Origin of the sequence: Pseudovibrio japonicus (assembly GCF_014651595.1) — a bacterium.
Taxonomy (GTDB): domain Bacteria; phylum Pseudomonadota; class Alphaproteobacteria; order Rhizobiales; family Stappiaceae; genus Pseudovibrio; species Pseudovibrio japonicus.
This window is the reverse complement of the sequence record NZ_BMXE01000008.1, coordinates 1-115,343: the sequence shown is the minus strand read 5'-3', so window position 1 is coordinate 115,343 and position 115,343 is coordinate 1. Positions and strand designations below refer to the sequence as shown.

Genomic DNA, 115,343 nt, shown 5'->3' with positions numbered 1-115,343 from the left:
ACACCCGAGACCACGGGCATGAGCGAAGCGGAGATCCTGATCTTCAGTCGCATGGCCGGTTCTGCGGTTGGCGCAACCACCATGGATCGTCCTGAGTGGGTCTCGGCCAATCCAAAAGCCGTTGAGGCCTATTGCTGCCTGACCAACAACAAGAACCGCGGCGTGAAACCAAACGCTGGTGGTGATGATACCTCGGTTAATGGCCCGAACCCGCGTGAGACCAACAAGTACGGCCAGATCGTACGCTGGCGCCCTCACAACAAGGACCACGCTGCTGATACGTTCGACTGGGATCTTTATGTGATGGCTGGCAATCCGGAGGTGCACGAAGACCTTAGAGCTGGGTCTGACAACGTCAATGCCGGTAATATGTTCAACTCACCTGATGGCATGGCGTTTGACGAGACCGGGCTTGTCTGGATCCAGACAGATGGTGACGACAGCAACGAAGGTGACTTTGCCGGAATGGGCAACAACCAGATGCTGGTTGGTGATCCTGTGACCGGCGAGATCGCGCGCTTCATGACTGGTCCAAAAGGCTGTGAGGTCACAGGGTTGGCATGGTCTGCCGATCGCCGCAGCATGTTTGTTGGCATCCAGCATCCGGGCGGCACCTGGCCGGACAACGGCGGCAAGCTGCCACGCTCTTCCGTGATTGTCATCGAGCGCGATGATAAAGGCGTGATTGGCTGATCTCAGGTCAATCGTGAGAACAAGTTTTACTCCTCCGGGTCTCCACTCGGGGGAGTTTTTCGTTCAGGCTAACAGCATGCATCAGAACTTCTGGATCTGCAGGGCGTCATCGGTGATCTCGTAGTAGTCGCCTTTGTCTTTGACAAAGATATGCTTGCTGACCTCCAGATTTGATGGCGCATCGATACAGCCTGCTGCGATAGCAATCCCGTTCTCATCGTTCATACGGTAGAACAAGCTGGAGCCGCAGAATTTGCAGAAGCCGCGTTTGGCAAAATCCGACGAGTTGTACCATGTCAGCCCCTCGTCGGCGGTGAAGTGAACCTTGTCGTATTGTGCGTGCGTCGAGGCCCAGACGTGGCCGCTCGTGCGCCTGCATTGGCTGCAATGGCAGACTGTTACGGTATCCCTCACCGCCTCCACCTGAAAGCTGACTTTACCGCAGTCGCATTTCCCCTTGATCATGTCGTTCCCCTGTCTCAGCGCTGAGCATGTGTTCCGCTATTGCTTCACTATCTGCTCACATTCTGCATCGGATATACAGGGGGGCTTTTGTCGAACATGAGAACGGTATGCCAGACACAAAAAAAGCAGGCCCCTTTCGGAACCTGCCTTTTTCAAAAAGCTTCTGCTTTCTACTATAGCACTTAAGCTACAGCAGCCTGCGCCTTTTCAACCAGTGCTTTGAATGCGTCTGGCTGATTGATCGCGAGGTCAGAAAGAACCTTACGGTCAACTTCGATGCCAGCTTTGTTCAAGCCATCGATGAAGCGGCCGTAGGTCATGCCGTGTTCACGGGTCGCCGCGTTGATACGCTGGATCCAGAGTGCACGGAAGTTGCGCTTGCGAGCCTTGCGGTCGCGGTAAGCGTACTGTGCCGCTTTCTCGACTGCCTGCTTTGCAACGCGGATGGTGTTCTTACGACGGCCGTAGTAACCTTTGGCTGCCTTAATAACTTTTTTGTGACGAGCGTGGGCGGTAACGCCTCTTTTTACACGTGACATGGTAGTCTCCTAGTGTCAGGTTTTAAGGCTTAGCCGTAAGGCAGATATTTTTTCACGATACGTGCATCTGCATCGCACAGAGTGGTGGTACCACGTGCGTTACGGATGAACTTGTTCGTGCGTTTAATCATGCCGTGGCGTTTGCCAGCCTGAGCACACTTAACTTTGCCAGTCGCGGTGAGTTTGAAGCGCTTCTTAGCTCCAGACTTCGTCTTCAACTTGGGCATTTTGCGTCCTTTCTTGTGATGATCGGTAAACCGATCAAAAATTTGCAATGGATGCATCAGAAGCCGCCACGGCATGCCCTATAATTCCTGCTTGATTCTTGTACGAGAACAAGACACAGGAAACCGCCGGGCGACTTTGAACGCGGCCTTATAAAACTGCCTGCGTGGGAATGCAAGGGGATTCCCACCGGATATGGCGGGATTGGCCCCAGTTCGCGCAGTTTATCCGCTCAGCCTCGTCAGAGCGTGCAATAAAGTGGCCTTGCCGAGTAAAAATCCAGTCAGATAACGATGCCAAGCCGCTGATGGGCGGCGGCACATTCTGTAAAGAGATTCTGGCAGGCCTCTCGCTCTATCCCCTCGTAAATCTTGATCTTTGGCCGCTCGACCATATGCTCTGCGATATCGCGTGCACGCAGGTCCATTTCCTGAGGCCAGAAGTGGGTGGCATCTTCATTTGTGTATGCGCCGAAGACCAGCGTACAGAAGCCAGCCCACACGGTAGCAGCCATACACATGGCGCAGGGCTCGCAGGTGCTGTAGAGGATGCCTCCGGCAAAACTTCGGGTCATGTGGGTCTTGCTTGCCAGCCGGATGGCGTTGATCTCGCCGTGACAGGTTGGATCACACTCCCTGATCACACTGTCATAGGCCTGTGCCAGCAGTTCCCCTTCCGCGGAGTAGACTGCGCCTCCAAACGGTGATGGCTGGGGTGTTTCCATTGACGTGGCTGTATAAGCGATAAGGCTTTTCATGCGCTGGTGGTGCAGATCCAGTTCGGAATTTAACATCACGTCCCTCCCCTTACAGACATCGGGTCTGCTCCATCAGACCTTCATGCCGAGCTTGAGCGTCGTGCCGGTACAATCAGCGAGTTGCTGACGGCTGGCGTCTCGTGGCGCACTTTCGATAGTCTTTCAATCGGGGCGCAAGATGGCATGGATGCGATATCATGCGTGCGCGCATTTCTTTCCTGTGAGCGGACAGAAACTGGTCGCACCTTCCTCCATTAAGGCGCGCTCTTCTGCCCTCGTTTTCTAGTCCCCAAATGAAAATACCCGACACAATGTGCCGGGTAATCTCAAAAATCTCTGGGACTTCGGTTGAGTAGCTACACAGAAACCATGCTGGAGCGCTTCAACCTGAGCCTGTTAACGAGAAATAGGTGCGAGCACCATCATCATCTGGCGGCCTTCAAGCTTTGGATGGGATTCGACTTTAGCGATCTCCGCAGTCTCAGCTTTAACCTTCAGAAGTAACTTCATGCCGAGATCCTGGTGGGCCATTTCACGGCCACGGAAGCGAAGCGTCACCTTCACTTTATCACCATCTTCAAAGAAGCGCAGCATGTTCCGCATCTTCACTTCATAGTCATGAGTGTCGATGTTCGGGCGCATCTTGATCTCTTTGATCTCAACGATTTTTTGTTTTTTGCGCGCTTCTGCAGCTTTCTTCTGGGCTTGGTACTTGTAGCGACCATAGTCCAGAATCTTACAAACAGGTGGCTGACTGTTCGGGGCAATCTCGACCAGATCCAAACCTTGATCCACCGCCATTGCGAGGGCTTCTTCGATTGGAGTTGGACCGAGGTTGTCACCTTCGGTGTTGATCAGCTGCACTTCGCGAACGCGAATCTCTTTATTGGTGCGCGGCCCTTCCTTGGTGGGTGGCGGTGCGCGAAACGGACGGCGAATGTGAGTATCTCCTCTTTAGACTGCCGAACTTACGAGTATTTGACTACAGCTCAATGACTCGTTCCGGCAGTTTCGTCAAGTCGAGAAACATATCGCAGGAGCATCATTTTTGCTGCTCTGCTAAAATCAGGAAAAATGTCACGTAAGTCAACACCAGTTTTGCAGGTTCTTGCGCGACAAATGCAACCAGTCAGCTGTCTGCTGGTAACAACTCACGGTAAACGTTTAATGTGGCTGCACACATGGCCTGTTTGGTGAACGAGCGCTCCACATGGTCATGAGCACGCTTGGTAAGTTTTGCTCGCTCCTCCTCACTCATATCCAGCGCCTGAGCCATCAGATTGCTAAGTTCCTCCACGCTACCATTCTCAAAATGCCAGCCGGTGCGTTCTTCCTCTTTCACCAATGGAGGGACGAGCACAGTTTCCGGTACCGCGCCAATGTTGGAGACGATTACCGGTACTCCTGCAGCCTGCGCTTCAACAGCGGCACGGCCAAATGCCTCAGCCTCAATGGAGGCCACAACAGAGGCATCTGCAATTGCAAGCGCTGCTGGGACATCCGAGCAGTGGCCAACAATGCGGACATTGTCCACCAACTCAGATTCCTCAATCTGGAGCTCAAGGGACTGTCGGTAGCTTTCGCGGCCCTGATCATCTCCGGCCAAAACCACAAGCACATCCTCATAGCCGCCGCGCTGGAGGAGCTGGCGGGTCGCTTCGATCAGGACGCGCTGGCCCTTCCATTCCGTGAGGCGGGCGAGGTTCATAACCACGCGGCGGTTGTCGGAAACACCCCAGCGGGCACGTAAATCGGTGACGCGCTCATCGCTGATGTTCTCTGGATTGAAGGCTTCCAGATCTGGGCCGCGGTAGATCACCGAGGTTTTGCCTTTGGTGCGCGGGTCGCGTTTTTCTACCAGATTGGCGGTGAATCTGGAGTTCGCGATCACCTTATCGGCGCGGGTCATAGAGGAGTTATAGAAGGCCTTGAACCTGTTGGTTTCCTTGTAAATGCCGTGATAGGTGGTGACATAGGGAATGTTCAGGCGGTGTGCGGCCCACAAGGCTGACCATGCCGGTGCGCGGGATCTGGCGTGAACCAGATCAACGTCATGTTCCTTGCAGATGCGCTCAATCAGATAAGAGTTCCGCCACATGGTCCAAGGGTTCTTGGATTTGACTGGCATTTCAAAGTGTACCGCTCCGGTTGCTTCCAATTCGGGAACCATGCGCCCACCCTGCGAGACTACAAGGCTTTTCCAGCCTGCATTAACGATTGCCTCTGCGACATCCACTGTGGTGCGCTCGGCTCCGCCGGTTTGAAGGTCGGGGACAATTTGCAAAATGGTTGGCACTTTGGACATTTCTCTATGTTTTTTGCGCATCATCCAACTATGCTCGCCCGAATAACAGGCGGCAATGATGACGAAGCTGTAATCAGGTTTCCAGACAATTGCCGGCCATTATAAGCCGAGAAAGCGTTTGGAGGTTATGAATGAGTGCTGACTTACCGCAATTCATCAGTGTTGGCAAAGGCGACAGTGCACGAGAAATCGCAGTGCGTCATGATGAGCGCGGTGCGCCGGGTGTTCTGTGGCTGTCCGGCTTTAAATCCGACATGCTTGGCACCAAGGCGGAAGTGCTTGCGGAGTGGGCAGAAAAGGCAGGTGTGACCTGCACGCGTATGGATTATTCCGGTCATGGCGAGTCCGGTGGTGAATTTGTTGATGGCACAATCTCGCTTTGGCTGGAGGAAGCGGTTGCAGTATTCAAACAGTTCTGCAAGGGCCCAACTATTGTTGTTGGCTCTTCAATGGGCGGCTGGATGGCACTGCTGCTGGCAAAAGCGCTGCATGAGGCTTCTGAGGAAATCGAGGGCTCTCTTTCCGGCATGGTGCTGATTGCACCGGCACCTGATTTTACCGAGGAGCTGATGTGGAAGCATGAGTTCACCGATGAGATGAAGCAGGAAATCATGGAGAAAGGCCGTTTTGAGCGTCCTTCTGAATATGATGACAGCCCTTACATTATCACGCGTGAGCTGATCGAGGATGGCAGAAAGAACCTTCTGCTTGGCGATCCGATCATTACCGGCTGCAAGACCATTATTCTGCAGGGCCAAAAAGATGATGCGGTGCCGTGGCAGCATTCTATGCGCATTATGGAAGGCATGGCCCACGACGACGTGGTGCTGACATTGGTGAAAGACGGCGACCACCGTCTGTCGCGTCCGGAAGATCTGGATCGCATGACTGCAGCTGTGGCGGAACTAGCCCAGCGCTAATTTGATCTCGTGATCAGGCTTCTCTCAATGAAGCCTGATTGCCGCGCAGTTCCCCGCATAATTTTGGTTTTTCCGCCATTTCTAATGAGAAAATAAGGCTGGCAGCAAGATATGTATGCCACATGTTTGACAGCAAGCTAACCTAAGGTGATCGGGATAATACCTATTATCACTGGAGCGTATTATGATAAATATCAGGAAACTCATGCTGCAACTCGCCGTGTCTGCGGCATTAGCACTCCCAGCTGTCGGATTTAGCAGTGTTGCGTATGCGGCCAACCATCTTGGCAACATCATCCTTGATCAGGCAGAGAGAGCGATTGACGGGGACCGAAGAGGCTATCGGGATCGGCGTGACTACAGGTATGACCGAGGGCGCGGATACCGAGATCATCACGATAACCGCCGGTTATACAGGCCTGGAGCGCATCCACGGCATTTTGACCGTAGAGGCCCTCACGGTCGGCGCTACTAATGCGTTTGTACGCATCTGGTCAGGATAACCTTCTGACTTTGCAGTGCTTTCGTTCAGCTTCTTGTGAAGCACAATGAAAGCACTGCTGCCAAGTTTAACTCGCACTTACTTTCCCTCCTAATTTGCTGAATTCTTGCTGCAAGAAAGCGACCTCCCAGTTGCTTACTTGTGCCTTGTGCGTGGCATTGCACCCGCGAGCTTGCAAACAGACAGCATCACGGAAAAATGTACTGCTGCGCCATAACTCGGCTCTGTTGATGCTGCACGCTACATCAGATGTCCCAACATCACTGGAGCGTGAAATCATGAGGAACGCCAAGAGGTTAATACTCCAAATTGGACTTGCTGCTGCTGTCGCACTCACGACTGTATCCGTTGGAAGCGTTGCGTATGCGGATAAGCATCACAAAAAGTTCTTTAAGCAGCAGGAAAAGGCTTTCAAGAAGCAAGAAAAAGCCTATCGCAAGTACGAGAAGGAACGGAATAAGTTTGTACGCAAGCAGATAAAGCGGGAAGAGAAAGCTTATCGTGAGCCCTACAGACCACCGCGCCGAGATTATGGATACTATTATCCCGACTATTACGACTACGGCTATTAAAGCTGTGCGTTCGACAATGACGAAGTGCTCGTTCTGGCGGTGTTGGCAGTGCTAAGGCCACACCGCTTGTCCGAGCAGCATATCAGGCCAGAACCTGTGGCGCGTTTCAGACCGGCGTTGAGTCCGATGGAACATGCATTGATTTTAGTCGAGCATGTCTAAATTCCCCCATTAAATCTTATTGGTGCTGAAAGAGGTTTGCCTGCAAAAGGGCCCGAATCTCAACGGGTCCTGATAAGTCGCGGGGTCTTTCAACCAATAAGTTGGTGGTGACCAGAACGCGGGTGCCACAGTCTTTTCAGGTATTTCTGAAAGCAGGCAGTAAACGTTGCGCAGGAGGCAACTGAATGGCAGTCGCATGGGTTTGGCTCTTCGTAGCCGGTTTCTTTGAGATTATTTTTGCTCTCTGCCTTAAAATGTCCGAGGGCTTTACCAGGCTCCCTTTCACGGTCGCCTTTGCCATCACGGCGCTGTTGTCGCTTTACTCCCTGACCAAAGCTATGGCTTACATTCCAATTGGTACAGCCTATGCTATTTGGACTGGCACCGGAGCTACGGGTATCGCCATCATCGGTATTTTCTTCTTCGGAGAGCCGGTCACCTTCGCCCGCATCTTCTTCATAGCACTGCTAATTGCGGCGATCGTCGGTTTGAAGCTTGTATCAAGTGGGTAACACAGGAAAGTCCGACACCAGCTGACCGCACTCGAACCAGTTGTCGAATAGCTCGATAAGTTCTTGTGAGACTCTGATTGAGCCGGGCTCCTCATCGCCAAAGCTGCCACCAATGCAGAACAGATTGTTCTCAAAAGTTGCTGTACGCAGTTCTTCCGTTTGTAAAAGCGTGAAATTGGGCTTGTAGCACACAACGGCATGAACCTTGTGCGTCTCTTTTAGCTGTGGGATCGCCGCCCAAAAGTTTTGCTCCTCTTTGAAAAGCACAACACGAAGCTCCTTTGCATCGGGAGCCCCCTGCTCGTGTTTTCTTCGATACCGCAGTATTTCGGTGCCCGCATGGGCAGACTCTCGCACGCCAATGTATTGGCAGTTGGCTAACTCACAGGTGCTTTTGAACTGCTGCGAGTTTGCTTCTTCTTCATTGGCGGCGATCAGATTAAAGGCAGATAACGCAGATAACTCACTGCGCTGTGCCTCATCCAACTTTCCAAAGTAGACGCCCTGATCAGCGACCTGATGATGATGAGCAATGTTTAAGTCAGGAAAGAACAGCTTGAACTGCGTGGCAAATTCGTTTCCCGGCTCTGTTGAATGCAGAATGTTTCTCAGTTCATCTGTTGGGTGCTGTTTTCGGAACCAGCCCTTGTAGGCCCGGCCAAAGCTGGTGGCTGACTCCCCCTTGTACAAAATCGAGGTCACCGGTCCACTGGTCATATACTCAGAGTGGGCCAGACTTTTGCAGATAAAGTGTTTTTCAAATTCAGCAGTACTCAGAGGCTTAGAATTGACGGCAACGACCTCAAATCCGCTCTTCATCAGATCAGCGCGGATCGCCTCAGTAATTTGCTCCTGATCAATAGGGACTGGCTTCACGAGGAGTATGTTGTGTTCCATTGAGACCGTTCCTTTAACAAACCGGTTTCCGGATGATGTGCAATGTCTGCTGCATAGATATTGGGGTGCGCAAGAAGTGACGCAAGGACACCTGATGGCGGAATTGAGATGGGGGCGGAATCCACCTGCTCACACTGGACGCAGCTTAACCCTTAATTCACTGCAATCTCAACTGCTTGCGCTTCCACGTTGTGAAGCGTCATCTCTTCACCTCATTTTTGGACAGACTTGATAAGCATAAAAGCAATTCAAAACACACGATCACTGTATTGGGTTTTTCAATGAAAAAAAGAAAACGTATTATTCTTTCAATTGATGGTGGTGGAGCCCGAGGTCTTATTCCTGTTCGTTTGTTGCGCGGACTTGAAACCAAACTGGCCATGCGCGGCAAGTCCGCTCCTCTGCATCGGTATTTCGATCTGATCTGCGGGACATCCAGTGGCGGGCTGATTGCCGCCGGGCTCACAGCGCCCAATCCAGATCACACGCGGCGCGGCGAATCTGCGATGACACTCAATGACTTGCAGGATTTTTTCGAGATTGAAGCGCGGGAACTTTATATCACCAACCGACGGCATTGGGTGAACCGGGCGCTCTACCATCCCTTCAGGCAGTTCAACAAAGGCATTCAGGAGCGCCCCGTCGAGCAGGCCATCAAACAGCGCATTGGATGGAGTGCCCTCTCCTGCAGTCTGACTTCCGTTTTGCTAACTGCTTATGATCTGAAAAACCGCCGTGTGGTTTCCATGAGTAACAACACGACGGGCCGTGATGACTACTATTTCTGGCAGGCTGTGCGGGCGACGACCTCCACACCATCCTGGTTTGAACCAGCGCGCGTTGAAAATCTGACGACTGGTGATGAAGAGATCATGATTGATGCCGCAAGCTTCCTGAATGATCCTGTGCTGGCAGCATACGCCGAGGCGCGGCGCCATGGCTGGGATCCAAAGGACATTATTATTCTGTCGCTTGGGACCGGCAATCCGATTGAGGAAAAGCACAGCTTTGACGAAGCGGTGCAGTGGGGCACGCGTGGATGGCTGTCGCCGGAAGAAGGCACGCCCCTGCTCTCCAGTTATATGCACGGCCAGACAGCTTCTACCGGACAGTATGCGGATGTACTTTTCGCAGATATGCCGGGGGTTCAGTATATTCGCCTGACCGCTGATCTTCCGCATTTGGGCCGTGACCTATACAGCGTTCGCCCCGGTGAAGCACTTCAGCTGAACCATCTTGCGGATGAGTTGCTGTCTGCCTACGATGCCGAGCTGGATAAACTGGCAGACCGTATGGAAGAAAGGCAGGATGGCCCCGGCTTTTAGGCTTCACAATCTTTCCGCCGCTGCTACAACTTTTGAGATGAATAAGAAGAGTGATTCACGGTAGGCCCGTGAGTGTGTTGGAGGGATTATGTTGGCGTTGACAGGTCATCCGCGTAAAGCTGCAGTGTTGGCTGGCGGGCTTATGGTTTGCATGCTTGCTGCAGGTGCCCAAGCGGTGCCTCTTCCTGACACGAAGCCTGCTTTGTCCGAGGAAGATTATCGCGAGGCTTTGCAGAAGCTTCCGGAGTTTCCGGGGGCGGCCAAGTTTCACTTCGGGCACACAGAAACGCCGAGTAAAGCTGAGCCGCTTTCCTTTGGCAGTTATGCAAGAGGCTGTGTTGCCGGCGCTGTTGCGATCCCCCACGATGGTGAAAACTGGCAGGTAATGCGCCTGTCACGCAACCGTAACTGGGGCCACCCCACTCTCATTGATTTTCTTGAGCGGCTGGCTGACGATGCCCCAGATCTGGGGTGGAATGGCCTGTTGGTTGGTGACCTTTCTCAGCCACGGGGCGGACCAATGCTAACGGGTCACGCCTCCCATCAGATCGGGCTGGATGCGGATATCTGGCTGCGGCAAATGCCGGACTACCGGTTCAGCGAAGAGCAGCGCGAGACAGAAAGCGCGATCTCTATGCTGAAGGGAGACTTGAGCAAGCCGGGGGCTGACCGTAGCGTTGACCCGAAGCGCTGGACAGATGCTCACGCAAGGCTGATCCGCCGTGCAGCGGAGGATGACGGTGTTGCGCGTATCTTCGTCAGCCCGACCATCAAGAAGGCGCTGTGTGAGTTCGAGACCGGAGACCGCGACTGGCTCCGCAAGGTGCGGCCATGGTGGGGGCACCACTATCATTTCCACGTGCGCATGTCCTGCCCGGCAGGTAGCACGCAATGCAAAGATCAGGCCCCCCCTCCTGCCGGAGATGGCTGCGGCAGTGAGCTGACCTACTGGCTTTCTGACGAACCATGGGTGCCGAAAGAGCCAAAGCCGGGTGAAAAACCGCCTGCCCCGAAACCTCCCCTCACCGTAGCAGATCTGCCTAACAGCTGCGCGACTGTGTTGAGGACGGAGTAGTTTGGTTAGGTCATAGGGCTCAGGAGCAGTCAAGTCGGCGGCACTTAGTGCCGCCGAATAACGATAGCTCTCCCAAAATCATAATCAAAACATCAGCTTTGCTCGAGAGAAACTGTGCCCTCTTCCTTGCCATAGGACACAATGATGTATCCATATGTACCGATGACGCTGAATATGACCAATTGATACACAATCCCGTTTTTCCGAAATAAAACTGCGACAAGAAAGCACTAGATAGCCCCTAGCGAACTTACTTTCCCAATTGAAAAGTAATGTTTGCATCAATCGTTGTTTTAACTTTCAAAATGGGCGGGACTTCAATGGGTATAGTGACTCCAAGGAACAAAGATGTAGTACATCTACATGGATTACATCTATATCATGCGGGCTTTTCTAATTGCGCCATGAGAGTTCGCCTCACCCTGGAAGAGAAGCGCCTTCCATGGGCAAGTCATTTATTGGACATTATGAAAGGTGAGCATCTGACAGACGAATACATTAGCATCAATCCTAATGCTGTCGTGCCTACACTGGTTGATGATGGTTGGGTGATTATAGATTCAACCGATATCGTAGATTATCTTGATAAAAAATATGACCCCAACTCGCTGCGGCCTTCTTCGTCTTCTGAGACCGGAGAGATGTACGAGTGGATGCACCTTGCCCGCGACAATCATCTCTCAATCAAGACTTACATGTATGGCAACATCGGCTTTTTGACATCGATGAAAAAGTCTGAAGAAGAGATGGAGTGGTATCGCCAAAGGCAAACCTTTGACAAAGAACTTCTCGCGTTTCACGAGCGTTTCTCCTCTTTGGAAGGAATAACCAGCGAGCACGTTAAAGAGGCGGAAGCCATCATTGACAGCTGCTTTGCCCGAATGAACAAACGGCTTGAAAATAACGCCTGGTTGGCGGGCAACTCGTTTTCCCTGGCGGACATTGCATGGATACCGCAACTGGTCATTCTAAAGGCGGCAAAGTATCCCTTTGAAAACTATCCAAATCTGGAAGCTTGGAAAAAGTCGATCATGCAGCGGCCAAGCTTCAAATCAGCCATTTTGGATTGGCTGCCCAATACTGAAAAGAAAACCGAAAAAGTCTCATAACGCGAACCATCAGGCTTTGTAGTGGCACGAGCTGGCACTACAAAGCTTCGCAGCGTTTCCGAAGTAGCAGTGGTAATTCCACTGGGGCGGAAAAATCAATAGAAAGCATGGCGCAATTGCCCTCCCCAAAGAGGGGACCGACGTATTTTATAACCTGAAAAAGAGAGCTATCTTATCGCGCAGTGGTCTCTCAAACTTCTCAGGTATTATAACCAGACCATAAAGGCCATTCGCATCACCTATAAAGTTAAATTTATAGTAAAATCATAGGTAAACAAGTATTTGACAGGTTTGGCCAATGTATCTATTTTGCAACCAGCACATGTAAGTACCTCAATTTGCTACCTACAGATATGATGTCTGTTGAATTAGCGATTCTGCTGAGTTCAATAGCAAGTTTTTTGATATTCTGTAGAGGTATTCATTATGGATGTTAGCGGCGTCCGCCTGTCTTTTTCCTTCACCAATTTTGCGGGAAGCCACGATCCTGCTCCGATTATGACTCAAGACGAAGTCGCCATTGGGCTGCTTGAGGATGTTGTTCGCTTTACCCCGGACAATGAGCTCCGTCACGCGGGTGAGAATGCGAAGAATGAGGCTGAGCAAAGCGGTGATCCTGCCAAAAAAGCTATAAGCAAGATATTCGAGGTCCTCATTGGACTTGATGTCGATAAAATGCAGGGTGTGGTCAACTCCTATCTGTCGCAGCGCGCCCGCCAAGCAGCCGCTATTCAGAATTTCTTCGATGTTTCCAAGGAGTGGACAAATCCTGATAGCACAGTTGTCTTCCAGGAAGTCATGAAGGCGATCAATGCCAGTGCGAAAACTGGTGATCCGATTGCATTAGAGATGAAACAAGCCATGCAAGATGGCACGCTTAAGATGGAAGACATGGCAGATTATGGCTTTGAGACCAAGTCTGACTACATTGTTTATCTCAATCCGGACGGAGAATACGTGGTTGGCCTGTCGTCAATCACCCATGTAGGAGATTATTCCAGCCCCGACGAACTCTTCGCAGACCTTACTTACACCAATAATGAGGGGCGCTTTATCGATAAAGAGACAGGGCACAATGCATTCTACGTGCAGGTCGCGAAGAATCTGGCCTTCTACTTTACCTGGCCATAGGGTGAATTGGTTTCATTTCGCGCTGAACTTTGAAAGGGGCTGTGGCATTTTCTTTAGCGGTATCTTGATGCCACTCACCCACTTGTGCGCACCGGAGAACGGATCACGACAACTGATGCATTTTGCACACACTGAAATTTTGTAATCTTCTAAATTTTACCACCGATATTGCATTGCTAATTTTTGAGTTTTATTGGTCGGCCTCAGATAAGACTTGAGGAAAAAAATGACAAAATTTGGCAAATTACTTTGTGCAACAGCGTTGGTCTCTGCTGTGGCATTTCCAGCGCAAGCGGATGAATTGCTCAGCAATGTTTACCTTGGCCTTTCCGGCGGCGTGTCCATCGCACCTGATGCTGATCTGAGCATTCTGGGTGTAACTTTTAAAGACACTATCGAGTTTGACACAGGTTATGGTTTCTCTGCAAATGCTGGATATCGCCTTAATGAGTTTCTTCGCGTTCAAGCGGATCTCGGCTACCTAGAGAATGACGTAGATTCCTTCGATGGAATTGATATCTCCGATGGAAGTCTCTCTGGCGCGTACGGTGTTCTATCCGTTTATGGTGACTACCACATCAACCAAGAGATCTCTGTATTTGCAGGCATCGGTGGCGGTTTCTTTGCACCACACATTGGTGCGCTCGAAGATACGGTTGGCGTGGCCGTCAAGTTTGAATCAAAGCAAGATGCGGTTGCACTACTGAAAGTAGGGACAGGCGTCTCCTATAGCTTAAACGAAAACCTCGATCTCATCGCCAGCTATGATTACCTGCGCTCTGCAGATTTTGATGTCAGAGAGAAGGGTGCTACCCTTACCGGCGATATGCATCTTTCCACGCACCTTGCTCAGGTTGGATTGCGTTACAACTTCTAAGCTTGTTAGCTTATCTCAAGAAGACACGAAGGGAGCGGTGACGCTCCCTTTTTTGGTTAGTCATGGACGTAGGCGTCGGGAGCGGGGTCGTTGTTGAGGATGAGGGTCATCAGGGTCAGATCCAACCAGCGGCCGAATTTAAAGCCGACCTGGGGGAGTTCCCCAGTAACCTTGAAGCCATAGCGTGCGTGCAGGCTGATTGAGCCTTTGTTTTCGCTGTCGATTGCACCAATCAGTACGTGGTGGCCGTCCTGCTTCGCCAGCTCGATTAGTTTTTCCAGCAATACAGAGCCAGCGCCTTTGCCGCGGGACTGTGGTGTTACGTAGACGGAATGCTCTATGGTTTTGCCGTAGCCAGATTTCTCGCGGAACGGGCCATAACTGCCGTAGCCCAAAAGTTCGCCATTATCATCTTCAGCCACAATGATCGGGAAGCCGTCTGCAAGCCGATTGTCGAACCATTTCTGACGATCTTCCAGCGTTTCCAAAGCGTCAGTCCAGATTGCAGCCAGAGTCTTGACCGCATCATTATGGATTTCCAGAATAGTCGGAAGGTCAGATTTGGTTGCTTGACGCAGTTTCATGAAAGCCCCTTCAAAAACATCTGAGGCAGCTTGCGTTTTTGTTTATTGCACACGCTGTCTCAGCAAAACACTTCTGCGCATCCTCCTTTGAAAACTGAAAAGTTATTTTTGGTGGGATGCTGCAGCTTCCCGAAGAATTCTCATATTTTTCGCGGTGCCTCAAGAGTCCACTATTCGCAATCACTTGAGTTTATTGCAGGGTACTTTAGGCACAGCAGTCGCATGGGTGCTGTGTGGTGGCTAACGCCTCCAGAGGGAGAGACCTCCTCCGAACAGGATAGAACATACCTCATAGTCTTGAGTACCATTTTTCGCAGAAGCGTTGCTGAAACCTCCGGTCAATCGGTTCGCTGCGGATAATATTGGCTGGAAAACAGCAAAAAAGCGTATGTGTGCTTATTATATGCTTTGCCATCGCGCAAAGCAGTGGTAATTGAGCGCTCATGACGACCAAAACTTTGTCCAATATTCGCAATTTCTCGATTGTCGCGCACATCGACCATGGTAAGTCCACCCTGGCCGATCGCCTCATCCAGTCTACCGGCACTCTCACCGAGCGTGAGATGACGGAGCAGGTTCTCGATTCCATGGATATCGAGAAGGAACGCGGCATTACCATTAAGGCTCAAACCGTTCGCCTGATTTATAAGGCGGAGGACGGTGAAGAGTACACGCTGAACCTGATCGACACCCCAGGTCACGTGGACTTTGCCTATGAAGTTTCTCGCTCCCTTGCTGCGGTGGAAGGCTCCCTTTTGGTGGTTGATGCCTCCCAAGGTGTGGAAGCGCAGACGCTTGCGAACGTTTATCAGGCGATCGACAACGACCACGATATCGTGACCGTTCTCAACAAGGTTGATCTGCCTGCAGCAGAGCCGGATCGCATCAAGGAACAGATTGAAGATGTTATCGGCCTTGATACCTCTGACTCTGTAATGATTTCAGCGAAGACCGGGCTTGGTATTCCTGATGTTTTGGAAGCGATCGTCAAACAACTTCCAGCTCCTAAAGGCAACCCGGATGGCCCGTTGAAGGCTATGTTGGTGGACAGCTGGTACGATACGTACCTTGGTGTGATGGTTCTTATCCGCGTGATCGACGGTGAGCTGAAAAAAGGCGACACCATCAAGATGATGGGTACAGGCGCTGTGTATCCAGTTGACCGCGTGGGTGTGATGACCCCGGCCTTTGTTGCGACGGACCGTCTTGGACCAGGCGAGATTGGCGTTCTGACTGCTTCCATTAAGGAAGTTGCTGATACCCGCGTGGGTGACACCATCACCCATGACAAGAAGGGCTGCACTGAAGCGCTACCGGGCTTTAAGCCAGCTCAGCCTGTTGTGTTCTGTGGTCTGTTCCCGGTTGATGCCAACGACTTTGAAGACCTGCGCTCTGCCATGGGCAAGCTGCGCCTCAATGATGCGTCTTTCTCTTACGAGATGGAAACATCGGCTGCACTTGGGTTTGGTTTCCGCTGTGGTTTCCTTGGTCTGCTGCATCTTGAGATCATTCAGGAGCGTCTGTCCCGTGAATTCAACCTTGATCTCATCGCAACAGCACCGTCTGTTGTTTATGAGATGGAGATGACGGACGGCTCTCAGTTTGAAATGCACAACCCTGCTGATATGCCGGATGTTGTGAAGATCAAAGAGATCCGTGAGCCTTGGATCCGCGCCAACATCATGACGCCGGATGAGTATCTCGGTGCTATCTTGAAACTGTGTCAGGATCGCCGCGGTGTACAGGTAGACCTTTCTTACGTTGGGTCTCGTGCGATGGTCACCTATGACCTGCCGCTCAACGAAGTGGTCTTCGATTTCTACGACCGCCTGAAGTCCATTTCCAAGGGCTACGCTTCGTTTGATTATACAATCAGTGAATACCGTGCTGGTGATTTGGCAAAGATGTCTATTCTGGTGAACGATGAGCCGGTTGATGCACTCTCCGTGCTGGTTCACCGGTCACAGGCAGATAAACGCGGGCGTGCGATGTGTGAGGTTCTTAAAGAGCTGATCCCTCGGCACATGTTCAAGATTCCTATTCAGGCAGCACTTGGTGGCCGCGTGATTGCGCGTGAGACTCTTTCTGCTCTGCGTAAGGATGTCACCGCGAAATGTTACGGCGGTGACGCTTCCCGTAAACGCAAGCTGCTGGACAAGCAGAAGGCGGGTAAGAAGAAGATGCGCCAGTTCGGTAAGGTTGAGATCCCTCAGGAAGCGTTTATCCAAGCGCTGAAGATGGATGACTGAGCACCGATTTGCGTAAGCAAAGCAAACGACTAATTGTCGTTTGCAGGTGCGAAGGCCGCGCGAGAGTAAGCAGCTTAGGCTGCGGCGAGCCGGCTAGCACCCTTCTTAAACAAAGAATTTTAAGGCGGCCTCTGGTCGCCTTTTTCGTAAAACAACGATCTGAAGGCCTTTAGCCATGTCCCTTGAAAATGAGCTGCGCAGCCGCGCGGAAGACAAATGCGAGCTTTGCGGTGCGACAGAGGGTCTGGCTGCTATAGCCGTTGGTCCGGATAGCGATGGCAGTGCGGAGAAATCCATTCTGGCCTGCGTGACCTGCGCTGCTCAGATGGAGAGCGAGGCTGAGCTGGATGTGAACCACTGGCGCTGCCTGAATGAAAGCGCATGGAGCACGGAGCCTGCCGTTCAGGTGGTTGCATGGCGCATGCTGGGCCGCCTTTCCGGTGAAGCATGGGCGCGGGATCTGCTGGATACGCTGTATCTGGATGAGGAAACGCTGGCATGGGCCCAGTCCGGTGTGGCAGCAGCGGATGAAGACGGTGATACCATTGTGCACAAGGACACGTACGGCGCTGTGCTTTCTGCTGGTGACACCGTAACGCTCATCAAGGACCTGAAAGTCAAAGGCGCAGGCTTCACCGCCAAGCGCGGCACAGCGGTTCGCAACATTACACTGGTTCACGACAACGCCGAACACATCGAAGGCCGCGTCAACGACCAGCGTATTGTTATTCTGACGGAGTTTGTGAAGAAATCCTGAGGGTGGGTGAAAGCACCCGAACGACAGAAAGCGGCCTTGGTGGTCGCTTTTTTTGTTTTGTGCTTATTGGTTGGCCTCTGTCCCGCTCTTAATACCTCAATCCCGTGGGCTCTTAGCAGTATAGAAACACCGGAGTAGAGGCTGATTGGGACTGCCGGAGCTAGTCGCCTCCCCCACCGCCACCGCCGCCGCCATCACCACCGCCGCTAAAACCGCCACTGGCGTCGCTACCAGCACCGCTGTCGACTCCGGTGTACCACAGGCCAGTTGATCCATGAGTTTGGTGCGTGTTGCGCGGGCGAGAACTCCTGCTTGCAAGTCTTCCCAACAGTCCAAAGCCCATCACTATGAGCACCGTTGCCACGATCGACATAAATCCGGAATAGGACATGTATGCACCTCAGTTAATACAGGTTTTCGACTCCAACCGCTCTCAGTCGAAGCCTCATCACAAAACACTACAAGTGATCCATCACGATATTAAGTTAAATCTCTTCACCCATCCGGTGTAGGCGGAGTTCGGAGTGGAGGTGGATTTGTTTTGGGGTCAGTCTGAGCAGGGTTTGGTGGTCGGCCCATTGGTGCAGGCCTGCGCCGGAGTTTGAGGTTTCTATCCGATAGTGGCGACCTCCCTGGCGGGCGTACCATTCGATGCGGTCTTTACCGAACCATTTGCGGGTCTTCACCGGGTGAAGCATGGTGAGGCTTCCGGGGAACTCGGTGAGCAGCAGCTCGATGGCGGCGATGGCTTTGGTTTCTTCAACGACACGGTGAAGCTCGCTGATCTGTGGCATCCTGATGGTTGCAAGGCGTTTGCCTACATGGGCGTATTCGTTGTAGTGCGCCATACTTTCACTTTGTGGCAGGTAGTTGAACACCACAATCGTACCCTCGGAAATTGAGGAGAAATAGAAGGACCGGTTGGTGTACTGGAGGGTGACGCGCTGCAGTTGATTGTTAATCTTGCGCTGAACGGTATTACCGCTGCCTGTCAGGTATTCGGTGCCACGCTTTTTTTGCAGTGCAAGGCCGATGCCTAGCAGGTAGTCGTTATCCAGAAAGCGCGCTGGCAGGGAGCCGTGCGGCTTGGCGTTGGACGCGGCAGGCTGACCTGAGAATGCATTCCGCCCGAAACTGGTATCCATGTCGCCTCCCCTTCAACACAACTCGGCATGTTTCAAACGTGGCGCAATTCCGGTGCGAGCGCAGTCCTTCAAATGCCTCAGATAGATACTCTCAGGTCACATCTAAGGGAGAGAATTTAAAGGGGGGCTCTCCCTGCTTATTCGTAATGATCTTCTCTCTGGTTCACAAAGATCAGGCCCAGAAAGGCGATGATGCTGATGTTGTAGGAGGTGTTGATGGCGCCCCGTCCCAATTCGGATTGCCATGCCAGGAACCATTCCCCGGCTCCGACTACAAACACGCCAAACCAAAGCAGGATCGCGATACAATAGCCAACGGAGACCGTGGTCTTAGAGCGGCTGAAAGCGTCAGCTGGCCGGTTTATACTGACCAGCATACGTGCGCTTCCCAGTATGAGCATGAGGGCGATAAAGCCCTGAATTGCCAGAATGATAATAAGGAAGGTGGGAGCTGCTTCCAATGGGAAGAATGCCCGGAACTTGGGGCTGGTGGGGAACGTGTCCACCATGGAGATGATAGTCTCAATATATGCCAGATTTGCTGGTGAATCCTGAAAGTTATTGAAACAAACCATGGCGGCAAAAATGCCGAAGGCGAAAGAGACCAGAACTTTGATCAATCGAAGAAGCATGGGATTACCCGCTTTTCCACTAGTAGAGCAGATTGGCGCTAATGGCGTGTTATGCGGGCTCTTCAGCTCTGGTCTTTTTCGTTCTTTCTTTGTTAAGGAGGCGGGTCTTTACGGACTGTCCAAAATCTCCGGCCACACGGCTGCATTCTGACTGGCAAACGCTTGCAGGTGCCCAACATCTTTCAAGTCATATTCACGGGGATCGATCATTCTGCGCGTTACCTGAGCATCCTTATAGAGCCCCTCCAAACGGTCGAGCGAGATTTTCGGGGCTGTGTCGTCATCTGTGAACCCAATGATCTTGATCGGACCTTTATAGGTGTTCGGATTCATTGGCGGCAGGACGGTGCCAATATCAGCTTCGAAGAAGTTGCGTGATGTGCACCATTTGCGCCACTGCCAATACACACCAGCTGGCATATCTTCCAGGCCAATTGCTTTGCCTGGCAGGTATCCCTTGAAGCGGGTGATAAACGGAATGGCCAGGAACCAGAACAGGATCACCTGTATCACGTAGGGCAGACGGTGATCACGCCAGTAGACCAGCCCAGAGGCCACTGTGGTTACCTTGTCCACCTTATCCAGATTATCGTGGAAGGGTAGCATAAAGCCACCGAGGGAATGCCCTATCACATGGGTTTTAGGCGTATCCGCCAATTGCAGGAGCGCATCAAACGCCGCCTGCTGGTCATACAAACCCCAATCGGACATGGTTGCAGCAGACTCGCGCGCAGACTTGCGTCTGGAGGCGCCAAAGTCGCGGTAGTCATAGGTGAGGCAGAGATGCCCCTGATCTGCGACCCAACGGGCAAACTTGGCGTAAAACATCTGCGGCACGCCGGTTGCACCATGTATGATAACTGAGGACTTTGGGGCACCGGAAGGCCAGTAGACGTTGCCCGTCAGCTCGGTATCATCACTTGGAATTGTGATTTTCTCGACGCGCTGGTCACTCTCAGACATCGCCACGTTCCGCTGTTCCATCGTCATAATTACTCTCTAACAATATACGTATAGGATCACACATTAACGTATAGGTAAATAGATAAGATGGGGTGTTTGTACTTTCCTATCAACGATGACTTGGTGGTTTCGTTAGGATCTCAGCTAAGACCTGCAGAGGCAAGGCCATCGATACACCAAGTTAGATATCGGCTTCACACCCAAATATCTCAGGAACAGCATTACACAGATTACCACCGATACAAATAAGAATCGCCGGATGTACTTATGTCAAAAATGACTCTAATTGGATGATAATGCGACCTCATTCCGTTTCACGCAGCAGCTGTACCACATTGGTGACGGGTCAATCGTCGCTGCGGTTCTTCTCGTAGGTTTCGGAGACTGGAAACGCGGGGAGCCAGGTTTCGCGGCGGGATGTCCAGAGTTCGTAGGTTGGGTTGAACTGGCTTGGCTTGTCGAATGTGCCCAGATGGACTTCGACCTCACCCTCGCTGGTTGAGAAGACGGAAGAGCCGCATTTGGGGCAGAAGTAACGGCCCTGATAGTCGTTCAGCTGCCCTGCTACGGCCACAGCGTCTTCCGGGTAGATTGCTGCGGCGCCAAAAACGGCTCCGTGGTGTTTGCGGCAGTCGAGGCAGTGGCAAACGCCGACCCGATCCGGGCGTCCAGAGGCGACGATACGGACCTCACCGCACTGGCATCCGCCGGTTATCTGTTCCATCTTGCTTCTCTCCGTATCAAGTGAACCGGCAGGCTATCGTGCCAAGTGCCGTGTGAGTAACGAAAACCATGGCTTGAAGGCGGATTTATGAGTGTCACTTAAGCATGCAAACGCCTCACGGCAAGACTTTTGCCAAGGCCAACTGAATAGCTGTGATGGTCTCCTGCACTGATTTGGGTGGCAGGGTGTCGTAGCTGTGCACGGCGTATATCGGGATTGGCTCCGGCTCTGGCAGGCCACTGAGCGGCTGGAGATGGCCGGTCATCAGGTCCTGTGCAATGCCAATGTCCGGCAGAAGCGCGATGCCCAGTCCGTTTCGTGCGAAGGCTGCAATGGCTTCGATGGTGTTGGCTTTGATGGCAGAGCGGAAGCTGAGGTCAACGTACTCTGAATGATCCGAGATTTGGAGGCGGTGGTTGACTACGGCTGGCTCTCGCATATGGGCGATGTATGGCAGGGCCTGAACCCATTGCCAGTAGAGCGGATCATCAGAGGCGGGTGCATCCTGCATTACAAACGGGGCGGCGCACAGGACATCGCGCAGGGTGCCAACGCGGCGGGCGTGCAGTGTACTGTCCGGCAGCTGGCCGACACTGATGGCAACGTCGATCCCTTCTGTAATCAGGTTGAGGCGCTTGTCCTCTGCGATCACCGAGGGCTCAAGGTTTGGGAACTTCTGTTTCACCGTGGCAAGAGCGGGAGCAATAACGGGGGCGATCAACGCATGTGGTGCGGTGATCGTGATCGGGCCTGATGGCGTGGCTCCGAAACTCTCCATCTCCGTTTCCGCCTGCTGTGCGAGTGCGAGGATTTCCTTGCAGCGCTGATAGTAGCGCTCCCCTGCGGGCGTCAGGGACAGATGGCGTGTGGTGCGGATGGCGAGTTTGACATCGAGCTGCTCTTCCAGCCGCTTCAGATTTTGGCTCACGGCAGACTTGGCAATATTCAGCTCATCTGCTGCGCGGGTGATCGATCCGGTTTCGACCACGGTAACAAAGGAGAGCGGGAGCGTTGAGAGCATTTTTTGTTCTCGTTATGTGAATAGTCATTTCAGAGATAGCGTGTTTTTCAAACAATGCAAATACGGCATTTAACAGTCATCAACATCGCATCTGACTGGAGATCACCTGATGACTTTCATTAAATCTATTGCTCTGGCCGCAACAGTCGCGGTTGGGTTGAGCGGACAGGCCATTGCTGAGGAAGCGGGTAAACTGGCTGAAGGTGAATACAAGCTCAGCACAGCTGTTGCCACAGCAAGCAAGGCATGGCGTGATGCGTTTAACGCAGGTGATGCAGCGGGTGCTGCGGCGCTATATGAGGAAGATGCCGTGATGGTTGTAAAGCCTTTTGGCACGTTTGAAGGACGTGAGGCCATCGAAGACTTCTGGGCGGGCATCATCTCCAAAGGGTTTGATGATGTGGTCTACAGCAAGACTGTCACCACAGTTTTGGACCAGACTTCCGCGCGCGTTGCCGCTGACTGGAAGATGAACAAGGCCCATGGCATCATCACCAATGAGCTTTGGGTTCTGCAGCCAGATGGCCGCGCTTTGCTGCGTGAGGATTATTTCGAAATCGCCCAGTAAGCCTCCCCTATTTGCCTCGTGCCCTGATGAAGGACAGCCTCTTATGACACAGCTTGATACTCTTTGTTTGCGCGTCCGTGATGTGGCTGCTCAAAAGCAGTTTTATTGCGATGTATTAGGTATGTCCGATCAGGGCGACGGACGGATCGGGTACTCGGCAGAAGAGACCGCGTTGCAGTTTATCGAGGCGGACGGGCCATATACGCCTCAGGCCTCTGACCTTTATTGGAAGATTGCCATATCGGTGCCTAATATCGAGCTGGCCTGCGCCCAGCTTCAGGCGCGGGGGATTGCTGTGGCGGGGCCCCAGCAGTTCCGCGATGTGGGCTACCTGGCCAAGTTCACGGATCCAGAAGGGTTTACAATTGAACTGATTGATCATTGGTTTGCGGGAGATCGTCCTGCTCAAGAGTTTGATAAGCGCCTTTTTGGGGGCGGTCCACATTTGAGCCTTGTGACCCTGCGCACAAGCGACATTGCAGCGATTGAGCCTGATCTTTTCGACTGGGGTATGACAGCGCTTTGTGTTCAGCCTGTCGAGTCCTTTGGCTTTACTCTGTATTTTTATGCCTTCACCAATGAACGGCCACCTAATCCAGACCTCACCGCCGTTGAGAACCGGACCTGGACCTATCAGCGGACCTACTCCGTTTTGGAAATTCAGCATGTTGATGCTTTGGAACAGGAGACTTTGCCGGAGGCTGGTGCTGCCGGGTATGGCGGGCTGAGACTTAGCGCCGCCCCTGCCCCTTTTCGTTCTGAACGCTTGTTGATTGCCACGGAATGAAGCTGCTGTGGCTATGTGCTCAAGGTATCCCCCGAGTGATCAACTGGAGGGCGTTGTGCCAGCGACCCAGAACTCGTTGCGGCGGGCGGTGATGCGTTTTGCAACAAAGTCGACGAAGAGGCGAACGCGGGCGGTATTGCGCAGGTCACGGTGCAGGAGAAGCCAGATACTGCGGTATGGCATAGGCTTTTGGAAGGGCGCGCGGATCAACGCAGGGTGCCTGTCGCCGAGATTGCAGGCGAGATAGGCCATGCCCAGACCAGCTGCGGCCAGAGAGATCAGGGGCACCAGTTCCGAAACTCTGTGCTTGAGCAGAGCCTTGGGGTAGCAGCCGTTTTTGATCCATGGCGCAGAGGTCTCCCCTTCTGCTTCATGCCAGCCAATGAAGTGCAGACCTTCGCCGCCATTGTCTTTGATCCGCTCACCATATTCGCGTGTGCAGTAGGCTGCCTGAGACATTTGCACCAGCTTGCGGCCAACCACGTCCTGCGTCACCTCATCGGCGATGCGGAAGCCGACATCGGCTTCCCGTCTGGTCAGGTCAGCCACGTTGTTGGTGAAGTTCAGGTTCAGGTCAATATCCGGATATTCTTCGGCAAACAGCACCAGATCATCCATGATGGAAGTCATGGCCAGACCGTGAGGCATGGTCACGTAGATGGTGCCTTGCGGTTTCGCATCGCGGCCAACAATGAGGCGCGAGGCGGTGGTCATCTCGTCTTCCACCCGCTCGGCGTAGGGCAGCAGGGCTTCGCCCAGTTCTGTCAGCACGAGCCCGGCTTTAGAGCGGTCGAACAAACGGCTTCCAACCCGCTCTTCCAGAACTTCCAAGCGGCGGGCCAAAGTCGTGTGGTTGACACGGATAAGGTTTGCGCCGCCCCTTATCGTGCCACTGCGTGCAACGGCCAGAAAATACTTCAGGTCATCCCAGTTCAATGAGTAGTTCTCGTGCATGTTGCAGGCTTTTGTCTCATGGTTCAAATTTGGAACAGCACGTCCATATTTACCTATCTACACTTCAAAATTCAACCATCGTACGTTTCTTGCATCGAACAAACACTAGCAGGAAACATAGCAATGCAACCGATCAAATCCGTTTTGATTACCGGCGCAAATGCCGGGCTAGGCCGCGAGGCAGCCCGTCAACTTGCCAAGGTCAGCAGTATCGAAAAAATCTATCTTGCGTGCCGCAATGAGGCCAAAGCGCTGGCCGCGAAAGCTGCCTTGGAAGCGGAAGCGAAGCGCGAGATCTTTGACATTCTCCTCATGGATGTGATGGACCCAGATTCCGTTCGCCGTGCAGTGCAGCAGATGACGGCACCAGTTGATGCATTGATCCTCAACGCCGGTGGCATGGGTGGCAAATCGTCAAATGGCATGACAGCGCACGGGGTGACCAATATCTATGCCGTTAATCTGCTGGGCCATGTGGTGTTGGTTGATGAAATGCTGGACCGCCAGCTGATAACCTCCACCGTGCTGTATGCAGGCTCGGAAGCGGCGCGCGGTATTCCGAAGATGGGCGTTGCCCGTCCAACGCTTTCAGCCGCTTCTGTTGATGAGTTCCGCGCCATGGCGGATGGGCGCACGTTTACCGAAAAGAGCGACCCGATGGATGCTTATGCAGGCATCAAGCTTATTGCTGCACTCTGGATGTCCTCCATGTCTCGCCAGCACCCGCATGTCCGGTTTGTAACGATGAGCCCTGGCGGCACCACCGGCACCAACGGTATGGACGATCTGCCCTTCCTGAAGAAGCTGTTTTTCAAGCATGTTGGCAGCGTTCTCATGCCGCTGCTGGGCATGATGCATGGTCTGGAAGATGGTGCCAAGCGCTATGTGGATGGCATTTTGGACCCCAAGTTCAGGAGCGGCGTTTTTTACGCCAGTGCTGGTGAAGGAGCCGTCGGCAAACTCGTGGATCAGGCCACTCTCTTTTCCGACCTCGGCAACCATAGCTATCAGGACAACGCCAATCGGGCCGTCCACCAACTTGTTTAAACCTAAAGGCTTTTTAAGAGGAGAACTACAATGGAACTTGCATATCAAATTATGGTTGGCGCCCCTACTCTCATGCTTCTGGGTCTGGGAACCGTCTCAATGTTTGCCCCATCGCGGATGACCAAGAATTTTGCCGTTGAGCCAATTGGCGTGGCAGGCTTGAGCACCATTCGCTCTGTTATGGGTGGGCTGTTTCTGGCCAGCGTGGCGCTTCTGATCACCGGTTATGTGACCGCTCAGCCTCAGGCCTATGTTGCTGTTGCTATCTTGCTGGGCGTTGTGGCGTTGGGCCGTGTGGTTAGCCTGTTGGCAGATGGCTTTGTGAGAGAGGTTATTCCGCCCCTTATCGTAGAGCTGGTTCTTATTGCTGCGCTGCTCGGCGCGTTCTTCCGCCCCTTTTAAGTGCGGGCAGGAAAAAAGCGGCAGAGCTAGAATCCCCCCGATACTCTAGCTCTAGCCGCTTTATCATTGTGGGTTGATGCCGTTTTCAAACCGTCCTTCGAAACCGGCGACCCACACTCCGACTGGATCTTTACTCGCGTTATTCGTTGCTGGCCTCAGCGTCCAAACCGGCGATCATGTGATCTGCAGATTTTCTACGCGAGGTAAACTCAGAAACCACAACCATTCCAAGGATTGCTAAGAATACACAAATGAATAAAGCCAAGCCGAAAGTCATAGTGCCTCCACTCCAATGACGATTAAAGCGTAGATAGCATCTTGACCTATGTCAATATGAATTAATAATTTAACTAATGTGAAATTTACTCGCGGTCAGGATCCTGCTTTATTCTAGATTGTATTTTGCAGCGCACACATAAGTATTGGTAATATCTATACTACTATTAGCAATCTCCTGATCGTTATTGACGCGCTTCAATACTCAAAATACTCGTAAATCTACGTAATTTGCCTGAGTTAAATCGATTTAGATTTTGATTGCAAATTGAGCGCTTTTGCAATGCAGAAGCACAAGTTATGCTCATCTGGCAACCGACTCGTGTCGCTGCAGCCCTCTTTTTTCGGAGATCTGCCATGCCAATGCCCCAAGAGTATCAGCTCGCATCACAGCACTACGAATCTTTCCTCACAGCCGCCCGTGAGGCACTGCATCTAACCACACGGAATCAGACCTATACCTGCGTGCAGGCCACTTTGCTGGTGTTTCGGCACCGGCTGACTGCAGAGCAGATTCTCATGTTTGCCGATACACTTCCGGCGGTTCTTCGGGCGATCTTTACCTCTGGCTGGAGCATTGACGACTTCAAGCCTGAGTTTGGTGACGAAGGCGACTGGAAAGCGGAGGTGAAAGCCGTACGCGTGGATCACAACTTTTCTAATGACGAGACACCAGCGCGGGTTGCGGCAGTTCTACGCCAACATGTAGACCTACCCCGATTTGAAAAAGTGCTGCAGCAAATCGGACCTGACGCCCTACGCTTCTGGGGCTTTGAGGCCTCTGCCCGTATTTGAGTATCGAAGGACGATCTGAACAAACATACTTCACAAGGAGGGTATACCTCCAGATTCCATATGATCGCAAAATCACACATAGCGACGCAAACGGCATTGGGGCGGGTTATGCCCAGTGTTGCTCTTCTCGCTACGCATAGTCCTCCACATGACCGGGAGGGAGCGTTCTGCCTCTACTGACTTCTGCCCATGCAGCGCATCATGTTTAAACTGTTGAATTTATTAGACTTATTTCGCCATAAATTTGCGGTGACAGTTCTGACACGAGTCTTATCTCAGGTTTACAGTGCTGGGATATGACGGCAGGCTTGGGTGGCGCATGAAGGTTTAATCCCGTGTCATAAGGTTTCACCGTGCGTTGGATTTTACAAAGCAACGCAAAACAACGCAAAGGGGCATAAGTTTGCGGATCGTGCATGTTATCCTCGCTCTGGGGCTTGGGCTGATCGTTTCCGGTTGTGCCTCAGTTGGCAATGAGAGCCTTCGCCATTTGACGCGTGAAGACCTTGAGAGCCAGCTGGAAAATGGCAAGACCACCAAGGAAGACGTGCGCATTGCGTTGGGCGAGCCGAACACGACTGACTTTACCGATAGCGGCAATGAGATCTGGAAATACAAGCACGTACGCACAAAGGCTCGGGTTGAGAACTTCATTCCCGTAGTGGATTTGCTCGCCAGCGGACAGGATGTAATGACCAAGGAAGTCGCCCTGTTCTTTGACAGTGACGGCCTGCTGAGAAACTACAACATGATTGAGGTGGAAGACGAGATCCGAACCGGGTTACTCACCGCGAACATGTAGCATAAGATCTTCGGCAGTTCTGTGCGCTCGGGGCGACGTTCCGGGCGCTTTTGGTGTTTATTCCCCCTTGGGGCGGCGGGCAATGCCACTTCCTCAATGAAAAACGCGGAGCCCGGAGTTTTCCGAGCACCGCGTTTCTAATTTGTGTCTGTGTTGCTCAGCGGAAGTTATCCGCGCAGGGTACCACCGGTAGCCTTTTGAACGGACGCAACAATCTTGTTTGAGACCGCCTCGATATCCTCATCAGTGAGGGTCTTCTTGGTTGGCTGGAGCGTCACATCAATTGCGAGCGAGCGCTGGCCTTCAGGAACACCCTTGCCTTCGTAGATATCAAAGAGATTCACGTTTGTGATCAATGCTTTATCAGCACCTTTTGCGGCGCGGAGCAGCTTATCAGTCGGGATAGAGCTGTCTACCAGGAACGCAAAGTCGCGCTTTACCGGCATCAGGTCAGCCGCATTGAGAGCACCCTTGGATTTGGTTGCTTTCTTCTTCGGCTGAGGAACAGCGTCAATGAAGACTTCGAACGCCACCAATGGGCCTTCAATGTCCAATGCTTCCAAGGTCTTAGGGTGGATCTCACCGAAGTATGCCAAGGTGTTTTTCGGCCCCATTTTGAGAGCGCCGGAGCGGCCTGGGTGGTAGTAAGATGGAGCGTCGGTGAAGACCATCAAGTTGTTTACCTGCGCACCGATGGACTGCAATACCGCACCCGCATCAGCTTTTGCATCAAAAACATCAATGTTTTCAGCGTTTCCGGACCAGTGGCGACCAGAACCAGTTGGTTTCGCAGTACCACGGCGGATGCCGGCGATGACCATCTTCTGGCCTTTTTCGCTATCGTTTTCAAAGACTTGGCCGACTTCGAAGAGAGCGACGTCTGCGTAGCCGCGGTCTGCGTTGCGCTGAGCTGCGGTGAGCAGGCCAGGCAGCAGGGACGGACGCATGTCGGACATATCTGAAGAGATCGGATTTGCCAATGATAACACAGGGTTACCACCGCCGAAGTGTTCGGCATGGGCCTTTGGAATGAAGGACCACAGAACGGCTTCGTCCATGCCTCGTGCAGCAAGGGCGCGGCGGGCATTGGAGCGGCGGATCTGGCTAACAGTCAGCACCTTCTGAGAAACAGGCTCCATGCGCGGCAGGGTAGCAGTTGGCACTTTGTCGATGCCGACAATGCGCATAACCTCCTCTACCAAATCAGCTTTTCCGTGAATGTCCGGACGCCAGCTTGGAGGAGAAACCTTCACAACATCACCGTTGCCAGCGACCCAGAAGCCCAGCAGGGAGAGGATAGCTTTGATCTCGCCGTGGGATACTTCCAGACCGGAGAGGCGCTTTACTTCGCTGAGTGGGAACTCAATGATGCGCTCTTCCTGTGGCACTTCTCCCACAACGTGGAGGTCGGATGCTTCGCCGCCGCCACACAGGTCCATGACCAGTTTGGTAGCAACTTCAAGACCTTCCACCATGTATGCAGGGTCTACACCACGTTCGAAACGGTAGCGTGCGTCGGTAGATACGCCCAGTTTACGACCCGAGCGGGCGATGTTGAGCGGATCCCAGAGTGCGCTTTCGATCACCACGTTGGTGGTGGTCTCGTCGCAACCTGTTGATTCACCGCCCATAATTCCGCCAAGGGACTCCAGACCGTTGTCGTCAGAGATGACCACCACAGTTTCATCAACGGCATAAGTTTTTCCGTCCAGGCCAACAAGTTCTTCACCTGCTTTGCCGTGACGAATGGTCAGGTCGCCGGAAACCTTATCTGCATCAAAGACATGCAGCGGGCGGCCCTGATCGAAGGTCATGTAGTTGGTGATGTCAACGAGGGCATTAATCGGGCGCAGGCCGATAGCAACCAGACGCTTCTGCATCCATTTCGGCGACGGGCCGTTCTTGATGCCACGCACCACACGGTAGCCAAACGCAGGGCAGTGTTCCGGGTTATCTCCCAGATCCAAAAGGATTTTTAGGTCACTTGCGTTGCTATGTGCGTTGATTTGCGTTTTTTGCGGGGTTTTTAGCGTTCCTATGCCGGAAGCTGCCAAATCACGCGCAATACCATAGACACTTGTACAGTCGGAACGGTTTGGTGTCAGACCGATTTCAATGACCGGATCGTCCAGACCTACGTATTCAACATATGGAACACCAACTGGAGCGTCTTCCGGCAGGTCAATGATGCCGTCATGTTCGTCGGATAACTCCAGCTCACGCTCGGACGCCATCATGCCGAAGCTTTCCACATCGCGGATCTTACCGACGGACAGTGTTACATCGATACCAGGCACGTAGTCGCCCGGTTTCGCGAACACGCCAACCAGACCTTTACGGGCATTTGGTGCGCCGCAAACAACCTGTACCGGATCACCTTCGCCGGTGTCCACTTTCAGTACACGGAGGCGGTCAGCATTCGGGTGCTGCTCGGCTTCCAGAACACGGGCGATTTTGAACGTACCGAGGCGATCAGCTGGATTGGTAATTTCTTCCACTTCCAGCCCGATGAGCGTCAGGCGCTCTACAATTTCGTCAAGGCTTGCATCGGTCTCAAGATGGTCCTTGAGCCAGGAAAGGGTGAATTTCATTTTTCTGCTCTTTACGTTTGGACCAAATTATTTGGAAAGACCGGACGCCAGCGCCGGAATGTCCAGCGGGCGGAAGCCGTAGTGCTTAATCCAGCGGACGTCTGCGTCAAAGAAGGCACGCAGGTCGTTCATGCCATATTTCAGCATTGCCAGACGGTCGATGCCCATGCCCCATGCGAAGCCCTGATACACATCCGGGTCCAGACCACAGTTGCGCAGTACGTTTGGATGCACCATGCCGCAGCCGAGGATTTCCATCCAGTCGGAACCAGTGCCGATTTTCACTTCAGCGCCGGAGCGGTCGCACTTCACGTCCACTTCCATGGATGGCTCGGTGAACGGGAAGAAGCTTGGGCGGAAGCGCAGCTCCACGTCGTCCACTTCGAAGAAGGACTTCAGGAACTCTTCCAAAGTGCCTTTCAGGTGGCCGATATGAGTGCTCTTGTCGATCACAAGGCCTTCCAGCTGGTGGAACATTGGCGTATGCGTCTGATCACTGTCACAACGGTATGTGCGGCCAGGAATGATGATGCGCAGTGGCGGTTCCTGATTGCGCATGGTACGGATCTGCACTGGTGATGTGTGCGTGCGCAGCAGCATGCGTTCGCCATCTTCCTTCTCGTTGAAGAAGAAAGTGTCATGCATTTCGCGGGCTGGATGGCCTTCCGGGAAGTTCAGCGCGGTGAAGTTCAGCTCATCTGTTTCGATGTCCGGGCCTTCAGCAACGGAGAAGCCCATGTCAGCGAAGATGGCGATCAGCTCGTCGGTCACCTGAGAAATCGGGTGAATGCGGCCTTCTTCTGCCGGTGTGGCGCGCAGCGGCTGGCTTACATCAACGGTCTCGGACGCGAGGCGCGCGTTGAGCGCTTGTTCTTTCAGCACATCTTTGCGGGCAGAGATTGCCTCGCCAACGCGGTTCTTCAAGGTGTTGAGCAGCGGGCCCATTTCCTTGCGCTCTTCCGGCGTCATTTTGCCAAGCGTTTTCATTTTTTCAGAAACGCTGCCCTTTTTGCCAAGGGCGGCAACGCGCACGTCTTCCAGTGCGGTTTCGGAGTCAGCACCGGCAATCGCGGTGTTAATCTCGGCTTCGAGTAGTTCGAGGTCGGACATAATCCCTCAAGGGTTTGCATGTGCCAGCAGCTGCACAAAAGTCGAGTCACAGCCGGGCAGATAAAATTCGTGGAGGTCTTTTAGCGAATGCAATGCGCGCAATAAAGGGGCTGATTGATAATCAGGCTCTTAGATTTCCTCAATACTCCCGTTTTTCATCGGAAACTGAGGATTTGCGGCTGTTTCACCCGCTGGGGCCGCACGTGAACGGCACGCCCTGCCCCGCTGCCTAAACGCTCTTTGCCTGAGTGACCTTTGCGCAAACGTGCGAGCACAAGGGCTCTGCGATGCGGTTCTCTCAGTCTTTGGGAGCGTTAAGCCAAGCGCATAAATCGCCCACACGCCGGACCATCATGGACACGGGCGGTGATCTTTTCAGCGATATGCATGCACAGCGGCATCGGGGATCCTTTGAGGATTGGTGGTTGTGTAGCGGAGGGTAGCTGAAAAGGGCGAGTATGGGAAGGGGAATGGTAGTAATCAAAGGTGAAACGAAGTCAGTACCACAACCTAAATGCAGAATGTAGTGCAAATCAACTTCGGTAAATTAGCAAGGGCATACTGCTTAGGAGCTCCGCCTCAAGCTCTCTAACAGGAGAGTATAATCTCAGGGTCTCGCTTATGGTTTACGACCCAATGTCTGAAACATGGTAAAGGTAGACAAAGATTTGTCGGGTGGTTTCTTACTCATTGCGCGCAGCATGGCTTCGATTTCTTCTTCAGTGGCAATCCCAAGATCTATCAATTTTTGCTTCATTTCACGTTGTAGACCTAAGTAGTTAATTTCATTAACTTTAACTGGGTCGCAATGTGACGTGGATACCAAGCTTTGTATCTCAGTAAAACCAGCGGCTTTCATGTGTTCAGCGAGTTCAGCGGTCGCGTAGTTCGGATTACCTCCACCAACTTCAACCAGTGTAAGTCTCCAACTCACTAACTGGTTTAGCCAATGATCCGCACTGGTTTTGCCATGGAGTATGACTTGTTCTTCACAGAAGAAGCAGGAGCTTGGCCTGAGCCACTCGTAGACCTTCTGTACAATGACGTCTCGTTCAGAAATATGCTCTAGAACCAGTCGGGTGTGTGCTAGATCGTATGCGTTGCTTTTTAAGACTATGTCCCTTGCATCAGCACAAATAAAGCTGATGTTTTTAATGTTTTTCTCTTCTGCTTGCTGTTTAGCCAGTCCTATGAAAACAGGGGAGAGGTCGAAAGCTGTTACGTATCCATCAGGAACCACATGTTGGGCGAAATAACAGGCCGTATCACCAACCCCGCAGCCAATTTCTAAGATCTGCATATCTGGTTTGGGCGCCAGGTGCGCAATGCCATCAGCTGTGGCAGGCAACAATATTTCATTCAAAAGATGATAGCGCTGGACCGATTCCTCATGACTACCAAACATGTAAACCTGAGAATTCGGGGAGGAAGACATCGAATAATCCTCATCAGCAAACGAACGCAACATGATCAACACAGATCCTCTTAGGACCTGCTTACATGCTTAGTGCATATCTCGCTGCATGTACATTCTTGCGAACCGTTAGCATGGGCCGTTTTTTACAGACGTGACCAATGACTTGCCTGAGCGTGTGCATCAGCGCAAGACGAAGATGAGCCCCCATTGGGAGGACCTGCCTCCTTCCCTTCATCATTAAGCTGAGGCTAGTGGGTATGGATCCCGGCTCGGGGGCCGGGATGACGCTGAGCTGGGAGGTAGTTTCTGGTTGGACCGCTGGGTCTCGGTGGATGTGCGGTGAGTATGGCGCTCCGTGAGGCAGTGTTATGCGGAGAAGAGGCTGGAGAGTATGAAGCTGATTACGATGATGGAGGCGAGTGTGATGCAGAAGGAGCGTAGGGCGGCGTTGGCGTAGGTGGTGTAGTCATCTTCGCGCTGTTGCATTGGGTTTGGTCGGTGCTCATCTGGCTCTCTAAATGGGAATATCAACATCACGGCTCCTTTTCATTGATGAGAAGTGAGCCTATCTTTGATTGTATTCTCCCCGCCGAATAGCGGCCAAATTTCAAAAGCAGTTTTCAAAAGTGAAGGTTCGATTGCTAGATAATCTCAATGCATTCCTTGTACTTGCAGCTTGCGGCACGCTGAGTGAAGCGGCGCAGAAGCTGGCGTGCAGTCCAGCCACCCTCAGCCGCCGCATGCAGCAGCTGGAAGAAGAAATCGGACTAAAGCTATTTGATCGGATGCAGTCCGGTTATGTGCTGACCGAGGACGGGCATGACGTTCTGGAGCAGCTGGAACCGTTTCAGTGTGCTTATGCCGGGTTTGAACAATGGCTGAGCGCAAAGTCCCGAAAGCCTCAGGTTCGGGTTTCTGCCGGAAGCTGGACCATGAAATTTCTCAGTATGCATGTTGCCGAACTGTGTGCGCCGGAGGATGGGTTTGAGGTGGTGTTCATTTCCAGCGAGGATCGGCTGAACATTAAGAAGCGCGAGATCGATATCGGGCTGCGCAGTTCTCCTCCTGCGGAGATCGGTCTGGCGAGTAAGCGTCTGCCTCCCGTCGAATTTGCGCCCTACGTGGCGGTTGGGGCTGACGAGGCGGTGATGAATCGGTGGATCGGTATTGCGCCAGAGTTCGCAAACACACATTCCTCCCGCTGGCTGCTGGAGCAGCATGGCAGTGAGATGGTCATGCAGGTGAGTTCTCAAAACACTCTGCTGGACATGCTTTGCGCTGGCGCAGGCACTTCGATTCTGCCCTGCTTTCTGGGTGACACCGTTTCTCAGTTGCGGCGAAGTGGGCCGGTGATTGAGGAGCTAACCAAACACCAATGGGTGACGATGCACGACGACCGCCGCCATCTGCCCGAGGTGCGGATGATGACCGACCGGATCGTGCAACTGATTGAACTGCATCGCGGACGGCTTGCTGCACTGTGAGATTGGTAGACAACAAAGAGCGACACCAATCGGCGCCGCCCTTACTAAAACATTCGAAGCCGTCGATCAGATTTAAGTAGCTGACAGCCCAGGATATCACTAGGGAGGAGCTCCAGATATGGCCTGCTTGGGTCTTAGCAAGATGTTCTGCAGACCATTTGCTCGAGAGAGCTCACATCCCAATGAACGCCTCACGTACAACTTTTTCGGCGCCGATACGATTGAGGTGGTTTGTGTCGCGGTAGTAGAACTTGTCTGATTGAGCCAAGAGGCATCCTTCACTGTCACAGAACACGGATTTCACGTCAGCGACCTCGACATTGTCATATCTGGAAGCAACGCCGATAAGTAGCCTGTCCATCTCACGCTGTCGCTTTAGGTGATCTGTCGCAGGTCTGTCGCAGGCAATACGCATTGAACCGTCATTTTTGATGAAGGCATCCTGACAGGTGCGCAGTTGCCCCTTCCCTCTATACTCTGGAGCTTGAAGGGCAATGGTCACTTGTTTCCCCAGAGCTTTTAACTCACTAAACGTCTGATCAAGGACGCCTTCGATATCACGAGCCGGAGAGGCTGGGTTGTTGAAATCCGAGAAACTATTAACTCCTGGAGTAAACTTAAACCATCGCGCGGCAAGTAGAACACGGTGCGGGCTCTGCTCTGACGCAAGGTAGGCCATAACTGCCTGATTGGCAGCCTTGCAGTTCGCAAAGTTACTTGCCCGCTGGTTCGCCCAGTTTCCCGTGGGTGCGCAGCCACTTGTTGCAAATGACACTGCATTACGATTTTGCTCAGTGAACACCCGGTCAATACCGAGTGCAAAATGCCTTGCGTGGGAATCGCCCCAAAGGACCAGTTCCGGAGCCTTTATTTGGTCTCCCAGAACGCAGAAGACTTTTGGATCTCCGTTGCAGCTTTCGCCTCCGTATTCGCGGAAATCCCGGTCGAGTGCAGATAACTCAATCAAGCGGCTGTCAAAAACCAGCGGCCAAAGCCTTTCAGACTGCAAGCCTACCGCGAAGACGAGGAGCACACCAAAGGTGCTAGCGGTAAGCCATTTCTTTGCGGCAGGCTGGACCTGCCCTTTCTGAAGTCGGAATTTCTTTTCAACGGCCCAGTATAGGAGCGCACCTAAGACGACTGAGAGAATTGCTCCTCCTATACGGATGGAACTGTCTGTCTCAAAATCTGGAAAGTAGAAATATAGACCAACTGCCAGAGGCCAGTGGATGAGATAAACGCTGTACGAGACCAAACCCAGCGTCCGGATTGGCTTAACCGACAATACCCGGCTGCTGATTACATTCTGCCTCCCCCCAATGTAAATCAAGCTTGCCCCGGCAACAGTAATAAGCGTTGCTGAAACTACATTCCAGTCTTCCCAAGGAGAAGCGTAGGAAAGAAGGAGAATAAGAAGCAGGGATGCAATACCTATATATGAAAACAGCCTCGAGTTGCTCTCAGCGGGCGTACGCTTGAGTGCAAGCGCTATGAGCCCCCCTGCTCCAAACTGCCACAAGCGCGCGGTCAAACGGAAGTACGCGTCCTCATCGCCATCTAGCTGACTTATTACCGCATAAATCAAAGAGATAGTTGTAATTGCCGCAATGGCCAGAACTTGCTGCCGGAATGGGCGTTTGTAGATAAAAAAGAGGAGAACAGGCCAGAGCAGATAAAACTGCACTTCGACCCCAAGGGACCAGAGATGCAGAAATGGTTTGGTGATTGCAGCCGCTGCAAAATAGCCGGTCTCGAGCGGTGCATATACATTATATGAGAAGGCCAGCGAGCTCAGAAGAGACTGCGTAAATTTATCGATGATAAGCGCCCATTGATTTGAAAGAGCGACCAAGGACGCAATTGCCACGGCGAAAAGATACGCGGGCGCAATGCGCCAGAACCGTTTAGAATAAAACTGTTTTAGACTTGGGATGCTCCAGCCGAACTGTGAGCTCAAGATGATCTGGGTCATCAAAAAACCCGAAATCACGAAAAACAGGTCAACACCCAAAAATCCACCAGAACTTCCGCAGAGCCGAAAGTGAAATAGAACGACCAGAAGAACCGCAAGGCCGCGCAGCCCCTCAATATCACCCCGAAATCTCGTTTGCTTGTTGAAAAAGGCAGTCATAGGAATTCCCAGGTTCCAATTGGCTGGCTTTATTGAGGCTACTTACACCCTCAAGTTGCAGCACCGATCTTCTCAGGCTGTGCCTACACGAAAGCGGCTGCGCAAATAAAGTTCTAATATAAATAATACTGGATTTTGTTTAAATTTGGTTCTTAACTTCCGAGCTTATCTCGCCTTTCTAATACTTATGTATAGTGCAAGAGTGCGCGTCGATATCAGCTTGCGATGTTGCGAACGGCAACAAAGCTGTGATGCATTGAACCGGTCGAACGCGACGAAGTAAGCGGGATATGCGTACGCTCACACAGCAAACGTTTTCTTGATGTATGCGCTCACTCAAGGTTCATTGCTTGACTGTCTTCCTAGTGAGAAGTTCAAGAATGCTTCTGCACAGTTCGTTGTATTACTCCGGTGTTGGGTACCTATCACCAAACGCAGTTAGAGGGGCGATAAAGTTTTATCGCCCCTCAACTTATCTGTCTTGTAGGAATGGTCAGCTCTTAGAAGTGGACTGATTTGGAGTCCAGTGGCTTCTGGAGAGGTGGGGCGAATTTGGTGAGGTCGATGCCTTCTACTGCTGCCTTGTACTCGTCCATGTTTGGTGTACGGCCAAGGATTGCGGAGAGGACTACCACCGGGGTGGATGCCAGCAGGGATTCGCCTTTTTTGTCTACAGAATCTTCTACCACGCGGCCTTTGAAGAGACGGGTGGATGTTGCCAGAACGGTGTCGCCCTTTGCAGCCTTTTCCTGGTTACCCATGCACAGGTTACAGCCAGGACGCTCCAGATACATGATGTTTTCGTATTCGGTACGTGCTGTTGCTTTTGGCAGTGCATCGTCGAATTCGAAGCCGGAGTACTTCTGCAAGATCTCCCAGTCACCTTCTTCCTTCAGCTCATCAATGATGTTGTAGGTTGGTGCTGCAACAACAAGCGGAGCATTGAACTCAACTTTGCCGCCCTCTTTCTCAAGGTTCTTGAGCATCTGGGCAACGATCTTCATGTCGCCTTTGTGGACCATACAGGAACCGACGAAGCCCAGATCCACCTTCTTGTCGCCACCGTAGTAGGAAACAGGGCGGATGGTGTCGTGGGTGTAACGCTTGGAAACGTCATTGTTGTTCACGTCCGGGTCAGCGATCATTGGCTCAACGATCTGGTCCAGATCAACAACCACCTCTGCGAAGTACTTGGCATTGTCATCCGGGGTCAGAGCTGGGTTCTCGCCAGACTTAATCTCGGCAATACGCTTGTCTGCTTTGTCGATCAGGCCCTGAAGGGTTTTGGCTTCATTATCCATTCCCTTCTCGATCATGATCGCGATGCGGTTTTTAGCCAGCTTGAGTGAACCGATCAGAGTTTCATCGTTGGAGATACAGATGGAGGCTTTTGCCTTCATTTCTGCGGTCCAGTCGGTGAACGTGAAGGCCTGGTCCGCCAACAAGGTGCCGATATGCACCTCGATGATGCGGCCCTGGAAGACGTTATCGCCGTGCTGCTTGAGCATCTGTGCCTGTGTGGCATGCACGACATCGCGGAAATCCATGTGATCAGCCATGGTGCCCTTGAAGGTCACTTTGACGGACTCAGGGATCGGCATGGTTGCTTCACCGGTTGCCAGTGCCAGCGCAACGGTGCCGGAATCTGCGCCAAATGCTACGCCCTTGGACATGCGGGTGTGGCTGTCGCCGCCGATCGTGATGTCCCAGTCATCCACAGTGATGTCGTTGAGCACCTTGTGGATCACGTCTGTCATGGAGTGATAGACGCCTTTAGGATCGCGTGCGGTGATCAGGCCGAACTTGTTCATGAACTTCATGAGTTTAGGAATGTTCGCCTGAGCTTTCAGGTCCCAAACAGAAGCGGTGTGACAGCCAGACTGGTAAGCGCCATCAACGGTTGGAGAGATGACAGTTGCCGCCATGGCCTCCAGTTCCTGAGAGGTCATCAGACCAGTGGTGTCCTGCGAGCCAACGATGTTGACCTTCACACGCACATCAGAACCAGCATGCAGCGTTGCGCCTGGGGTGGTGCCAACTGCGTTGCGGTTGAAGATTTTCTCAACGGCGGTCAGGCCCTGACCTTCGTGGGAGATCTCTTTAGACGGTGCAAAGACTGCAGGAGTATCAACGCCAAGAGTTTCAGCTGCAAAGCTCTGCAGTTTCTTGCCGAAGACAACTGCGTAGGAACCGCCAGCCTTGATGAACTCAACTTTCTGAGGGGTCAAAGCGGAAGAGATGTCGACCAGCTCTTTGTCACCTTCATAAAGCTTCATGGCTTTGGTGTTGATGGTGAAAACCTTGCCGGTTTCAACAGAGTAAGCCTGCTCGAGAACAGGGTCGCCGTTGTCATCCAGAACCGGATTGCCGTTTGCGTCCAGCTTCTTGACCCAGTTTTTCAGGTCAATGCCGATGCCGCCGGTTACGCCAACCGTGGTCAGGAAGATTGGAGAGATGCCGTTGGTGCCCGCAACAATCGGTGCGATGTTGACGAAAGGAACGTATGGGCTGGCCTGCTTGCCGGTCCACAGCGCAACGTTGTTTACGCCGGACATACGGGAAGAGCCAACCCCCATGGTGCCCTTCTCTGCGATCAGCATAACGCGTGCATCAGGATGCGCCTTCTGCAGCTCCTGGATTTCAGCCTGCGCTTCTTCGGAGATCATGCATTTACCATGCAGTTCACGGTCAGAGCGGGAGTGGGCCTGGTTACCTGGAGACAGCAAGTCGGTGGAGATGTCCCCCTCACCTGCGATGTAGGTGACGACTTTAATTTCTTCTTCAACATCAGGAAGCTTTGTGAAGAACTCAGCCTTTGCGTAGCTTTCCAGAATGCCTTTTGCAGTTGCATTGCCAGCTTTGAGCGCGGTAGCAAGACGGTCAGTGTCTGCTTCATACAGGAACACCTGTGTTTTCAGCACATCTGCGGCCAAGCCTGCGATCACAGTATCATCACCCAGAGCCAGATCCAGCAGCACCTCAACAGAAGGACCACCCTTCATGTGGGAGAGAAGCTCAAACGCAAACGCTGGCGTGATCTCTTCCATATCAGAGCTACCGAGAATGATCTCTTTCAAAAACTTCGCCTTTTCACCAGCAGCACTGGTGGTGCCCGGCAAGGTGTTGTAAATGAAGAACTGGAGCGACTGGGCTCTGTGGTCGTTCTCGAGATCTTTAATCTGGGAGACGAGTTCAGCCACAAGCGCGCCATCTTCAATAGGCTTTGGATTCAAGCCCTGGCCCTTGCGCGTTTCGATCTCATTCAGGTAGTCTGTGTACAAGCTCATGATTATCCTGGCGATTTAGTGTTAAATGTAGCTTGGACGCCGGATTACTGAGACTTCTGGTAAACCGGAGCAAGTCGTGTTGTATGCGGATGTATACCAAGCAACACAGACTTGCAAGATTTTTCCGAGAAAATCAGGGTACTGGTTTGGTGTCGGCATTACGGAGTGAGCTGCATTTACAGAAGGCAGGCAGTTGTTGACGAAAAGAGGTTCAGCCTCGGACTTCACGGTTTGGCGTTGTGCTTTGGAGAACTGCAGGCAGGTAGAAGAGAAAATGTCCTCTTCTGAGCTTGATCAACCGAAAAACAGATAGTAAAGGTTGGGTTTAGCCCTTCATAAAATTCATAGAACGATGTGCCTCGGACCTAGGACTGAAAAGTGTAGAATGTGGCGACTTCGGTACACTGCCGGTACCTTAAAGGCGACGAGACTCTGATTTTGTTATCGAAAAAAACCTGAGAATGCTTGATAGATATCTGAGAGCACTTTGATCGGCAGCTTCTTGCCAGGTTTTCGATACCAACCCAACGCGATGTCATCATCACTGTAAGAGCTTCGAAGCTCGGCTAAGACTTGCTCTGAACCCAACCAAGGTGAAACGTCGATCGGTGGCAAATGATTTTCTCTTGCTGATTTAGCGAGTTGCATGAACTCTGCAAGTAATGGAGCAGCCGTACAACTCACCTCCGTGAAGTGATCAGATAGCCATGCTGGATTTGGTTCGGCGAGCTTATCTACATCGATATCAGCCAAGCTGGAGATTAGGCCAGAACCAAGAAAAAACGGTACACCGCTATCATCGTGAAAGCCAAAATCATTAATAATGACTGGCCTAACACCCCTATGTATCGCTTCAATTGCTACTGTGGAACTAATTGTTAAACACGCGTCGCAGTTCATAAGGAGACTACCTGCACGTTGATAGGTTATCTGTATATTGCTTGGAATACTTTCTTTTTGCCTTTGAAAAATCTTCTCAATATGCAGATCTGCCTTAAGCTTATGGATCGTTTTCTCCTTCGGCTTCATGCGCGGCTTAACTAGAATCTTGTGCTCCGAGTACTTTTTTGCCAAGTCTAAAAGCAACCTAACTAGTATTTCTCTATCGGCCTTAGAACTTGGGATCACCACCTGCTCAAAAAATACGATTGTTTTGCTAGGTCGGTTTTCACACTTGACCATCTCAGAGGCGGCACCTTCATCTAACAATGTAGCCAAACCAAAATTGCGTCCATTGTCAGGCTTCCCAAGAGATGAGGTAAGGGCGCGGTATTTCTCCAAATCCTTTTGACTGTTTAGCCAGACAAGATCTGATGGTGCACGCGCGCTAAAGCCATCATAATCAAACCGGAATACTAAGCCGGGATAAAGTGTTAGAATTGCAGGTCTGTATCCGCTGCATATCGACAAACGCATAAACAAACGTTTACAGCTGGGTCCATCTATCGATAAGACATATCCCTCATATTGCCCCATAAATGTTGGATTAGCCAAACTGTCGAAACTCACATCGAAAACCTTGCGTGTACAGGCAGCCTCAGTCATCTGTCGAGATGCAACCTGGTTCGGCTTTATTCTGAGAACAGCAACGTCAACATCTACACCATGCTCTTCCATCCGACTTGCAAGCCTTGCGCCAGCTGTCAGAAACGAATCATAGCTTGCGATGATTAAAGTCTTCATTTTCAGTCATGTTCCCGCATTGACGGCATCTGGATGCGAATGAAAGTGAAAAACGATGACTCTTGAAGTAAGTAAACTTCGAAAGATATCTACTTACACCCTCAATTAAGAAATTTATGTTTATTACCCTCCGCCAAGTAACCCACACTCTGATACACTAAAAAGGGCCTTAATTTAGGGCGACAACATTGCTGACGAAGGTTTTGCATCGCAGGGATCCGACAATATCATCTCGAACGCCTTGTAATACTTTCCGACACATAATTGTTTGGTGGCAATATGAACTCTGTCAAAAAACAGTTCTTTAAAGGTTTCAACAGATCACTGCAGGCCACATAATTGATAATCGCAACTTTTAGTCAACAGCGTTCTCAATAATCATCACATTTCTGAACCAGACTAGTTTCTATTTTCCATGATTATTTCTGCAGCTTCTCTAATCGCCCCATCACCGCCAGACTTAGTCAATTTAATATCTGCAATGGAAAGGATCGTCTTTATAGAAGAACTTGGCGCTAGACTTACTCCCGCTTTCTGCATACAACCAAGATCATTCAGATCATTGCCAACATAGGCAACCTCGTCCCACTTCAGTCCATTCTTCTTCAGCCAGATTTCCAGTGTTGCTACCTTGTCGCCGATATCTTGCAGAATTTCCATTTGCAGTTTTGCAGCACGAGCTTCAACGACTGGATTGGTCTCCTTTGAAAGAATTAGTAGACGCAAACCTTGTTTGCGTAAAATCTCTAAGCCAAAGCCATCAGACCGGCTGCATTTTACCGTTTCTGTTCCATCTTGACTAACGTACACACAGTCATCTGTATGTACCCCATCAAAATCAGTAATTATGGCTTTGATCCCAGAAGTATCGGTTAGCTTACTCCGTCGCAATTGTGATCGCGCACCAAAAACGGCTTCAGCAATAAGCCAATCATCCGCACTGTCAATTTCGATGGAAGGCGAGTGAACCGGCACGACAACTGTATCTCCGCAAAAACGGTTCTCAAACTCAAGGAACGGCCCCACTTTGGCGGCGTAGATTGCGCCGTTTTCCCGATATCTTGGCTCCATATCCTGGCGACGCTGGCGCGGCATAGTATGATCATGCGTGATCCCTTCAGCAAGACCAGTTTCGCTAGATTTCCAAATAAAGCAGTGATCCTCAACTGCACTAAAAGCTGAAGCGACTTTCTCGTCATCGAGAGCCGCAACAACGCTGTCGATCTCATGCGGGGTTGTAAATGGCGAAGTGCATTGCAAGAATACAACAATGTCCTCCACTTTGGCGCCAATATGATGAAGAGCATGTATCAATGCACTCTCGGAACTAGCAAGGGAACCAGAGATCTCTTCAGGCCTCAAAATTGGCTCAGCTCCCGCCTGCTGCGCAGCACCAAGAATTTCATGACTGTCGCTAGATACAAACACCCGATCGATGCGCTTCGACGCCTTTGCTGCGAGCACTGTCATGGCGACAAGTGGCGTACCGTGAAAAGGTATAAGGTTTTTCCCGGGAAGTCCTACAGACCCCCCGCGTGCTGGCACAATAGCGATAACAGTCATTTAAGCGCTCTCGAGCAGATCACCGTGCTTGTTCGCGTCCCACTTGAGCTTATTACGTTGGACAATTTCAACATCCAACAGCTCCGTTTGTTTAGTTGCTAGAGCAGCTGAAACGTTCTTCAGGTCGCGGCACAGCTTGCGCATCCCATCTGGCTCAAGGCTAGCGGCATGGTCTGTACCTTTCCAGGTCCGATCGAGGGTGAAATGGCGTTCGATATACTCGAAGTTTCCATATCCAAGGCGTTCTCGATTGGCCGAACCGAGCGCAAGTGCAGCTACATCTGCTGCAATGCCAAGATGATGACCAGAGAACCCAATTGACTTAACACGTTCGCCATATTGCTCCTGTAGGGCAGTGATTTCATACAAGCAAATGTCCCCAAACGCGACGGGATAACCCGAGGTACAGGCATAGACAACAAGGTCCTTTGCACGACCATGCACTTCATAGAACGAGATCATTCTATTCATCTCCTCCTTTGTAGTCATGCCGGTTGAGACGTGGATTTCTCCTTCGTAATTCTTGCAGAGATACTCCTGGAGCTCATAATGCTGGTTGGTCGCTGATGGTATTTTAATCAAACTAGGTTTCAGCGCTGCAATTTCTACCGCTGAAGTTAAATCCCATACAGAGGTCGAATATTCGATGCCATTTAAGCGGCACTCTTCAGCAAGTTCTTTATGCTGACCGGAATTAAGTTCTAAAAACTCACGATGCTCGCCGTAAGTCTGCCCATACGAATTAGCTGGAACTGGATGCGGCGTGATATACTCGTCCGCAGTTAACAGCTCTTTTGGATTACGCTTCTGAAATTTAGCGACGTCAGCTTTGCAAACATGGGACGCTACCTGGATTAATTCTTTTGCTACATCCATATCGCCCATATGATTGCAGCCAATCTCTGCTATTACTTTTACCATTTAGGCCCCCACAATAGGAAAGACAGTCCCTCAAATTTCAGATCACATTGTTGCTCACACCACACGATAGAGGCGACAGTCACAACATAACCCTCCTGTTAGATTGAAATAATGACCAGCGAATACCACCTTATGTAGTAGATATATTATTATGTAATAGCTTTGAGATTAACTTTATTGACACACCTCACACCAAAGCAAAAGTCACTAACAAAACAGCGACCACTGATAAACAAACCCCACATATAAAGTAATTATTATTGATATAGACTTCGAAAACCAACTTGTTACTTAGAAATCTAATTCATGCCCCTAGGCATTGCTATTCTGCATATTTCGGATGGCAAATTTAATTGAAGAAGATATGACCAGAAAGATTCAGTCTGAGCTCACATGCGAGCAACGATATTAGTCAATTCAGACCTGTAATTCATTTCAAAAATAGCAGCGCCTCTCTTCCAACCAGCACCGCAGCAACTTGCAATCTTATGCGCTCTAAGGACAGTTTGGACTTCTAAAGAACTATCTATCAGCATCCGCCACCGCACCGCCAAATTGCCCCATACGGATATCCCCTTTTGCAGGCTCGAGATCAGTACCTAATCTCTCGTAAGAATTTGGGGCCGCCTGCTCTCGCAGGCGTTGAATTTTCATCATTGCGGGTTCAATTATCTCCGATGCGATCGGTGCTCTACCCAACTATTAGTTCGTTTGCGAAGCATGAAGGTATCGAGAGGACTAATTGATAACGTCCCTACAGGCAGCAATCAGGATGGAGGGAACTCTTTGTTGCGCTAACCAATGCAGGGTGAGTGAGTGCTCTTGCTGTGCTCTCTTTCAATTTCTGGGTGACCTCATCGACTTTAGGAAGATATTACTTCGCGCCATCGTCACAAACCAGACTAGAAGACTTGCAAGAGAACTCGACACGACTGACGAGCTGGCAACCAATGAAAAATTCGTTACTGAGCATGCTCTACAAAATTTTTAGGTGCTGCTGGGTTTGAGTATTCATACGATTGAACAGGTGTATTTGTCGGCCTTACTAAGCTGATGACCTGAGACCCATTTCCTCATCCAGTTTCTAATAGGATCCTCCCCTAAGTGGAGGTGAGATATGAAGCGTTCGCATTTTACGGAAGAGCGGATCATTGGTATGATCAAGGAACAAGAAAGCGGGATACCAACAGCAGAGGTCTGCCGGAAGTACGGGCTCAGCTCCGCTTCGTTTTCCAAGTATAAAGTTTAGTTTGGCGGCATGGATGTCACGGATGCCCGCAGGTGAAGGCACTTGAAGAGGAAAACGCTAAGCTTAAGAAGCTTCTTGCGGAGTCGATGCTGGACAATTCCATGCTCCGTGACGTGAATTCAAAAAAGTGGTAAGGCCCGCCGCTGCACGCCAAGCAGTGGTCCATCTTTGCCGGACCCATGGTGTGAGTGAGCGGCGGGCCTGCTCTATTTCGAGCGTTATTCGCTCGAGTATCCGATAAAAAAGCGTGCGTCCCGATGAAAAGCCTATGCGCGAAGAAATCAGGCAGATTACCTACAAACGAAGAAGGTTCGGGTATCGGCGGATCCAAATCCTGCTTGTCGGACAAGGTCTTGTGATGAACCAGAAGAAGTTACGTCGGGTCTACCGAGAGGAAGCGCTCCAGGTGCACAAGAGAAGTGGGCGAACACGAGCCTTCGGTACACGTTGTCCGCTTCTTTTACCGTCACGGGCAAATGAACGCTGGCGCTTGGACTTTGTCAGTGATGCATCTACCGATGGGCGCCGCTTCAGCGGTTTTGGCTGTTGTCGATGACTACACTAGAGAGTGTTTGGCCCTTGTTCCAGATACCTCACTCCCTGGAACCCGCCTTGTACGAAAATTAACCACCCTTATAGCTCACAGGGGAGTTCCAAATACGATTGTCTCGAAAATTGGAACAGAAATGACCAGTTCAGTAGTTCTCAGGTTCTGTTGGGATACCGAGATTAACTGACACTATCTTGCTCCGGGAAAACCCATGCCAAATGGCTTCGTCGAGAGTTTCAATGGCAGCTTCCGAGATGAGTGCTTGAATGAAAGACTCTTCTCGTCATTGCAGGCGGCAAGAAACAAAATTAACCGGTGGCAATCCGACTATAACACCCAGAGACCACATTCATCTCTGGGAACTTCACGCCCGCCAAGTTTTCTCGCAAAACATGGCTGGAAACAAAAGCTGCTTGAGGCTTGTATATGAAAATTGGATCCTCACGAAACATAGAGGTAACTTAGGTCTCAAATCAATCTCAGGTTAGTATCGTTAAACTAAACCTGCCAACGTTGCAGAACGCGGAACCGATCGAACTCACCTTCCAATCCACGGTGAAAGCCAACACCATTGAAGCCATAGCAGCCTTTGCCCGCAACGGCCTCGGCATCGCATTCCTGCCAGATATCAGTATCGCACAAGACCTAAAGACAGGTAGCCTTGCTCGCCTCGCGGGTCTGGCAGATCCAGAGCCAACGCCAATCTACGCCGTACACAGCTGCGCGAACCTGCCGCCGAAATCCGTACAGGAAACCATCAGTTCAATCCAAAAGGCCCTGACAAAGATTCTGGAGTGAGGAGGAGCTTGGCTGACTTCCACCCACTTGGATACGTTGACTAAGTTATCCTGAGAGAAACGCGAATGGCCATGCAACATTATCGATACCCTATTGACTGGTATCCTTCGCTCGTTTAATTGGTATTTTAAATACTAATTAAACGAGTTTGCTGTGAAACTGTCGAATGCCAAAGCGATTGTAATAGCTGCACTGTTTGTGTTGGTGCAGCTTCTTGCTGTTCCCGGCATGATCGCGTCGGCAACAGAAGCTGGCTTTGCGAGTACCATTAGTATTGCTCAGGACGTACAGTTCATAGGTAGTGAAGCAAACGGCAACGAACATCATCAAACTGAAGAGCATGATGCCTACACCAATTGCACGTTCTGCAATATTCCCGCAAAGGTACTCGTCAGTTCGCATCTCACAGAATTTGATTTATCTCTTCCTCCGGTCACCGTTGCTCCGCATGCAACAAGCGTAGTGCTTGGCGCAACCACAGTTGGCAACAGCGCTCCCAGAGCGCCCCCGTTTGAGTTTGTTAAGCTCATTCAGGCCTTCAAGGTTACGGGTAATCTGCAGACTAACAGGCCCACTCCCTCAAAGTAGATCCCAACGCTGTCATGCATCACCATGGCACCATCATGCTTTCCGTAGCTTGCCCGCCGGACAGTCAACGCCACTGGTGTATGCATCGGAACTCGCAGGGCGTAGTCCCTGTGTGCATCTCAATCATCAGTCTTGGGAACCCCAAGGTTGGCTCTGATCATCCATCACACGCAAGGTGCATTCACTTGGCTCCGAAACTCTCATCCCTCCTGGTCTGCTGGCTCACAACCTCGTTTGTGATCCTGCAGCTTGTCGCACCGCCCGGCATGATGCCACGCGCGGGTGCTGATGGGTTTGAAGTCGTGATCTGCCCTTCACTGAGTCTGCACCAGATGCTCGTGGAGACCTTTGTTGGGAATGAGGAGCAAACAAGCGCACAAAGCGACGAGTTCTGCGTTTTCTCAGTCATCAGCCGCAAATCTCCTGCCGCGGTTTTACTGGGCAGCCTTTCATATGTAGCTGCCAGACCCAGACACGTCTTTACCCTCAACAAGGTGGCACATTATGAAAATGCAAAACGTAGCCACACCCCAAGAGCGCCACCGATCTATCTCTGATTTTTTCGCGATTACAGACTAAGATTGGAATAACAATGAACAAGATCAAACACCTACTTGGCGTCAGCAGCATTCTCGTAGCATCCCTTCCTGCTCTGGTTTCTGGCGTCTCCACTGTACAGGCTGAAGACATTGAGCAACTGCGCATAGCGGTAAAGAAAGACCGCTACAGTGTGGACCCAAAGAAGTTTAACTTCACCACCCGTCGTCCAGCCGGTCAGATCACTGAAACAGCCGTTAAACCGGATAAAAACTTTGTCCCACAGGGCATCCTGTTTGAAAGCTGGAACTACAAGAATGGTGTCTACAGCATCAAACTGCGAGAAGGCATCAAGTTTCACGATGGCCAAATCTTCGATGCAAAAGCTGCCATTGAGGCGCTGAAGCTTTACGATCAAGGCCGCTCTGATTTTCTGCAGATCGATCAGGAGAGCTTTACCCAGACTGGGCCATATGCGTTCACCTTCAAGTCCGAGATCGGATCCTCTCTGGTCATCGAAAACATGACCCACCGCGGTGCCTCCTTGTTCTCCACCAACGGAAACCGCGCAGAGAACCCTATTGGTACAGGCCCTTATCTTCTGGACAACTACAAGCCAAAACAGTCCATCAGCCTAAAGCGCAATGATGATTATTGGGGTGAGAAGCCAAAGGTGGAGAATATCACCTACCACTTCATCGCAGATGATCAGGTACGGCTGCTGGCACTTCAGAACAAAGAGGTCGACATTGTTGCCGAGGTGACCCCTCAAATGCTGCTTTCATTGCCAAAAGATGGTTCAGTCGTAGTGCACGAATCACGGCCAATCCGTTACGTGGCCCTGCTCGCCAACCTGCATGGTAAGGCTCCTTATGACACGTTGAAGGACAAGCGCGTGCGTGAAGCGCTGGCCTATGCCATCAACCGTGAGCAGCTGGCACAAATACTGTTCAACGGCAAAGGCGTTGTCGCAAAAGGAATCCTGCCAAACTGGATGTTTGGCCTCGGCGACAACCACGTCGAAGGTTTTGAACATAACACGCAAAAAGCGGAGACACTGCTGGACGAAGCAGGGTGGATCAAAGGAAGCAATGGAATGCGCAGCAAGGACGGCAAGCCGCTAGAACTGCGCCTTGTAGCCGCCTACCCGAACGTTTCCAGCGTGCGTCCAATGCCGGAGCTGCTAGAGCAGATGTTCCGTGGGATAGGCATATCAATCGATCTGGTTCAGGTGGATGATTCAGGCGTTTACGACGACACTTATCTGGCAACCGGCGAAGCAGATCTGTACATGGAGTTTGCCTCCAACAACAATGCAGACCCGACCTACCTGTTGTACAACCTGTTCCATTCCAAGACCCCTTGGGGCTACCAGTACATTGCACCGGCCGGCAAACTGGACACCATCCTCGACAACGCGCGTCAAGCACAAAGCCGCGAGGATGTGATCAAACATGTTCGTGAAGCACACCGCGAAATTGTGCAGACTCAACTGGCAGCTATTCCGATCCTGATGGTGCCGAACTTCAATCTTTCCCGTAAAGGCTTGAATATCCCAATGTTCGAGCACGCTGACTGGATCGACTATGGTCAAGTGACCCTTAGCAAATAAGAGGTGTGCAGCACAGATCATTGAGATGCAGTGATCTGTGCGCCTTTCACGAAAGATAAGCAAATGAAGCAGTTTGTTTTCACGCGCACGTTTTCGGGAATACCAACTCTGTTTGGCATGACCCTGATTGGCTTCTTGATTATTGGCCTCACGCCCGGAGATCCTATTGAGATGGAACTTCGCCGATTGGGTGTGGCGTTTTCAGCCGAACAGGTTGAAGCGTTACGGGTCGAGTATGGTCTGAACAAGCCCCTGATCCAGCGCTACTTCCTCTGGCTCTTTGATCTGTTTCGGTTGGATCTGGGCACCTCCATTGCATCAGGTCGCCCTGTGCTAGAGCTTTTCAAAGAGCATCTACCAATCACAGCGACACTTTCTGTATTGGCCTTTATGAGTTCACTCGCACTTTCTCTTGGTCTTGGCGGCGTGACCGCAGTGTCCCAGCGTACGTCACTGTCTACTGGCCTTTATGTACTGACCATGTTTCTTGTATCCGTGCCGTCTTTTTGGCTGGCATTGTTTCTGCTGGCAGTATTCGCCTTAGGCTTGGGGTGGTTCAAACTGCTACAATTCGGTAACCCGCAAGACCTGATCCTGCCCACAATCACTCTGTCTCTTGGCCACTCAGCCGTCATGAGCCGTTTGGTCAGGGAGCGGATTATTGCAGTGATGAGCGAAGACTACATCCGTCTCGCAATTGCTAAAGGTCTGACACGTCGAGCTATTCTGGGCCGTCATGTTTTCAAGTCCATCCTACCGCCTTTGATCACCAACTGGGCCATCTCCTTCGGCTCTCTGCTTGGCGGATCAGTGATAGTTGAGAACATCTTCAACCTGCCTGGCCTCGGCCAAATGGCGCTGCAAGCCATTGCAGAGCGCGACTTTGCAATCTTGCAGGCCTATCTGCTGTTTATGGGCTTGGTGTTCTTTCTTGCTAACTTTGTGGCCGACTTGATGAACCATTGGCTCACCCCTCAAATAAAGAAGGGTGACAATGGCTTACGTTGACACAACGTCATCCCTCCTAATTTCGAGGGGAACGAAGCTCATCAAAGGTAGAACCTCATTTCTATTGGGTGGCTTTTTCCTGTCTGTCTTTATAGTGCTGGCCATTGGTGGCGAAGCCTTGGCGCCGAACTCACCCAATCAGATTGACCTGCTACACCGCCTCAGTGCACCCAGTCTGACTTACCCGCTTGGAACAGATCATCTGGGCCGCTGCATATTGTCCCGATTGATGGTAGGTACCTCCTTATCTCTGGGTACTGCGCTCGCAACAGCTGGGCTTATTCTCGCCATCGCTTTGCCCGTTGGTTTGCTCGCCGCCCTTTGCAAAGGATGGGTTGATGCAGTTCTCATGCGGGTTGCAGATATCTTTCTGGCGTTTCCGATGTTGGTCTTCGCCCTGGCGATTATCGGGTATCTCGGCGCCTCGCTTACCTCCGCTGTCGTTGGCGTTGCGCTTGCGTGGTGGCCAAGCCTTGCCCGTTTGGTTCGCACATTGACGCTGGACGCAGCCTCTAAGCAATATGTACTCGCCTCACGCCAATGCGGCCTGAAACCTCTGACGATAATCAGACGGCACATCCTTCCGCAGATCCTACCGCCGTTGCTGGTAGTTCTCTCATTGGAGATGGCAGGGCTCTTACTGGTACTGTCCTCCCTAAGCTTTCTTGGCTTGGGCGCGCAACCACCTGCTGCGGAATGGGGTGCGATGCTCAACGAAGCACGGCCATTCTTTGCAGAGCGCCCAAGCGTTGTCCTTGCTCCCGGCTTAGTGATCACCCTCGCCGTTCTAAGCTTCAATCTGGTGGGCGAAGGCATCCGCAATCAGCTTGACAAGAGGAAACCCTATCAATGGTAGCAACCCCACTTCTTCAGGTAGAGAACCTCACCATTACCAACAGCGCTCAAAGCAACGAGAGATTGGTTCAAGGCGTGAGTTTCAATCTTGCCAGTGGTCAACGACTGGGGTTGATCGGTAAATCCGGTTGCGGCAAATCCCTGACATGTCATGCAATCACGGGCGCTTTACGCGCACCGCTCATTCCCTCAAGCGGCGTAATCCGGTTTCAGGGCAGAGACCTGCTGACAATGCCCCTTGCTGAAAGGCAAAAGGTCAGGGGAACTGGTGTCTTCTGCATTTTCCAAAGCCCCGGCAGTGCGCTTCATCCAAGCCTTACGATTGAAACACAGCTACTGGAAACGACCGGCGCTGCCTCTCTGTTCGGTGAAGTCGCCAGGCATGCAGTCTATCAAGCACTCGATGCTGTCTCGCTCCCCAAACGTTGCCTGCACCAATATCCCGATGCTTTGAGCGGGGGCATGAAGCAACGTGTGATGATGGCAATGGCGCTGATCCTGAAACCAACCATTCTAATTGCCGATGAGCCCACTACCGGTCTTGATGTGATTACGGAGTTTGAAACACTGCAGGCGCTCGACGTCGTGCAACGGGAAACCGGCTCGGCTCTGCTCTTTGTCAGCCACGACCTACGTATAGTCCGCCAAACCTGCACGTCAGTTCTGGTGATGGATGCTGGCCGACTTGTTGAGACATGCGACCTGAACCAACCGATTGTTCCAAGTTGCCACCCTGCAACCGCAGAAATCACCGGTGCCATGGAAAGACTTCAATTATGACCCTCCAGATACGTAATCTCTCCATTGCCTATGGGCAGACTCAAGTCATTTCACAGATCAATCTCACGCTGCATCCAAGCAGAACAACGGGCCTTATAGGTCGCTCTGGCTGCGGTAAGTCAACGCTTGCAAAGGCTATGACGGGGATCATCCAGGCCCCTCAAGATACTTTGTTCCTAAATGACGAGCACTTCCTGCCAAACCCTGCCCAAACCGGCAATACCGTGCACTACATGTGGCAGGACCCAATGGCCTCCTTAAGCCCATTCTTGAATGCTCTAGACCTAATCAGCGAACCCCTAAAGGCCATTCACAAAATGCCAAAGAAGGCTCGGCAGCAGCGCGCACATGAACTGTTGAATATGGTCGAACTTGATCCGACATGCGCCGCAAAACGCCCACACCAGCTTTCCGGCGGTCAGTGCCAACGCATTGCTCTTGCCCGCGCACTGGCAGTGAAACCCCAGTTTCTTGTCCTGGACGAACCACTTTCAGCACTCGATCTGGTAACGCAAGAACAGGTCACATCACTACTACGCAAAGTGCGCACCGAGATGCACATGGGCATCCTGATCATTTCTCACGACCTACAAACGCTTGCGAAACTCGCTGATGATATTGCGGTCATGGATGGGGGGAGGATCGTGGAACACAAAAAGACCCAGGAGTTCTTTGCTGCGCCTAAATTTCCGGTGTCACAACGTTTTGTGGAAATCTCGAAGTACTCTCATATGGAACATTCCAACTAATCTCAATTGCAAAAGCTCAGAAGTGTCATTGCTGAGGTAATGACAGGCTCGGTGTTGTACCTTGCACAAGCGCCCTGCCCCTGGAGAACGAGGACCTCATATATCGCAGGACGACAGGGCTAGAAGGTGACGGGCACCGCTGAGGATGCTCCGAGGAAGGTGAACTTGCTGAGTGTGCGGATCACGCTTTAGCACGACGCCAGTGGCCGTAGTCGGGACAAAGCGGCCATTTGCTGCAGGTGCGAAATTTGTAACAAATAGTAGGTCATTGCTGACGCGGTGGCCATAACCGGACCCTCGAAGACTTCTACTATGGGTTGCGTCAGTCTTTACGGGAACATATTTCCAGTCGCCCGTATAGGGCTCAATAATTACTTGAAGGGTCCTAGTTGAGTTTTCTAAAGAGGTTGTTCATCGCGTTTATATGCTTGATGTTGGTTTCATCATAAAGCCAACCGGTGAGTATGCTGTCAGGTTCCCACTTTTGGCCTTTGCAAAAACAATTTGAGCAGATAAAGCCGCACCTTCCGACCAATTCAGGGGGTAAACTGCGGGTGTATGACCGACGTGTTATCAGTGGTATTATTCATGTTTTTAAGTCTCAGTGCCGCTGAGTTGATACATTTGAAATTTAGGGGCCCCAAAAACCGTTTTACAATCGCTTTGTGTGCTGATCTGAAAAGGTGTTTGCGAAGTACTGTTTGTCGCTTTGCCGGCGGCAGATAGACCTCTTGGCAGTGTCATGATCGATAGTCCAGCCGCGAAAGCGTATCGCTGTGCTGTAGGCGGTAAAGGGGGAGAAAGCGCAAGCCATAAGTCGTTCACGCGGTGGCCGGACAAACAAGATCCATGCATGAAGTAATGCTGCCTGCCATCCCCTTGTTTTTTTGCCAACAGGCGGACAAGTGGCAGACTGCTCTGTCGCAAAGCTGTTACTGGAAAAACTTTCCAGATGCCGCATGCTGAGCGCAGATAAAGTCAATGACAGTGATACTTTGCGCACGCAAATCAAAATGCAAGGCACTGTACCAAACATCCCGCCTAAGGCCAATCGAAAATGGAACAGCTGCTTCTCACGAGTTCTTTACAAAGATCGTAATACAATCAAGTGCATGTTTTTCAGGACTAGGATTTCCTCAAGATCGCAACCAGATATGACCGAAATGCTTTGAATTTTCTGTCCACGCTCAGCCTGGTCACCGTTATCTGTTGCTGGTTATGGGTCTGGACCGTAGGGCGGTCTTACCCGCCCTTGCTTTCCAGGTCCTGTTGGTATGTGCCCGCGTTTCGCTTGCGCAGCCCGCTTGGTCTGTGCGTTAATCAAACACCAACGCGATCTCATCGACACTCACGCCTTCCTTGATCTCACGCAGCCTTGCGTAGATCAGTGCAATGCAAACGCCACTCAGGCCAGCGCCTAGAGTCGTAGGGATGAGATAAGCAAGCGCTGCCACGAACTGTCCCGAGTCAGCGGTGAGCTCTGCGGCAAAGCCCGCAATAAAGTTGAAAATAACGACGACAATACCAATCAGGATCAGCGCACCGAGGATCGGCCAGCGGTAGTCTTTGGTCAGATTCGCGCTTCTCCCAAGACCACCGAAACCAACACGCTCGATCACAACCGCCGGGGCGATCATAGAAAACACAGCATACACCCACAGGCCAGGAATGATCAGCGCTATACTCGCAACGCCCATCAATACACCAGCAATCAGGGAAAGAACGGTAATCGGAACAGCAGCACGGATGGCTGGCGCGACATAGCGGCCAAGTTGGATTGTCCGCCCGAGCTTTGCATCATAAGCCAGCTGTACAAGCAGTGCAGTCGTCAAGCTGTAGAAAGACATTTGCAGCACTGTCGCCATTGCCCAAGCCCCGAACCCGAATGACGCGTTGAACTCGGGCTCGGCGGCACCCAACGTCACATCTACTCCAATCAGCGCACCACTGGCGAGCAGGCTTAGCAGGCTGGGCACCAAGGCCATGAGGGCCACTGGAATAAGGTGTTTCAAAAAAATTGAGAAGCTCTCTCCGATGATAGCGCCGACGCCAAGCGCCATATGGTCGCCAATATCTGCTGAACTGGTCATGGTTATCCTTCAGTCTTGTATCGTTGCCTGCCGTTACGGGTTCCCCGCCCCGACGTATACTCGTATAGGTTTATTAATATCATTATTGAAATCGGAAGAAGCAATTTGCAAGCCGGTTACGCGAAAAACAAAGGCATTTGTAGTGTCAGTGCCTCAGGGCGACATGTCTTCTGCGGCATAATGCTTGTCGTTGCGCCGCTCCCCAAACAACTGACGCTGCTCCAAATGCGCGCGTTGCGCATTGTAGAATGCCCTCAGAAACTCCAGCCTCTGTGCCGCGGGCACCTTATTGGCATAGCCGATTTTTTGACGAATCTTCTCGACAACGGCTTCAATGGTGGCGTCCCGTTTGCGGTTGCTCCCCGCTCGCACCGTAGTCTCTTGAGCGCGCAGCAGGGTTTCCAGGGTCTGCAGCTCAAAAGCACCGTAATGTTCAAGCTGGTGCGTAAGAAAGCCCCCCCCTTCTTGCCTGGCGGTCTGCACTGCGGGTTGTTCGGCAAGATCCTTCAGCAGCACGGGCACCGGCTGGTGGATGACGTGGGTGCCCGCTACCAGGTCGCCCAGCCTTTGCCGGTACCTGTTGCAGAGCGGCACCATCAGCCCGGCAGCCATCCAGCCAAGGGCCAACCCCGAAGCCAACGGAGAGGCCGCATCAAGTGACAGCAGCAAAGTGGCGGGCAGGAAAATCTCAGCTTCCTTCATAAGATTGCGCAGCACAAGTGAATGGGTGCTAAGTGATGTTCCGTCGTGTGACACAACCTTAATCTTCATCAGACGCTTTCCCAGAGTCTGGCCGTTCCAAGCAAGCTCGGACATAACGTAATACGGCACCCGAATGACGAAGAACATCAGGCTCCCAATGGCTATGAGCGTTCCCGGGGAGCTGAACCCCAGGGACGCAACAAGGATCAACAAGCAAACCGCAGCAATCAGAGTAAGGATAACATCCGTGATCTGCGCGGCCAGCCGCACCCCCAGCCCTGCCACTTCCAGTTTCAGGGGCACGCCCTCAGGTGGCACCAACTTTCCTACCGGCGGTTTGGGCTTGGTGTTTTTCCTCCATCGCAGCTTCATTGACGCGCCTTTCCGCCCAGTCCGAACCAGACAAACCAGCACAGGCCTATCCCCCAGCCTAGCGCATAACGCATGGATACGTCCTGAACGAGCTGTCGGCCGAATCCCTCCAGAAGAGCGGCTGCGATTAGCATGACCGCAGCCACCAGGGCCAGTTTTGCCGCGTCCCGCCCTGCATGGTACAGCGCTTGGGTGCGGGTCTTATCGCCAGGAAATAGCACCGCCGCGCCCAATTGCACCCCACCGCCGCAAGCAACGCAGATCGCGGAAATCTCGGTGACCCCGTGGATAGACAGCCAGCCGCCCAGATCGGGGCCTAGCCCGCGTTCAGCATGCAGGGCAAAGAAGGCCCCCAGCATCAGACCGTTGTAGAACGTCAGAAGGATTGCCGGGGCGCAGAGGAATACCCCCAGGCCGAAGACAAAAATGGCAATGCGGGTATTGTGCGAGAACAGGGTTGTTGCAAATGCACCCAGACCGGAGGCTGACGGGTTCTCGTCATAGATCACCCGGCGCAGTTCCTCGGTGGTCGAGGACGGGCCGCGACCACCAGCAAGCTCCGGCGGCATGAACACATGGTACCAGGCTGGGTTTTCCAGATAGAGCTGATAGCCGGCCAGCACCCCCAGCCCCATGCACAGAAAGCCGATGAGGATAAACAGCCATGACCGGCGCATCGCTTGTGGCGCACTTTGGACGAAAAACTTGCGGAATAGTCCTCCCAGTCGTTCCTGCGGTGCGTAGACCGACAGATAGGCCCGAGCGGTCAGCGCTTCTAGGTAGTTCAGCAGCGCCTGATCCAACGAGATTTCGCGGGCGATTGCCAGTGAGCTTGTGGCCTGCCGGTAGAGAGTGGCAAGATCGCGCGCCTCGGTAAAATCCATCCGCTGTAGGCCGTCACGCTCCGCCTGGGCCACCAGCGCTTCGAGCCGCTGCCAGTCGGCTTCACGTTCTTTCCGGAACCGGGTCGAACGGATGAGATCGGCTTTGGACATCAGATCATCTCCCGTGCCTTGATTTCCAGATAGGTCGCGATCAACCGGCCGGTGATGGTTTCCGGCGTGGCATCCAGCACAGTGACACCTAAGCGGGTCAGCCGTTCCAGCACCAGTCGGCGCTCGTTGATCGCCTGGTTTGCCGCCACCAGAACCGCAACTCCATCAAGGTCCTCGGGTGCAGTCTCCACCAGGGTTCCGACCTCAGGATCGCGGATGGCAACAAAAATCAGCAAATGTCGCTTGGACAGAATGGCCAAGTTCTCGACCAGCAATTCAGCTGAAGTGGTATCGATGAAGTCTGTGAACACAATGATCAGGCTGCGCTTTGGGGTACGCGCATTCAGTTCAGTCAGGGCAAGCGTGTGATTGGTTTCATGCTCTGAATAAGTCTGTTCGGCGCCCCAGCTACGTAGCCGGGCAAAGGCCTGACGGCCCTGCGTCGGGGCCACAAAGGAACGCGGGCGGAGGTTATAGGCATAGTAACCCACCTGGTCGCCGCCAATGGCCGCCGCCCAGGCCACTGCCAGCGCGGACGTCATCGCATGGTCGATCTTAGGTAAGCCGCAAATTTCCTCGCGCATCAGGTAGCCAGTGTCCAGCGCCAGGATCACGTGGTGGTTACGCTCGGCGCGCAGTTCCCTGGCCACCAGTGACCGGCGTTTGGCCGACCGTTTCCAGTCGATGGATTTGACGTCCATACCCTGGACGAAGTCCCTCAACTGATGGAATTCCGCCCCTTCGCCGATCGCCCGGTTTTCCTTTACGCCGTAGAGGGCGGATTGCACTGTTGTGGCAATCTCGCCCGATTGCACCAGCCGGATGTTGGGGACCACCCGAACCTCCAGATCAAATTCCAGTCGCGGCACAAATTCAAACAGTTTCAACTGTGACCTCCAACACAGCCAGATGTGCTCAAAGGCCCAAACACCGCGCCGTACACCGCGGCACGCAATCTCTGCGAAGCCGGTGCCGTCCGCTTGCGGCGTAAAGTTGATCTCAGCGGCGCCACTAAGGCCCTCGGGCCAGGAAAGCTGTGCACGCAGGCTGGCAGGCATCCAGCGGATCTCCAGCTTTAGGGTCTGGCTTTCACCGATGAAAATCTCCGTGGGTATACTGTAGTTAAGCTGTTTCCTACGGGTGAAAGACAGCAGCAGATCAGCCGCCGCAAGAATTGCAAGCAGCCCCCAGGGCGCCAGCGCGATCCCGCGCTGGCTATCAGCAAAGACGATGCTCAGCATCGACACCACCAGTGCAATACAGGTGGCGAACAGAAGTCGGGGTGAGGGACGGATCAGCGGGGAACCTCGATCTGATTGAGAATGTTTTCAAGCACCATAGCGGAACTGCGGCCTTCGATCTCAGCCGACGGGCTTAGCACGACGCGGTGGCGCAGTGCTGGGACAAACAACCGCTTGACGTCGTCGGGAATGGCAAAATCACGCCCACTCAGCCCTGCCAGCGACCGAGTCGCCGCCGCAAGTGCATCAGCGGCCCGGGTCGACGCGCCAAAGGCAATCTCGGAGCTTTCGCGCGTGGCACGGACCAAGCGTAGGATATAGGCCAGAATGTCGTCGTCCAGAATGATTCCGTCAATCAACGCACGGCTGTTGGCTAGGGCCACGGCATCAAGGGTTTTTGCTAGCCCCCGAGTTTCCATCCCGGATTCCATTGGCGCCCCGGCGTGCTGGCGCAGAATGGCCATTTCGACGTTCTCAGGCGGGAAATCGATCACGAGTTTAAACAGGAAACGGTCCAGCTGCGCCTCGGGCAGAGGATAGGTACCTTGCTGCTCGATTGGATTCTGAGTGGCAACAACGATGAACTCACGTCCCAGCGAATGGTCTGTGCCATCAATACTGACAATACGTTCGTTCATCGCCTGCAGCAGGGCTGCCTGAGTCTTGGGAGGGGCGCGGTTAATTTCGTCGGCCAGCAGAACCTGAGTAAAGACCGGACCCGGTGCCAGAACAAATTCATTGGTCTGGAAATTAAAGATCGAGGTGCCCAGAACATCACCCGGCATCAGGTCGGGCGTGAACTGGATACGTCCAAACTCCAGATCCATAGCGGCAGCAAAACTGCGCGCGAGCAAAGTCTTGGCAGTACCAGGGGGCCCCTCCAGCAGCACGTGGCCGCGCGCGAACAGCGCGATCAGGAGCATATCGACGACCTCTTCTTGGCCCAGAACGGTCTTGCCGATCTCGGACCGCAGAGCATCGGATCGGCTTAGCAGAGTTTCAAGTGTCATGGATTATCTGTTCCAATAGCGCTTCAAGTTCATCAACATGGCGGATCGCCTCCACCGGGGATATCCGCGGCGGAAGACTTTGAATTGCTGTCAGGACGCTCTCTAGAGCAGCGGCACACTCGGGATGGCGGCGCGTGACATACCCCAGAAAAGTGGTAGGCTCTGCATAGTGCCGGGAGAAGGCAGGGCCGAAGAGCGCCGCTGCCGTGGTCACTAGCCGGGCAAGTGCGTAATCGCGGATCAACGCCCCATCCTGATCGCAAAGCCGCATCAGCCTAGCCTGCGCCTGAAGGGCCAACGCCTTACTGCTAGTACCGGCCACAGGCAGGTGACGCACCGGGCCATAGCGCAGCCAGGAACGCCAGACGAACAGAACTAGTGTTAGAAATCCGCCCAGCCAGAGCGTCAGAAACGGCGGATCGAAGAAACGTTTGAGATCGGCCCAGCTTCGCTCACGGTGTACGCCATGTTTCGGGTCGGTCAACCACATACCGCGGCTGTAGTCGATCATCACATTACGCTCCGTGGTATGCTCCCGTAGGTAATCGCGGATAATCGCGGAGTTATCTGCCATGCGCAGCCCGTGATTGTTCAACAGATCAGGATCTGACAACACCAGCAACCGTTTACCCTTCGCCTTACTCTTGCCGCGGGACACAGAGCATTCAGCCAGCACCATTGCTTCGTTTGATCCGATAATCGGCGTGCAGCCAGGGCCCGTGAACATCTGCGCTGCATAAAGCTTTGCGGAGAACCCTTGACCGCTGCCTGCGGTATAGCTGAAGTCGCTAAAGGGCACGTCGGCATTCACGATTTTCGCAGCACTTTGTCCGGTAACGTTCCTGAGCAACTCTTCCACCGCAGAACGTTCGTTCAGCAGGACTGGATGCGCGACCCCGGCCAGACGCATTCCGCTGCGCCATTTCGGAAGGATGACGAGCGTTGGCACCCGGCGGATCTTTTCCTGGATCACAGCCAATTCCAGATCATACTCATCCTGCTGAAACAACAGCTCGGTCTTGGTCCGCGGGTGGCTGCGATCGCTGTCCAGCACTGTGTCATACAGCGGTACCACCAGCAGTCCGATTGAGTTTTGATCAACCTGCCAGCCGCCGAGGAAGCTCTGCGTACTCACACCTTCGGATGTGAGCCAGGTCTGCAACCCGTCGAACCCGGAAGGAGAGGCTCTCAGAACCTGCTGACGCTGCGAGAAGGCATAGAACAAAACAAAAAGGAGTAGCCCCCCAAAGACGACAATTGCCAGCGTTTCAAGCCGTGGCCTGTTCTGGTTCATGCCAAGTTCGGAAAGGCTCATGCGCGCGCCTCGGACTGCAGCAGCGGCCGTATGTCATCGACATGCGACTGGAATTCCTCTTCGCTCACGTCCCGGCCGCCGAAATGTACCAATTCGCTGGCGTGAACAAGGCTGCGCAGCGCGCTTATGTGGCTTTGATTCCCCGGTAAGTGACGCAGGGCTTCGCGCGCTGTCCAGCTGCGCTGCAGCAGCACCCCCTCTGCTGAAACCGCCGCCGCCAGAGCCGCCTGAGCCAGCTGAATCAGGGCTTCCCGCCGGTCTTGAAGACGCAGAATGCTGACCAAATTGCTTGGTACTGATTGGTGCAAAGTTCCGCTACTGCGGGCCGCCCTGCCGCCTTCCCGCGCAGCGTTGCCAGCATCCCATCTCAACGAGACCGAAATGCTGCCGCCGTAACGCGCAAACACATAGGCAATTGCCAGCAACACTGTGGCCGAAATCAAAAAGGCTATAGTATTAACACTGCCCAGTGACCGTTCCGCATCCCGATAAGACTGTTCAAGCGGTGCCTTTGGCTCCTGCTCAGTCTCCATCGGAGGCGGCGGGCTGGATGGGTCAAAATAAGCAACATCCGAGTCTATACCGCGGAACATAATCGCCTTCAGATATGCCTCGCCGCTCCCCCCAATTTCTAACGGTGTATCGGAAGACTGCTGCGCAGAACTCCAATGAGGCATTGCGAAGAAGCTGGCAAAGAAGAACAGTCGAATAAAACGGATCATATGAATATCGATAGTGAAACAATTCTGCGTAATTAAATAAAAAATGTATACCGATTGCCGTGTTTAGTGTCAAAGATCTTTCGCACTTTTGCTTTTCAAGCGGCCGAACAAGGTTAGACAGGCAACAGAAACAGTTACTTTAGGCTCCAAAGCGTTGTCAGCCTTCTACTTTTGAAATGCCAGAGATCTTTAGACAGTTACATTGCAACCTTAGAATGGCTTTTGAGCCAGACAGGACTGACGCAGAGATTTTTCACTCAGTGAGTAAGCCAAGAATATGTGATATCAGAGCGTTTAGCTCTCTACTGATCGGCAAGCTCCATTCAAACGTCTGCCAACAAAACGATGGCTTGTTTGCTTCATCCCAATGCGTTTACCGCCCCTCATCAATTGATTTCACCCGGAAATAACGGCTCAAAGGGTAGATGAACAACGCCCTCGACCGTTAGGTCAGGTTTAATGAGCATTTACGAGTGCTGCTGGGACAAGCCAGAACGTCGTTACCCGTGGTGCACATAGCTACTTGTCTGCATCGGCTAAATGACAATTAAGAACTTTAGGGATGATGGGCGCTATGATGGGTTAACAAATAGTTCTATATTTTTATTATTTATTATCAATAACTTAAGAAGGAAAATGGCGGAGAGACAGGGATTCGAACCCTGGAGACGGTTACCCGCCTACACGCGTTCCAGGCGTGCGCCTTCGACCACTCGGCCACCTCTCCGCAATCTGCTCACCGAGTGTCCCCGGCGGCGTGAGAGGGGGTATAGGCAAAACTATTGGGGGGCGCAAGAGGGCTTTTTCATTTTTTTGCATGTTTCCCCACTCTGTGGAAGCAGAATGAAAACAAAGGCGTTTTTCCGGGTTCACACACGTGACCAATCACAATTCGTTGCGCAGTTTTGACCCAGTTTTCAGAGCGGAGCCTCGCATATTCTGATAGGTTGCACCCATGATTGCATGAGGTACTGTGGGTACACGCGGGCTCATTGTCAGTTTTTGAGCACATCGCGTTCATCTGCATTTACCCATCGCGCTTGGACTTTTAGTTTGAGCGTTTTTTGTCATTTGATCCAATCAGGTCAAATGGAGCACGCTCTGAAAGCTGACAGGAAAAGGAGGCAAACACGTGTTTGGATTTTTACTGCGGTTTATAGGTGTGTGGTTTGTTGCAATAGCGCTGGTGTCCTTTGTCGTGGACGCGACCAAGAGCATCGCGATGTCCAGTTGGACCACGACGCCTCTGGGGATAATCTGGTTTGACCTGTCACCTGGAACGCTTAATGCATCGCAGGCAGCAATCCAAAGATACGTGAGCCCTTTTCTCTGGGATCCTGTTCTTCAGAGCATCTTGTTGATGCCACCGTGGGTTATATTCGGACCTCTTGGTCTAATTATGCTATGGTATGGTGATAAAAGGCGTCGCATCAGCACAACCCTGCTGTGATGCAGAGTCTGTACAGGTAAGTGAAAATGTCGTTTCTCAGAATGCTCTCAAACAAGTTTAAAATGCCGGATGCAAGCACCGCGCTGCCTGGACGGGATACTCCTATCATGACACCCGGAAAGCACGTGGTGAATGGACGGGATCTGGACGGGCCGTATCCTGAAGGGATGAAAGAGCTCTATGTGGGCATGGGATGTTACTGGGGCGCGGAGCGCGCGTTCTGGGAGCTGCCTGGTGTGTATGTAACAGCAGTTGGTTTTGCAGGTGGGATCACCAAGAATCCAACTTACCACGAAACGTGCACTGGTCAGACCGGCCATACTGAAATCGTGAAAGTTGTCTACGATCCAAAAGAGGTCTCTCTGAACGAACTTTTGAAGGTCTTTTGGGAACGTCACGACCCAACACAAGGCATGCGGCAGGGAAATGACGTTGGAACGCAGTATAGATCCGCGCTCTACTTGACGAGCGAGGCTGATCTTGAAATTGCTCAGGAAACCGCTGCGGCCTACCAGAACGCCTTGAAGGAAATCGGTAAGGACGGGCAGATCACCACAGAAATCGGGCTGCTCGATGCCTTCTACTATGCCGAGGAGTATCACCAGCAGTATCTGGCAAGAAACCCGGATGGATACTGTGGTCTTGGTGGAACAGGTGCGACTTGTCCTTTACCTGCCTCCTCGCCTTCCCCTCAGGAATAGGTGATAAAAAATAATTTATGGAAAATTGCAATCTGCTAATATTCGGGGGCCGAAGCGGCAGTTTCTAGTGATTTTGCAGGTTGCACTCATGTGGAATACTTATTATTTTGAATTTTATTAAACTTGCATTTGTTAAAGTGCAATTTTAGGTTTAACTCTAGTGACGTTAAGTCAGAATCTTCGGGCCAGTATTTTAGAGATTTAAATTTATGATGAAAACCAATCATATTGCAGACCAACTTTCCGCAGTAAGTACAGCATTGGAAGATGCAAGTGTTGATGCTTACGGAGATCTTTCAACCAGTGCTGTTGCAGCCCTTCTTATCATGAGGCGCTCACCAGCAATCTCCATCGGGACAGTTGCGAAAGAAGTGCGTTTGAGCCATTCCGCTACCGTTCGTCTTATTGATCGCCTTGAAAAGGATTGGTTGGTTCGACGTCTGCGCCGCAGAGGTCGGGAAGTGATGGTGGAATTGACTGTTCGTGGCAAACGAAAGGCTGTTGAAGTTGCCGAGGCACGCCGCAAAGCTGCTCACGAATTGCTGAGCGAGATGGATGACAGCCAATTGGACAACCTGTCTGCTGTGCTCAACTTGATCCTGCATGACGTTGAAAGCACTGCTTGCACACGCTTTTGCTATGATGACCCGATGGAAGATGAAGAAACGGCTGAGAACGAACCAGCCTAAAGCAGACACTTTCCAGTCTTGGCTTTATTTCTTCTAATTTGAACTTAGCACAGAAACACCGGAGCCTTTTGCTTCGGTGTTATTTGATTTTGCGTACCCATCACTTTCCGTTAAACTTCTCTTAAGTGTAAATCCCATACAAATTACAACTGAGATTTGAATGGGATGATTTACGCAATTTAATATTGAGGGCGGTCTCTTCAGGGGACGACGACTACGCGGTTTCCTCATTTATGCGTATTACTTCCTACACTCAACAAAGCGGACCGCAGCTTGCAAAATAGCTGAACGGTTGTTTGAGATAGTGCGTGTTCCTCTTTGTCTTCAGAGAGTTATCTGGGCGCATGCGCGATGATAATTGGGGTAGATGTATTGGGCGTCGCCTGCACCGATACGATTAAGGGAAGACCAGAGATGAGTGCTGCAGTCGGATTTGAAGAAGAGGTAGGCCGATCTGACATGGGTTCAACCAGTTGGCCGATTACCTTGGGCTGGGTTCTGGCTCTTCTGAGCTTTGGAATGAGCTGGGCGGGTGACACCGGCTGGATGAGCGTTCTGTCTGGATCAGCGTTCCTGCTTGCGGCCATTCCAACTGCGTTGTGGCTGAAGGATAAAGGCTCCGACATGACGGTACTGGCTTCCGGCGTGTCCTTGGCCATTCTGGCTGCCATTGCCAGCTCTGCGGCTTCGCTTGGTGGATATGCGGAAGGCTGGCAGGTGGACTTCAACATCCTGTTCTTTGCCCCACTGGTCGTGCTGGGTTCTTCCCGCAAGGCGGTTGCATTTGTTGGATTTCTGGTAGTTTCAGCGGTTTACCTACTCGGCGGTCTGTTTGTTTTGCCTGACTTTTTGCTCAGCGATCAGAGCAGTCTGTCAGGTAATCTAATCGTTCTTGGCTTGCTTACTGGTCTCACACTGGCGTTGCTCGGTGCACACAGGGATAGCGGTGCTTCTGGCGCAAACGCGACTGAAACCTCAGTTGGTTCCCACGAAGCGCAGGCTGCTGCTGAGCTTGCTGAATACAAGAAGGTGCAAGCGGAGCAGGCCGAACGGATTGCGTTCTTCGAAAAGCATGTTTCCGCGCTACGAGATACGGTGGACGACCAGCTTAAGAGCCTTTCGCAAAACACACACAGCATAGTTTCCGCTTCGAAGGAGCTGGAAAACACGACACATACATGCTCCAACCACACGACGCAGGTTGTGATATCTTCTGATGCTGCATCTGGCAATGTGCAGACTGTGTCAGCTGCTTCTGAAGAGCTCTCCTCCTCCATCTCCGAGATTGCTCGCCAGATTGCGCAGGCGAACGAGATGGTTGAAGCGGCCACACGCGGGGCGCAGGAGACCAATGATACCATCGGCAGCCTTGCTGAAGCTGCAAGCCGCATTGGTGAAGTTGTAACGCTCATTCAGGCAATTGCAGAGCAGACCAATCTATTGGCGCTGAACGCAACCATTGAGGCTGCTCGTGCGGGTGAAGCTGGCAAGGGCTTTGCGGTTGTGGCGGCGGAAGTTAAAGAGCTGGCGAACCAGACCTCCAAAGCCACGGAAGAGATTGCTTCTCAGGTTTCCGCCATTCAGGGCAGAACCCGCGAAGCTGTGGAGGCGATTGGTTCCATCTCTCAAACCATGGATGAGGTAAACTCGCATACTGGAGCGATTGCGGAAGCAGTGACCCAGCAGGGAGACGCAACCAACGAGATTTCCGCCAATATCGCAGCTGCTGCGGATGGAACCATGGCGGTTTCGCAGAATATTGCGAGCCTGAGTGAAGCGATGACTGAAGCGACAAGCTCGGTGTATGATGTGAATGAGAAAGCGAGCAAGGTCGATGGTGATCTCAGTGAGGTCCACGACACGCTGGAGCGCTTCTTTCACGAGGTTGCCTAAGCCTCACCTCAAGTTTTGACAGAAACGGGCTGTCATTGATGGTCCGTTATGCTTCTCAGCTTACATGGCAGCTGAAAGCCCTTTGTGGGATACCGAGGGAAATCTGTCATAAACTACGCAAAATCACTCGGTAAACAGACTTAGAGACAATTTTGTGATTGCCTTGGTCTGACGGGCTGGTATTGAGCATTCTTAATAAGGGCAATCCAAATGAGAATGGACGGGCATGGCGCAGTTTGCGTTTGGAACAGTACTTCTTGTCGATAGGCTTAGTCATGAGCCTGCGCGTCTCTTCCAAGACCCAAAGCGCGTGCTTATTTGCCAGGATCTGTCTGAAGTCCCCCAATTTCTTCAGCGTTTGGAACAGGAGCGCAAAGCAGGCCATTTTCTGGCGGGCTTCTTTTCCTATGAATTCGGCTTTGCCTTTGAAGAGAAGCTGAAACGGCGTTTTTCTGGCAGTGGCAATGTCCCTCTGGCCTGGTTTGGGGTTTATAATGCACCTCAGCTGCTCTCGCACGCTGAAGAAGCGCAGTGGCTGACTGAGGCAGCGGGAAACGAGGCTGCGCCCTCTATTCACATCAACCAGTTTGATATGACCCAGGGCGACTATGAGGCTGCCTTTGCCAAGACGCAGCAGCATTTGGTGCAGGGTGATATCTACCAGATCAACCTGACCATGCGGGCCGAGCTTGAACAGACCGGCAGTGCTGCAGCGTTGTTTGATAATCTGCTGTTCCAGCAACCAGTTGGGTATGCGTCCCTTCTGCATTTAGGCGACCAGAAAATTCTCTCTATTTCGCCCGAGCTGTTCTTACAGCGCAAAGGAAAGCAGCTCACGACGCGACCGATGAAAGGGACTGCGCAGCGAGGACGGACGACGGAAGAAGATGCACGTGTTCAGGACAGACTGCAAAGCGATGTGAAGTCGCGCGCCGAGAACACCATGATCCTTGATCTGATGCGCAACGACCTCTCGCGGATCACCAAAGCAGGCAGTGTTTGTGTTCCCTCTCATTGTGAGGTTGAGCAGTATCGCAGCCTGTTCCAAATGACCTCCACTACCACTGGCGAGCTGGTGGACGGTGCCGAACTTCCTGAAATTATTGAGGAGTTGTTCCCGTGCGGCTCGATTACCGGAGCGCCGAAACTACGGGCGATGGAGATTATTGACGATCTGGAGAAGAGCCCACGTGGAATCTATACGGGCTCCATCGGCATGATTGAGCCGAATGGTGATTTCACCTTCAACGTGGCAATCCGAACCCTTGTGATTGATGAGGATGGGGCTGCAGAGATGGGAACAGGCTCCGGTGTGGTGTTCGATTCCGGTGCATCTCCTGAGTATGAAGAATGCTTATTGAAGCTGGACTTCCTGCGAGCATCTGACGAGCGGTTCACCCTGTTTGAAACCATAGGCTGGACACCAGAGGATGGCTACACGCTGCTCGAACGGCATTTGCAGCGGATGGCGGATAGCGCAGCTTACTTCGGCTTCAATTGGGATTTGGAGCAAGCGATACGCGTGCTTGGGGAACATGCTGAAGGATTTGATGGTGCCATGCGGGTCCGGCTTGATCTTGCTGAGGATGGTCAACTGAAGGTAACCGCGCAGGAAATGCCAGCTGCAAGCGGGAATGACTGGCGCATCTGTGTGGCGAAAGAGACTGTCCATTCGCAGGACCGCTTTTTGTTTCACAAAACCAGCCGACGCAGTTTTTATGATCAAACCCGCACTGACTATGCCGCCAGATATGGGTGCTCTGAGGTAATCTTCCTGAATGAAGCTGGATACCTGACCGAGGGTAGCTTTACCAACCTGTTTATCCGCAAGGACGGCATCCTCCTGACGCCAGCTCTTAAACACGGGTTGTTGCCGGGGGTCTTTCGCGCTGGTTTGCTTGAGCACGGCTATGCGGAGGAAGCGGATCTAACCCTCACCGACTTGCAGCAAGCCGACGCTGTTTATATAGGCAACTCCCTGCGTGGATTGATGAAAGCCAGCCTTGTCTCTCTTAGCGCTGATGTGAGTTAGAACCGTCTTTTTGAAGGGCGATCGCACGACAAATCAATGGCCTAGGCGACTATATAGTTTTACGCGGCTTCAACAGGCTTTAGGCGAACGAACAATTTAACCTTATGGTTCTTGCTGATATGCAGGCAGCATAGGAAGAGCGTGATTTTTTGCGTTTTACTTCTGCGTAGTTTTGGGGAATGAATATGAAACGGGTAGCAATTACCGGGGCTAATCGCGGCATCGGGCTGGAGATGGTCAAGCAACTATCTGCAAATGGCGATGAGATTCTTGCTTGCATTCGCTCACCAGAAACGGCTGTTTCGCTGGAAGGGCTAAAAGGCGTAAGCGTAGCGGTCGTCGATGTAACCGACCCTGCCTCCTGCGAGGAGGCAGCAACCGCCTTTGGGCCGCTTGATCTGCTGGTTTGCAATGCGGGTCAGTACCGCGTAAGGGGCCGCATGGATGATCCAGCCTATACGCCGGATAACTGGGCGGAGGTTCTGGCAACGAATGTTTCCGGCGCGTTTTTTACCACCCGCGCCTTTTTGCCGTTCCTTGCTAAACCCGGCGGAAAGATCGCCATTATTTCCTCGCGCATGGGGTCAAATACGGATTCCGTGTCTGGTGGCTCGTACATCTACCGCGCTTCAAAAGCAGCCGCGACCAATCTGGCAAGCAACCTTGCCATAGACCTCAAACAAGACGGCGTTGCAGTTGGCGCTTTTCATCCCGGCCATGTGGGCACAGATATGGGCGGAGAAACCGCTCCTGTCACACCAGCCGATAGCGCCGCTGGATTGCTCAATCAGTTCCATGCGCTCTCACTGGAGACCACCGGAACCTACGCGGAATACAATGGAAATAAGCTAAGCTACTGAAGCAAAACACTTTCTCTCTGGTCTACTGGGCGACTTTGATAATTCTAATTGAGAGCAGGAGCTGGAGACTATCCACGGCAGATAACGTTAGGTAAAAGCAAGCCTTCGTGCAGCAGCAACAAAGGGAGAGCCCGAACGCTCTCCTTTTTTATCGTGTACTCTCGATTTGGTCGCTCTTCACTGCAGTGCGGGGCCGGCTCGGTACAATCACCCGTTGATTTTGTCGGCAGAACATCCCAAATTGTGGGGATGGGAATGTAACTGGTTGCAATGCGTTCTACTCGATTCCATCCCGTAGAAATATTGATATCTATCGCCTTTTGAAGAGCTTAAGTTGGGAGAGCAGCTTCACTTGAGGCGAGCACCGAAAAGGTAATTCGTGCCCTCGCATTTTCGTGGGTAGCAGGCCTTTTGCGGCACCTGAGCGTTTGAGGAAATTGTAATGAAGACCGTCGTTATTGCAGGCGCAACCGGCTATCTGGGCTCCTATCTCACCTCGTATTATCTGCAACGAGGATGGTTTGTTCGAGCTCTCGTGCGCAATGAACAGGCGGCGCGTGACAAAGGCCTTGAGGCCAGCGAGTTCTTTGAGGGTGAAGCCACCAGCCCCAACAGTTTACGTGGCCTGATGGAGGGTGTGGATCTGGTCATATCCGCGCTTGGCATTACCCGTCAGAAGGATGGGTTGAGTTACGATGACGTGGACTTTCAGGCAAACAAGAACCTGCTTGATCTTGCGGTCGAAAACAGCGTCCCGCAGTTTGCCTACATTCATGTGCTGAACGCAAACAAGCTGCAGGATGTACAACTGGTTTGCGCAAAGCAGCACTTTGTTGAGGTGCTGCAAGGGGCGCCAATCAAGAGCACGGTAATTTCTCCAAGCGGTTTTTTCTCCGACATTGAAGAGCTTTGGGGCATGGCGAAGTCTGGCCGTGTCTACCTGTTTGGGTCAGGTGAGTATCGTATTAATCCTATTCACGGGGCTGATCTTGCGGCTGCGTGCTACACGATTATTGAGGAGGGGCAGGCCTACGCTGAGGTGGGCGGACCGGTGAAATATACGCAAAATGAGCTGGCAGAGATTGCCTTTAAAAGCCTGAGCAAGAAACCGAAGATCACACACTTGCCTAACTGGATGAGCGTTGCCTTGCAGCAGGGGCTGGAAACGTTCACCCCCGTGAAGACGTATGGCCCGTTTCAGTTTTTCCTGAGCGCCCTGCGGATGGATATGGTTGGGAAATCCTACGGCAAAATCCGGCTTGAAGATCACTTTACAGAACTGGCGCAGAGAGACAAACAAGACGCTGGCTAACCAGTACCCACCTGTGAAGGCGGTGCTAGTTGAAGATTGGCTCTGCTGAGCTACGTGTTGCCATCTGGAAGCGGCTGCCCGGATGCACCAAACGTACATACGTTATGCCCTGCCCTAAGATCCATGTGCGGCGCTCTATGACAAAGACAGGTTCGCATTCCTGGAGTTGAAGGAGCCTTTGCTCTTCAGCAGTGGCTTTCTCGGCGCGGAAAACATGCTCAATATTTGGGTGCGGCACGCGTTGTAAAAGCCATTCATTAGGGCCGATATCTGCAAAGCTTTCATCAGCTGCTTGCGGCAGTGCGGACAGGTTGATCCAGCGGACATCAAGCTGTTGCGGGATGCCGTCCCCGTAGTGCAGGCTTTTCAGGAACAATGCCTTCTCGTTCTGCTCCAGCCCGAGTTGTACGCGGACATCTTCTGGCGGCAAGGCTTCCAGACGTTCCAGGAGAAGGTATTTATAGGTCTGGCCTTTGTTCTCGATTTCCTGCCGGATTATCGCGATCGTGATAGTGGCGGGGTGGGAGCTCGGCTGAACAACGCGAGTTCCGGCTTTGCGACGGCGCTCCACAAGGCCCGCATCTGACAGCTCCCGCATAGCGCGGTTGACGGTTGCGCGGGTACAGCCGAATTCTTCAGAGAGCGCTTGCTCACTTGGCAAGAGATCACCCGGTTGCCATTGCTGGCTGGTGATCCGTTCTTGCAAGATATCTCGAATTTCCTTATAGGATCGCAAGCGTTATTCCCGTCATTCTCTATTGGCCTTAATTGCCGCTCTGTTAGGCTGCTTGCAGCAAAACTGCAAGCTGTTCCCTGTATTTATCGGTGATTGCCGCGCGGTTGACGTGCTGCCCATCCTTCACCATATGACGGCCAGCCGACCAGACATCGGTGATGACGCGGTCATCGCCTGCAAAGATCCAATAGTCCAGATATTGGTCAGGTTTCAGGCCGGAGAACTCGACGCGTGCAGTGTCGATTGCCACCACATCCGCCAGATATCCGGCTTTCAGCTCACCTGTGTTGCGGCCAAGGGCCTGTGCTCCACCTTTGGCAGCTGCCTGATACATGGCTGTACCGACGGAGCCTTCTCCAAGCTGCATGACGTTTCTGGACTGGTCGCGCAGGCGCTGGCTGTATTCCAGAATTCTCAGTTCTTCAGAGAGCGCGATACGCAGATTGCTATCAGACCCGACACCATAAACGCCGCCAGCCTCAATAAATGTGGGGCCGTTGAAGATGCCGTCACCGAGGTTTGCTTCCGTGATTGGACATAGGCCAGCGACTGCACCTGCTTTCGCCATGGCGACGGTTTCTGCGTTGGTCATGTGTGTGGCATGCACTAAGCACCAGTTGTCACGCACATCCACATTATCCAGCAGCCATTCAATGGGCCGTGCCCCGAGCCACTCCTGTACGACCTCCACTTCCTGCATCTGCTCGGAGATATGGATGTGGATTGGCTTGCCTGCAAAGACCGCTGCGATGTGGCGCAGTTGTGCCGGATCAGTTGCGCGCAAGGAATGAGGTGCAATGCCGAGCTGACAGTCCGCTGGCAGGCAGCTCGCCAGTGTTTTCGACGCATCTTCAATAAGTTGCAAATGGCGTTCCAGATCATTGCCAAACCGCAGCTGGCCGCCGCTGAGTGGCTGCTCCCCTGCTCCGCCGTATGCGTACAGCACTGGCAAGTGGGTGAGGCCAATGCCTGTCTGGTTGGCGGCTGCAAAGATGCGGTGGCTCATTTCCGCAAGGTTATCGTAGGGTGTGCCGTCTGGTTGATGGTGAAGGTAGTGGAACTCGCCCACACTGGCGTACCCAGCTTCCAACATCTCCATGTATACCAGCGCGGCGATTGCTTCGACCTGCTCCGGGCTCAACTTGCCCAGAAAGCGATACATGAGCTCGCGCCATGTCCAGAAGCTGTCCCTTCCCTTCTGCCGGACCTCGGTCATGCCTGCCATTGCCCGCTGGAAGGCATGGGAGTGCAGATTGGCAGGGGCCGGACAGATGAGCCTGTTTTTGCCAGAAACCTCTTCGCCTTCAGGCGTTACACCAAGCTCAATGGACGTGATTGTGCCGTTGTCTTCCAAGTGCAAACGCACATTTTCCGTCAGACCTGTGGGGAGTAAAGCCTGTCCTGCGAAGATGGTTTTCATTGCTCACTCAATAGGTTTGAGGTGAAACATCAATCAATTCTGATCTTTTTTGCAACATTAAGCATATACATAATAACAATCTATACAACCAGAGTTTTTCGTCTGGACATCACCAGCAAATGGCATAAATGGCTTAATTGGGCTATTTATCTAGTTTTTTCCGTGTTCGTGTCTCCACAAGCATCACACTACACAATTTTTATGTATAGACATTAAGTGATTTCCATGTAGATTTTTGCTGAAGTGAATGCACGTGGAATCTTGGGAGGGTCCATGACACGCGGGAGAGCCGTTCTCAGCAACCTTACAGCTGCGACTATGTCTGCAGATGCAGACGGGTATGGTCTGATCCAGAATGCAGCAATTGCGATTGAAGCAGATAAGATCTGCTGGGTCGGGCCATTGGAGGAGCTGCCAGAGGACTGGCAAGACGTTCCGCGCACAGACCTGAATGGACGCCTTGCCACGCCATCTTTCATTGATTGCCACACACACATCGTCTACGGCGGCTCCCGCGCGCGCGAGTTCGAGATGCGGCTAAATGGAGCCACTTATGAGGAGATTGCGCGTTCTGGTGGCGGCATTCGCTCAACGGTTGCTGCAACCCGTGCTGCGGGTGAGGATGAGTTGCTGGCCGATGCACTGCCGCGCGTGGATGCTCTGCTGGCTGAAGGAGTGACGCTTTTGGAGATCAAGTCCGGCTACGGGCTGGACTTGGAGACTGAGCTCAAGATGCTGCGCGTTGCGCGCCGAATTGGTGAGCTTCGCCCTGTGAAGGTAGTGACCACCTTTCTTGGCGCCCATGCTTTGCCGCCGGAATATGAAGGACGCAGTGACGCGTACATCAGCTTCGTGTGTGATGAGGTTCTTCCGGCAGTTCAGGCTGAAAAGCTTGCGGATGCGGTCGATGCATTCTGTGAGGGCATTGCTTTTTCTCCTGAGCAGGTTAGCCGCGTGTTTGACCGGGCGCAGGCGCTTGGTCTGCCGGTGAAAATTCATTCCGAACAGCTTTCCAACCTTGGCGGCACTTCCATGGCAGCCAGCCACGAGGCGCTTTCTGCTGATCATCTGGAGTATCTGGATGCGGCGGGCATTCAAAGTATGAAGGAGGCCGGGACCGTTGCGGTTTTGCTGCCGGGCGCTTTCTACTTTCTGCGCGAGACCCAGCATCCTCCACTTCAGGATCTGCGGGATGCGGGTGTTCCGATTGCGATTGCGACGGATGCTAATCCGGGGTCCTCTCCCCTCACCTCGCTTCTGCTTTGCATGAATATGGCGTGCACCTTGTTCCGCATGACACCGCAGGAAGCCTTGGCCGGGATTACCCGTAATGCGGCACGGGCTTTGGGGCAGGCAGAGGCCTGCGGCACGCTTGAGGCTGGCAAGCAAGCAAACATTGCGATCTGGGATGTGCGGGAGCCAGCTGAACTGGCCTATCGCATTGGATTTAACCCATTGAACCGCCTGTTTTTCCTCGGCGAAGACATCACAAAAACACAAGCAAATTAAGCTCTGAGGCACACATGAATATTACCCCTTCCGTCCCCTCCAAACCCAGATTGGTTTTAAAGCCGGGAGAGCTTACCCTTTCTCAGCTTCGTAAAATCTATCGGGAAGAAGCGATTGTGGAGCTAGACCGCTCTTGCAAAGAGGGCGTTGAGCGTGCAGCTGCGATTGTTCATAAAGCGGCACAGGGTGATACACCGGTGTATGGGGTAAACACGGGGTTTGGCAAGCTTGCCTCCGTTAAAATTCCTGCTGAAGACACGGCTACCCTTCAGAGAAACCTTATTCTTTCGCACTGTTGCGGTGTTGGTGAGGTACTGCCGCAAAACATCGTCCGGCTGGTGATTGTGCTCAAACTCGCCTCTTTGGGCCGCGGTGCCTCCGGTGTGCGCTGGGAGCTGATTGAATGCCTTGAACAAATGCTGGTGCATGATGTTGTACCGGTCGTCCCGGGTCAGGGCAGCGTGGGCGCGTCTGGTGATCTGGCGCCACTTTCCCACGTTGCGGCGGTGATGCTGGGTGAAGGGGAAGCTTTTTATGAGGGGCGGCGTGTTTCCGGCAAGGAAGCCATGCAGCTGGCGGGCATCCCGACCATTGAGCTGGCAGCAAAAGAAGGTCTGGCACTGATCAACGGAACGCAGGTTTCGACCGCGCTTGCATTGGCTGGTCTGTTCCAGGCTCACCGCCTTGCCAAGACCGCGCTGATTACGGGTGCGATGTCCGTTGATGCACTGATGGGGTCCGGAGCTCCGTTCCGTCCTGAAATTCACGAACTACGCGGGCATAAAGGGCAGATTTCGGCAGCAGCCACCATTCGTGAGCTGATGTCTGGATCTGCAATTCGCGAAAGCCACCGCGAAGATGATGAGCGGGTGCAGGATCCATACTGCCTGCGCTGTCAGCCTCAGGTGATGGGTGCTGTTCTGGGGCTTCTGGCACAGGTTGCTTATACGCTTGAGATTGAAGCCAATGCGGTGACGGATAATCCGCTGGTCTTCAAGGATGGTTCCATCGTTTCCGGCGGCAACTTCCATGCAGAACCTGTTGCCTTTGCAGCTGACCAGACCGCGCTTGCTATTGCCGAGATTGGGGCGATTGCGCAGCGGCGGATCGCGACGCTTGTCGATCCAGCGCTCAACTATGGTCTGCCGCCTTTCCTGACGCCTAATCCGGGTCTTAATTCCGGCTTTATGATTGCGGATGTGACCTCTGCGGCACTTTACAGCGAGAACAAGCAGAGGGCGGCGCCGTGTTCTGTGGACTCCACGCCAACCAGTGCCAATCAGGAAGATCATGTGTCCATGGCCACCCATGCGGCGCGGCGTTTGATCGACATGAATGCCAACCTATCAAGAATTATCGGCATCGAATTGCTGATGGCCGCTCAGGGCATTGAGTTCCGTGCACCAATCGCAACCAGCCCGATCCTGCAGGGTGTTGTGGCGGCAATACGAGCTGAGGTGGAAGAGCTAAAAGACGACCGCTATCTGGCACCGGATCTGGAAAAGGCTGCTGACCTTGTTGCCTCTGGCCAGATCTTTGAAGCAGCGAGCGAGGCGCAATTCTTCGCCTTAGAGGAGGCCTGATTGACCTATTCCTTTTCGCCATTGATCAAACGGGGTGACAGCCCGATTGTGCTGGCCCAGCCGCATGGGGGCACCGACGTGCCCCTTTCCATCTGGGATCGGTTCAACGCAGTTGGGCAAGCACTGGCTGATACGGACTGGCACATCAACCGCCTTTATGATGGTCTGCTGGTAAACGCTAGTGTGATCCAGACGCCGGTGCATCGATATGTGATTGATGCGAACCGTGACCCTGCTGGTGCCTCGCTTTATCCGGGGCAGAATACAACCACGCTCTGCCCGCTGACGGACTTTGACGGGCGCCCGATTTATCGCGATGGGCAGGAGCCTTCCGTTGATGAGATCGAGGAGCGCCGAGGCAATTTTCATGCGCCTTATCATGCGACAATTGCAGAAGAGCTTGAGCGGGTTCGTCAGAAATTTGGCGTGGCGGTGCTTTATGATTGCCACTCGATCCGCTCCAACATCCCGTATTTGTTTGATGGTGAACTGCCCGTCTTCAATATAGGCACCAATGTTGGGCAAACGTGCGCGTCGATGATTGAGCAGATCACTGTTGAGGCCTGCCGGATGGATGAAAGCGTGGAAACTGTTGTGAATGCACGCTTCAAGGGTGGCTGGACAACCCGCCATTACGGACAGCCAGCAACGGGCATCCACGCTATTCAGATGGAGACCGCGCAGCGGGCCTATATGTTTGAGCAGGGCCCCTGGGCGTATGCTCCGGAACGCGCGAACAAAACGCGAGCCACTCTCAAATCCATTCTTACCCAGTTAGAAGCGCAGGCCCTTGCTGGGGTCTTTTCAAGCGCCACTTCTGATCGCTAACGGAGCCGACAATGACAGATACGCTCACTCAAAATCCTCGCAAGAACACACGCGATATCTTTCCGCCAACCGGACCGGAGCTGAACGCGAAGAGCTGGCTGACAGAAGCACCGCTGCGCATGCTGATGAACAACCTGCACCCGGATGTGGCTGAGAACCCGCATGAGCTGGTGGTGTATGGCGGAATTGGCCGTGCTGCGCGAACGTGGAAAGACTTCGATACCATTGTCGACACGCTGAAAAAGCTGGAAGCTGATGAGACGTTGCTGGTTCAATCCGGCAAGCCTGTCGGTGTATTCCGCACTCATGAAAACGCACCTCGGGTGTTGATCGCCAACTCCAATCTTGTCCCTCACTGGGCGAACTGGGATCACTTCAACGAGTTGGATAAGAAGGGACTGGCCATGTACGGCCAGATGACAGCTGGCTCGTGGATCTACATTGGCTCTCAGGGCATTGTTCAGGGCACTTACGAGACCTTTGTTGAAGCGGGGCGTCAGCACTATGGCGGGGACCTGAAAGGCAAGTGGATCCTAACCGGTGGTCTTGGCGGCATGGGTGGTGCTCAGCCACTTGCTGCTGTGATGGCCGGGGCTTGTTGTCTGGCCGTTGAGTGCAACGAAGACAGCATCGATTTCCGTCTACGCACCAAATACGTTGATGAGAAAGCCAAGTCTCTGGATGAAGCGCTGGAGATGATTGAGCGCTGGACGGCAGCTGGTGAAGCCAAGTCGGTTGGTCTGCTGGGCAATGCGGCTGACATTTTTGCAGAACTGGTTGAGCGCGGCGTGCGTCCGGATATCGTGACGGACCAGACCTCCGCCCATGACCCGATCAACGGCTATCTGCCACAGGGCTGGACCATGGCGGAGTGGAAGGAAAAGCGCGAAACCGATCCAAAGGCGGTTGAGAAGGCTGCACGTGCTTCCATGAAGGTCCACGTGAAAGCCATGCTGGACTTCCATGAGCGTGGTATTCCGACCGTTGATTACGGCAACAACATCCGTCAGGTGGCGTTTGAAGAGGGTCTTGAAAACGCCTTCGACTTCCCGGGCTTTGTGCCGGCTTACATTCGCCCGTTGTTCTGTAAGGGCGTTGGCCCGTTCCGTTGGGCTGCGCTTTCCGGTGATCCGGAGGATATCTACAAGACTGACCAGAAGGTGAAGGAACTCATCCCTGATGATCCGCACCTGCACAACTGGCTCGATATGGCGCGGGAGCGTATTTCCTTCCAGGGCTTGCCAGCTCGTATCTGCTGGGTTGGTCTGGGTCAGCGTCACCGTCTTGGCCTAGCGTTTAACGAGATGGTTCGCAATGGCGAGCTGAAGGCGCCTGTTGTGATTGGTCGCGACCATCTGGATTCCGGCTCTGTAGCTTCGCCGAACCGTGAGACTGAGTCCATGATGGACGGCTCTGATGCGGTTTCTGACTGGCCGCTGCTCAACGCGCTGCTGAACACCGCCTCCGGCGCCACATGGGTGTCTTTGCACCACGGCGGCGGCGTCGGCATGGGCTTCTCCCAACATTCCGGCATGGTGATTTGCTGTGATGGTACCAAGGAAGCAGATGAGCGCATTGGCCGTGTACTTTGGAATGATCCGGCGACCGGTGTGATGCGCCATGCGGATGCGGGCTACCAACTGGCAATTGATTGCGCCAGGGAGAATGGATTGAACTTGCCATCTCTGGGAAAGTAACTGGCACGGACAACTGAAATTAGAGGAAGGCCGGATGTTGTTTCCGGCCTTTTTCATGGGCGCATTTGCATGAAGCTTTCTGGCGGGATCCATGTTTCCGGCATGTGTTTGTTAGCCCATCGGCACATTTCCTGAAGAACGGGCAGGATGTCCCTCCCCCGTTCCGAGAGTAGATATTGATAGCGTTTGGGATTCGTTTGGTAGAGTTCCTTGGTTACCATGCCAGCTGCCTCGAGCTGGTTCAGGCGGACTGTCAGGACGCTGGTTGTGATCTTTTCCGGCGAGCTTAGAAACTCGGAGAAGATCTTCTTTCCGTTGAACATATCCCGCAGGATCAAAAGGCTCCAGCGGTCTCCCACGATGTCGAGCGTATTCGCAATGGGGCAGCCGGAACGGTTTTCGGTTGACATACCGCCACTCTCTCCTATGGTGAATAGTGACTTGCAATTTACAAGTTACTAAAACATCTCTTATCTCTGACTAAGGATAGTATCATGGAAAGCGCATTTACAGGGTCCTGCCTTTGCGGGAATGTACAGCTGAAATCAAAAGTGAGGCCGCAAATGACCGCACATTGCCATTGTGATGACTGTCGCAAGTCATCGGGAACAGGCCACTGCACTCATACGGCGCTGCCAAAAGAGGCAGTCGAAGTGACTGGGGAGCTCACATTATTCGACAAGCCTGCTGATAGCGGGAACGTTATCTCGCGTGCCTTCTGCCCGAATTGCGGAAGTGCGGTTTACTCGCTCAATTCCTCGATGTCAGATCTGATTTTTGTTCGAGCGTCTACAATCGATCAGCCAGATGTGATTGAGGCTCAGGTGACTGTTTATTCCAGCAGAGCCCCGTCCTGGGATAAGATTGATGAGAGCCTGCAGGCCTTCCCTGAAATGCCGCCGCAGGGGTCTCGCGAAGTTATCGACGATGGCGCAATGAAATGATGGTGAGCCATAAGACAAATAAAAACGGGGAGAGCAAAGCTCCCCCCGTAATGGCAATTCAGAGATTAAGGAAGAAAACTCTCTTACATTGCCAATGAGATAAAGATACCTGCGATCGCGGCGCTCATAAGGTTTGAGCAGGTCGCAGCCAGCAGGGTGCGTGGGCCGTACTTCGCGATGAAGTTCATGCGTTTTGGAGCCAGAACACCCAGACCACCGATGAGAATGCCCATGGAGGAGATGTTCGCGAAGCCGCAGAGTGCGAAGGAAACAATCGCCTTGGTCTTTTCAGAAATGACCGGCAGACCCATTTCCAATGCCTTGGCATCCACGAGGTAGTTCTTCAGGTCGAGGTAAGCTACGAACTCGTTGACCACCAGCTTCTTACCGATCAGAGAACCTGCAACATCAACGTCTGCCCATGGAACACCCAGTAGGAATGCAACTGGAGCGAAGATCCAACCGAGGATCATTTCCAGAGACAGTTCCAAACCTGCGAAACCACCAAGACCGCCGAGCATCATGTTAACCAGAGTGATCAGGCCGATCATCGCAACAAGGTTTGCGCCGATTGCACCTGCGAGCTTGAGGCCATTCATTGCGCCCTGACCGGCTGCCGCAAGCACGTTCTCAGGATGCTCTTCGTCAAAGCTGACGTTCTTGTCGACGGTATAGTTGGTGTCTTTGGTTTCTGGCAGGATGAGTTTTGCGAAGAGAAGACCACCTGGAGCAGCCATGAAGGATGCTGCGAGAAGGTATTCAATCTTAACGCCCATCAGCGCGTAACCGCCAAGAACGGTACCCGCGACAGATGCCATACCACCACACATGATGGCGAAGAACTCACTGTCAGACATCTTGGACATGTATGGCTTCACAACGAGTGGAGCCTCGGTCTGGCCGACGAACACGTTGGAAACTGCAGACATGGATTCTGCCTGGGAGGTGCCGAGAAGCTTTGCCATACCGCCACCAATGACGCGAATGACGATCTGCATAACGCCGAGGTGGTACAGCACCGCAATCAAAGCGGAGAAGAAGATAACCAGGCAAAGTACGTTGAAGGCAAACACAAACCCAACAGTATCGGAAAGAGAACCATTAGTGAGGTTACCGAACAGGAAGTCGACGCCCGAACGACCACTAGCGATAACACCGGCGATGCCCTGTGACATTCCATGAAGCATGGCACGGCCAGCCGGGACATAAAGAACGAATGCGCCAATACCGATCTGGAGTGCCAGCGCACCACCTACGGTGCGGAGGTTAATCGCTTTGCGGTTGGTTGAAACCAATACAGCAATAACGATTAGAGTAACGATGCCTAGAAAACCTGTAGCGAACATTGTGAGCTCCTCCCAGAGGCTCTGAGATAGGTTGTTGATTATGGTTGGGGAGAATTTCTGAAGTGCCAGAAGGCGACTAACCGTACCCACCTTCGCGTGGATAGTTGTGATGGCCACCCGCATCCAACAAATGCTTTGCCATTGAAAAACAATGCAAAACACCTGCGGCTGTAGACCCTTTTGGTACTTCACCGGGAATTATCGCTGCTGTAGAAACATTAGCTGTGGGAGTTCTTGGGTAGGAGCCTTCGGCGTCCCCAAAAGAAAAGCATACGACTGGCTCAGTACACCCACCTTGTGCAGGTGCGAATATGGACTGACCCGATTGCATAATTTGCCTCACCTTTTAATTAATTCCCTTCGGTGAGGGCAACCTAATTGCATATGAGGCAATTTTTAAGTTTTTTAAATACATCAATCATTTCGAAGTTCGAAACGAATTATAAAATATTACGTAGAAAAAAGCGCAGATTACGGATTATTTCGTAGATCAAAGCTCTTGCGGAATATATAAAATAAAAATAGTAGAATTTTAAGCTCTACAACACCGCGAAAAACAAAAAAAACATAACAAATTCATGCATGAACTTATTACATCAGGCCGCATTACTTTAAAGATGCTGCGTTACTTTCATCAAGTCGCAGTAAGTGGGCACTTTGGTCGGGCGGCTGAAGAGTTGCATATTTCCAAATCACCAATGTCTATACAAATCAAAGAGTTGGAAGTCGCTCTCGGACTTTCTCTGTTTCACAGGGATTCCCGAAACGTCACACTGACTGCTGCAGGGCGGGTCCTGAAGCGGGAGTGCGAACAGATCTTCAATACTCTTGATTACGCCATCACAAACACCCAGCGTCAGGGGCGTGCAGAGAACTTTACCCTTAACATCGGGATCGTGAGCAGCGCATTCCTCGATGGATTTGCGAACTTATTGTCGGATTTCAAGTCCAAGCATTCAGATTGTGCATTAAATTTTACAGAATTGGCACCAAACCAGCAAAAAGAGGCTTTGAAGGGTGGTGTAGTGGATCTGGGCATCTGCCGTTATGGCGATACGCTCAATGAGCCCGCGCTGAATTCAAAGGTGCTGGTGAAAGAACCGCTTACACTGGCTGTCCCCAGTACTCACCCGCTCAAGGACCGGCGATTGGTGGCACTGGAAGAGCTGAAAGATGAGGAAATGGCGGTGCTGGATCGCAGCATGTCGAACACCACGCCGTATCTGATTGCCAAGTGTAAAGAACAGGGATTTTACCCGAAAGCTGCCTTTGAGGTTTTGGAGCCCAGCACGTTGCTGGCGCTGGTCGCCTCAGGACAGGCGATTGCTCTGGTCAGCGATTGTTTTCGCAGCCAGAAATCCAAGAACGTGCGGTTCATTCGTCTGAAAGAAGAAATTCCGGCTGACCTTTGCGCGATTTATAAGAAGAACTACGAGACAGATATCTTGCGCAAATTCCTACAGTTCATTGAGTTCGACTATAAACCGCAAATCGATGACAATTGAGGAGAGGCAGCAGCCCCTCCTCGGTTTCCTTTTCCGCACTAGGCAAGTTCCACAAACACCACATCACCAGCTTGTCGAGAGACCTCGAGGTCCTGACGGATGATCATGTGTTCTCCGGTTTCCAGTTCCACATAAACGTAAGTGGTGTCGCCCAGATACTCCTCAAGCAGGACCTCCACTTTCAGGTACCCCCTCCCCTTCAACCTCATGCAGTGCACATTGGGACGGACGGATGCCGAGTCACAGACGCCAAGTCAGTCGGGTTGATGCAACCCGAGGACCTGAAGAGACTCTCCCAAATCTCCTCGTGTTTCTGCCAGTACATTGGTCGCCTGTATTTTTGTGGCGCCAAACACTATCAGTACGGCCAGTTTAATCTGATTGTCGCTTTCCTGCAGGGCAGCTGTTGCTCTTTCCTGAGAGCAGCCGGTGAGTGCAACAACCATATCCTTTGCCCGTTGTGTGAGCTTGGTGTTGGTCAGCTGCATATCAACCATATAACCGCGATACACCTTCTTCAGGCGCACCATAAGCCCCGTCGAGAACAGGTTCAGCGCTGCCTTCTGGCTGGTTCCTGCAGAAAGGCGTGTTGAGCCTGCCAGAACCTCAGCGCCCGTTCTTAAAAGGATATGGTGATCCGCATCATACAGCATCGGGCTTTCTGGATTGTTTGCCAAAGCAATGGTGAGTGCGCCGGATGCGCGGGCTGCCTGAATGGCAGCGCGGGTAAACGGTGTGGTTCCGCTCGCAGCCAGTCCCAGCACTACGTCATTTGCGCCAACATCGTGTTCAAGGATAAAGTTCCGGCCCACTTCAGCGCTGTCTTCGGCCCTTTCTTGCGAGTGCAAGAGACCAGCTTCGCCGCCAGCCAAGCCGTAGAGCAGGCGTTCGTCAGGCCATCCGAATGTAGGAATGAGTTCGATACCGTCGAGGACACCCAATCTGCCGGAGGTTCCAGCGCCCACATAAACAAGCCTGCCCTCGCCTGTTTGCAGCCTTTGGGCTGCGGAATCGACAGCGGCCTCCAAATCGTCAAGAGCTGCCCAAACTGCATTGAGGGCCTGCATTTGGCCGCCCAGCAATGCTTTGAGAACTTCACTGGTTCCCCAGGTTTCCAAGCCTGCAAAACGTGAAGATCTTTGCTCGGTTTCACGCCACTCCTGCGGATTGGGCTTTTCTGGGAATCCCAGTTTTCTCGATATGCCGGACACATGCTTCTCCCTGATACCAATATCATACCAATAACTCATAATATGACAATGATATATTTTAAATCGGAGAACATTTACGTTAAACTGGCAGCATACGAAGCAATTATCCGCAAGTCAGGTGCAGCGTGCAGGTATTATTTTGGACCTAAATTGCCCGCGCTTAATCCCAGCGGGCTTCCTCTTCACGACGCACAAAGACTACCTGCTCCCCATCCGGTAGCAGCTGGCTAATTTTATCCGGACCGCCGTGGTCATCAAATTCAACTAACCCAATTCCGCTTGCATTCAGCAGGCGTCTGCCGTGATGCGTGCCCACTGGCTTGCGGGGGATCACCTTCATTCCACGCCGTCTGGTGAGCCAGTTCAGCGGAGAGCGCGGGGCATAGAGCCAGCGGTTCAGGTGGTCGAGTTTGTCGAGCAGTTTGGCGGGGAACTCGTTTTTGATGCCGCTGCTGCAGATCTGCCAGATATCTGGACCACGGGAGTGACCGCGCAGCTCCACATCGTAAACGAAGGAGTAGTGCACGTCGCCGGAAAGGATCGTAAAGCGATCTGGCGTTTTTCTGTGGCGGAACACGTTCAAAATACCGTCTGCGGTTCCGGGATGGGCCATCCAATATTCTGCGTCCACCATCAATGGCTTGCCCATGAAGGTGAGGAGTTTTTGCAGGGTTTCGATCAGCTTCACACCAAAGATCGGGGCAGCTGATACGAGCAGAACAGCGTCTTTGCCGCGCAAGGAGCGCTGCAGGTCGGTTACCGCTTCCCAATCCAAAAGACCGGAGGGCAGATGGCCTGATCGCTCTGACCTCCAGCGGCGTGTCCGGGTATCTAGAACCAGCAGTGGTGGGTCCAGCTCCCAGTGGTAATCCCAGTTCTCAAAGGCAAGGAGGGTGTCGAGAAACTCATCGTAAACGCTGGTTCCGGGCACCTTGTAGGCTTGGCTCATCTGCTCAAGCAACTCAGCGGAGAATGCCTCTGGTTTGTTGCCCCAGCCCTGATTGAGCATGTAGGCGCACAGGGCGTTGCCTATGATCCGGCGTGAGAACGGGTGGCTGTAGGCGGTTTCTTCCCAGTCGCGGTTGAGGTTCCAGTCGTCGGTAACATCGTGGTCATCGAAGATCATGGCAACGGGGAGATGAGCGAACAACCGGCGGACCTGGCCGAGACCAGCGACAAAGTCCTTCAGAACTTGCTGTTCGCTGACATACTCTGTGATTTCGTCAGGTGTCAGTCTCTGAGGGATATCAGTTTTGACCAAATCCCAGGCTGCGGGCGACCAGACGAGCAGATACATTGCCAGAAACTCGGCAAGCGTAATCAGGTGGTTGTGGGCGTGGTCCGCGGTGAAGATCGGCTTTTCGACCCCGCCGAACAACACCATCCAGAGCGCTCTGTCCTTCTCCAGATTGGGGAGGAACTTTTCACGGCGGTAGTATGTGTCCTCATGGCGATACAGGCCTGATGCGGTGTCGGGAACTTTACTCTCCAGCCCTCTCAGTTGTTCGTCGTTAATGCCGAGCCGTTTTATGAGGGAGTGGATAGCCCGCAACATGGGGCCGGCCACATCATCAGAGTAGATTTGATCTCCACTCATCACCAGAGCAGCGGGCCATTTCTCCTGATCAACCTTTGCCCCCTCTTCTGCGGTGATGTGCTTTGCCAGAAACTGGTCGGCTGCGACGAGGCCATCTCCAGAATCGTGGTGCGGTTTGCGGCAGGAGCCATGCAGAAGTGATGAGACTTTAGAGCTGAGCAGAAAACCGGGGAGGCTCTGGTTCTCATAGCAGATATCAGGTGCCCAGACTGTATGGTCCTGCCAACCCGCGCCCTCTTCGTCGTCCATGCGCAGTGAAAGGCGGTAGCTGATCCAGCAGTCTTGTGGGAGGGGCTTTTCCAGCGGCAGATCGATCAGCAGGTAATGCAGGTGCTGACCGGCTGTGATCAGCTTTACCTCCGGCTGGTCCTTGGACAGCTGGTAGGTTTGCGGCGCATCATCTTGCGGCATCAGCTCCAGTTTCACGTCTGCAGGAGCGCGGACAGCCAGCCATAGCGTTAAACGCGTGGTCTCCAGACGTCGCAACATCGGACCAGCAAGAACGGGGGGGAGAGAACGTGTTTCAGGCATTTATTGATATTCTTGGTTGCGATATCCAGAGGTAAAATTGTCAGAGGAGAAATAGGTACGCAAACCCGTAAGTCCAATAGAGAGCTGCAACTCTTCTTTGTTTACGGCCCCGACAGACCTGTTTTCCGAGGCTTCATTCATCCGACTTCACCTTGACAACTATTTGTAATCGTTCTAGCAAAATCACGTATGCAGGGGAGTCTCACCAAGGAGACTGAGAGGCTGACAGAGCGCAAGCTCGGCGACGCGACCCTTTGAACCTGACCCAGTTGATACTGGCGTAGGAAGCACGGGTCGCGGGACCTGTTTATAGCATGTGTTTAGTAACCGCGGTCTTAGCAGCAGGAGTGTCTCCTGCCGTTTCCCAGCCAAAACTCATCTGGTGTCTTTTTCGAGTTGTGAACTTGAGGATCACCATTTTGACGATACCCAAGCCATCCATTACCACCGGCGCCTTGCCTGCTTCCCGCAAAATCTACGTGAAGGGCAGCTTGCACGAGGATATTCGCGTTCCGATGCGCGAGATCAGTGTGCATCCAACGGCGGGGGAGCCACCGCTGCCGGTGTATGACAGTTCTGGCCCTTATACTGACCCTGCCGTGACAACGACAATCTGCAAAGGCCTGCCTGCCTTGCGGCGCAAGTGGATTGAGGCACGCGGGGACATTGAGGAATACGATGGCCGTGAGATTACGCCTGCAGACAACGGCTTTGTGAAAGGCGATCGGCTCGTTGCGGAGTTTCCGGTCAAGCCACGCCCACTGCGCGGTAAAGAAGGTAAGGCGGTTACCCAGCTGGCCTATGCCCGTGCAGGCATCATCACGCCGGAGATGGAGTTTGTTGCCATCCGCGAGAACCAGTTGCGTGAAGCGGTTGTGGAAGAGCGTTCGGGGAATGACTGGGGCGCGAGTATTCCTGATTATGTGACACCTGAGTTCGTGCGTGATGAGATTGCTGCTGGCCGTGCGATCATACCGGTCAACATCAACCACCCGGAGAGTGAACCGATGATCATCGGGCGGAACTTTCTGGTCAAGATCAACGCCAATATGGGTACCTCTGCGGTCACCTCCTCCATGGAAGAGGAAGTTGACAAGATGGTTTGGTCAATCCGGTGGGGTGCGGACACAGTCATGGATCTTTCGACTGGCCGTAACATCCACAACACCCGCGAATGGATCATCCGCAACAGCCCGGTGCCCATCGGGACGGTTCCGCTTTATCAGGCGCTGGAGAAAGTGAACGGCATTGCAGAAGATCTGACGTGGGAGGTGTTCCGCGACACGCTTATTGAGCAGGCTGAGCAAGGGGTGGACTATTTCACCATTCACGCCGGTGTGCGGCTGCATATGGTGCCGATGACTGTTAATCGCGTCACTGGCATTGTGTCCCGTGGCGGCTCTATCATGGCCAAGTGGTGTCTGCATCATCACAAAGAAAGCTTCCTCTATGAGCACTTTGAGGAGATCTGCGATATCTGTCGGCAGTATGACGTGTCCTTCTCACTTGGTGATGGGCTGCGTCCGGGTTCCATTGCGGATGCCAATGATGAAGCGCAGTTTGCGGAGCTGGAAACGCTTGGCGAGCTGACCAAGATTGCGTGGTCCAAGGATTGTCAGGTGATGATCGAGGGGCCGGGGCATGTGGCTATGCACAAGATCAAGGAGAACATGGAAAAGCAGCTGGAATGCTGTCATGAAGCTCCGTTCTACACGCTTGGCCCGCTCACCACGGATATCGCACCGGGTTATGACCATATCACCTCGGGGATCGGGGCAGCGATGATCGGCTGGTACGGCTGTGCGTTGCTTTGTTATGTGACACCGAAGGAACATCTGGGATTGCCGGATCGGGATGATGTGAAGACTGGCGTGATTACCTACAAGATTGCCGCTCATGCTGCCGACCTCGCCAAGGGATTGCCCGGTGCCCAGCGGCGGGATGATGCCTTGTCGCGGGCGCGCTTTGAGTTCCGCTGGGAGGATCAGTTCAACCTGTCTCTCGACCCGGATACGGCGCGCGATTTCCACGATGAAACCCTGCCGAAGGATGCGCACAAGGTGGCGCATTTCTGCTCGATGTGCGGGCCGAAATTCTGCTCCATGCGGATTTCGCATGACATTCGGGCGGAGGCGCAAAAGGAAGGCATGGAGGCGATGGCCGCGAAGTTTCGTCAGGGAGGAGAGCTTTATCTTCCCCTTGCTGAGGCGGAACAGTGATCAGGATTGCGGGAGCTGGCCTTGCTGGGCTGGCTTGCGCCTTTGAGCTTGCCCAGCGGGGAGCGGACGTCATCCTTTATGAGAAGGGTGACGGGCCGGGTGCAAACAGCGTTGCGCGGTTTGCGGGCGGGATGCTTGCGCCTTATTGCGAGCGGGAAAGTGCTGATGAGGACGTGGTCCGGCTTGGGGGCCGTGCTGCGGATTGGTGGGCGCAGGTCACACCCGTCACGCGGCGGGGAACGCTTGTTGTTGCCCCCTCACGGGATCAGGCCGAGCTGACGCGGTTTGCGCGGCGAACCTCTCATTTCTCCAAGGTGGATGGTCAAGTAATCGCAAAGCTTGAACCCGCCTTGGAAGGTCGGTTTGAGCGGGGGCTCTTCTTTGAGGAGGAGGCCCATCTGGACCCGAGGCGAGCGCTTGCTGATCTAAGCAATGCCGTGCAGGCGCTTGGGGTGTGGATCCATTATGGGACCGCCGCACCCGCTAAGGTGGATCTCAATTGCACGGCAACGGCGGCACAGCTTCCGGACCTGCGGTCAGTGCGGGGGGAGATGGCCATTTTGCATTGTCCGGAGGTTGAGCTTTCCCGCGTGGTGCGCCTGTTGCATCCACGAATGCCGCTCTATCTGGTTCCTCGGGCTGATGGCCTGTTCATGATTGGCGGGACCATGGTGGAAAGCAACTCAAACCGACCACCGACACTGCGCTCGCTTACAGAGATGCTGAGTGCCGCATACACCATTCACCCAGCCTTTGCCGAGGCCAGTGTTGTTGAGATTGGTGCCGGATTGCGGCCTGCGTTTCCGGACAACCTGCCCCGCCTTATGGAGCATAACGGCACGCTTCACCTCAACGGGCTTTATCGTCACGGCTTCTTACTTGCGCCTGCACTGGCCCAGCAAGCGGCACACCAACTTGTAGGGGAGACCTGCAGATGAACATTATAGTGAATGCAGAACCGCGCGACGTTGCTGCAGAGACCTTGGAGGAGGCGCTTCAAGAGCTGGAATTCACCAGTCCCGCCATCGCAACTGCGGTGAATGGTTGTTTCATTCCTCGCGAGAACTACCCGGATACGCCGCTTTCTGACGGCGACCGGCTGGAAGTTCTCGCGCCCATGCAGGGAGGGTGAGATGGAGGTTTACGGGAAAAAGGTGCAGTCACGCCTTCTGCTGGGGACTGCACAATACCCCTCTCCGGCTGTTTTAAAAGACGCGATCACCGCAAGCCGGACAGAGATCATCACGGTTTCGTTGCGGCGGGAAACGGCGAATGGGTCCGGGGCTGGCTTCTGGGATCTTTTGAAGGCGTGCAACTGCCACTTTCTGCCAAACACCGCTGGCTGCCATAGTGTTCAGGAAGCGGTGACGACAGCGCAGATGGCACGGGAGTTATTTGGAACCGACTGGATCAAGCTGGAAGTGATTGGTCACTCCGAAAGTTTGCAGCCTGACGTGTTTGGTCTTGTGGAAGCTGCGAAGATCCTCTGTGCGGACGGGTTCAAGGTGTTCCCGTACACAACGGAGGATCTGGTGGTTGGTGAGAAACTGCTGGAAGCCGGATGTGAAGTGCTGATGCCATGGGGTGCTCCCATTGGTTCCGGTCAGGGTTTGCGCAATCCTGATGCACTGCGCGCCATGCGGGCCTATTTCCCCAACATCCCACTCATTGTTGATGCGGGGATCGGGCGGCCCTCTGATGCGACACGCGCCATGGAGCTGGGCATGGATGCTGTGCTTTTGAATACGGCAGTTGCCAAAGCAGGTGATCCGGTTTTGATGGCTCAGGCCATGGCACAGGCGATTGAAGCGGGGCACAATGGATGGGTCGCTGACCCTATGGACCCACGGGACATGGCGGTGCCCTCCACCCCTATCCTCGGTATGGCGGAGTTGGTGTGATGGAACGGTTTTATCTGATTACCGGTGGTGTGGACTGGATCGAAAAGCTGGTGCCCCATGGCGTCAAGCTGGTGCAGCTGAGGATAAAGGATCAGCCGGAGACGGAGGTGTGCCGACAGGTAGCACGAGCACGCGACTTCTGTAGGCAGCACGGTACCCAACTCATCGTCAATGATTACTGGCAGGTTGCGCTGGAGCTTGGCTGCGATTTCGTTCATCTGGGGCAGGAAGATATGGACAGCGCTGACTTTGCGGCTCTACGCAAGGCTGGTGTTCGTTTTGGGCTCTCCACCCATGATGAGGCGGAACTGGATCGCGCTCTGTCTTATAAGCCGGAGTATGTGGCGCTGGGGCCAGTTTATCCAACCAAACTGAAGAAGATGAAATGGGCGCCACAGGGTCTGGAGCGTGTTCAGCGCTGGAAACAGATGGTGGGTCAAACCCCGCTTGTTGCCATTGGCGGCCTAACGCCAGAGCGACTTGCTGGCGTGTTTGAGGCGGGTGCGGACAGTGCTGCGGTGGTTACGGACATCTTGCAGGCACCGGACCCGGTTGCCCGTACGCAGGAATGGGTGGAGGCTTGCAAGCCATGACGCGCTATGACCGCCAGATGATCCTGCCGGAGGTTGGGCGGGATGGTCAGGACCGTTTGAGGAACTCCCATGTTCTGGTGGTCGGGGCCGGTGGCTTGGGTTGTCCGGTGTTGCAGTATCTTGCAGGGGCTGGCCTTGGCACACTTACTGTGGTTGATCCTGATGTGGTTGATGAGAGTAACCTGCACCGGCAGCCGCTTTACTCGCTGACCGACATTGGCAAGAACAAGGCTTCTGCTTCTGCAGCTCGTTTGCGCGATTATAATCCTGAGGTGGAGGTGCGCGCGCTGGGCATAGCGCTGACCCCGGCAAATGCAGGTGAGTTGGTTGATCAGGCTGACATCATTGTTGATGCAGCGGACACTTTTGCGGCGTCCTACACTCTCTCCGATGAATGCTACAGACAGGGGAAGCCGCTCATCTCAGCCTCGGTTCTTGGAACCTCGGGCTATCTTGGGGGCTTTTGTGGAGGGGCACCTTCGTTGAGAGCTGTCTTTCCAGCGCCTCCGAGCAATGGCGCCACTTGCTCCACTGCAGGTGTTCTTGGCCCTGCTGTGGGCACTATCGGGACTATGCAGGCTCAGATGGTTCTTAGTGTCTTGCTGGGGTTCTCTCCCAGTCCGTTGGGCCGGCTCGTGACTGTTGATTTGAAAAGCTTTGCATTTGGCGGCTTCTCGTTTCTCAACGCAAAGGAACCAGAGTGGCATGCTCCGTTTATAAGCGTGGGTGACCTTGGATCGACTGATCTGATTGTTGAACTTCGGGACAGCGCTGAGGCGCCGGAACGCGTTTGTGCGGGTGCTATTCGTGTTCTGCCGGACGCACTTGCAATGCATGACTTCAGCGATGCTGACCGCGTTGTGCTTTGCTGCAAGACAGGCTTGCGGGCATGGCGCGGGGCGCAGGGTCTGTCAAAGCGGGGATACAAGAGCGTCGCGCTGATTGCTGACATGGCGAGCTAACAAGAGTTCTCCCGCTCTATGTTCCCCCTGGACCTTGCTGAGTCGCTTAAGGTTTCCATCTGTGCTGCAGGATGCGCGTTTAACCTGATTGCGTGCAAAAGAATCAGTACGCGGTGTTGAACGCGGGCTTTTCAAACACCAAGGCGCTGGGTGGATAACAACGCTAATATCAATATTTTCAATATGTTATTTCCAGCGCCACTCGCCTGTCACGTCCTGCCGGAGCCGATCAATCGGGCCTGATCAATGTTGTCCACTACATGAAAGTTCGGGTTGAGACACTCTGTCGCAAGTTTTCAGAACTCGTGAGTTTTCGCTGATTTTTAGGGGCGTGATGTTTCAGAACAGCACTCCGGATCTTGCTGCTTAACATTGGTCAAGGAGCCTTGGGGCCGATCACTTCACTGTTACCTCGTCTCACCAGCATTGGAGTTTGAGAATGTTACAAAATAAGAGACGTGGGTCAGGTTACGCGTTAGCGGCCGGCTTTGCGATGCTGCTCGGAAGTGCAGCTGCGCCCGCCTTTGCAGAAGGTCCGACACTGAGCGAAGAGGCTTTTGAGCGCTCTAAGCAGCTCTATTTTGAGCAGTGCGCAGGTTGTCACGGCGTTCTCCGTAAGGGTGCAACAGGTAAAAACCTGGAGCCTCATTGGAAGAAAACGGCTGCAGATGGCACCGTGACTGAAGGTGGCACTCTTCAGCTGGGTCAGGAACGCCTTGAGAAGATCATCGCCTGGGGCACAGAGGGCGGTATGAACAACTTCTCGGAAATTCTGACCGAGGATGAAATCAAGGACATGGCGACCTACATCATGTTGGATCCGCCAAAGCCACCTGAGATGTCGCTCGCTCAGATGAAGCAGACACGTAAGATTTACGTCGAAGAAAAAGACTACCCAACCGAGCCACTTCATGGCCGCAACTGGGAAAACTTCTTCGTCGTTATCGAGCGTGATGCAGGTAAAGTTGCAGTCATCGACGGCGATACCAAGGAAGTTCTGGTTCACATTCCTACCGGTTATGCAGTGCACGTGATCAAAGCATCCGAGCACCACAAACTGGAAGAACCAGAAGACCCAGGTCGCTTCTGGTACACCATGGGTCGTGACGGCAAGATGACCAAGATCGACCTCTGGCAGACACCAGACAAGATGTTGGTATCCGAAGTTACTATCGGTTATGACGCACGCGACGTAGCGATCTCTGGCGACGGCAAATACGTAGTCGGTGGTGCTTACTGGCCTCCACACTTCGCAATCGTTGACGCTGTGACCATGGAGCCTCTGAAAGTGGTGTCCACCCGCGGTTACAACACCGACGGCGACTATGTGGAAGAAAGCCGCGTTGCTGCAGTTTACACCACGCCTAATGAGCCAACATGGCTGATTGCTGTTAAAGAACTTGGCCAGATGTGGCAGGTTGATTACAGCGATATCGACAATCTGCGTATCGACAAAATCGACTCCGCAAAGTTCCTGCATGATGGCTTCTTCGATCCAACTGGCCGTTACTTCCAGATCGCTGCAAACGCATCGAACAAAATGGTTGTAGTGGACACCAAAGATCGCAAGCTTGAAGCTATGATCGACGTTGCTGCTCTTCCACACCCAGGTCCAGGCGCAAACTGGGTTGATCCTAAGTGTGGTCCGGTTGCAGGTACAACCCACCTCGGCGTTGGTACTGTGACTGTATGGGCAAACGACCCAGCAGGCCGTCCGGATGATGCATGGAAGACGTGTTACGAAGTTGAAACTGATGGCCCAGGCCTGTTCATTCGTACACACCCGAGCTCCAAGTACGTATGGGCAGACCAGACCAAACACCCAGACCCTGAAGTACAGCAGGCTGTACAGGTGATCTCGAAAGAAACCGGTGAGATTGTAAAGACAATCCAGGTTACTGAAACAGACGGCAATGCTGCTGTTCACTTCGAGTTCAACGCTGACGGTACTGAAGTTTGGGTTTCCAACTGGAACATGGGCGACTCTCTTGCACCAAACGGTGAAATCGTTGTTTACGACGCTGAAACCCTGGAAGAGAAAACCCGGATTAAGGGCCTTTACGCTCCAACCGGCAAGTTCAACGTTCATATCCGTTCGAACCACGTCACCTAGTGCGATCTAGCGATCCTTTTGAGGGGCGGGCATCACGCCCGCCCTTCTTTGTATCAGCGGTATGAGACTGCAACGGCTGCCCAGTGGCCGGAGACGGCGGATTTGCTCCCCGCATCTTGAAGGCCGACCGCTCACGACCCGGCAGGATGGGTCGACAGACAATCCAAAATGGAGCCTGGAAATGACCCAGTCCAACGATACGGAAAAGAAAAAGCCGATCTGGCGCAGGTATTTCCTATGGGGAATGCCGGTAGGTGGCCTCTTGGCGGCCTTTGTCGTCGGCATTATCTTCTGGGGTGGTTTCAACACCGCCATGGAAGCGACAAACACAAAAGAATTTTGCGTCTCGTGCCACGAGATGAATGACTTTGTCTATCAGGAATACCAGGGCACGATCCACGACGTAAACCGGTCTGGTGTCGGTGCAGTTTGCTCGGACTGTCACGTACCAAAAGACTGGACACACAAGATCATCCGCAAGATCAAGGCCTCCAAGGAAGTTTGGGGCAAGATCACTGGTACGATCAACACACCCGAGAAATTCGAGGCCAAACGCCTGCACCTTGCCAAGAACGAATGGGCGCGGATGAAGTCCTCTGACTCTCGTGAATGCCGTAACTGTCATGACTTTGAATCCATGATGCCGGAATTCCAGCAGCCACGCGCACGTCAGCAGCACCTGAATGCAATGAAGACAGGTCAGACCTGTATTGATTGCCACAAGGGTATTGCACACTCCAACGTTCGTGATCGCGCCTCTGACGAATATCTGGAAATGATCGAAGCGCCGAACCAGAACTTCGTGCGCGAGGTTCCGAAAGAGTATCTGGAAAGCCTCGCCCGCATTGAAGCCAAGGAAGCGGTTGAAGCTGAAGCTGCAAGCACTGCAAAGAAAGCACAGCAGGAAGCTGTTCAGGCTCAGATCGCGGCGGCTGTAGATGCTGCTGTTGAGGAAGAACGCGCCAAAGCTGCTGGCGAAGCAACCGCTGCTGATGCTGGTAACACCGTTGGGGCCAACATCGACTGGAGCGGCGTAGACACCGTAGACATGACATTGTTCTACCCTGGTCAGGCGTCCTTCGAGTTCGTGCAGAACGGCAAGCAACATGGTGGAGCTCGTCCGCTGACCAAGGGTGGTGACCAGTGCACGACCTGTCACGCAAAAGAGCTGAACAACATCGGCAACAAGATCGTCAAGGGTACTGAAAACACCGAGCCTACCCCAATTCCGGGCAAACGCGGTGTGATTAACGCGACGATGCAGGCTGCTCACGATAGTGAAAACGTCTACTTCCGCCTGCAATGGCCAGATACGCCTCATGCCCCTGCTCCATTCGTGGACGGTGGCAAGATGGACCCTGATAACCAGATCAAGGTTGCCATGATGATCACAGGTACCGGCATCAAGATGGGTGAACAGGTTGGTTGCTGGGCAACATGCCACGCAGACAACACCTACATGCCGTTTGATCCGGGTCCGGAAGCAATCGCTGCAAACGGTGATGTCGCAAGCATGTTGCAAGCCAAGCAGTCCATCCAGAAGTACCTGAGCGAGACCCGCACCAAGGTCGAGGTCAAAGGTCGCCGCGGTAAGGCTCAGGGTGGCTGGGACAAGATGAAGTCTGCTGAAGAGATCGACCAGCTGCTGGCTGACGGCACCTTCATGGATCTGATGCGCGTCTATGCAGACGGCTCTGCAACCAACGGCTACCTGCTTGAGCGCCGCGTGCAGAATGATGGTGACATCGCAGCTTCTGCCAAGCTTTCTGCAGGTATGTGGACTGTGGTCTTCTCCCGTCCGCTGGCAAGTGACACGCCGGGTGATGTTCCACTTGAAGCAGGCAAGACCTACACAGTTGGGTTCGCCATCCACGATGACTTCTCAGCGGCACGTTTCCACCACGTGACACTGAACACCAGTCTGGCTCTGGATGACGAAACTGCCCAAATCAATGTGGTAGGACGTTAAAGCAGACAGAGGGTGGCCGAGCAATTGGCCACCCTTTTTCTTTTAGGAGGGGGCACCTTATGTACGCACGACTTCTTCAAGGTTCCGCAGTTCTATTGGGCCTTTTGATGGTAACACCGGCACAGGCCGAAGATGACAAAGCCGCTGCGCTGTGTGGCAAAGCTGAAGTGCGTTATGTGGACATGTTCGGGCATCCATCGGCTGAGGCAGAGGGCGTCATTGTTGTGAAGATGTACAAATACCGCTTCTGTCCTGAACAACTGACTGTGCCCGTTGGAACCACTGTGCGCTGGGTGAACGTGGACAAACGCACCAGCCATACGGTTCATTTGAATGAAGCGGGCGAGAAAGAGTCCGAGCGGCTGTTTCCTGAAGAAGATTTTGAGTTCACGTTCCTGAGCGCTGGTTCTCAGCAGTATCTGTGTGGTCCCCATTGGGAGACCCGAAAGATGATCGGCATGGTGACAGTCACGCCATAGGTGGCGGCTTTTCTGTGGCCTATTCCTGTTGGCAGACGGGCTTTTCTGTTTCGGGACTACGCTCCAAAATTCTGAGTTAATTCAATGATCAGGCTCCTTATTTCTTTTGGGTCGGCTGTTCTGACAGCATCGTTGGTGCTTGCCGAACCGGCAGCTCTTTATCAGACACATTGTGTGGAGTGTCACGGTGAGAACCGTTTGGGATTGATTGGTCCGGCGCTGCTTCCTGAGACGCTTGGCAGCCTGCGCGGCACTGCCTTGCAGGACACGATCAAGAACGGGCGAGAGGCGACGGAGATGCCCGCCTTTCGGGAGGTGTTGAGCGATCAGCAAATTGAGGGGCTGAGTGCCTTTTTGAAAACGCCACTGGCCCCTGCCCCACACTGGGGACCAGAGCAGATCTCTTCGAGCCTCTTGATCAACGAAGACTACGAACCGATCGACGAGCCCCTTTGGTCGGCTGATCCAATGAACCTGACACTGGTAGTGGAGACCACTGACCACTCTGTCAGCGTGGTGGACGGCGATAGCTTTGAGGTTTTGACGCGCTTTGAGACACCATTTGGCACGCGCGGCCAGCCAAAGTTTTCGCCGGATGGGCGGTACGTTTACATCATGTCCCGCGATGGCTGGATCCAGAAGTATGATCTTTATTCACTGCAGGAAGTTCGCCGCGTCCGGGCTGGTTTGAACAGTCGAAATATTGTTTTGAGCCACGATGGCAAATGGATTGCTGTTGCAAACTATCTGCCCAACACGTTTGTTATTCTCTCCGCTGATGATTTGAGCCCGCAGAAGGTAGAGGCGGTGCAAGGCAAGGATGGGTTGCCCAGCCGTGTTTCGGCTGTTTATCTTGCCGCCAAACGCAAGAGTTTTGTGCTGGCGCTGAAGGATGCGCCCTCCATCTGGGAGGTGTTTTATGGCCCCAACCCGCCACACTACGGCTTTGCCCATGACTGGCGGATTGAAGGGCCAGCGCCAAATAAAGATCCGTTCCCGCTACGCACGATCACCCTGAAAAGTCTGGTTGAGGATTTTTATCTCGATCCAACCGATGAATACGTGATGGGGGCGTCGCCCAGCGGCACTGGTGGTCAGGTGGTGGATCTGGTGATCGGGCACACGATCGCTAATCTGGATCTGGCGGGTATGCCGCATCTTGGGTCCGGCTCGACGTGGCAGGTGGGGGACCGCACCGTGATGGCCACGCCGCATCTGAGGGAACCGCTTGTTTCCATTGTTGATATGAAGACATGGGAAACCGTCAAGCAGATCAAAATGCTTGGATCGGGTTTCTTTACCCGCACCCACGAGAACTCACCGTATATCTGGGTGGATGTGTTTTTTGGTCCTGATCAGGACGCCATTCAGGTGATCGACAAGCAAAGCCTTGAGATCGTGAAGACCCTGCGCCCTCAGAAGGGATCACGCGCTGCGCATGTTGAGTTCACAAAGGATGGCACATACGCGATGGTCTCTGTTTGGGAAGAGGATGGCGCTGTTGTTGTGTATGACGCGCAGACACTGGAAGAGACCCACCGCCTGCCGATGAGAAAGCCGCAGGGGAAGTACAATGTGGGGAACCGAATTATGCGTGTTCAGAGTGTTGGTAATTAGTCTGTTTGCCCTCTGTTGTCGTCCAGACAGGAGAAGCGCCTATCGGGTGAGTGTAGAAGAATGCCTCCACTCTGCGACAGCTCTCTGACCGTTAATGATCCGTGCTGATGGCTATTATTTCCTCTCAATTCCGGCACCTGCATACCAAAAAACTGAGCCGGTTACGATCTGTAGGAAAGTAACCAATGTGCCCAAATTGACTTCATACATCACTTGAAATTAGCATTTACTCGAAGATTCATGATGGGGTGACCAAATGTCAAAAAAAACGATTGCTGATTTCTGGGATGCCATGAGTTCCAATGATTTCAAGTTTGCAAGCAAATGGTTGCATCCTGACTTTGAATATTACATGCCTCAAACCCGTGAGTATCTGCAGGGCAGATCAAACTTCGTCGCATTCAATGCTGCGTATCCCGCTGCTGGACAATGGTCATTTGCGGTTCAGTCTATCATTTCGGATGGCGAAAACGCCGTATCAGACGTCAAAGTAACAGACGGGATCAGAAAGGATCGAGTCATTACGTTCCACACCTTACGTGATGGATTGATTTTGCGCCAAAAGGAATTCTGGCCCGATAATTACCCTGCGCCTGAGTGGCGAAAAGTATGGATGAAGACCGTCGATGCTGCGCCCTTTTGAAGAAGCCGCTTTGTCTCGCTGAGCTACTGTTCGCAGGTAATTCGGTCTCAAATGTCAAAAAAGAAACACTTCTAAGCAGACAGAAAGAACGATAGCAACAACAGCCTCGATGATGGGGCTGTCAGATTTTCTGAATGCAATTGTAAAGTAAGCAGCGTCAAAGATTGACGCTGCTTAAGTTCAACCTCGGCAGTTTATCCGGGTTTCGCATTATATATATCCATCCTACGCGCCCTTGGTCATCAGGAGAGATGGTAACAAGATTTTCAATCTCTCCGCTTAACCCCTTGATCACCAGGGCCGGGCTGTCGTTTGCGGTGATAAGCTCAACAGTCAACTCGTTATTCTGCTTTGCTTTCTGTATGGCTCTCGTAAGCAGCTTTAGCGCGTCCTGTGGGCCGAAGAGCGGTCGAAGCGCGGCGCTAACTTTACCGCCCCCATCTGAAACAGTCACCGTATCTGGAGAGAGCAACTTCAGTATTTCCGCAGCATTTTCGGCCTCTACTGCTTTAAAGAAACGAAAAAGCAGGTCCTCCTTTATGTCAGGAGGGACATTAAAACGAGGACCGGAATTCTGCAGTTTTCTATGAGCGCGACTGACCATCTGCCGGCAAGCTGCTGGTGTGCTGCCAAGACATTCGGAGATCTCGTTATAATCGATGTCAAAAGCCTCGCGCAAAATGAAGGCTGCTCTTTCATGCTCACCGAGCACCTCCATTGCCCAGAGCAGCGCTAACTCACATTCCTGAGCCAGAACGAAATGATCTTCACCTGTAGCAATATCACTGCCGACGAGCGGTTCGGGCAGCCAAGGCCCCACATAGGTTTCGCGGCGTGCCCGTGCAGAGCGAAGAGTATCTATGGCGATATTAGTTGCCGTTCGGCGCAACCATGCACGCGGATTATGAATTTTAGTTTTATCAGCCAGTGACCAACGCAGCCACGTATCTTGTACCGCGTCTTCCGCCCCAGCGCGCTCCCCAAGCATTCGGTAGCACAGAGAAGTCAGCTGTGTCCGCTCTTGCTCAAAGAGGCCAGTCTCTATTTTCATGGGCGCGCATTCTTATCAGTTGGTAAGGCCTCTGGATCATAGAGGTAAACTGGTGAAATGGCAGCCCGGCCTAAGCCACGTTTCATCACGGGGAACATCCTCCCTGTTGCCGCTGCAAGAGTAGCAGAAACCACAGCACTATTGCCGAAACGCAGGTCTATTTCACGGCGCAATTCGTCACGAGCTGCATCATCCTGAATAACAGCAACGGCAAACCGAAACCCAAGCCCAACTTCGCCCGCTTGTTTTGCGCTGCCTTGCCTGCAAGCAGCTAGTTTTGCTTCGCTTACCCCAGCTTCCACGGCCTGTTTGACGATCAGGTCTGCACATTGGCTACAGCCGCCATCCAAAGTAGAAGCCAGCATTGCCCCAGCCCAGATATCTACCGCTTCTTTTGGCCTACGGAATTGCGATAACAATGGCAAACAGGCGATACCTACGCCCACAGATGTGGAGGTATCTACAAGCCTATGCATGTATTGATTGTCGTAGTCGTAGCGCTTGGAAAACTTTCTCAAGCCGCTATGGATAATCCACTTCAGCATCAACTTTCTCCCTAACTCTTTGTGACTGCAGTTTTATTGTGACGGTTTAGCGTTTTGATATTTTGCAAGAATTAAGAGGCCTATCCACGCGGGCAGCTGGATCCCAGCAAGGTTTGCGAGGGCGATCAAGTCGGCTGGCGCACCGCGCTCAACCCAAACGTAAATATGAAATACAGCATGCGAGACCGGCCAACTAAGCCCCACGAAGATGGAGGTCAAATTGTTATTCCACGATCCCCACATCGAAGCAGCGCCGCTGATCATATAGATGAGAGCAATGTCGATAATGAAGTGCCAGTTGTATGGGCCTGTCATGCTGACACCAGGAGTCAGCTGATACCAATTTTCTGGTGCTGCCATCATGAAGAGGCCGTTTGCGAAATAATAGGCCCCAATAACTAGAAGTAAGATGCGCGTCATACCGCTCCCCGTTGTGAAATCATTGTCACCCTTAAGGACGAGGTAGACTTTCGGTTTGTGACAGAGCACCATCATTCACTGGGTATTTGGACTGGTTGCCGTTTGCTTAAGCTAAAAAATTGGGCTGTTGCGCGCTGGTAATCCTCCCGTTAATTGAACGAGTTTAAAAGTAGATATGATGCGCATGGCGGGTCACAAGAAACTTATCCCCCTCCTCCAAAGATGTGCCCATACTAATGCTATGCCTACGTAGCGGGTTGCTGGTGGACCGTCCGTCAGTTTGTCGTGGGTTGGATGGGGCTACTGCGGAAGGTAACGTATTTTGCAGCAGGTCCGTGGAGGTTGCCCAAACGCCATGAGTGTTGGGGCGGGAGGATGCGCGGTCAAACTAAAGGGCGTCAGCACTGGGAGTCATTCTCGTAACAGGGGTGCCTTCTCAAAGCGTCTTTTGGAGCTTGGCCATAGCCTCCTACAAAAACATCCGGGCAAGGCGTCAGCCAATGCCGAAGAAACTAATCTAAACAAGTAGCGCAGGCATCGCCTGTTCGCCTTGCTCACCCCGTTTCTCGGGAGACTTAGGTTCAACACTGCATGGAACGCCATGTGGTGCTTTTGGTGCGTACCTTTGCCTCAATCAGCTGAGAGGCACGGCGGGACATTCGCGCTCCGAAATATTGCAGCCCTTTAAATGCAGAGCGCACTTAATAATAGTCAAGGACATGGCCTTTGAGATTGGTGAAGCTGATGGTACCGCTAAACCATAGATCACTGAATGTGCACAAGCGCATCGAGAAAAATACAAGAGCGCCTTATGTCGACCACTATGGAACAAGTCAGATCCTGGCAAGGCCCTGCGCTTTTTAGCTATGGGTTCAGACCATTTTTCCTCGCCAGCGCCGTTTGGGCAATCCTGCTTATGCTGCTCTGGATTCCTCTCATTTCCGGCCATATTGACCTTCCTGTCGCGTTTGATGCGGTTTCGTGGCACGCACACGAATTTCTGTTTGGTTATCTGAGTGCCATTGTTGCGGGCTTTTTGCTAACGGCTATTCCCAACTGGACGGGGCGCATGCCAATTGTTGGCAAGCCGTTGATTTTCCTCTTCAGCCTTTGGGTGCTTGGCCGTGTCGCGGTGTTGTTTGGGGCCTATCTTCCGGCTGGGCTTGTTGCAGCGTTTGATATTGCCATGCCGGTGATGCTGGCGGTGGCGTGCCTGCGCGAGATTATGGCAGGCAAGAACTGGCGTAACCTGATTGTGCTTGCACTGCTCGGGCTGCTGATTACGGCGAACCTGTTGTTCCATTGGGAAGCGTGGGTCGGTGAGTATGCCGCGCAGGGCTATGGTATGCGTCTTGGTATCTCCACGATGGTTTTGATGGTCGGGCTGATTGGCGGGCGGATCATTCCCTCCTTCACCCGCAACTGGCTGGTGAAGCAAGGCAGTAAGGATCTTCCCGTTGGGCCGATGCAGTTATTCGACAAGGTTTGCCTGCTGTTTTTGCTGATTGCTCTGCTGATCTGGACTGCGCTTGACGAACACTGGCTCGCTGGCGTCATGCTGGTGGCGGCTGGTTTACTGCACTTTGCGCGATTGGCTCGCTGGAAGGGGCTGCACACGTTCAGGGAGCCGCTGGTTCTGGTGCTACACGCGAGCTATCTGTTTTTGCCGACAGGACTGTTGGTGCTCGGTCTCGCCATTCTTGCCCCGAGCCTGCTGGATCTGGCGGGAGCACAACACCTGCTAATGGCGGGCGTGATGGGCATGATGACTTTGGCAGTGATGACCCGCTCTACTCTAGGCCATACCGGACAGGACCTGACAGCCAGTCGTAGTACCACCTTCCTTTACTGCGCGATGGCGGCTTCCGTGCTGTTTCGTTTTGCAGCGGGATTTGCGCCTGATCTGGCCATGCGCTTTTACGATGCCTCAGCACTGGCGTGGATCTTGGCGTTTGCGGTGTATGTTTGGACGTACGGGCCGTTGCTTGCAATGACGCGGAAGTAACAGCTGTGCGGGGGAGACGATGGCGTACTCCCCCGCAAACAAGACCGGGTTACACTTAGAGTGGTCATTCCGTCAGGTGCGCGGTGATTGTGCCTTCGCAATGATGGACAGGGCTCGCTCTACTTTGATGTTGTCGCCGGTGAGGATGGCGGCAACGTTTTTGCCTTTGAACCGATCCGGGTGATTGAGCAGTGCGGCAACGCCAGCGGCGCCTGCGCCTTCGACGATGCACTTTTCGTTGTGCAGGATGTAGGCCATCGCCTCAGCGATCTGATCTTCGGAGACCTGAATGTGGTCGTCCACCAGCTCACGGCACATGGCGAAGGTGTAGCGGTTATCAGGTGGAATTGGCCCCGGCAGGGCATCTGCGATGGTCGGCTCTTCCTCGACGGTGACAATCTTTCCGGCGCGAATGCTCTCCAGCATCGCAGCGCCATGGAGAGAGGAAATTCCGATCACCTCGATCTCTGGCTTTATGCTTTTGAGGGCTTTTGCGACACCGCTCATCAAACCACCGCCGCTGAGCTGGACCAGTACGGTATCCAGCTGCGGCGCGACTTCGAGAAGCTCCAGCCCAATAGTGCCCTGCCCTGCGATGACATCCGCATCATCAAATGGCGAGACGAAGAGTAATCCGTCCCGCTGACCGATCCGGCGGGCTTCGGCATCGGCTTCATCCTGATTTTGGCCATGGATTACAATTTCGGCGCCGAAGTCGCGCAGTCCGGCGACTTTCTCGGGCGGAACGATCTCTGGCATGCAGACGACGGCCCGGATGCCGAGCGCCTTGGAGATATAGGCGACCGCGCGACCATGATTACCGCTGGAGACTGTGATCACACCGCGTGCGCGCTGATCTTCCGGCAGGTTCAACAATTTGTTGGTCGCCCCGCGCAGCTTGAATGCCCCGGTTGCCGTCATGGTTTCAAATTTGAGAGATACCTTGGCCTGCAGCCGTTCACTCAAGGCGTGGGACGGTCGCAACGGCGTAGGCTGCACGTAAGGAAAGATTCGTTCCTGCGCCTGGCGAATATGGGCAATTTCAATTGTCATGGCGTTTTCCGGCTTGTCATAGGAAATGTTTCTATATACTGTTTAGTCTAATTTAGACGTTAAGTCCAAACCAGACGATGCATGAAGGTGAGATAATCGCGATGCAAATCATTGGGAAAGCAGAGATCCTTAAGCATGTGGACGTGCGGGCCGTGCTGGGCGATATAGAAAACGGCTTCAAGGCTTTTGCTGCTGGCAAGGCACAGGTTGCACCCGTTACCCATCTTGGTTTTGACGCTGCAAATGGGGAATGCCATATCAAGTGTGCCCATGTTGCAGATGATAGCGTCTTCACGGTCAAACTCGCCACCGGCTTTTATGATAATCCTGCAAAGGGCCTGCCCTCCTCCAATGGCTTTATGGCAGTGATTTCTGCGGTTAACGGCACGCCGCTTGCGATTTTGCAGGATGAAGGCGTTCTGACAGATCTGCGCACAGCACTTGCCGGAGTGATTGCAACCCGTTTGGGTGCGCGGAGCTCTGCCAAGACCATTGGCATCATCGGCAATGGCATTCAGGGGCACCTGCAAGCCAAGCTGATTTGTGAGCTGCTGGGGTATAAGTCCGTTGTCATCTGGGGACGCAATGCCGAGAAAGTCGCGGCGCTGGTCAAGACACTGGGCTCCGAGCTGCCAGCGGTGGAGGTTGCACAAGCTCCCACAGCAGAAGCGCTGTGCGAGCAGGCGGATGTGATTGTTACCACCACGCCATCCCGCGAGCCGCTCATTCAAGCCGATTGGGTAAGGCCGGGCACTCATATCGTCGCTGTTGGTGCGGACTCCCCGGGCAAGCAGGAGATTGATGCGCAGCTGTTTGCGAAAGCTTCTCAGGTCTTCGTGGATTCGCCATCTCAGTGTGTTGAACATGGCGAAACGGCCAATGCGATCAAGGCAGGATTGGTTGCAGAAGCGGATTTGACCCCGCTGGGTGAAGCACTCGCGAACGGGGCTGCACCGCGTAGTGATGAGGATATTACCATTGCGGACCTGACAGGTGTTGCCGTGCAGGATGCTGCGATTGCGAAATCAGTTTGGAACAGTGTCGAACGCAATTCTGCCCGCCCCTAACCCCGTAATTGCGCTGCTCTGACACTCTGGTGGTACGCCAGCGACCGTAGTGACCAGCGGAATTGCCAGATTTTGGATTTGACCAGAACTGCGCGGAAATTGTCCTTAAGGACCCCTGCGCTTTTTGAGTGTCTTGTCGCCACCAGATTGATCTACCAGTGCGTGGTTTTGTTGCTTGCAGCCATATTTTCGACACTGGGAAAAAGATATGCCTTATTCGAAAGAGAGGACACCTCATGTTTCACCCCTTCCACGTTGAGCAGTTCCTGTCGGAATTGGAACACGGTGTAAAATACAACTATTCTGAAAGTGGCGTGCACCCGATGAAGGTTGAAGAGCTGATCAAGTTGACAGGGCTTGATCCGAACACCATCTGGAGCACCGTGCTGGACTACCCACAGGTGAACGGATCGACCCTGCTGCGCGAGCACATTGCCAAGATGTATGAGGGCGCCGACGCTGAGAATATTCTGGTGACGGCGGGCGCATCCGAGGCCAACACGCTGGTGGCCAATACACTGCTTGAACCCGGCGACAACATGGTGGCGTTCCGGCCTATCTATGAGCAGTTGACCGGCGATGTACGCAATCGCGGCATTGAAGTGCGTTATGTTGATCTGGACCCATACAACGACTGGAAGATTGACCCGCAAGCGCTGATGGATGCGGTGGATGAGAACACCAAGGTCATTCACATCATCAACCCGAACAACCCAACCGGACAGGTGGTAAGTCAGGAAGAGCGCGATGCGATCATTGCAGCGGCAGCCAAGGTTGGTGCCTGGATTGTTGCGGATGAGGTTTACATCGGTACTGAACGCGACACTGACGAAGTGACCAAGAGCTTCTGGGGGGACTACGACAAGGTGGTCGTGCTGAACTCCATGAGTAAGGCTTATGGCCTGCCGGGTCTGCGGCTTGGCTGGATGGTTGCGCCGAAGGACACGATCACAGCGAGCTGGCGCCGTCATGAATACGCGACCGTCGCTGCAACCACCCTTTCCATGCGTCTTGCGGAAGCTGCTCTTGCCGAGCCTGCACGTGGCCTTTTGGTGGAGCGGGCGCGTCGTTTGATCCGCACCGGCTTTGAAACTCTGACCGAAGCTTTAAAGGTGCATCAAGGCGTGTTCACCGTTTCGCCGCCAAAGGCATCTGCCATGTCCTTCATCCGGTTTGATTTGCCGGTGGACTCGGAAACTCTCTGTCGCCGTTTGCATGCAGAACAAGACGTTCTGGTAATTCCGGGCAGCCGCTTCCACGTTGAAAATCACTTCCGGTTCAGTTCAGCTCTGCCAGAAGCGCATTTGCGTGAAGGCCTAAACCGCTTGAACAAGGTGGTCGGCTCCATTTTGGAAACGGCCTAACACTGGTCCCCAGGGCAGGTGCAGAAGACCCGGCAATTACGCCACCCAAGCACTGGTCTTTCTTGCACCTGTCCACCCTCGGTTTCTTTAGTTGTTTTTGGAAGATTTTCATGCCCTCGACCTCTGTCCCGTTGGATCGCGATGGCTTTCATGCCGGTTATATTAATGTGCCCGCTTCCATGAACCACAGCGCGTGGTCAAACCAGCGCGTGCCGTTGTTCTCCATCAAGAATGGTGAGGGACCATGTTGCTTGTTGCTGGGTGGTAGTCATGGGGATGAGTATGAAGGACCGATTGCCCTCTCCCATCTGGTCCATGGCGGTTTGCAGCCTGAGGACATTCAGGGTCAGGTGATTGTTCTGCCTGCACTCAATACACCTGCTGTGCAAGCTGGGGCGCGGTTGTCACCGCTGGATGGTGGCAATATGAACCGGGCTTTTCCGGGCAACCCGCGCGGGACGATCACTGAGCGTATCGCGGACTTTGTCACCCGCGAACTGATCCCACGCTGTGATGTGGTGGTTGATCTACATTCGGGCGGACGTTCGCTGAACTTTATTCCCTGTGCCTTTGTACCAGTGCAGAAAACTGATGCGGCCACGCAAGAGATCATGAAGCTGGCCAACGCATTTGATGCGCCGCTAACCGTGATCATCCGCGAGCCTTCAGCAGCGGAGATGATTGATACCGAAGTGGAGCAACAAGACAAACGTATCTTGGCGACAGAGCTAGGCGGCTCAGCCCTTGCGAGCGCCACGACTGTTGCTATCACTCATCACGGGTTACGCGGTGTTTTGCATGCAATGGGCATTATTGCAGAGAATCCGGTCTGGACAGGCCCGGAGGCTTCGCAGAGCGATAGGCAAACGCTTCTGGTGGATGGTTTGCAGCATTACACCTACGCAGATGAAACCGGCATCTATGAATGCTCCCATGAGCTAGGGGCTTATGTAGAAAAGGGCCAGCAGATCGGCTACCTGCATTTTGCTGACCGGGTGGAGCGTCCGCCCTTGCCTGTGACAGCCAATACTTCGGGCGTTCTGTTCTGTACCGCCGGGCAAGGTCTGGTGCAAAGAGGTGACGCGCTTGCCGTTGTGGGACACGTTGAAACTTGACTTGCAAATCGCAGGCAAAACAGGTTTCTAGAATGGAGATTTTGAAGCATTCCATACAAATAGTTGTGTCATGGAATGCCGGGGGACACTGAGATGACTGAGCCAGCTGCAGAGCCAGAAAACCGCGTTATTGAGAACGTCGCTGTCCCTATGGCGGAGGCGCTCTCAAAGCTGCTGGGTTCTAACGTTGAAATTGTCGTTCACTCCCTTGTCACCGAAACCGTTGCCCATATCTGCAATCCGTTTTCTAAGCGCGAGATTGGCGATCCTTCGTTTCTTTCGGAGATCGACTTTCGCAAGGGCGAGAATGTTATCGGCCCGTTTGAGCGAGTCAATTGGGATGGGCGGCTAATCCGTTCCATCAGCTCGGTGCTACGTGATGATACCGGGAAAGCGGTTGCTCTGGCCTGCTTCAACTATGACCTCTCCGAAATCATGGCCGCACAGAATGCGATCACGGCACTGATTGGGACACCGGCCACTACTCAAGGCTCTGAAGCCCTGTTCAAGAACGACTGGCACGAAAAGATGAACCTGTTCATCGTGAACTGGTGCCAAGCGCGCAACAAATCCGTTGAAGCACTCGACCGCACTGACCGCAAAGACCTGCTCTCGGCCATATTGGGTACAGACGCCTTGCGAGAGAAACACGCTGCCTCTTACATAGCCCGCGTCTTAGGCGTCAGCCGCGCAACCATCTATAACGACCTGAAAAGCGCCCGTGGTAAGATAGTTTAGATACGACAGGGCATTTCGCGGGGCTTGGTGCTGTGAAGGCTGCGTAGTCGGGAAACATTATACTTGGAAAGCGGTCAATTTAGCTCGTTTTGCAACTTTTATGACAATAGGTCATTAGCGGATTTATCTTGCAGAGTGCAATTTAAGTCGCATACAAGCGTAGCGGGTTAAGGTGAAACGTTGCGGAGCGTCACGGTTCCAATCAGCAGATTGCCCGTAGATGTTGGTTACGCCGACTTCACACCCGTTAAGAGTTTTCTTCATGCTGATAACCCTGAAACACATCCAGTTGAGTACTACTCAGCACCAGAGGTGTGCCGACGTATGGCGCCACAAAGGTCTGCTGCGTCCCCATCTCAAAGAAACTTTGCAATAGCGTTATGTCGCCAAAGATCTTTGCATGCACATACGATCTCACCTGTAACCATGTCGTTTTATTGATTGTTTTAGATGACCACCGCCGCTTGGTTGCCTCCCACGTGTCTCGTTCGATGGCTTTACGCCATCTCTGATCTAGCTATTTAGCATATGTTCAGTGAAGGCGCCCTAAAGCTTATCCTCCGGACATTTTCTCCAATTGTTGTCATCCAATTGAGATAAGATTTTTTCAAAAAAATCACAAACTTACGCAAGGTAATGATGACTTAAATTTTAGATCCATCTATTTTGTGAGGAGTATTTTTGCCCCACAAAGGTGTACAGATTATAAAAATATGGTATCTAATTTTATCTCTTTACCCAGAATGAAAAATAAAAACATGGCAAATACTACTAAAGATATCTTTGTAATTAGCTGTAGTATCTTGGGAGATCAAAACAACCTTCTAGGACTTGCGAAAGCACTAGCCAATGAGTTTGGCGGTAAAGTCAGGTTAATTAACATCAAGTTTCGAAGCCGAGTGTTGGAGGCTCTGTATCTCCGCCTTCTTCAGCAGAAGAATGACGGGGGAGCATGGGATCAGATTGCTTCATGGTTTTGCGTCGGGGACATTCCAGCTAGAGAGGAAATAAATGGTGCATTCGTGATCTCCACATTGGGTGCAGGCGAGATCCCGGCTGCTTACCTATCCAAATTGGGAGCATTTTCAATCCATTTGGGTGAACTCAAACGCGTTCCAAACCATATGATTGATATGGTGATCTCACATCCCGGCCATATTACAAAAGCGAGTGAATACCGCCTTCCTTGTGCTCCCTCTCAAATTAATCATGAGGAACTACTCCCCCATGATGAAAGGAACGACCTACTCGTAGCCTTCGGCGGGGATGCAGGCTCACTTATTTACTCAACCCAATTCTATGAGAAAGTCCTATTATTTGCAGCCTCAATTGCAGAAGAAAACCAACTATCCCTGAAGATTACGACTTCGCATAGGACCGGAACGAAAAATGAACGCGTTATTCAAGAATACATTAATAAGAATAACCTCGAGATAGAGCAGTTGGTCCTGTTCAACCGAGGTGATCGAGCAAGCATGAGTTCTTTGCTAAACAACGCAGCTGCGGCTATCGTAAGCGCGGAAAGCGTATCAATGGTTTCAGAAGCGCTTACGGCCTCAGCGAAAACACTTGCGGTGTTTGAACAATCACTTCCCAAAGAAAGAAGAATAACGCAATTCTTAGAAGAGCAATCTTCCACTGACCAGATACTGCTTGTTGATGCGATAAATACTCCTCGTATTGATCTCAAATCACGGCGTTTTCCCTCTGTTTCCTGGAGAGAGACGTTTCTCGCGGCAGTTCATAATGAGCTCAACAAGAAAGTTACTCGGACAGCAGCATAATGCCTAATTACGTTCTATTGAATGACACACTCGACACATGGCACCATGGATGTCGCGCTGTATCGCGCGTGATAAGACGCGAAATGTCTCTACGGGGTTTTAAGCTAACTGCTTCGTCTCGAGTCGGCTCCAGTTGGTGGGAAGATACTTCTTTTGTTGAGCAGGCCAGAAAGGCGGATATCATTCTCATAAATGGTGAAGGCTCATTTCACAGCGGAAGCGACGACGCAGAGAAGTGTATGAGGATTTTTGATGCTTTCACTACTAAGACACGCATTGCACTAATCAACAGTATCTGGCAGGACAATCCGGTAGAATGGTCTGAAGTAATTAAAGCAGCAAGTTATGTTTCTCTTAGAGACACAAACAGCCAAAGAAATCTTAACTCTCTAGGTATTGAAGCACAATACTGCCCAGATCTTAGTCTCGTTAGTTCCAGACCTGTATCAGCAATTTCTCACCGTATTGGCATTGCATGGGGCGATGCACTCAGGAGAAACACAAGTCGCGGTTTATATAATGCTTTCAAGTCTGCCGCAGGCGAGAATTATTATGCTAGCATTCGTCCACGCAGAAGATCTCCTATCACATCACATCCCATCAAAGACTTCAGATACCGTTTGGTCTGCGGCCTGAAGCATTACACCTGCTTTGACGATGAGGTGGGACTCTCACAATTTCTCAGCTCTAGAGAGCTATATATCACTGGTCGTTTCCATGGTGCTTGCCTCGCACTCTGTGCAGGGACTCCTTTCATCTCAGTTGCCTCCAATACTCAGAAGATCACATACCTGCTGCATGACATGGGCTTGAATACGAACCGTGTCTTCTCAGATCTTAAACACCTAGTATCTGCTTCTCCAGAAGAATGGAGCTGGAGTGAGCAGGAGCAGGGAAACCTTAAAGAAAACCTCGAAAATGCATCCGTTCAAACGAAAAAAATGTTTGACGCAGTTTGTTCTTGCTAAATCTTTCAAAGGTATTTACGTCTCTTCGAAGTTCTTGACCAGCAAATATTAACGTCGAGCATCACGACAAATTTGCATATTACCCTGAGTGAGAGCGTTTTTGGAGAAGACACATTATTACTCTAGAGACTGTTAAACTACCGAAGCCTAATCGTTTCTTTAAGAAGCAAGTAAGAGTGAACGCCACCAGAGTCACTGCAAATATTGCTTCATGGGCATTTTACTTACCATCCTTACAGATGAAGCTCTTGCATTCCTACGACGGATATTGTCACTGTATCTCAAAAGGAGCCCCTGCTCGAAACAGTGTTATAAATGGAAGTGTAACCTTAAACAATGACCGATATACACTTGAAGACTGGCAACAAATTTATCAAAAAGACGTAGCTCAACGTACCGCAGAGAACTTTATAAGTGCAAGTCGACTTCATAAGGCCGGAGTTGGTCCAAAAGTTATAGATATTGTATTCGTCCGGAACTTCCATGCCTTTTACAACCAATCTCCGACATGGACCTGCGGTATAATCATTGAGAACCTGCATCGATACCCGAGAAAAAAAACTACCGCAGCAGACGAAATGAAAGCGGCGGGTGTAGTACCTGATCAAATCAATAGCTGTATTCGACAACAAATTAGAGGTTATGTGAGTGACTTAAACTCAGTTGTCGGTGTCATGCCTCAAGATGCACAAGTTGAGATTGATCTAATTAAGTCAGAACTACACGGAGAGGTTGACTGTGCAAGAGCCCTCAACCCAGTTCAACCACCCAGTAACCCTGAGGCGGTGAGTCCAAAATTTGTAAGCGACCTTTAGACTGCGGAAATGACCTGAAATGCAACTCAAGAGATATCTTGCCAATAAATCCGTCGCAGTTGTCGGCAACTCTCAAAATCTTTTTAGCTATGAATATGGGAGTGAAATTGATTCCCATGACATTGTCATCAGAATGAACCGCGGCATAATTATTCCTCTGGAAACCAGCTTTGGTGCGAAGACAAATGTATGGTGTTACAGCACCTTCAAACTCGTCAAAGACATTTATCAAAGTTATGACTGCGACTACAAAGTATACATGTCCCCCAAAGATCGCATACTATCAGCAAGTCAAAGCAACGAGCTTTTTTTCCCCTTAGTATTATGGAGCAGGTTACATTCCAACTTGGAAGCAAGACCCTCTGTTGGAGCAATGGTCACCTACTTGCTAGCTCAATGTAACCCGTCAAGAGTCACTATCTTTGGCTTTGATTTTAAGGCGTCAAAAAGCTTCTACGAAAAAGCAAACAATACAGGTTCCCACAATTTCTTAAGGGAGCGAGAATTACTTCAAGATTTCATTGAGAGGAATAATTGGGTTCTTAAGGATTGCTCCAGAGCTTATTTAATGCCAACGAGAAGATATAGAATTAACACGATTTTCAAAAAATATTTCGATATGATTGCTTGACCTATTGATAACTCCCCAGCATTTAGCGAGTTTTAAAATAGAGATATTGACGCCTAATATTGAGGACTGATTTAAAGAAGAAATCTAGTTTCAATGGTACGCAGATCATTGCTATTTTGAAGCAAGGTGAAACCCGTATGCCGGTCGCTCAGCAGTCAAGGGAGCGATGCATGAGCTCGGCGACCATTAGAAACAGAGTGCAAGATTCCGTGGTTTTGATGCACAGCTGATCTAGCCGTTGAAATCTACGGAAGCAGTGCTGCGTCGTTCCCCAAAATATATGCCGACTATCGCTACATAATGAACTTTTGAACGAAACGGTTGCAAAAAACTGAAGTCAACTTGTCGCAGTGAGGTGGCTATATGTGCCGTTGAGATAAACGTGAATTCCATCGTTCTGACATCCTGCACCTCTGTGCGAGTATATACTGCTACCGGTATGAGCAACAGGCGTAACGAGAGTGCAGCCAATGCGGACTGGCTGGCGCGTTTAACCACAACCAACTGAACCTGAGGGGTTGCTCTGAGTTTTCTTTATTTCCGCAATATCAATGGCTTTGCTTCGAGCCATAAGCGGTCTATCGAATGTACTGGAAGATGGCGGACAGTCACATACACTCGATACCCTTAATGACTTTATCAGAAAAGGCTGGATATCGAAGTTGACTTCTACCTGCCCGCACTCAGTGTCATGCGGACTTTAAAGCAGATTATTGAATGGCGGGGCAAGCCTACGGTAAGTCGTGCGGACAACCGCCCGGATAACATCCAGACCCGGCGTTTTAAGCCTGGAATGCCTGCTCAAAATGCATATGTGGAACAAAATATCAGCACAGTCCGACAAGAATGGCACGATCAGGTCTGCTTTGAAGGTATCAAACAGGCACAAGCAGAAGCAAAAAACTGGCTCCGAACTTACAGCAACAAAAGGCCAGCGTGGCCATTGATGGAAGAACACTCGCAATACAACTGAAATTGGCGACATAGCTCTACTGCAAACTAGGCCATAAATTGGAGGTGCATTACCACCCGAATACACACCATAGAGATCGTGTCAATAATTCGCACAACCAATTTCCATCCCCCTCACGAAACAGGCCTAACCTCTAGCTTGCGCATCATGTCGTAGTCTTCGTGGGTGATGATGTGGCAGTGCCAGACGTATTGTCCGGGGGTGTCAAAGCGCATAATTAAGCGGGTCACTTGTCCGGCTAGAGCTAAAGCAGTGTCTTTGCGGCCTTGCTCATTTGGCTGTGGTGGTATCGGATCGCCTTTAAGGCCATGGAAGTCCAGCGTTGCGCCTTGGAATGTGCGGCCTGTTTCCATAAGTGGCTGATCGCGCATTACCAAATCCCCGTCGAATTCCTGTCGGTTCAGGATTTCGAACTGTACCTGGTGGATGTGAATTGGGTGTGCTGAGCCGGTTGTATTGTAGATCTCCCAGATCTCAACCGTGTCAGGCTCAATAATCTCGGTGATTTCATCCATAAAGAACAGTGAGCCACGCTCCATCGTTCCTAGAAGAACGATTGTTCGATCGATATCGTCCCTGAGGTTGAAGAGCGGGAGTTGCCTCACCACCGCTGGATTATTTCGTGGAAGCGGTACAAGCGGCGTGCGGAGTTCCACTGCCGGGTTGAAGTTTGTTGCCTGTGGCTGAACACTATCCTCTGCAGACCCCACATCGAACCGCATGACGACACCAGAGGATTCTGGAGGGGCGATTGGGGCAAGGCCATCCATCCCGTTTGTGATCGCCAGATCTCCGCCGTCGTTATAGACAAGCTTCATAGAGCCTTCGGGACCTTGTGGGTCCACATAGCCTCTAAATGGCAACTCTGGTCCGAGGTTCTTCAGGATGATTTGCTCACCAGCATGCTCGGTAAAGTCAATGATAATATCCATGCGCTCAGCAGGGGTGATAACCAACTGTGTGAGCTGCACAGGCGAGTCCAGAAAGCCGCCGTCCGAACCGATCTGATAGAACTCCATCCCGTTCTCAAACTCGAGGACATAACTTCTTGAACTGGAACCGTTGAGTAGGCGCAACCGATATCGCGTTGGCTCAACCTCATGCTTGGGCCACGTCATCCCGTTGACCATTATGAAGTCGCCAAAGAACTCATCCAGGACTGTCGGGTTTGGCCAGTCATCCTGAATTTCCTTTTGAATGATCGGGTTGATAGGCTGACCATGAGTGCCGGGATTATAGAGATTACCCTGAACATCAAACAATGCGTCTGAGATCACCAGCTCAATCATATTGCTGTCATTGGGAATAATGTTCTCGGCGATCAGGCGATCTTCGTTTTCGTCTTTGATCAGGTAAAAGCCAGCAAGCCCGCCGTATACATTCAACCGCGTCATTCCAACGGTATGGTCATGATACCACAAACAGCAGGCCTCCTGAGTGTTGTGATAATTATAACCTTCATTTACGAAGTCCTCCCCTTTAGACTGATAGTTCTGGGTATACCAAGCGAGCGGAGCGCCATCGTTCTCAGGCAGGGTGTGGCCGCCATGCAAATGGATAACCACTGGTTTTTCCTGATCGAAGTTATCAATGTGCGGAACATGCAAGCTTGTATCAACTGGGAAGATTGGCGGCTTGTCGTTTGGCAATTGGTTTTCAAACTCTACGGAAATATTCTGATTTTGCCTTGTGACAATCGTTGGACCCGGTGATCCTGACCCGTCCTCATATTCAAAGCCGTAAAACGTTGTTGTAAGGTGGTTTCCGTTCGCATCCTTCAAGCCTACCCATTGCTCTACTTCCACAATGGGCAGAACCAGACTGTCACCTTCCTCGGTGTAAAGTCGCTTGGGCATAGGAAGCGGATTCACAAATTTCTCCTGACTTGATGGATCAAGCAAGGTCACCCGCCTCGCAGGTTGAGCAAAACTGAGTGTTGGCCCCCATCCTGCCAGGTTCAAACCCAGAAGTGCGCTGCTCGCAACCGTGCCTTTAAGCAACCGACGACGGACATGGTTTATTTCTCTTGCAGAAGATGGAGGAGTAGTTTTCATCGATTAGTCTCTCCGAACAACAATATTTGCGGCAACAAGCTCACTGTCGCTAATCTCAATATTTTAGTACTGCCATACTGCCGAGGAGTAATGCAGTATTCTTGAAGTAGGATGTGAAATATTGATTAATAAAGATGATCTGATGTACTAACTTAAAATCATGAAATTAGAATAAATTTCGCATAATCAAAGGTTGGTATACTTATCTTATATTTCACATAGACCTGTATACACTTATCAGTGTAAGCTCATTGAGCTGTCGTTCTCAGCACATCTTGTGAGTTAATAGTAATTACGTGAAACTCGAGAAACCAGATCATGTCGGAAAGTGTAATTCAAACACCACCAACGCCTCCCTCATCGAAACTATCCATATGCTCGCTCGTCCTTGCGATAATTGCAATCTGCGGCCTCTTTCTGGCGGGTGTCGGTTATCGGGAGGATTGGTGGGGCGTGCTTCCCGGTGTAATACTGGCAGTTATCTTCTCAACCCTTGCGGCAATTGCATTTGTCCTTTCGCTGATTGCACTGGCCGCGATACTGCTTAAAAAGCGCCGCGGCCTTCTCTCTGCAATTCTGGCCTTTATCATAACGGTCCCAATGGTCGGTGTTGGCGCAGAGATGCTATACGGCCAGTTTGAATACCCGCTTATCAATGACATCACGACCGACACGCAAAACCCGCCCATGTATTGGGCAGCACCAGTTGCCACCAACTATGGAGGCGCTGCCGTCGCACAGCAGCAACGCCAAAGCTATCCCGATATTGTCCCACTGCACCTGTCCACGCCTCCAGATACAACCTACAACATCGCTCTGAGCCTGATCAGATCGCGCGGGTGGCAGATACTTGGCCAAAGACCTGAAGTGGGAGAGGTTGAAGCTGTGGCCTACTCCAGGCTGTTCGGGTTTGCTGACGACATCGTTATCAGGATCACCCCTGACGGAACCGGCTCAATACTCGACATGCGCTCCCGCTCAAGAGTGGGAGAGGGTGATCTTGGCGTGAATGCCGCCCGAATAGAAGCCTTTCTTGACGACATGAGATCCGATACAGGCAACTAGTCAGCTGGGAAAAGCTAGCCATCATGTAAAGAGATGGCCAAATGCAGATCCAACATCTTTCTCATCCGATGCACTAGGCGCAAATTGAGTTCCAATGCTGGTCCGGTTTATCAAGTTCCGCACCACGAAAAAACCCGCCAAGCCGAGAGCTTAGCGGGTTTTGATATTTGGTTGCGGGGGTAGGATTTGAACCTACGACCTTCAGGTTATGAGCCTGACGAGC

General features: G+C 52.4%; 104 protein-coding genes, 1 tRNA gene, 3 pseudogenes and 1 riboswitch (1 of these 109 running past the window's edge). Of the genes and pseudogenes, 64 read left to right on the top strand and 44 right to left on the bottom strand.

Translation table 11 applies throughout. The features are described from left to right. On the top strand, nucleotides 1–693 hold the final stretch of the coding sequence (locus tag IE076_RS18900) for a PhoX family protein (RefSeq protein ID WP_189438354.1). It extends 1,212 nt beyond the left edge of the window; 693 of the gene's 1,905 nt are visible here — the last part of the coding sequence; the start codon falls outside the window, past its left edge; its stop codon occupies nucleotides 691–693. Nucleotides 694–774: 81 nt separating this feature from the next. Here the strand turns inward: IE076_RS18900 and IE076_RS18895 are convergent, their stop codons facing one another. The 6 genes from IE076_RS18895 to IE076_RS18870 all read right to left on the bottom strand — a co-directional run bounded on the left by IE076_RS18895 (nucleotide 775) and on the right by IE076_RS18870 (nucleotide 5,008). Beyond that, nucleotides 775–1,158 (bottom strand): GFA family protein, encoded by a 384-nt coding sequence (locus IE076_RS18895; protein WP_189438353.1) that lies wholly within the window; start codon nucleotides 1,156–1,158, stop codon nucleotides 775–777. A 182-nt stretch (nucleotides 1,159–1,340) separates the two neighbouring features. Beyond that, entirely contained in the window at nucleotides 1,341–1,697 is a 357-nt protein-coding gene (rplT, locus tag IE076_RS18890) for a 50S ribosomal protein L20 (protein WP_008553032.1), read from the bottom strand. A 29-nt stretch (nucleotides 1,698–1,726) separates the two neighbouring features. Continuing rightward, nucleotides 1,727–1,924, bottom strand: a complete 198-nt coding sequence (rpmI, locus tag IE076_RS18885) for a 50S ribosomal protein L35 (protein WP_008553139.1) — start codon at nucleotides 1,922–1,924, stop codon at nucleotides 1,727–1,729. 281 nt (nucleotides 1,925–2,205) lie between these two features. Beyond that, the gene (locus tag IE076_RS18880) at nucleotides 2,206–2,715 is read right to left on the bottom strand and encodes a nucleoside deaminase (protein ID WP_189438352.1); all 510 of its coding nucleotides are present in this window, start codon (nucleotides 2,713–2,715) and stop codon (nucleotides 2,206–2,208) included. Between the two features lie 360 nt (nucleotides 2,716–3,075). Further along, nucleotides 3,076–3,618, bottom strand: coding sequence for a translation initiation factor IF-3 (infC, locus tag IE076_RS18875; RefSeq protein WP_189438483.1), 543 nt, complete (start codon nucleotides 3,616–3,618; stop codon nucleotides 3,076–3,078). A 190-nt stretch (nucleotides 3,619–3,808) separates the two neighbouring features. Next, a complete protein-coding gene (locus tag IE076_RS18870) occupies nucleotides 3,809–5,008 on the bottom strand; it encodes a glycosyltransferase family 4 protein (RefSeq protein WP_189438351.1) in 1,200 nt (399 codons plus the stop codon). 107 nt (nucleotides 5,009–5,115) lie between these two features. On the opposite strand from IE076_RS18870, the gene IE076_RS18865 reads away from it, so the two are divergent. The 4 genes from IE076_RS18865 (at nucleotide 5,116) to IE076_RS18850 (ending at nucleotide 7,652) form a co-directional block, all read left to right on the top strand. Then, nucleotides 5,116–5,904 carry an alpha/beta hydrolase gene (locus tag IE076_RS18865; RefSeq protein ID WP_189438350.1) on the top strand — a complete coding sequence of 263 codons (789 nt, stop codon included), beginning with the start codon at nucleotides 5,116–5,118 and terminating at the stop codon, nucleotides 5,902–5,904. A 269-nt stretch (nucleotides 5,905–6,173) separates the two neighbouring features. Next, on the top strand, nucleotides 6,174–6,407 hold the full coding sequence (locus tag IE076_RS18860) for a hypothetical protein (protein WP_189438349.1): 234 nt from the start codon (nucleotides 6,174–6,176) through the stop codon (nucleotides 6,405–6,407). A 277-nt stretch (nucleotides 6,408–6,684) separates the two neighbouring features. After that, the gene (locus IE076_RS18855; RefSeq protein WP_189438348.1) at nucleotides 6,685–6,978 is read left to right on the top strand and encodes a hypothetical protein; all 294 of its coding nucleotides are present in this window, start codon (nucleotides 6,685–6,687) and stop codon (nucleotides 6,976–6,978) included. Between the two features lie 347 nt (nucleotides 6,979–7,325). Beyond that, nucleotides 7,326–7,652 (top strand): DMT family transporter, encoded by a 327-nt coding sequence (locus tag IE076_RS18850; RefSeq protein ID WP_189438347.1) that lies wholly within the window; start codon nucleotides 7,326–7,328, stop codon nucleotides 7,650–7,652. On the opposite strand, the gene IE076_RS18845 is transcribed toward IE076_RS18850, so the two are convergent. Beyond that, nucleotides 7,641–8,549, bottom strand: coding sequence for a nucleoside-diphosphate kinase (locus tag IE076_RS18845; protein WP_189438346.1), 909 nt, complete (start codon nucleotides 8,547–8,549; stop codon nucleotides 7,641–7,643). The two genes, IE076_RS18850 and IE076_RS18845, sit on opposite strands and share 12 nt — an antisense overlap. 281 nt (nucleotides 8,550–8,830) lie before the next feature. Between IE076_RS18845 and IE076_RS18840 the strand changes: the two genes are divergently transcribed. The 5 genes from IE076_RS18840 (at nucleotide 8,831) to IE076_RS18820 (ending at nucleotide 14,066) form a co-directional block, all read left to right on the top strand. Then, the gene (locus IE076_RS18840; protein ID WP_189438345.1) at nucleotides 8,831–9,874 is read left to right on the top strand and encodes a patatin-like phospholipase family protein; all 1,044 of its coding nucleotides are present in this window, start codon (nucleotides 8,831–8,833) and stop codon (nucleotides 9,872–9,874) included. Between the two features lie 88 nt (nucleotides 9,875–9,962). Next, nucleotides 9,963–10,949 carry a penicillin-insensitive murein endopeptidase gene (gene mepA, locus IE076_RS18835; protein WP_189438344.1) on the top strand — a complete coding sequence of 329 codons (987 nt, stop codon included), beginning with the start codon at nucleotides 9,963–9,965 and terminating at the stop codon, nucleotides 10,947–10,949. Nucleotides 10,950–11,221: 272 nt separating this feature from the next. After that, complete coding sequence (locus IE076_RS18830) at nucleotides 11,222–12,058, top strand: glutathione S-transferase family protein (RefSeq protein ID WP_209009267.1); 837 nt, start codon at nucleotides 11,222–11,224, stop codon at nucleotides 12,056–12,058. A 426-nt stretch (nucleotides 12,059–12,484) separates the two neighbouring features. Beyond that, nucleotides 12,485–13,189 carry a hypothetical protein gene (locus tag IE076_RS18825; protein ID WP_189438343.1) on the top strand — a complete coding sequence of 235 codons (705 nt, stop codon included), beginning with the start codon at nucleotides 12,485–12,487 and terminating at the stop codon, nucleotides 13,187–13,189. Between the two features lie 226 nt (nucleotides 13,190–13,415). After that, nucleotides 13,416–14,066: an outer membrane beta-barrel protein gene (locus tag IE076_RS18820; RefSeq protein ID WP_189438342.1), complete on the top strand. Its 651-nt coding sequence runs from the start codon at nucleotides 13,416–13,418 to the stop codon at nucleotides 14,064–14,066. Between the two features lie 56 nt (nucleotides 14,067–14,122). Here IE076_RS18820 and IE076_RS18815 read toward each other — a convergent pair whose 3' ends face one another. Continuing rightward, nucleotides 14,123–14,650, bottom strand: a complete 528-nt coding sequence (locus IE076_RS18815) for a GNAT family N-acetyltransferase (protein WP_189438341.1) — start codon at nucleotides 14,648–14,650, stop codon at nucleotides 14,123–14,125. Nucleotides 14,651–15,093: 443 nt separating this feature from the next. Between IE076_RS18815 and lepA the strand changes: the two genes are divergently transcribed. Both lepA and IE076_RS22900 read left to right on the top strand, forming a co-directional pair. Next, a complete protein-coding gene (gene lepA / locus IE076_RS18810; RefSeq protein WP_189438340.1) occupies nucleotides 15,094–16,899 on the top strand; it encodes a translation elongation factor 4 in 1,806 nt (601 codons plus the stop codon). Between the two features lie 175 nt (nucleotides 16,900–17,074). Further along, nucleotides 17,075–17,656 (top strand): PhnA domain-containing protein, encoded by a 582-nt coding sequence (locus tag IE076_RS22900; protein WP_189438339.1) that lies wholly within the window; start codon nucleotides 17,075–17,077, stop codon nucleotides 17,654–17,656. Between the two features lie 160 nt (nucleotides 17,657–17,816). Here the strand turns inward: IE076_RS22900 and IE076_RS18800 are convergent, their stop codons facing one another. The 6 genes from IE076_RS18800 to IE076_RS18775 form a co-directional block, all read right to left on the bottom strand. Beyond that, entirely contained in the window at nucleotides 17,817–18,047 is a 231-nt protein-coding gene (locus IE076_RS18800) for a hypothetical protein (protein WP_189438338.1), read from the bottom strand. A gap of 94 nt (nucleotides 18,048–18,141) precedes the next feature. After that, on the bottom strand, nucleotides 18,142–18,801 hold the full coding sequence (locus IE076_RS18795) for a hypothetical protein (protein ID WP_189438337.1): 660 nt from the start codon (nucleotides 18,799–18,801) through the stop codon (nucleotides 18,142–18,144). Nucleotides 18,802–18,938: 137 nt separating this feature from the next. After that, nucleotides 18,939–19,433, bottom strand: a complete 495-nt coding sequence (locus IE076_RS18790) for a DUF2165 domain-containing protein (protein WP_189438336.1) — start codon at nucleotides 19,431–19,433, stop codon at nucleotides 18,939–18,941. A 108-nt stretch (nucleotides 19,434–19,541) separates the two neighbouring features. Beyond that, a complete protein-coding gene (locus tag IE076_RS18785; RefSeq protein ID WP_189438335.1) occupies nucleotides 19,542–20,423 on the bottom strand; it encodes an alpha/beta hydrolase family protein in 882 nt (293 codons plus the stop codon). A gap of 319 nt (nucleotides 20,424–20,742) precedes the next feature. After that, on the bottom strand, nucleotides 20,743–21,120 hold the full coding sequence (locus tag IE076_RS18780; RefSeq protein ID WP_189438334.1) for a GFA family protein: 378 nt from the start codon (nucleotides 21,118–21,120) through the stop codon (nucleotides 20,743–20,745). Nucleotides 21,121–21,235: 115 nt separating this feature from the next. Then, nucleotides 21,236–22,141 (bottom strand): LysR family transcriptional regulator, encoded by a 906-nt coding sequence (locus IE076_RS18775; RefSeq protein WP_189438333.1) that lies wholly within the window; start codon nucleotides 22,139–22,141, stop codon nucleotides 21,236–21,238. Between the two features lie 109 nt (nucleotides 22,142–22,250). Here IE076_RS18775 and IE076_RS18770 point away from each other — a divergent pair, with 109 nt between their 5' ends. Continuing rightward, the gene (locus IE076_RS18770; protein WP_189438332.1) at nucleotides 22,251–22,709 is read left to right on the top strand and encodes an SgcJ/EcaC family oxidoreductase; all 459 of its coding nucleotides are present in this window, start codon (nucleotides 22,251–22,253) and stop codon (nucleotides 22,707–22,709) included. 43 nt (nucleotides 22,710–22,752) lie between these two features. Next, nucleotides 22,753–23,496: a VOC family protein gene (locus IE076_RS18765; protein ID WP_189438331.1), complete on the top strand. Its 744-nt coding sequence runs from the start codon at nucleotides 22,753–22,755 to the stop codon at nucleotides 23,494–23,496. A 39-nt stretch (nucleotides 23,497–23,535) separates the two neighbouring features. Here IE076_RS18765 and IE076_RS18760 read toward each other — a convergent pair whose 3' ends face one another. Further along, nucleotides 23,536–24,450: a LysR family transcriptional regulator gene (locus IE076_RS18760; protein WP_189438330.1), complete on the bottom strand. Its 915-nt coding sequence runs from the start codon at nucleotides 24,448–24,450 to the stop codon at nucleotides 23,536–23,538. A 123-nt stretch (nucleotides 24,451–24,573) separates the two neighbouring features. On the opposite strand from IE076_RS18760, the gene IE076_RS18755 reads away from it, so the two are divergent. From IE076_RS18755 to IE076_RS18740, 4 genes are all read left to right on the top strand, one after another. Next, nucleotides 24,574–25,497: an SDR family NAD(P)-dependent oxidoreductase gene (locus tag IE076_RS18755; RefSeq protein WP_189438329.1), complete on the top strand. Its 924-nt coding sequence runs from the start codon at nucleotides 24,574–24,576 to the stop codon at nucleotides 25,495–25,497. Nucleotides 25,498–25,527: 30 nt separating this feature from the next. Then, complete coding sequence (locus tag IE076_RS18750; RefSeq protein ID WP_189438328.1) at nucleotides 25,528–25,899, top strand: DUF4345 family protein; 372 nt, start codon at nucleotides 25,528–25,530, stop codon at nucleotides 25,897–25,899. A 633-nt stretch (nucleotides 25,900–26,532) separates the two neighbouring features. Further along, entirely contained in the window at nucleotides 26,533–26,970 is a 438-nt protein-coding gene (locus tag IE076_RS18745) for a DUF2267 domain-containing protein (protein ID WP_189438327.1), read from the top strand. 412 nt (nucleotides 26,971–27,382) lie between these two features. Further along, the gene (locus tag IE076_RS18740; protein WP_244649735.1) at nucleotides 27,383–27,772 is read left to right on the top strand and encodes an SEN1984 family lipoprotein; all 390 of its coding nucleotides are present in this window, start codon (nucleotides 27,383–27,385) and stop codon (nucleotides 27,770–27,772) included. 167 nt (nucleotides 27,773–27,939) lie between these two features. Here the strand turns inward: IE076_RS18740 and pheT are convergent, their stop codons facing one another. The 4 genes from pheT to IE076_RS18720 all read right to left on the bottom strand — a co-directional run bounded on the left by pheT (nucleotide 27,940) and on the right by IE076_RS18720 (nucleotide 33,424). Continuing rightward, nucleotides 27,940–30,363 (bottom strand): phenylalanine--tRNA ligase subunit beta, encoded by a 2,424-nt coding sequence (gene pheT / locus IE076_RS18735; protein WP_189438325.1) that lies wholly within the window; start codon nucleotides 30,361–30,363, stop codon nucleotides 27,940–27,942. A gap of 27 nt (nucleotides 30,364–30,390) precedes the next feature. After that, entirely contained in the window at nucleotides 30,391–31,473 is a 1,083-nt protein-coding gene (pheS, locus tag IE076_RS18730) for a phenylalanine--tRNA ligase subunit alpha (protein ID WP_189438324.1), read from the bottom strand. Nucleotides 31,474–32,092: 619 nt separating this feature from the next. Next, complete coding sequence (locus IE076_RS18725) at nucleotides 32,093–32,941, bottom strand: class I SAM-dependent methyltransferase (RefSeq protein ID WP_189438323.1); 849 nt, start codon at nucleotides 32,939–32,941, stop codon at nucleotides 32,093–32,095. 315 nt (nucleotides 32,942–33,256) lie between these two features. After that, complete coding sequence (locus IE076_RS18720) at nucleotides 33,257–33,424, bottom strand: hypothetical protein (protein WP_189438322.1); 168 nt, start codon at nucleotides 33,422–33,424, stop codon at nucleotides 33,257–33,259. 104 nt (nucleotides 33,425–33,528) lie between these two features. Between IE076_RS18720 and IE076_RS18715 the strand changes: the two genes are divergently transcribed. Next, complete coding sequence (locus IE076_RS18715; protein ID WP_209009265.1) at nucleotides 33,529–34,374, top strand: LysR family transcriptional regulator; 846 nt, start codon at nucleotides 33,529–33,531, stop codon at nucleotides 34,372–34,374. 172 nt (nucleotides 34,375–34,546) lie between these two features. Here the strand turns inward: IE076_RS18715 and IE076_RS18710 are convergent, their stop codons facing one another. From IE076_RS18710 to IE076_RS18690, 5 genes are all read right to left on the bottom strand, one after another. Then, entirely contained in the window at nucleotides 34,547–36,505 is a 1,959-nt protein-coding gene (locus IE076_RS18710; RefSeq protein WP_189438320.1) for an acyltransferase family protein, read from the bottom strand. A gap of 500 nt (nucleotides 36,506–37,005) precedes the next feature. Next, a complete protein-coding gene (locus IE076_RS18705) occupies nucleotides 37,006–39,792 on the bottom strand; it encodes a bifunctional aconitate hydratase 2/2-methylisocitrate dehydratase (protein WP_189438319.1) in 2,787 nt (928 codons plus the stop codon). 441 nt (nucleotides 39,793–40,233) lie between these two features. Beyond that, nucleotides 40,234–41,475, bottom strand: coding sequence for a DUF6716 putative glycosyltransferase (locus IE076_RS18700; RefSeq protein ID WP_189438318.1), 1,242 nt, complete (start codon nucleotides 41,473–41,475; stop codon nucleotides 40,234–40,236). Nucleotides 41,476–41,874: 399 nt separating this feature from the next. After that, the gene (locus tag IE076_RS18695; protein WP_189438317.1) at nucleotides 41,875–43,038 is read right to left on the bottom strand and encodes an acylneuraminate cytidylyltransferase; all 1,164 of its coding nucleotides are present in this window, start codon (nucleotides 43,036–43,038) and stop codon (nucleotides 41,875–41,877) included. Next, nucleotides 43,039–43,959: an N-acetylneuraminate synthase family protein gene (locus tag IE076_RS18690; protein ID WP_189438316.1), complete on the bottom strand. Its 921-nt coding sequence runs from the start codon at nucleotides 43,957–43,959 to the stop codon at nucleotides 43,039–43,041. It lies immediately after the preceding gene. A gap of 1,117 nt (nucleotides 43,960–45,076) precedes the next feature. On the opposite strand from IE076_RS18690, the pseudogene IE076_RS18685 reads away from it, so the two are divergent. The 10 genes and pseudogenes from IE076_RS18685 to IE076_RS18640 all read left to right on the top strand — a co-directional run. Further along, nucleotides 45,077–46,188 (top strand): annotated as a pseudogene (locus tag IE076_RS18685) (IS3 family transposase). Nucleotides 46,189–46,271: 83 nt separating this feature from the next. After that, nucleotides 46,272–46,556 carry a LysR substrate-binding domain-containing protein gene (locus tag IE076_RS18680; RefSeq protein WP_209009263.1) on the top strand — a complete coding sequence of 95 codons (285 nt, stop codon included), beginning with the start codon at nucleotides 46,272–46,274 and terminating at the stop codon, nucleotides 46,554–46,556. Between the two features lie 153 nt (nucleotides 46,557–46,709). Continuing rightward, nucleotides 46,710–47,144, top strand: a complete 435-nt coding sequence (locus IE076_RS18675) for a DUF2946 domain-containing protein (RefSeq protein WP_189438315.1) — start codon at nucleotides 46,710–46,712, stop codon at nucleotides 47,142–47,144. A 185-nt stretch (nucleotides 47,145–47,329) separates the two neighbouring features. Further along, on the top strand, nucleotides 47,330–47,701 hold the full coding sequence (locus IE076_RS18670) for a hypothetical protein (RefSeq protein WP_189438314.1): 372 nt from the start codon (nucleotides 47,330–47,332) through the stop codon (nucleotides 47,699–47,701). Between the two features lie 35 nt (nucleotides 47,702–47,736). Continuing rightward, the gene (locus IE076_RS18665) at nucleotides 47,737–49,293 is read left to right on the top strand and encodes an ABC transporter substrate-binding protein (RefSeq protein WP_189438313.1); all 1,557 of its coding nucleotides are present in this window, start codon (nucleotides 47,737–47,739) and stop codon (nucleotides 49,291–49,293) included. Nucleotides 49,294–49,356: 63 nt separating this feature from the next. Beyond that, complete coding sequence (locus tag IE076_RS18660) at nucleotides 49,357–50,301, top strand: ABC transporter permease (RefSeq protein WP_189438312.1); 945 nt, start codon at nucleotides 49,357–49,359, stop codon at nucleotides 50,299–50,301. Further along, nucleotides 50,288–51,157 (top strand): ABC transporter permease, encoded by an 870-nt coding sequence (locus IE076_RS18655; RefSeq protein WP_189438311.1) that lies wholly within the window; start codon nucleotides 50,288–50,290, stop codon nucleotides 51,155–51,157. Before IE076_RS18660 ends, IE076_RS18655 begins: the two co-directional genes overlap by 14 nt. Beyond that, complete coding sequence (locus tag IE076_RS18650; protein WP_189438310.1) at nucleotides 51,151–51,936, top strand: ABC transporter ATP-binding protein; 786 nt, start codon at nucleotides 51,151–51,153, stop codon at nucleotides 51,934–51,936. The genes IE076_RS18655 and IE076_RS18650 overlap by 7 nt, the downstream gene beginning before the upstream one ends. After that, nucleotides 51,933–52,685 (top strand): ABC transporter ATP-binding protein, encoded by a 753-nt coding sequence (locus IE076_RS18645; RefSeq protein ID WP_189438309.1) that lies wholly within the window; start codon nucleotides 51,933–51,935, stop codon nucleotides 52,683–52,685. The genes IE076_RS18650 and IE076_RS18645 overlap by 4 nt, the downstream gene beginning before the upstream one ends. Nucleotides 52,686–53,149: 464 nt before the next feature. Beyond that, nucleotides 53,150–53,904, top strand: a pseudogene (locus IE076_RS18640) (IS5 family transposase); the annotation flags it as partial. 97 nt (nucleotides 53,905–54,001) lie between these two features. Here the strand turns inward: IE076_RS18640 and IE076_RS18635 are convergent. The 8 genes from IE076_RS18635 to IE076_RS18600 all read right to left on the bottom strand — a co-directional run bounded on the left by IE076_RS18635 (nucleotide 54,002) and on the right by IE076_RS18600 (nucleotide 61,859). After that, entirely contained in the window at nucleotides 54,002–54,775 is a 774-nt protein-coding gene (locus IE076_RS18635) for a hypothetical protein (RefSeq protein WP_189438308.1), read from the bottom strand. A 153-nt stretch (nucleotides 54,776–54,928) separates the two neighbouring features. Continuing rightward, entirely contained in the window at nucleotides 54,929–55,849 is a 921-nt protein-coding gene (locus IE076_RS18630) for an RDD family protein (RefSeq protein ID WP_189438307.1), read from the bottom strand. After that, nucleotides 55,846–56,844: a stage II sporulation protein M gene (locus tag IE076_RS18625; protein ID WP_189438306.1), complete on the bottom strand. Its 999-nt coding sequence runs from the start codon at nucleotides 56,842–56,844 to the stop codon at nucleotides 55,846–55,848. The genes IE076_RS18630 and IE076_RS18625 overlap by 4 nt, the downstream gene beginning before the upstream one ends. After that, nucleotides 56,844–58,085: a DUF58 domain-containing protein gene (locus tag IE076_RS18620; RefSeq protein WP_189438305.1), complete on the bottom strand. Its 1,242-nt coding sequence runs from the start codon at nucleotides 58,083–58,085 to the stop codon at nucleotides 56,844–56,846. Before IE076_RS18620 ends, IE076_RS18625 begins: the two co-directional genes overlap by 1 nt. 53 nt (nucleotides 58,086–58,138) lie before the next feature. After that, a complete protein-coding gene (locus tag IE076_RS18615; RefSeq protein WP_189438304.1) occupies nucleotides 58,139–59,095 on the bottom strand; it encodes an AAA family ATPase in 957 nt (318 codons plus the stop codon). Beyond that, entirely contained in the window at nucleotides 59,085–60,410 is a 1,326-nt protein-coding gene (locus IE076_RS18610; RefSeq protein WP_189438303.1) for a hypothetical protein, read from the bottom strand. The genes IE076_RS18615 and IE076_RS18610 overlap by 11 nt, the downstream gene beginning before the upstream one ends. After that, the gene (locus IE076_RS18605; protein ID WP_189438302.1) at nucleotides 60,407–61,132 is read right to left on the bottom strand and encodes a DUF4129 domain-containing protein; all 726 of its coding nucleotides are present in this window, start codon (nucleotides 61,130–61,132) and stop codon (nucleotides 60,407–60,409) included. Before IE076_RS18605 ends, IE076_RS18610 begins: the two co-directional genes overlap by 4 nt. 637 nt (nucleotides 61,133–61,769) lie before the next feature. Beyond that, a tRNA-Ser gene (locus tag IE076_RS18600) sits at nucleotides 61,770–61,859 on the bottom strand. A 749-nt stretch (nucleotides 61,860–62,608) separates the two neighbouring features. Between IE076_RS18600 and msrA the strand changes: the two genes are divergently transcribed. The 6 genes from msrA to IE076_RS18570 all read left to right on the top strand — a co-directional run bounded on the left by msrA (nucleotide 62,609) and on the right by IE076_RS18570 (nucleotide 70,069). Further along, nucleotides 62,609–63,283 carry a peptide-methionine (S)-S-oxide reductase MsrA gene (gene msrA / locus IE076_RS18595; RefSeq protein ID WP_209009261.1) on the top strand — a complete coding sequence of 225 codons (675 nt, stop codon included), beginning with the start codon at nucleotides 62,609–62,611 and terminating at the stop codon, nucleotides 63,281–63,283. A 209-nt stretch (nucleotides 63,284–63,492) separates the two neighbouring features. Beyond that, nucleotides 63,493–63,972 carry a MarR family winged helix-turn-helix transcriptional regulator gene (locus IE076_RS18590; RefSeq protein ID WP_189438301.1) on the top strand — a complete coding sequence of 160 codons (480 nt, stop codon included), beginning with the start codon at nucleotides 63,493–63,495 and terminating at the stop codon, nucleotides 63,970–63,972. Between the two features lie 414 nt (nucleotides 63,973–64,386). Further along, nucleotides 64,387–65,865 (top strand): methyl-accepting chemotaxis protein, encoded by a 1,479-nt coding sequence (locus IE076_RS18585; protein WP_209009259.1) that lies wholly within the window; start codon nucleotides 64,387–64,389, stop codon nucleotides 65,863–65,865. A gap of 226 nt (nucleotides 65,866–66,091) precedes the next feature. Next, nucleotides 66,092–67,897, top strand: coding sequence for an aminodeoxychorismate synthase component I (gene pabB / locus IE076_RS18580; RefSeq protein ID WP_189438299.1), 1,806 nt, complete (start codon nucleotides 66,092–66,094; stop codon nucleotides 67,895–67,897). Nucleotides 67,898–68,082: 185 nt separating this feature from the next. Further along, nucleotides 68,083–68,757: an SDR family oxidoreductase gene (locus IE076_RS18575; RefSeq protein ID WP_189438298.1), complete on the top strand. Its 675-nt coding sequence runs from the start codon at nucleotides 68,083–68,085 to the stop codon at nucleotides 68,755–68,757. 442 nt (nucleotides 68,758–69,199) lie between these two features. Further along, nucleotides 69,200–70,069 carry an SDR family oxidoreductase gene (locus IE076_RS18570; RefSeq protein WP_189438297.1) on the top strand — a complete coding sequence of 290 codons (870 nt, stop codon included), beginning with the start codon at nucleotides 69,200–69,202 and terminating at the stop codon, nucleotides 70,067–70,069. Between the two features lie 25 nt (nucleotides 70,070–70,094). Here IE076_RS18570 and hutC read toward each other — a convergent pair whose 3' ends face one another. Both hutC and IE076_RS18560 read right to left on the bottom strand, forming a co-directional pair. Beyond that, nucleotides 70,095–70,805, bottom strand: a complete 711-nt coding sequence (gene hutC / locus IE076_RS18565; protein ID WP_189438296.1) for a histidine utilization transcriptional repressor HutC — start codon at nucleotides 70,803–70,805, stop codon at nucleotides 70,095–70,097. 43 nt (nucleotides 70,806–70,848) lie between these two features. Further along, nucleotides 70,849–72,225 carry a formimidoylglutamate deiminase gene (locus tag IE076_RS18560; RefSeq protein ID WP_189438295.1) on the bottom strand — a complete coding sequence of 459 codons (1,377 nt, stop codon included), beginning with the start codon at nucleotides 72,223–72,225 and terminating at the stop codon, nucleotides 70,849–70,851. Between the two features lie 273 nt (nucleotides 72,226–72,498). On the opposite strand from IE076_RS18560, the gene hutI reads away from it, so the two are divergent. The 4 genes from hutI to hutU are packed head-to-tail and all read left to right on the top strand — an operon-like array spanning nucleotide 72,499 to nucleotide 77,842. Then, a complete protein-coding gene (hutI, locus tag IE076_RS18555) occupies nucleotides 72,499–73,734 on the top strand; it encodes an imidazolonepropionase (RefSeq protein WP_189438294.1) in 1,236 nt (411 codons plus the stop codon). A gap of 14 nt (nucleotides 73,735–73,748) precedes the next feature. Continuing rightward, entirely contained in the window at nucleotides 73,749–75,317 is a 1,569-nt protein-coding gene (gene hutH, locus IE076_RS18550) for a histidine ammonia-lyase (RefSeq protein WP_189438293.1), read from the top strand. After that, nucleotides 75,318–76,145 carry an N-formylglutamate deformylase gene (hutG, locus tag IE076_RS18545; protein WP_189438292.1) on the top strand — a complete coding sequence of 276 codons (828 nt, stop codon included), beginning with the start codon at nucleotides 75,318–75,320 and terminating at the stop codon, nucleotides 76,143–76,145. A gap of 11 nt (nucleotides 76,146–76,156) precedes the next feature. Further along, on the top strand, nucleotides 76,157–77,842 hold the full coding sequence (hutU, locus tag IE076_RS18540) for a urocanate hydratase (RefSeq protein ID WP_189438291.1): 1,686 nt from the start codon (nucleotides 76,157–76,159) through the stop codon (nucleotides 77,840–77,842). A 53-nt stretch (nucleotides 77,843–77,895) separates the two neighbouring features. Here the strand turns inward: hutU and IE076_RS18535 are convergent, their stop codons facing one another. Continuing rightward, nucleotides 77,896–78,252 (bottom strand): winged helix-turn-helix transcriptional regulator, encoded by a 357-nt coding sequence (locus tag IE076_RS18535; RefSeq protein WP_189438290.1) that lies wholly within the window; start codon nucleotides 78,250–78,252, stop codon nucleotides 77,896–77,898. Nucleotides 78,253–78,336: 84 nt separating this feature from the next. Between IE076_RS18535 and IE076_RS18530 the strand changes: the two genes are divergently transcribed. Next, nucleotides 78,337–78,786 carry a GFA family protein gene (locus tag IE076_RS18530; RefSeq protein WP_189438289.1) on the top strand — a complete coding sequence of 150 codons (450 nt, stop codon included), beginning with the start codon at nucleotides 78,337–78,339 and terminating at the stop codon, nucleotides 78,784–78,786. Between the two features lie 83 nt (nucleotides 78,787–78,869). On the opposite strand, the gene IE076_RS18525 is transcribed toward IE076_RS18530, so the two are convergent. Next, a complete protein-coding gene (locus tag IE076_RS18525) occupies nucleotides 78,870–80,132 on the bottom strand; it encodes a NupC/NupG family nucleoside CNT transporter (protein ID WP_189438288.1) in 1,263 nt (420 codons plus the stop codon). A 578-nt stretch (nucleotides 80,133–80,710) separates the two neighbouring features. Here IE076_RS18525 and IE076_RS18520 point away from each other — a divergent pair. After that, nucleotides 80,711–81,637, top strand: a complete 927-nt coding sequence (locus IE076_RS18520) for a LysR substrate-binding domain-containing protein (protein ID WP_189438287.1) — start codon at nucleotides 80,711–80,713, stop codon at nucleotides 81,635–81,637. Between the two features lie 38 nt (nucleotides 81,638–81,675). Here the strand turns inward: IE076_RS18520 and IE076_RS18515 are convergent, their stop codons facing one another. The 3 genes from IE076_RS18515 to IE076_RS18505 form a co-directional block, all read right to left on the bottom strand. Beyond that, nucleotides 81,676–81,846: a TOBE domain-containing protein gene (locus IE076_RS18515; RefSeq protein WP_209009255.1), complete on the bottom strand. Its 171-nt coding sequence runs from the start codon at nucleotides 81,844–81,846 to the stop codon at nucleotides 81,676–81,678. A gap of 45 nt (nucleotides 81,847–81,891) precedes the next feature. Next, the gene (locus IE076_RS18510) at nucleotides 81,892–82,848 is read right to left on the bottom strand and encodes an N-acetylmuramic acid 6-phosphate etherase (RefSeq protein ID WP_244649728.1); all 957 of its coding nucleotides are present in this window, start codon (nucleotides 82,846–82,848) and stop codon (nucleotides 81,892–81,894) included. 160 nt (nucleotides 82,849–83,008) lie between these two features. Further along, nucleotides 83,009–84,976 carry a metallophosphoesterase family protein gene (locus tag IE076_RS18505; protein WP_189438285.1) on the bottom strand — a complete coding sequence of 656 codons (1,968 nt, stop codon included), beginning with the start codon at nucleotides 84,974–84,976 and terminating at the stop codon, nucleotides 83,009–83,011. Nucleotides 84,977–85,159: 183 nt separating this feature from the next. Continuing rightward, nucleotides 85,160–85,280, top strand: a riboswitch (TPP riboswitch). A gap of 115 nt (nucleotides 85,281–85,395) precedes the next feature. Here IE076_RS18505 and thiC point away from each other — a divergent pair. The 12 genes and pseudogenes from thiC (at nucleotide 85,396) to IE076_RS18450 (ending at nucleotide 97,472) form a co-directional block, all read left to right on the top strand. Continuing rightward, a complete protein-coding gene (gene thiC / locus IE076_RS18500) occupies nucleotides 85,396–87,195 on the top strand; it encodes a phosphomethylpyrimidine synthase ThiC (protein WP_189438284.1) in 1,800 nt (599 codons plus the stop codon). Beyond that, on the top strand, nucleotides 87,192–88,133 hold the full coding sequence (locus IE076_RS18495; RefSeq protein ID WP_189438283.1) for an FAD-dependent oxidoreductase: 942 nt from the start codon (nucleotides 87,192–87,194) through the stop codon (nucleotides 88,131–88,133). The genes thiC and IE076_RS18495 overlap by 4 nt, the downstream gene beginning before the upstream one ends. Next, nucleotides 88,130–88,327, top strand: coding sequence for a sulfur carrier protein ThiS (gene thiS, locus IE076_RS18490; protein ID WP_189438282.1), 198 nt, complete (start codon nucleotides 88,130–88,132; stop codon nucleotides 88,325–88,327). The genes IE076_RS18495 and thiS overlap by 4 nt, the downstream gene beginning before the upstream one ends. 1 nt (nucleotide 88,328) lies before the next feature. Further along, nucleotides 88,329–89,096: a thiazole synthase gene (locus IE076_RS18485; RefSeq protein ID WP_189438281.1), complete on the top strand. Its 768-nt coding sequence runs from the start codon at nucleotides 88,329–88,331 to the stop codon at nucleotides 89,094–89,096. Continuing rightward, on the top strand, nucleotides 89,096–89,689 hold the full coding sequence (locus IE076_RS18480; RefSeq protein ID WP_189438280.1) for a thiamine phosphate synthase: 594 nt from the start codon (nucleotides 89,096–89,098) through the stop codon (nucleotides 89,687–89,689). Before IE076_RS18485 ends, IE076_RS18480 begins: the two co-directional genes overlap by 1 nt. Beyond that, entirely contained in the window at nucleotides 89,686–90,651 is a 966-nt protein-coding gene (locus tag IE076_RS18475; RefSeq protein WP_189438279.1) for a HesA/MoeB/ThiF family protein, read from the top strand. Before IE076_RS18480 ends, IE076_RS18475 begins: the two co-directional genes overlap by 4 nt. A gap of 439 nt (nucleotides 90,652–91,090) precedes the next feature. Next, nucleotides 91,091–92,764, top strand: coding sequence for a cytochrome D1 domain-containing protein (locus IE076_RS18470; protein WP_209009251.1), 1,674 nt, complete (start codon nucleotides 91,091–91,093; stop codon nucleotides 92,762–92,764). Nucleotides 92,765–93,008: 244 nt separating this feature from the next. Continuing rightward, nucleotides 93,009–93,500, top strand: a pseudogene (locus IE076_RS22895) (NapC/NirT family cytochrome c); the annotation flags it as partial. A gap of 39 nt (nucleotides 93,501–93,539) precedes the next feature. Continuing rightward, a complete protein-coding gene (locus IE076_RS22890; RefSeq protein ID WP_280514306.1) occupies nucleotides 93,540–94,733 on the top strand; it encodes an ethylbenzene dehydrogenase-related protein in 1,194 nt (397 codons plus the stop codon). A 59-nt stretch (nucleotides 94,734–94,792) separates the two neighbouring features. Continuing rightward, the gene (locus IE076_RS18460) at nucleotides 94,793–95,212 is read left to right on the top strand and encodes a cupredoxin domain-containing protein (protein WP_189438277.1); all 420 of its coding nucleotides are present in this window, start codon (nucleotides 94,793–94,795) and stop codon (nucleotides 95,210–95,212) included. 84 nt (nucleotides 95,213–95,296) lie between these two features. Then, nucleotides 95,297–96,829 (top strand): nitrite reductase, encoded by a 1,533-nt coding sequence (locus IE076_RS18455; protein WP_189438276.1) that lies wholly within the window; start codon nucleotides 95,297–95,299, stop codon nucleotides 96,827–96,829. 256 nt (nucleotides 96,830–97,085) lie between these two features. After that, nucleotides 97,086–97,472: a nuclear transport factor 2 family protein gene (locus IE076_RS18450; RefSeq protein ID WP_189438275.1), complete on the top strand. Its 387-nt coding sequence runs from the start codon at nucleotides 97,086–97,088 to the stop codon at nucleotides 97,470–97,472. Between the two features lie 157 nt (nucleotides 97,473–97,629). On the opposite strand, the gene sigJ is transcribed toward IE076_RS18450, so the two are convergent. The 3 genes from sigJ to IE076_RS18435 are packed head-to-tail and all read right to left on the bottom strand — an operon-like array spanning nucleotide 97,630 to nucleotide 99,488. Beyond that, on the bottom strand, nucleotides 97,630–98,523 hold the full coding sequence (gene sigJ, locus IE076_RS18445; RefSeq protein WP_189438274.1) for an RNA polymerase sigma factor SigJ: 894 nt from the start codon (nucleotides 98,521–98,523) through the stop codon (nucleotides 97,630–97,632). Next, nucleotides 98,520–99,068 (bottom strand): hypothetical protein, encoded by a 549-nt coding sequence (locus tag IE076_RS18440; RefSeq protein ID WP_189438273.1) that lies wholly within the window; start codon nucleotides 99,066–99,068, stop codon nucleotides 98,520–98,522. The genes sigJ and IE076_RS18440 overlap by 4 nt, the downstream gene beginning before the upstream one ends. A gap of 33 nt (nucleotides 99,069–99,101) precedes the next feature. After that, nucleotides 99,102–99,488 (bottom strand): hypothetical protein, encoded by a 387-nt coding sequence (locus IE076_RS18435; protein ID WP_189438272.1) that lies wholly within the window; start codon nucleotides 99,486–99,488, stop codon nucleotides 99,102–99,104. An 811-nt stretch (nucleotides 99,489–100,299) separates the two neighbouring features. Here IE076_RS18435 and IE076_RS18430 point away from each other — a divergent pair. Next, nucleotides 100,300–101,493, top strand: a complete 1,194-nt coding sequence (locus tag IE076_RS18430) for an NnrS family protein (RefSeq protein WP_189438271.1) — start codon at nucleotides 100,300–100,302, stop codon at nucleotides 101,491–101,493. Between the two features lie 72 nt (nucleotides 101,494–101,565). On the opposite strand, the gene IE076_RS18425 is transcribed toward IE076_RS18430, so the two are convergent. Then, nucleotides 101,566–102,546 (bottom strand): threonine ammonia-lyase, encoded by a 981-nt coding sequence (locus IE076_RS18425; RefSeq protein ID WP_189438270.1) that lies wholly within the window; start codon nucleotides 102,544–102,546, stop codon nucleotides 101,566–101,568. Nucleotides 102,547–102,647: 101 nt separating this feature from the next. Here IE076_RS18425 and IE076_RS18420 point away from each other — a divergent pair, with 101 nt between their 5' ends. The 9 genes from IE076_RS18420 to IE076_RS18380 all read left to right on the top strand — a co-directional run bounded on the left by IE076_RS18420 (nucleotide 102,648) and on the right by IE076_RS18380 (nucleotide 112,001). Further along, entirely contained in the window at nucleotides 102,648–103,613 is a 966-nt protein-coding gene (locus tag IE076_RS18420; protein WP_189438269.1) for a Rossmann-fold NAD(P)-binding domain-containing protein, read from the top strand. A 236-nt stretch (nucleotides 103,614–103,849) separates the two neighbouring features. Beyond that, nucleotides 103,850–104,977, top strand: a complete 1,128-nt coding sequence (locus IE076_RS18415; RefSeq protein ID WP_189438268.1) for an aminotransferase class I/II-fold pyridoxal phosphate-dependent enzyme — start codon at nucleotides 103,850–103,852, stop codon at nucleotides 104,975–104,977. A 110-nt stretch (nucleotides 104,978–105,087) separates the two neighbouring features. Continuing rightward, nucleotides 105,088–106,092 (top strand): succinylglutamate desuccinylase/aspartoacylase family protein, encoded by a 1,005-nt coding sequence (locus tag IE076_RS18410; protein ID WP_189438267.1) that lies wholly within the window; start codon nucleotides 105,088–105,090, stop codon nucleotides 106,090–106,092. Between the two features lie 93 nt (nucleotides 106,093–106,185). Further along, nucleotides 106,186–106,830 carry a helix-turn-helix transcriptional regulator gene (locus IE076_RS18405; protein WP_189438266.1) on the top strand — a complete coding sequence of 215 codons (645 nt, stop codon included), beginning with the start codon at nucleotides 106,186–106,188 and terminating at the stop codon, nucleotides 106,828–106,830. Between the two features lie 713 nt (nucleotides 106,831–107,543). Further along, the gene (locus IE076_RS18400; protein ID WP_209009248.1) at nucleotides 107,544–108,614 is read left to right on the top strand and encodes an ELM1/GtrOC1 family putative glycosyltransferase; all 1,071 of its coding nucleotides are present in this window, start codon (nucleotides 107,544–107,546) and stop codon (nucleotides 108,612–108,614) included. After that, nucleotides 108,614–109,582, top strand: a complete 969-nt coding sequence (locus IE076_RS18395; protein ID WP_189438265.1) for a polysaccharide pyruvyl transferase family protein — start codon at nucleotides 108,614–108,616, stop codon at nucleotides 109,580–109,582. The genes IE076_RS18400 and IE076_RS18395 overlap by 1 nt, the downstream gene beginning before the upstream one ends. A gap of 176 nt (nucleotides 109,583–109,758) precedes the next feature. Beyond that, nucleotides 109,759–110,397: a hypothetical protein gene (locus IE076_RS18390; RefSeq protein ID WP_189438264.1), complete on the top strand. Its 639-nt coding sequence runs from the start codon at nucleotides 109,759–109,761 to the stop codon at nucleotides 110,395–110,397. A 19-nt stretch (nucleotides 110,398–110,416) separates the two neighbouring features. Next, on the top strand, nucleotides 110,417–111,028 hold the full coding sequence (locus tag IE076_RS18385; RefSeq protein ID WP_189438263.1) for a glycosyltransferase family 29 protein: 612 nt from the start codon (nucleotides 110,417–110,419) through the stop codon (nucleotides 111,026–111,028). Nucleotides 111,029–111,719: 691 nt separating this feature from the next. Then, nucleotides 111,720–112,001, top strand: a complete 282-nt coding sequence (locus tag IE076_RS18380) for an integrase core domain-containing protein (RefSeq protein WP_189438262.1) — start codon at nucleotides 111,720–111,722, stop codon at nucleotides 111,999–112,001. 113 nt (nucleotides 112,002–112,114) lie between these two features. Here IE076_RS18380 and IE076_RS18375 read toward each other — a convergent pair whose 3' ends face one another. Beyond that, a complete protein-coding gene (locus IE076_RS18375; protein ID WP_189438261.1) occupies nucleotides 112,115–114,055 on the bottom strand; it encodes a multicopper oxidase family protein in 1,941 nt (646 codons plus the stop codon). 318 nt (nucleotides 114,056–114,373) lie between these two features. On the opposite strand from IE076_RS18375, the gene IE076_RS18370 reads away from it, so the two are divergent. Further along, entirely contained in the window at nucleotides 114,374–115,120 is a 747-nt protein-coding gene (locus tag IE076_RS18370; protein ID WP_189438260.1) for a DUF1499 domain-containing protein, read from the top strand. Nucleotides 115,121–115,343: the final 223 nt, after the last annotated feature.

Excerpts from the sequence above, each read along its gene's own strand:
- IE076_RS18815 (WP_189438341.1), bottom strand. The coding sequence starts at position 14,650 with ATGAAACTGCGTCAAGCAACCAAATCTGACCTTCCGACTATTCTGGAA.
- IE076_RS18800 (WP_189438338.1), bottom strand. The coding sequence starts at position 18,047 with ATGTCCTATTCCGGATTTATGTCGATCGTGGCAACGGTGCTCATAGTG.
- msrA (WP_209009261.1), top strand. The coding sequence starts at position 62,609 with ATGTCGTTTCTCAGAATGCTCTCAAACAAGTTTAAAATGCCGGATGCA.
- IE076_RS18625 (WP_189438306.1), bottom strand. The coding sequence starts at position 56,844 with ATGTCCAAAGCCGATCTCATCCGTTCGACCCGGTTCCGGAAAGAACGT.
- IE076_RS18480 (WP_189438280.1), top strand. The coding sequence starts at position 89,096 with ATGGAACGGTTTTATCTGATTACCGGTGGTGTGGACTGGATCGAAAAG.
- IE076_RS18765 (WP_189438331.1), top strand. The coding sequence starts at position 22,753 with ATGACACAGCTTGATACTCTTTGTTTGCGCGTCCGTGATGTGGCTGCT.
- IE076_RS18535 (WP_189438290.1), bottom strand. The coding sequence starts at position 78,252 with ATGTCAACCGAAAACCGTTCCGGCTGCCCCATTGCGAATACGCTCGAC.
- IE076_RS18825 (WP_189438343.1), top strand. The coding sequence starts at position 12,485 with ATGGATGTTAGCGGCGTCCGCCTGTCTTTTTCCTTCACCAATTTTGCG.
- IE076_RS18635 (WP_189438308.1), bottom strand. The coding sequence starts at position 54,775 with ATGACCAGTTCAGCAGATATTGGCGACCATATGGCGCTTGGCGTCGGC.
- IE076_RS18870 (WP_189438351.1), bottom strand. The coding sequence starts at position 5,008 with ATGATGCGCAAAAAACATAGAGAAATGTCCAAAGTGCCAACCATTTTG.
- IE076_RS18605 (WP_189438302.1), bottom strand. The coding sequence starts at position 61,132 with ATGATCCGTTTTATTCGACTGTTCTTCTTTGCCAGCTTCTTCGCAATG.
- IE076_RS18435 (WP_189438272.1), bottom strand. The coding sequence starts at position 99,488 with ATGACGCGCATCTTACTTCTAGTTATTGGGGCCTATTATTTCGCAAAC.
- IE076_RS18505 (WP_189438285.1), bottom strand. The coding sequence starts at position 84,976 with ATGCCTGAAACACGTTCTCTCCCCCCCGTTCTTGCTGGTCCGATGTTG.
- IE076_RS18475 (WP_189438279.1), top strand. The coding sequence starts at position 89,686 with ATGACGCGCTATGACCGCCAGATGATCCTGCCGGAGGTTGGGCGGGAT.
- IE076_RS18450 (WP_189438275.1), top strand. The coding sequence starts at position 97,086 with ATGTCAAAAAAAACGATTGCTGATTTCTGGGATGCCATGAGTTCCAAT.
- IE076_RS18790 (WP_189438336.1), bottom strand. The coding sequence starts at position 19,433 with ATGCTTCTTCGATTGATCAAAGTTCTGGTCTCTTTCGCCTTCGGCATT.
- IE076_RS18370 (WP_189438260.1), top strand. The coding sequence starts at position 114,374 with ATGTCGGAAAGTGTAATTCAAACACCACCAACGCCTCCCTCATCGAAA.
- IE076_RS18400 (WP_209009248.1), top strand. The coding sequence starts at position 107,544 with ATGGTATCTAATTTTATCTCTTTACCCAGAATGAAAAATAAAAACATG.
- IE076_RS18385 (WP_189438263.1), top strand. The coding sequence starts at position 110,417 with ATGCAACTCAAGAGATATCTTGCCAATAAATCCGTCGCAGTTGTCGGC.
- IE076_RS18470 (WP_209009251.1), top strand. The coding sequence starts at position 91,091 with ATGTTACAAAATAAGAGACGTGGGTCAGGTTACGCGTTAGCGGCCGGC.
- rpmI (WP_008553139.1), bottom strand. The coding sequence starts at position 1,924 with ATGCCCAAGTTGAAGACGAAGTCTGGAGCTAAGAAGCGCTTCAAACTC.
- IE076_RS18405 (WP_189438266.1), top strand. The coding sequence starts at position 106,186 with ATGACTGAGCCAGCTGCAGAGCCAGAAAACCGCGTTATTGAGAACGTC.
- mepA (WP_189438344.1), top strand. The coding sequence starts at position 9,963 with ATGTTGGCGTTGACAGGTCATCCGCGTAAAGCTGCAGTGTTGGCTGGC.
- rplT (WP_008553032.1), bottom strand. The coding sequence starts at position 1,697 with ATGTCACGTGTAAAAAGAGGCGTTACCGCCCACGCTCGTCACAAAAAA.
- hutI (WP_189438294.1), top strand. The coding sequence starts at position 72,499 with ATGACACGCGGGAGAGCCGTTCTCAGCAACCTTACAGCTGCGACTATG.
- IE076_RS18745 (WP_189438327.1), top strand. The coding sequence starts at position 26,533 with ATGCCAATGCCCCAAGAGTATCAGCTCGCATCACAGCACTACGAATCT.
- IE076_RS18865 (WP_189438350.1), top strand. The coding sequence starts at position 5,116 with ATGAGTGCTGACTTACCGCAATTCATCAGTGTTGGCAAAGGCGACAGT.
- IE076_RS18750 (WP_189438328.1), top strand. The coding sequence starts at position 25,528 with ATGGAACTTGCATATCAAATTATGGTTGGCGCCCCTACTCTCATGCTT.
- IE076_RS18415 (WP_189438268.1), top strand. The coding sequence starts at position 103,850 with ATGTTTCACCCCTTCCACGTTGAGCAGTTCCTGTCGGAATTGGAACAC.
- IE076_RS18855 (WP_189438348.1), top strand. The coding sequence starts at position 6,685 with ATGAGGAACGCCAAGAGGTTAATACTCCAAATTGGACTTGCTGCTGCT.
- IE076_RS18570 (WP_189438297.1), top strand. The coding sequence starts at position 69,200 with ATGAAGACCGTCGTTATTGCAGGCGCAACCGGCTATCTGGGCTCCTAT.
- IE076_RS18720 (WP_189438322.1), bottom strand. The coding sequence starts at position 33,424 with ATGTTGATATTCCCATTTAGAGAGCCAGATGAGCACCGACCAAACCCA.
- IE076_RS18645 (WP_189438309.1), top strand. The coding sequence starts at position 51,933 with ATGACCCTCCAGATACGTAATCTCTCCATTGCCTATGGGCAGACTCAA.
- IE076_RS18380 (WP_189438262.1), top strand. The coding sequence starts at position 111,720 with ATGCGGACTTTAAAGCAGATTATTGAATGGCGGGGCAAGCCTACGGTA.
- IE076_RS18455 (WP_189438276.1), top strand. The coding sequence starts at position 95,297 with ATGATCAGGCTCCTTATTTCTTTTGGGTCGGCTGTTCTGACAGCATCG.
- IE076_RS18775 (WP_189438333.1), bottom strand. The coding sequence starts at position 22,141 with ATGCTCTCAACGCTCCCGCTCTCCTTTGTTACCGTGGTCGAAACCGGA.
- IE076_RS18440 (WP_189438273.1), bottom strand. The coding sequence starts at position 99,068 with ATGCTGAAGTGGATTATCCATAGCGGCTTGAGAAAGTTTTCCAAGCGC.
- IE076_RS18850 (WP_189438347.1), top strand. The coding sequence starts at position 7,326 with ATGGCAGTCGCATGGGTTTGGCTCTTCGTAGCCGGTTTCTTTGAGATT.
- pabB (WP_189438299.1), top strand. The coding sequence starts at position 66,092 with ATGGCGCAGTTTGCGTTTGGAACAGTACTTCTTGTCGATAGGCTTAGT.
- IE076_RS18620 (WP_189438305.1), bottom strand. The coding sequence starts at position 58,085 with ATGCTGAGCATCGTCTTTGCTGATAGCCAGCGCGGGATCGCGCTGGCG.
- IE076_RS18655 (WP_189438311.1), top strand. The coding sequence starts at position 50,288 with ATGGCTTACGTTGACACAACGTCATCCCTCCTAATTTCGAGGGGAACG.
- hutH (WP_189438293.1), top strand. The coding sequence starts at position 73,749 with ATGAATATTACCCCTTCCGTCCCCTCCAAACCCAGATTGGTTTTAAAG.
- IE076_RS18590 (WP_189438301.1), top strand. The coding sequence starts at position 63,493 with ATGATGAAAACCAATCATATTGCAGACCAACTTTCCGCAGTAAGTACA.
- IE076_RS18860 (WP_189438349.1), top strand. The coding sequence starts at position 6,174 with ATGCGGCCAACCATCTTGGCAACATCATCCTTGATCAGGCAGAGAGAG.
- IE076_RS18515 (WP_209009255.1), bottom strand. The coding sequence starts at position 81,846 with ATGAGGTTGAAGGGGAGGGGGTACCTGAAAGTGGAGGTCCTGCTTGAG.
- IE076_RS18420 (WP_189438269.1), top strand. The coding sequence starts at position 102,648 with ATGCAAATCATTGGGAAAGCAGAGATCCTTAAGCATGTGGACGTGCGG.
- IE076_RS18375 (WP_189438261.1), bottom strand. The coding sequence starts at position 114,055 with ATGAAAACTACTCCTCCATCTTCTGCAAGAGAAATAAACCATGTCCGT.
- IE076_RS18710 (WP_189438320.1), bottom strand. The coding sequence starts at position 36,505 with ATGACTGCCTTTTTCAACAAGCAAACGAGATTTCGGGGTGATATTGAG.
- IE076_RS18820 (WP_189438342.1), top strand. The coding sequence starts at position 13,416 with ATGACAAAATTTGGCAAATTACTTTGTGCAACAGCGTTGGTCTCTGCT.
- IE076_RS18560 (WP_189438295.1), bottom strand. The coding sequence starts at position 72,225 with ATGAAAACCATCTTCGCAGGACAGGCTTTACTCCCCACAGGTCTGACG.
- IE076_RS18660 (WP_189438312.1), top strand. The coding sequence starts at position 49,357 with ATGAAGCAGTTTGTTTTCACGCGCACGTTTTCGGGAATACCAACTCTG.
- hutU (WP_189438291.1), top strand. The coding sequence starts at position 76,157 with ATGACAGATACGCTCACTCAAAATCCTCGCAAGAACACACGCGATATC.
- IE076_RS18700 (WP_189438318.1), bottom strand. The coding sequence starts at position 41,475 with ATGAAGACTTTAATCATCGCAAGCTATGATTCGTTTCTGACAGCTGGC.
- pheT (WP_189438325.1), bottom strand. The coding sequence starts at position 30,363 with ATGAAATTCACCCTTTCCTGGCTCAAGGACCATCTTGAGACCGATGCA.
- sigJ (WP_189438274.1), bottom strand. The coding sequence starts at position 98,523 with ATGAAAATAGAGACTGGCCTCTTTGAGCAAGAGCGGACACAGCTGACT.
- IE076_RS18410 (WP_189438267.1), top strand. The coding sequence starts at position 105,088 with ATGCCCTCGACCTCTGTCCCGTTGGATCGCGATGGCTTTCATGCCGGT.
- IE076_RS18525 (WP_189438288.1), bottom strand. The coding sequence starts at position 80,132 with ATGTTCGCTACAGGTTTTCTAGGCATCGTTACTCTAATCGTTATTGCT.
- IE076_RS18630 (WP_189438307.1), bottom strand. The coding sequence starts at position 55,849 with ATGAAGCTGCGATGGAGGAAAAACACCAAGCCCAAACCGCCGGTAGGA.
- IE076_RS18615 (WP_189438304.1), bottom strand. The coding sequence starts at position 59,095 with ATGACACTTGAAACTCTGCTAAGCCGATCCGATGCTCTGCGGTCCGAG.
- IE076_RS22900 (WP_189438339.1), top strand. The coding sequence starts at position 17,075 with ATGTCCCTTGAAAATGAGCTGCGCAGCCGCGCGGAAGACAAATGCGAG.
- IE076_RS18460 (WP_189438277.1), top strand. The coding sequence starts at position 94,793 with ATGTACGCACGACTTCTTCAAGGTTCCGCAGTTCTATTGGGCCTTTTG.
- IE076_RS18690 (WP_189438316.1), bottom strand. The coding sequence starts at position 43,959 with ATGGTAAAAGTAATAGCAGAGATTGGCTGCAATCATATGGGCGATATG.
- IE076_RS18530 (WP_189438289.1), top strand. The coding sequence starts at position 78,337 with ATGGAAAGCGCATTTACAGGGTCCTGCCTTTGCGGGAATGTACAGCTG.
- pheS (WP_189438324.1), bottom strand. The coding sequence starts at position 31,473 with ATGTCCGACCTCGAACTACTCGAAGCCGAGATTAACACCGCGATTGCC.
- IE076_RS18665 (WP_189438313.1), top strand. The coding sequence starts at position 47,737 with ATGAACAAGATCAAACACCTACTTGGCGTCAGCAGCATTCTCGTAGCA.
- IE076_RS18650 (WP_189438310.1), top strand. The coding sequence starts at position 51,151 with ATGGTAGCAACCCCACTTCTTCAGGTAGAGAACCTCACCATTACCAAC.
- IE076_RS18895 (WP_189438353.1), bottom strand. The coding sequence starts at position 1,158 with ATGATCAAGGGGAAATGCGACTGCGGTAAAGTCAGCTTTCAGGTGGAG.
- IE076_RS18795 (WP_189438337.1), bottom strand. The coding sequence starts at position 18,801 with ATGGATACCAGTTTCGGGCGGAATGCATTCTCAGGTCAGCCTGCCGCG.
- IE076_RS18725 (WP_189438323.1), bottom strand. The coding sequence starts at position 32,941 with ATGTTGCGTTCGTTTGCTGATGAGGATTATTCGATGTCTTCCTCCCCG.
- IE076_RS18845 (WP_189438346.1), bottom strand. The coding sequence starts at position 8,549 with ATGGAACACAACATACTCCTCGTGAAGCCAGTCCCTATTGATCAGGAG.
- thiS (WP_189438282.1), top strand. The coding sequence starts at position 88,130 with ATGAACATTATAGTGAATGCAGAACCGCGCGACGTTGCTGCAGAGACC.
- IE076_RS18770 (WP_189438332.1), top strand. The coding sequence starts at position 22,251 with ATGACTTTCATTAAATCTATTGCTCTGGCCGCAACAGTCGCGGTTGGG.
- IE076_RS18425 (WP_189438270.1), bottom strand. The coding sequence starts at position 102,546 with ATGACAATTGAAATTGCCCATATTCGCCAGGCGCAGGAACGAATCTTT.
- IE076_RS18830 (WP_209009267.1), top strand. The coding sequence starts at position 11,222 with ATGTTTGCATCAATCGTTGTTTTAACTTTCAAAATGGGCGGGACTTCA.
- IE076_RS18575 (WP_189438298.1), top strand. The coding sequence starts at position 68,083 with ATGAAACGGGTAGCAATTACCGGGGCTAATCGCGGCATCGGGCTGGAG.
- IE076_RS18585 (WP_209009259.1), top strand. The coding sequence starts at position 64,387 with ATGAGTGCTGCAGTCGGATTTGAAGAAGAGGTAGGCCGATCTGACATG.
- lepA (WP_189438340.1), top strand. The coding sequence starts at position 15,094 with ATGACGACCAAAACTTTGTCCAATATTCGCAATTTCTCGATTGTCGCG.
- IE076_RS18395 (WP_189438265.1), top strand. The coding sequence starts at position 108,614 with ATGCCTAATTACGTTCTATTGAATGACACACTCGACACATGGCACCAT.
- IE076_RS18785 (WP_189438335.1), bottom strand. The coding sequence starts at position 20,423 with ATGACGATGGAACAGCGGAACGTGGCGATGTCTGAGAGTGACCAGCGC.
- IE076_RS22890 (WP_280514306.1), top strand. The coding sequence starts at position 93,540 with ATGATCGAAGCGCCGAACCAGAACTTCGTGCGCGAGGTTCCGAAAGAG.
- IE076_RS18840 (WP_189438345.1), top strand. The coding sequence starts at position 8,831 with ATGAAAAAAAGAAAACGTATTATTCTTTCAATTGATGGTGGTGGAGCC.
- IE076_RS18705 (WP_189438319.1), bottom strand. The coding sequence starts at position 39,792 with ATGAGCTTGTACACAGACTACCTGAATGAGATCGAAACGCGCAAGGGC.
- IE076_RS18780 (WP_189438334.1), bottom strand. The coding sequence starts at position 21,120 with ATGGAACAGATAACCGGCGGATGCCAGTGCGGTGAGGTCCGTATCGTC.
- IE076_RS18610 (WP_189438303.1), bottom strand. The coding sequence starts at position 60,410 with ATGAGCCTTTCCGAACTTGGCATGAACCAGAACAGGCCACGGCTTGAA.
- IE076_RS18760 (WP_189438330.1), bottom strand. The coding sequence starts at position 24,450 with ATGCACGAGAACTACTCATTGAACTGGGATGACCTGAAGTATTTTCTG.
- IE076_RS18880 (WP_189438352.1), bottom strand. The coding sequence starts at position 2,715 with ATGTTAAATTCCGAACTGGATCTGCACCACCAGCGCATGAAAAGCCTT.
- IE076_RS18430 (WP_189438271.1), top strand. The coding sequence starts at position 100,300 with ATGTCGACCACTATGGAACAAGTCAGATCCTGGCAAGGCCCTGCGCTT.
- IE076_RS18520 (WP_189438287.1), top strand. The coding sequence starts at position 80,711 with ATGCATGAACTTATTACATCAGGCCGCATTACTTTAAAGATGCTGCGT.
- IE076_RS18755 (WP_189438329.1), top strand. The coding sequence starts at position 24,574 with ATGCAACCGATCAAATCCGTTTTGATTACCGGCGCAAATGCCGGGCTA.
- IE076_RS18695 (WP_189438317.1), bottom strand. The coding sequence starts at position 43,038 with ATGACTGTTATCGCTATTGTGCCAGCACGCGGGGGGTCTGTAGGACTT.
- IE076_RS18485 (WP_189438281.1), top strand. The coding sequence starts at position 88,329 with ATGGAGGTTTACGGGAAAAAGGTGCAGTCACGCCTTCTGCTGGGGACT.